Below are 115,343 nucleotides of genomic sequence, written 5' to 3' on the forward strand. Positions count from 1 at the left end.
AGTAGGTGGGGTGGTGCTTAATTTAAACGACGCCAACGAGGTTGAACAAACTGCTTTTGCGATGCTTATCCGTATTAAAAACACTTATCCGGATGCTGTTATTGAAGGGTTTTCATTACAAAAAATGGCGCCGCGAGCAGGCGCAAATGAGCTGCGAATTGCAATTAAAACCGAGCCTAATTTTGGCCCAGTTATATTATTAGGTGAAGCAGGCACCGGCCTTGAATATGCACAAGCCGCCGTTGCTCTGCCTCCACTGAATATGAACTTGGCAAAGTATTTAATTGCCGCAGCGCACGACAAAGGCGTATTAAAGGAGCGCATACTCCCCGAGAAAGTTGATAAGTATCGTTTATGTGCACTGCTAACGCGTATTTCTCAGTTAGTTATTGATCAACCCGATATAAGCTCAATGGAACTAAATCCTATACTTGCCAGCAATGGACAGTTTTTAGTGCTCGATGCCACTATGACACTTAACCGCTATCAAGCTCAGAGCAATCGTAAGCGCTTATCTATTCGTCCCTACCCTATTGAACTTGTTGAAGTGGTAACACTTAAAAATAACACTCAAGCTACGCTCAGACCGATAAAACCGGAAGATGAACAAGCCCATAAAGTATTTGACGAGTCACTTAACAAAGAAGACAGATATAAACGCTTTTTTGGCGAGCTTCCACAGTTTAACCACGATCAACTCGCTAAAATGACGCAAATTGATTACGACCGTGAAATGGCGTTTATTGTGTGCCAACGCTTTGAAGGTAAAACCCGTACACTGGGTGTGTCTCGCGTCATTATGGACCCCGATAACCTACATGCTGAGTTTGCTATTGTAGTACGCTCAGACTGCCAAGGCTTAGGGCTTGGTCGTATACTAATGAGCGCTGCAATTAATCACTGCAAACGCCAAGGTGTAGAGTCGATTGAAGGCATAACCTTACCAGAGAATACAGGGATGATTGAACTTGCCCGTAAGCTAGGTTTTAAAATTAGTCGCGACTTTGAAGAAGGCAGTATTAACATGGTACTTAAACTTAAATAATGAATGAACCGCAAACTTTACGCCAAAAAATGGCTTGCCTGTTTGAAGGTACAGGTCAATATCAACGTTCAGGGCATATTCTTGATATTGCACTCATTAGCTTAATAATGATTAACGTTGTAGCCATTGTTATTGAGTCAATCCCAAGTGTGGCAGAGCAGTATTACTACGAATTCTTAGTTTTAGAAATTGTATCGGTCGCTATTTTTGCTATTGAATACTTAGCCAGGCTTTGGGCCTGTGTAGATAAAACACAATATGAAGCAATGGAAGGCTCAAACAGTAAACGCAGATTAAAGTATTTTTTATCACCACTTGCGTTAATCGACTTAATAGCGATTTTGCCAAGCTTAATGATGTTTTTATTTCCTCTCGATTTACGTTTTTTACGCATACTCAGATTATTAAGAGTATTTAAACTCACTCGCTACTCACGCGCCATGCAACTACTTTTAAAAGCCTTTAACGATGAAGGTAGTTCATTAATGGCTGCTTTTTTTATAATGGCCGTTGTGCTTATTTTAGCTTCATGCGGAATTTATTTAATTGAGCACGATATACAACCCGATAAATTTGGCTCTATTCCTGCGGCTATGTGGTGGGCAATGGCAACACTAACGACCGTTGGTTATGGCGATGTAGTACCTATAACGCCATTGGGTAAGTTTTTCGGTGGCGTTATCACACTACTGAGCATGGGTATGGTCGCTATTCCTACCGGATTACTGGCGTCTAGTTTTTCAGAACAGATACGTAAACGCCGTCAGTTTTTTGAAGACGCTGTGCACGAGTCAATTCAAGATGGCACACTTAATGACACCCAACAAGTACACCTAGAAGAGCTACGCCATAAGCTAGGCTTGAGTAAACTTGAAGCTAATAAGGCCATTAAAACGCAGTTAAATGAGCATAACAGCCATTTGTTTTGCAGACACTGCGGTAAAAGGCCCTAAATCCGTGCGACTATTCTCAATTGAATATATCACTCCAATCGCGATTAATAAGCGCGAGTACTTCGGTATTAGGTACCGGTTTACTAAATAAATACCCTTGGAAATGCTTGCACCCTCTCGCCTTTAAAAAAGCAAGTTGGTGCGAGCTTTCTACGCCCTCAGCGACACACTCTTTGCCTAAACTATCTGCAAGCGCGAGTGTTGATTGGATAATGGCCTCATCATCAGAGTCTATGCCTATGTCTTGTACAAAGCTTCTATCTATTTTAAGTACATCAATAGGGAAACGCTTTAAATAAGTAAGTGATGCGTAACCTGTACCAAAATCATCCATGTACAATCTACAACCCAACTTTTTAAGTTGTTCCATGCTGTGCAGCGCTTCTTTTGAATCACGCATTAATATTGATTCGGTTATTTCAAAAACAATTGCCTCAGATGATACACCTGAATTATTTAACGCTTTTTTAATTTCAGGTACGAGTTCTTTAAACTCAAAATCTAGTGCTGATAAGTTAATAGATAAATACAGGTTAGGTGAGGCTTTTCGCCACTCTTTTAACTCCAATAAAGCGCGCGCAAAGGTCTGCAGCATAATTTTTGTAATTAAGCCTATCCCCTCTGCAGCCAGCGAAAACTCTTGAGTTTGTACTAGTTTATTTTCGGGCCAACGCAGCAGCACTTCAAAGCCTTCTGTTTTTTGGCTCTTAGCATTAATAATAGGCTGATAGTAATTACAAAACTCTTCTTCTCGATACGCTCTAGTAAGCTGAGATTCAAGATGCAGCGCTCTTTGAACATGCTGGTTCATCTCTTGCTTATAAAACTGGTAGCGCCCTTCTAAAGAGTCTTTTGCATGATATAACGCTATGCTCGCAGCTTTTAAAAGTGCGGGGCCTTGCTCTGCGTCATCTGGCGATATCGACACACCAATACTTAAATTAACGTTTACAACTTGACCATTAATCGCAATATTTTGATTCACGCAATCCATCAACTTAGTACATATTATAAGTACTTGCTCTATCTGATGAATATCTTCTACTAACACGACAAACTCATCGCCACCAAATCGCGCAACACTATCCGATGGTCGCAAAGAGCACTTTAAGCGCTCAGCAACTTCTTTAATTAGCTCATCAGCCGCTTCGTGCCCTAATGAGTCATTAAAGTATTTAAAACGTTTAATATTGATATGTAACAAAGCCACTTTGCATCCATGCAGTTTTGCTTGTTCAAGGGCGTGTTCAACGCGGTCATTAAATAATGTACGATTTGGCAGCCCAGTTAAGGCATCGTAGTTGGCCAATAGGTGCAGCTCGTTTTCAGCTGATTTTTGTGCGTTTATATCGGTTAAAATAATGACATAACTATTAAGGCGCTGCTCGTTATCGGCCACTGCACTTATTTTCACAAGTACATGACGCGATTCACCATTAGCTAAAACCACACTGTCTTCGCACGAAAAATGCTCCCCAACAGATAGCTTTTGCATAATGCGTAAATAATCAAAACGATTGCTGCGCGATATACCTAAATTTAAAGTCCGGCTAGATAACGACTCAGCGGAGAAGTTAAAGGCGGTTTGCAGTGATTTATTAGAAGCCCGAATATTTAAGTTTTTATCGAGTATAAACACCCAATCACGTGTTTGCTCAAATGCTGCCGTAAATAGTAAAGCGTGTTCTTCAAACACCATCTCACGGGTCATATTTGTATAAGTACCCGCTACTTTTTGTGGAGTTTTATCATCCCACTCAACTACTTTTCCAAAGTCCTTATACCAGCGCCAATAGCCTTTTGCATGGCGCAGGCGGTAGGTACAATTAAAGTAGCCTTTATCGGTAGATAAAAATTCAAGCCACTCTAAGCGAAATAGCTGTTTGTCCTGCGGATGAATTTTAGATAAATATTCATCAAGGCTTACGGTTTCATTTTCGTAGCTTAACTCACTCGCTAAGCGGGGTTGGTAAATGCTTGGGTTGCTCGACTCCCAATCCCAGACACCCGATTCGCTGCCTTCAAGTGCTAATTTTAAACGCGCTTCGCTTTCTTTACTTTCTTTATTTGCTGCCAATAAAATACGCTGAATTTTATTACGGCGCATAACCCACATAGCAACAAAACCAATAAACAGCATGGCGTAAAGCACCATAAAATAAGGTGCACGCCAAAGCGGATACTTTACTTTTATTTTTAAAATAGCAGGCGAGGTATATTCGCCAGTCAGGGGGTCTTTAGCCCAAACTTTTAATTGGTAATTACCTGGATTCAATTTTGGAAACAATACGCGGTTGTTATTTCGAGTATAACTTTTTTGTCCGTTATCGAGTTGATACTCATAAATAATGCGTTCTTGATTACTAAATGCCATAGCCGAAAATGCCACTTCAAGCCCAATATCATCATGGTTTAACACAACCTCGTTAAGAGGCTGTTTTAAATCAAGCGATAGATCTCGTGACATTAAATCAACTCGCGTAATATTTACGTGATCAATAAGTGACTGGTAATTTTGGTTTTCCATTGGGTGAAAATAAGTAAAACCTTTTAAGCTACCATACGCAATATGGCCATCTTTAAGCTGTGCCATGGCGTTACTATTAAACTCAGCAGAGAGTAACCCTTCTGACGTAGAAAATTGTTGAAAATGAAGTGTTTCTGGGTTTAATCGCCAAATGCCTTTATGGCTACTCATCCAGATCATGCCATCATCATCTAGCACCATATCGTAAAGCAATGTGCCTAATTTATTCCTCTCTAAATCGATTGTATGTACTAATTGATAAGTAGATGCGTCAAGGCCTATCAAGCCAAAATTAGAAAGTGATATCCACAATATATTGTTGTTATCAATTAAATAAGAAAGCACGCTAATGGCTACGTTTTCGTGCTGCTTTGGCACTTTGTAAATCATTTTAAGTGCTAAATCACTTGGGTTTACTTGATATAAAATTCCAGCATTAAAAAATAGTGGCGAGTCTGGCTTATTGCTCAACGCGGGTAAAAAGCCATGAGCTAAAAAGGGTTCAAACTGGTCAAACTGGCCACCCAGACGCGTTATTACTTGAGAATCTATATTGTATATAAATACCCCATGATCTGAGTGCACAAAGTATAGATCGCCATTTGGCATTAGTGTAACGCCATGCACTCTACCAGTAATCAGCTCTTGATCAGCAGGGTTATGCACTTTTGGTTCGCTAACTTGATGCGTTACAGGGTCAAAAATAAATAAACCACGGTTTGTATAAAGCCATAAATTATCTTTATAGGGCGTTATTTCATATACGGTAAACTCAGTGGTGAGTAAGTCGACTTTGTAGTCTTTTAAATAAGCTTTACCAATATTTGTTTTTAAATCAACCTCGGTAATACCGTTATGCGTTGCAAGCCAAAGCTTGTCTTTATATTCGGTAATCCCCCAGATAGAGTGATGTGATAAACCATCCCCCCCGAGCAAAGTGCCATCGACATTATTAAAATGATAGCTGTCGTGAGATAAGTAAAACGCTCCATCAGTCTTAGTCGCAACCCATGTACCACCCGATTTATCTTTAGCCATATCAATAATACTGGTATCGGCAAGTGTGTACTTACTTTTGGCTATTCGAGTATTTTTAATCATCTCTTTTGTGTTTAAATCAAATTTAAACAAGCCTTTGTCGGTAGCTAAATCTATTGTTCCGTGTTCGTTTACTATGCTCCAAACATTTAAGTCACTTAGTAATACCTTACTTTTAAAAGGTAAATCTGGGCGTTCAAACATTTTTGATAAGTTACTAATATCAACTTCGTATAAGCCTTGTACCGCCCCTACTAACAACTGTTTATTTTCACCTAATGCGAAAGACTTCACATTATTTTGGTAAATATGCTCAGCTTCACCTTTTAAATGCTGTAGAGGTCTAACTTGCTCGGTGGCAATATCAAATACGTATGCACCATGGCTTGTACCTATAAATATATAACCATTGTAGGCAAACAGCTTTCTCACAAGGGTATTTTTATATTTAGCCGGAAGCTCAAAAATAGTTGTTATTTTTCCGGTTGCGATATCAAGCTTTGCAAAATCGCGGCCTCGCCCAATCCAAAGTGTTTTTTTATCAACGGCCACCATACTAAAAACAGACTGATTGATAATTTCTTCTTCACTGGTCGGTTTTTCTAGAAATTGCTGATATGAATCTGTTACGGGGTCGTATCTAAACAGGCCTGCAAGTAAAGAGGCTATCCAAATGTGCCCTTGAGGGTCTTGGTAAATACGATCGATGATCGCCTCTTCTAACTCACCATTAGGGCCGTTTATTGGAATAACTTGATAGCCATCATAACGATTAAGCCCGGCCTCTGTCGAAAGCCAAAGGTAACCGTTAGTGTCTATAAGCATTGTATTAACGTAGCTTTGTGATAAGCCTTCGCTAGGAGATAAACGTTTTACTTGTGCCCCTACTTGGCAACTTAGAATAGTTATTAAAACTACAAAGCAACTAATGATCCCATTAACGTATTTACTCATGCTTATTCCATATTATTATTTATTATTATGGGTACTCTAGAGCGACTATATTTCGATGTTTGTAAGTATCAAAAAGTACTTGTAAAGCAAGAGTATATGTTAACACCTGGTTAAAACCAATAGCACAATATAAATCAGCTACGTTTTCATATGCGAAGGTCTTTATCTCTCTATTTTGCGACTTTAAGAGTGTTGAAAGCAATTGTTTTGCAATCCCTTTACCGCGATGTTCCAGCGCAACAAACATGGTAGATAAAAATAAAAACTCTGTTTTATCTTGTAACCTACATGCTGCCACTATTTCATTATTATAGTAAGTAACCCATACCTTATCTTGTTTATTAGCACGCCCTCTTACGCTGTGCTTTTTGTAGAATTTATTCACAAGTGGGGTTTTTAGTTCATTTAACACTTCAACTTTATACATTTTTATATCGATATTTAGCTAAGCATTAGCGCTAAATACTGTTCAAATTTTTGTTTCAAAACCATTTGCTCTGCCACTGGGCGGCTGTGGATTGTGTTGTAAACTTGCTCTCTCGTTTTTTTATTACGCTTAATTTGATACGCCCAAAAAGACGCTTCATAATCTAACTGAATTTGATATTTTTCTTCACGTGGTAATAGGCATAAATTAAAACTCACAATACTTCCTCATTCGCTTTTAAGATTATTTGATTCCCCCTCTAAACTGGGCAAGAGGTAATCTCCTTGTTATTATACGCGTCTTATTTTATTTATTTCTGTAGTAATTGGAACTGATAATGAATAGACATTTTAGTATCTTATTATTATTGGTAAATTTATTTTTTAGCGCCTCTTGTTTTAGTCATCAATACAACCTCACTTTTAATCGTCCGCAAAGTACACCTCAAGCTGATTATGCCTTAGAGCTATTAAAGTTAGCATACGCAGATATCGGTTTTAAAATACATATAATCGATTTTAGTCACCAAAATGCTTTACTCGCTGCAAATAATGGCGTACTTGATGGGCAGTTAGGAAGAGATGCAAGCGTTGAAGAAAATTACGAAAACTTAATTAGAGTCGATTATGAGCTATTTAAGTTTGACTTAGTATTATATAAAAACTGTTTACCTAACAGTTTAGAACAGCTCGATAGCGTCGCAATTGTTGATGGCTACCCTGTGCAAGAACATTATTTAGCAAGCACACAGTTTGCAGGGAATATTATTAAAGTTAAAAGCATGAATACCCAACTTAATTTGCTTGCTCAGAAAAAAGTACAGGGAGCTTTGATGATTAACTTTATAATGCAAAATAATGAGCTCCCGTCACCTCAAGGCTGTTTTGTAAAAGAAGTATTGAGTACTTATCCGCTTTATCATTATTTAAATAAACGTAATGAAAACTTAGTAGAAAAGCTTAAAATGTCATTAATTAACCTAACTAACAATGGCACTGTGTACGCACTAAGAGCCAAATATGGATTAAGCTTTTAAAAGTCGAACCCTTGCTGCTGCGCCTGCGTGATTGGCACTGCATTTTGCTGCTTTTTTTGAAGGTAGCGCTTGTAGCGCTGCTGGCACAAACTAAGCACCTTCTTTTTTTGGTCGTTCGATAAGGTATTCCACGAAAAGCGCTCATCCCGACTACGATAACACCCTTTGCAATACCCTCTGTTGTTAACTAAGCAAATACTTTTGCAAGGACTTGGAATATCAAATATTTCAATTTGTTGCATGCATAAGTACCGCCCAGGTGAAGAGGAGGTATTAGTATAGCGTTATTTTTGAGCAAAAAAAAAGCAGCAATTTAATTGCTGCTTAGTTTTGTTGAGCTGGGATTATTAATACTCACAGCTATTGGTATTTATCTCTGTTTTACGGTGAAATGGCTTAGCGTACATGGCCAGCACTAACGGTTTTAACTCTTCTGGTACACAGGCTAAACGCTGTTCAAACGTCGCTGTATCTGGAGAGTCTATTACCGCCTCTTTACAGCCACCAGCAATGTAATTACCTGGGTGCAAATAAAACGAATCTACAATTTGCCTATCAATTGTTTTAGCAAGCTCTTCAGCACTATCACATTTAGATTCGATTGGCTGTCCAAATGCTAAATGCACATGCCCTTTAGCTGAACTAAAACCTTCAACAATACTGGCAATATCTTCACCCGCTGACTTAATATATTCACCATGATGCTGTTTATGATAAAGCTCTTTAGCCTTAGCAATTGCACACGGTTCATATTGATAAGAAATAGAAACAGGCACTATTTTTAACTCTTTAATATAATCGCCAAATTCTTTCTTTTGTTTACGTCCATTTAATTGCAACATTTTTAAAAGGGCAGGATCTGTTTGATCAAAACCGTCTTTTGCACGCCCTTCTTTTTGTGCAATCCAAATAGAATTTCCACCGATTAAAGAGTCATAGATATATGACGATAACTGGGTTAATGCTTTTAACATTTCTTTTGGTGCTTTAGCAGAGCGCTTAACAATGAAACTTTTATTTAAACGCATAAGCTCAGTAATGTAAGGTATTTGCAATAAATTATCGCCAATAGCAATACGCACTGTTTTCATTTTATGCTGATATAAACCCCAATTAACTAATGCAGGATCAAGCACTATGTCTCTGTGGTTTGAAATAAATAAATAGGCCTGATTAGCGTCTAACTGATCTAGCCCAGAAAAGGTAACTTTTGATGTGGTGCGCTTCACTAGTTTATCTAAGTATTGCGCCACTTCATTTTGCACATCTTCAACGGTGCTTACTTTGCCCCATTTTTTGCGTAACTGACTTCTTACCATTGGACGTGCAATAAAAGGCACTGCCGATAAAAAGCGCGGTAAATTATACTTTGCTATTACATCAATAAACGCATCATCGTTAATCAAACGTGTAAGCGACGCCGCAACTTCGTCGTCGTTGTATGGGCGTATATCTGCGTATTTATCTTCTAATTCACTCATTACTACATCTACAATGTTAAAAAACGGCACGCTAAAGCGCACCGTTTATGTCTATATCCGATTATAACTCAGCCAATCTAAAATGCGAAATAACCAAAAAAACGATTTTTTATTTTAGCAACTTGCTTTAAAGCCGAGTTTAATTACCTTCTATGACCACAGGCTTGCTTATAAGTGCAAAAAAACTGATCAGTCTAGCAAAATACCATGTTCTCAATCTGCTAGTGGGCAGACCACTACTACATAGCCCTCTAATCATTTGGTAGTAATAGCATTAACAAAGCCTTTATTTCGTAGTACCTTAAGCCCATATTTTAGATTTTTGATGGATCGTAAGCCTCTTTTTTACGATTTTAACTCTTTCAGATCCACTTATTTTAGGGCTCATAATGAACATTACTATTCTTGATAACGCAACGTTAGCTAAAACATCTCTTTCGTGTATAGAACAACTTGGTAAATTAACGACTTATGAACTTACCAGCCCAGAGCAAGTTATTGAGCATTGCCAAGGCGCTGATGTATTAATCACTAATAAAGCAGTTTTGAATCGCGATACAATTAGTCAGCTAACACAACTGAAATTAATTTGCGTAAGTGCAACCGGTACTAATAATGTTGATTTAGAAGCCGCTAAAGAATTTGGTATTGCCGTAACTAATGTAGCTGGCTACTCAACCCCTTCAGTTGTTCAACATACATTTTCTTTAATTACTAACTTACTGGGTAACACCCACCGCTATCAGGCGGATTGCCAGCAAGGCGCATGGCAAAAAAGTGAAATGTTTTGCATACTCGATTACAGCTTTAACGACTTGCAAGGTAAAACATTTGCCATTATAGGCGGCGGTACGCTAGGCAAAGGCGTTGCTAAAGTGGCTGAGGCATTTGGCGCTAATGTTATTGTTGCAGAGCGTAAAGGGGTTAAATGTCGCGATGGTCGTACGCCTTTTGAAGACGTCATTAAAACAGCCGATATAATCAGCGTACACTGCCCGCTTACAGATGAAACACGTAATTTAATCGCACTTAATGAGCTTAAAATGATGAAGCCAAGCGCTATAATTATTAATACAGCACGTGGTGGTATTATTAACGAAGCCGACTTAGCAACAGCGCTTAAGCAAAACCTAATTGCTGGAGCGGGTGTTGATGTACTAACTAAAGAACCTGCTGAAGCTTCAAATCCACTTGCTAATTACACAGGCAATAACTTATTACTTACTCCACATATTGCATGGGCAAGTACTGAATCTATTGTGCGTTTAATTAATGAAGTAAGTTTGAATATTGCGGCATTTACTAAAGGTGAATCACGCAACCGCTTGGTTTAATCATTTTATTGTAGTAATCAAATAAGCTAAAAAATGGCTGTTTTTACTAATATATTTAATATTTTATTAGATAAAAACAGCTTAACTGACTTAACAATCTGATTCATAACAACTTATCAATATGGTCTACTCTTTGCTTTAATACAGTTAATAACCAATTAAAAATCTTATTAAGGTAAATAAAAATGAAAAAATCACTTTTAGCAGCCGCTTTAATCGCTCCATTTTTAACAGGCTGTGTTATTGCCGTGTCAGATGGCGAAGCTGAGACTCATTGGGCAGGGAAAAACTCATCAAGCTGGCAAGCACAGCATAAAAATAATCGTGAAGTTATATCGGAGCTAAAAATGGATAGCAGCTACCAGTCTGTTTTAACGCAATTAAAAACGCCTAATTTCACTGAGCTATTAAAAAAAGATGACGATGTATACCAAGTACTTTTTTATGTAACGCATAGCAAGCATTCAGATTCAAAAACAACAAAAGATGAATGTACGCCACTTGTATTTAAAAATGATAAGTTGGTGGGCATTGGTGACACCGCTTTAGGTATGATCACGCAGTAACCAATAAAAAACTTAATATACAAAAACGCCAATATATGAATATTGGCGTTTTTGTATATTAAGTTTTTAGCGTGCGACTATTCTATCTCGCCCTGCATCTTTAGCGGCATATAAGCCTAAATCGGCCTCTTCTAATAATGCTTGCTCAGCATACACTTTACCACTTTGTGTAGTGGCAATACCTATACTTATAGTGATGTGGTCTGCATTTAATGAAGCTTTATGTTCTATATTCAAAGCATTTACAGCATTGCGTAATTTATTAGCAAACTCCATAGCTTCATGCTTATCAATTCCTGGTAGCACAGCAGCAAATTCTTCTCCGCCATAACGAGCAATAAAGTCACTGCCACGTTCACATTGAGCTGCAAGTGCTTGCGCAACATTCTTTAAACACTCATCGCCAGCACGGTGTCCGTAGCAATCGTTGTAACGTTTAAAGTGGTCTATATCCATAAGTAACACCGATAGCGGTGTTCCACTTCGCTTGCTGCGGCGCCATTCTCGAGATAAGTTTTCATCAAGGTAGCGTCTATTTGGTATTTCAGTCAAGCCATCTATCGAAGCTAGCATTTCTAGCAAATCATTTTTTTGCTTTATGAGGAGTTGGTTGCGCACTCTAACGCGAACAATAGAAGGGCTAAATGGCTTGGTTATGTAGTCCATTGCACCGAGCTCTAAGCCCTTTGCTTCATCATCATGGCTACGATTGGCTGATATAAATATAATAGGAATAGACTGAGTTATTGGGTTTTCTTTAAGCTCCACAAGTACTTGATAGCCGTCAATTCCAGGCATAATTACATCAAGGATTATTAAATCAACTTGCGCTGTTTTTACAAAGGTCAGTGCTTTTTCACCACTTTCAACTAAGAACACGTCGTGTTCTGCTTTAAGTGTTTTTTCAAGTACTAATCTGTTGATTGGATCATCATCCACAATAAGTACTTTAGCTCTTTTCGACATCCCTAACCCCTAGCCCTTTTATAAAAACAATTACCTGTTCTAGCTGTATGATAAGCTCTTGTAGTGTAATCTCAATAGGCTTATTAGTTGTTTTAAGCGTTCTTTCACACAATAAAGCACAATGTGATAATCGTCTAAAACCTAAATTACCTGCTACACCCTTGATACTATGCACTAAACGTACCAAATCATCCTTATTGGTTGTTTCTTCTAGTTGCGATAGCTGGGTTTCACACAAGCTAGCAAACTTATCAATCATCGTATTAAGTAGTTTTTCATCCATACTAAACTGCGTTAAAGCAAATGATTTTTCAAAAAAGCTTGGTTTAACTAAGTTTAAATCAGCAATTGCATCAATAAGTACTTTAGCAACAACCGGTTTAGTTAAATGTTTATTCATGCCGCACTTTAAAGAACGTTCTACATCAGCAGGTTCACAATGAGCCGTTAAAGCAAAAATAGGCAGTTGCTTTGCGTCAAACTGTTGACGAATCAAAGCGGTTGCTTGACAGCCATCGATTTTCGGCATTTGCACATCCATCAATATTAAGTCAGGCTTCAAAACTTGCAATAATTCCATACCAATTGATGCGCTTAAAGCCTTAACAACATTTACGTTTGCTTGGCGCAGAACACTGCTAATTATTTCTAAGTTAAGCTGATTATCATCAATTGCTAATACAAGTAGACCCGATATATCAGCTTTACTTTCAGTTGCACTGTGTACTGCGGCACTTGTATTAACTATAGGCTTTTGCTGAGAGTTCAAACTAAATAGCCTTTGCCCTAATGCCGATGCTTTAACGTGATGCGCAGCTAAGTGCTCGCTTGTCGGTAAATTAAGTGTGTGCTGATGATTAATAATAATTACCGATGTTTCTTTAGCTGATAACGAATCATTAATCGCTTCAACATTTAAAAGTGCAGGTAAGTCAGCTGCATCAATTATTATTTTTTGAGTATTAGAGAGCTTAATTGGGTATTTTAGTACCTCATCTAAATTAATATTAGCAAGTTCGTTATATGCATTTGTCACCTGCTTAAGCTCTTTACTTTGATCAGATAAAATAGCCAATGTATTAGTCGGTAACACTGTGTTTTTAGTGGTATCAACTAAAAAGCTAATACTGAAATAAAATTCGCTGCCGTGGCCTTTTTTACTCTTTAAAGCAATCTCCCCACCCATTAACGATACTGCATGTTTAACAATAGCTAAACCTAGCCCAACCCCTTGGTGTATGCGGGTTGAAGATTCATCACCTTGAGTAAAAGCATCGAATAAGCGACTTTGATCAGCTTCATCTATACCCATGCCAGTATCGATTACTTTAAAGCAAATATGCTGTTGCTCTAGGCTATCGCTTTCAATAAGTTCCATTTTTAAAGTAATGGAACCTGTTTTTGTAAACTTAACGGCATTAGTTAATAAGTTACCTAATATTTGCTGCAAACGTATACTGTCGCATATCAAATCAGGTGCTATTCGCGGGTCAATATCAATAAAAAACTCAATACCTTTTCCTTCGCACAATGGAGCCGTTAAGCTTTCACAAATATCTACCAGCTCAACCATGCTAAAAGATGCTTGTTTTAAATCGGTTTGCGAACCTTCAATACGCGCAAAATCAAGCATTCTATTAAGCATTAATAACAAGCTTTGTGCTGCATGCTTAGCTTGATCCGTTTGTTGTAATTGCTTTTGCGTTAAGCCTTGCTCAATTAACATATCAAGCAACCCTAAAACAGCGTTCAAAGGGGTGCGTATTTCATGACTTAAATTGGCTATAAAGCGGCTTTTAGCTAGGGTTGCTCGTTCGGCATCTAGTTTTGATTTAGTTAAGGCACTCACATCCTGAATGTGTATAACATAATAAGCTGGATCGCGGTTTTCATCCCAGACAAGCGATACACTTAGTTGCAACCAGCTTGTTAAGCCCCCTTGAGCAAGCGTTAAATGATATACGCGTTTTTTGTCATCTAGCAATTGCGCTAAAGTGCTTTTTATTTGCTGCCATTGGGAGTCATCAAATAATGCTTTTAACTGCTCCCCAACGAGTACTGGCTGATCAGAAAACTGCTTTCTTGCTGCTTTATTAACTTGTAATATTGTGTGCTCAAGCGAGAGTAAAACCACGCAGTTAGCCGCAAATTCAATTGCACTTCTAAATTTAGATTCAGATGATTTTAAGGCCAATAATGTTTGTTGCTGCTCGGTAATATCGCGACCAATGCCCATGGTTCCTAACAGGTGTTGGTGCTCGTTATAAAAAGGAGCAATAGTAAGTTGATACGATTTTGTATCAGTTTCTATTCGCTGTTCAACACTATTTCTGTTTTGTAATACTTGTTTTTCAAGCGCATTTATTTGCTGATCGTTATCACCTAAATCATCTACATATTTACCAACTAATGCAGTTTGATCTTTACCGATATATGCCTCAAATGCTTTATTGCATCCTAAGAATGATCCATCAATATTTTTAAAGTAAATAAGGTCTGGCACACTGTTTAGCATAGTGTTGAGTAAAGCTAAGTGGCGCTCTTTCGCTTCGTAACTGCGGCTTAGTTTTTCTGATTGCAGCTGAACTTGGTCGTCCAGAGCTTTATTTGCACTTTGTAATGAATCAACTAACTGTTTGTTTTTAGTAAATACACGCTTCACTTTAGAAAACCAAGGTTGCCAGCTCAGTGGTACTTTGTAATTTAGCTGCTCTTCTTGTTGTGTCCCGTTACTCTCAAGGTATGACATTAAGTGAGTCATCGGCTTTATAAAAATGCGCTGACTTAACCAAAAAAACACGCCAAACATAATACTTAAAAATAGCGTTAAAAAAGTAAACTCTAGTAATATCTCATACTTAATTGAGCTTATTAATTGGGGTTTGTGCTCGTAAAATGCTGCGTGAATAGGTAACGCATCCATAGGCTGCATAAAGTAATTACTATCACTAGTTAATACTGTTTTTTGACTCTGATGATCGGCCAAGTCTGGCCAATAATTTTTTAACGCAGTCGCTTGCTCTATTATCTGTTTAGAGCTGGCGATAATTTGATGCGATTGGTTCATAAAAACGTATTCACCACTGTTCGGTGACACCTTTTTTAACCACCCAGAAATTGCTTGAACATCATAAATTAAAATAATGTAATCGGCTGAGCCAGTGCTTCGTTGTCGACCAATAGCAAAATACGAATTGTCATTCACTTTAACAATAGGGCTTGAAGTAAGTTTGTTTTGCGCAAATTTTGGCTTAAATTTTCCATTTAAAATTTCAGTAAGCATTAAACTTTGGCTTTTGTTGTGCCTGCTTACATAAGCAAAACCATTATCATCAACATACGCTACAGCAGATAATGACTGCATTAACGCAAGCGTTGTATTAAACGAAGGCCCTAATGTAATAGCCTGCTGCCACTGCATTAATGCCTTAGCAGATAACGCAAACTCACCTTTACCTACAATTTCCGTACTTTGATCAATAAAATGACGATAATAGTAACCATCATATTGATTTATACCTTCGAGCAAATCTTGGTTTATTTTGGGATAAGTCGCTTGCTCGTATAAGTTAAACATGGTGGTAAGTAGATTACTCACCGAGTCCATCCCGTGGGTAACTTGCGCTGAAACATTTGTAAAGTCAGCTTGGCGTTTTTCAACCGTCCGCTCAAGCTTTATATTATATAAGTGCAAGCACAGTAAAAAAGCGACAATCAATGGCACTAACAGCGCAATAAATAATGAACGATAATAATGCTTCAGAGGTAAAAAATTCAATGTACTGCCTGCCATTTGGCTCGAAAATCAATCGATAGACTATCGAGCCAATTTGTTAAGCGCAAGTTATAAATTTTCTTCTGCAAACGACGCTAAGCGACTACGCACAACACCGTTGAGGTTTATTGTTGCGCTGCCTTCAAAGTTTTTAAAGCGCTCTACTATGTACGTCAAGCCCGATGTTACTGGCGTTAAATAGTTACTATCAATTTGCGCCAAGTTACCTGTACAAATTAATTTAGTACCTTCGCCGCAGCGAGTAATAATCGTTTTAAGCTGAGATGCCGTTAAATTTTGGCTCTCATCTAAAATTACCACTGCATTTTGAATGCTACGCCCGCGCATAAAGTTAACCGATTTAAACTGTACATTAGCCTTCTCCATTATGTAATTTCGACTCGATATTGGATTTTCGTCGCCTTTGTGCAATACCTCCAGCGTATCAGTGATAGCTGCAAGCCATGGCGCCATTTTTTCCTCCTCAGTGCCTGGTAAAAAGCCTATAGACTCTGCTATTTCTGGCGTATTACGGGTAACTATTACTTTATCGTAAATACCTTTTTCGATGACCATTTCAAGGGCGCTGGCAAGTGCTAACAAGGTTTTACCACACCCTGCTGGTCCTGTTAAAATAACAAGCTCAATACTTGTATCCAGTAGTGCATCTAATGCCATCCCTTGATAAATATTTTTGGGCTTAACGCCCCATGCTTGTTGATGCATTAAACGCTCAACACCAATATCTTTGAGCATTATGTGCTCGTCATCGTACGATTTAACACGCGCCGCAAACTGATCCCCTCCATCAAGTAAATATTCATTACAAAATACATCAGGGATTAAGTTTTTAGGCACATGATGAAACGTATCGCGTCCGTGTTGCTGCGTATTACACTCCCCTACATGATCCCAAAAATCACCTTCAATTTTTTTATAACCACTAGTGAGTAAGCTTATATCGTCAATAAGTTGGTCGGTGCGGTAATCCTCAACATATTTAAGTCCGGCGCCTTTGGCTTTTAAACGCATGTTTATGTCTTTTGTAACAAGTATTACTTTTGAATCACTGTGCTGCTTTTGTAAGTACACGGCGCAATTGATAATACGATGGTCGTTTTCGTTACCAGGCAAACCAGAAATAGAGTCGGCAAATAAATGGTCGTTTACAATAATGAGGGTACCTGCAGAGCTCGCTTTTGCCTTTTTGTTACTCGGCAGCGCCACGCCTTGTAGCATTTGTTCGGGCGTTGCATTTTTAAGAACTTCATCTAATCCACGAATAGCGACGCGCGCATCACGGCTTACGTCGTGTTTTCTGTCTTTTATATGGTCAAGTTCTTCAAGCACCGTCATCGGAATTACAACGTCATGCTCTTGAAAAGACAAATAAGCGAGTGGTTCGTGAAGTAGTACGTTGGTATCTAGCACATACATTTTACTTTCAAGGTTCGAAGCTTTTTCCATAGCACTTTCCTTACGTTTTATGATTTTTATGCTATACCAAAATAACTAAGTAAAACGGGCAAAACTTAAACCTGCAATACTTAATTGCTAAGGCATAATGTAAGTTTAGTCTATTTGTCATAAAAGTCCGTTTTATTACAAACTGTAATTAGTTTTGATTTACCTAAAAAAGAGTCATAGACAAGCTGTTTTAATAGTAATAATTAACACTTACAAAATTAATTAAAAGTGAGCCAAATAGCGCCTTGCAGTGGTGTTAGCTTACAGGTAACATAGCCGCCTTTTTCATCATAGACGAGACATACATGAATTTTTCCTTAGGTCAGCGTTGGATCAGTGATACAGAGTCAGATTTAGGATTAGGCACCGTTGTTGCCATTGAAGGCCGTCAGGTCAGCATATTATTTCCTGCCAGTGGTGAAAACCGTGTTTATTCTAGTGCAGAAGCACCTGTTACCCGTGTGGCATTTAATCCTGGCGATGTGATCAAAAGCGTTGAAGAATGGGAATTAGAAGTAGAGTCTATTGAAGTACAAGGCGAGTTACTTTGCTATCACGGCACCCGTGTTGATAATGGCGAAACGGCTAAACTTAAAGAAACCTTTTTAGATCATTTTATTAAATTTAATAAACCACAAGATCGTTTATTTGCAGGCCAAGTAGATCGTTTTGATCGCTACACACTTCGCTACCAAACGTGGTTACATAAATTTGAACGTGAACAATCGCCTATTAAAGGTTTAATTGGTCAGCGTGCTAATCTTATTCCGCACCAGCTTTATATTGCACAAGAAGTGGGTAAACGTTTTGCCCCACGCGTACTTTTATCAGATGAAGTAGGCCTTGGTAAAACAATTGAAGCGGGCATGATACTACATCAACAAATTATTAGTGGCCGTGCAAGCCGCGTACTTATTGTGGTGCCTGAAAATCTACAACACCAATGGTTAGTAGAAATGCTACGCCGCTTTAACTTACGTTTTTCTATTTTTGATGAAGAGCGCTGCGATGAAGCGTTTGCAGATTCTCCAAACGTATTTGATACAGAGCAACTAGTACTTACCAGCCTTGAGTTTTTAACCAAGAAAAAACGTTGGTTTGAACAAGCAACGCTTGCTGATTGGGACCTTTTAGTAATAGATGAAGCCCACCACCTAAGTATCAATAACGGCAAGCCAAGCTCAGAATACCAACGTATGGCAGAGCTTAGCCAAGATATTCCGGGTCTTATTTTGCTTACAGCAACGCCTGATCAACTTGGTCACAGCAGTCACTTTGCGCGTTTACAATTACTCGATCCGGATCGTTTTTACGACTACGACGTGTTTAAAGAAGAAGAAGCAAATTATAAAGACGTAGCGCAAGCTGCAAATCAATTACTGCAAGAGCAAGCTCTGGACGACGCAGCCAAAGCCACGCTAATTGAGCTATTAAAAGAAACCGACATTACTGATATTCTTGAAAAAGCACAGCAAGGTGATTTACCAGCGCGTAAAGAAATACTTAACATGCTACTCGATCGCCACGGCACAGGTCGTATATTATTCAGAAATAGCCGCAGCGGCATTGATGGCTACCCTAGTCGTAAATTACACGCCTACCCAATGGCATTGCCAAAGCAGTATAAAACGGCTATGTCGGTTCTTGGTAACATGGGCGGCATTCAAAACCCTGAACTAAGTGCACACCGTGCTCTGTTTCCTGAAAAAATATTTCAAGAATTTGAAGGCGAAAGCGCAAGCTGGGGTTTATTCGATCCACGTGTAGATTGGTTAATCGACACCCTTAAAACACTTAAGCGCGAAAAAGTACTGCTTATATGTGCTAAAGCTGAAACAGCTATCAGCCTTGAGCAAATACTGCGTGAACGTGAAGCAATTAAAGCGTCGGTATTTCACGAAGGCATGTCGATTATTGAGCGTGACCGCGCTGCTGCATTTTTTGCAGACGAGTACGATAATGCACAAATATTACTGTGTTCAGAAATTGGCTCAGAAGGTCGTAACTTCCAGTTCTCGCATCACTTAGTGTTGTTTGATTTACCACTAAACCCAGATTTGCTCGAGCAACGTATTGGTCGATTAGACCGTATAGGCCAAACACAAGATGTGAACATTCATGTGCCATATTTTGAAAACACCGCTCAAGAAGTACTGCTACGTTGGTATAACGAAGGTCTAGATGCATTCGAATCTACATCAACAACGGGGCAAATGCTTTATAAAGAGTTCCGTGATGACCTACTTGAATATATTTCTGCGCATAACTGCGATGAAGACGAACTCGATCCATTACTTGAGCAAGTAGCACAACAAAATGCGGTACTGCGTAAAAAAATGGAAAGCGGACGAGATCGTTTACTAGAGCTACATTCATCGGGTCAAGGTGCTGCCGACTCGCTTGTGACTGATATAGAAAAACTCGATAACCAGTTTGAATTGCCAAGCTACATGATCAACGTGTTTGACACATTTGGCGTAAGCCAAGAAGATAAAGGCGAAAACACCATTATCTTAAAGCCAACGGAACATATGTTAAATGCATCGTTCCCATCGCTTAAAGAAGACGGTATGACGGTTACCTTTGATCGCGACACTGCACTTTCGCAAGAAGATGTACACTTTATCAGCTGGGATCACCCTATGGTGCAAGGCACCATGGATATGATTTGTGACGACGACTTTGGTAGCGCATCAGTAGCATTACTTAAAAACAAAAAGTTACCGCCTGGTACCTTTTTTGTTGAGCTTATTTTTGTTGCAGAAGCAATGGCACCAAAAGTATTACAAGTTGGTCGCTTTTTACCGCCTACACCAATTCGTATATTGCTCGATAAAGCAGGTAATAACCTAGGTGAAAACGTGGCATTTGAAGGCTTTAATCAGCAGTTATCAGCCGTAGGCCGCCAAACAGCAAGTAAGCTTGCAGGTGCACTACAAAGCGCTGTTCACCCAATGATCACTACCGCTAAAGATATGGCACAAGAAAAACTTGAAGTTATTCGCGCAGCGTCACTTGCTAAAATGCAAACATCACTCAGTGAAGAGCAAGAGCGACTTGTTGCCCTGAAGCAAATTAATCCGAATATTCGCCAAGAAGAAATTACCTTCTACGATAAGCAACGTAACGACCTAACTACGTATATTGAAAAAACGCAGTTACAACTTGATGCAATTCGCTTAATAGTGGTTTCACACTAAATATTTAGTTTTTAGTCTTTTGAGCCGACTCCAGAGTAAATTTAGAGTCGGCTATTAAGCTTAATTGATATAAATAGCTGTACCTTTTTAAACTTCATTTAAAAACCACGTGTTCTTATTTTACTATGAGCCACTTCTACCCTCTCTAGCTATATATTAAGCCCTTTGTTGAACTGTTGATTTTGCCCAACATAACCATATCTAAAAACTCAAGCTGCACTCTATACAACTATTCTGTGAGATAGTTGATAGGTTTATTTTCCCTTGCATAAAGTTGTTTTTTTGTTAACCTACTCGCCTTCCATTTTAGTCTTTTTGAGGTGTTTATGGCGTTTCTATCTCGTTCGATATTGGCGTTTTCCATAGCGCTCTCAAGCACTAGTGTCTTTGCTCAAGCCCAATGCGATGTTGAATTACGTCATGGTTTAATTATTACTGACGATGCAATTCGCATATTAGATAAAGGCCAAACTCGTGTCCAAATTAATAACAATAACCAACTGTTTATTCGCGGTTATTGGGTTGATTTAAGTGATGACGAAAGCAAAGTACTCGAACAGTTTAGTAATGGTATTCGCCACACAGTCCCCGAATTAGTAAACCTTGCTACCGATGGTGTTAACTTAGGTTTAAGCGCTATTGAACACGTAGTTGAAGGTATGTCAGACAAAGAACCTGAAGTACTTAAAACACAATTGCAGTATGTAGAGCGCGCGCTAATGGATAAGTTTAAGCGCGGAGATGACTTCTTTTTTATAGCTCCTCAATCACTTTCGCAAATAGATGATTTTTTCACTAAAGAGATCAGCCAGCAAATTCACTCTGCTGTTCATGGATCGTTAGGTGCTATTTTGGTATCACTTGGAGATGCGTTTAAATCGCGTGAAGGTAATATAGAAGATCGCATTAACGACATGGGGCAACGCATGGATATTATCTCAAGAGAAATTGATAAGTCGCTACAAAAAAAGGCGCATCAATTAGAGCTTAAGGCTTCTGAGTATTGCGAATGTTTAAATGCACTCGATGTAACCGAGTCTCGCTTACAGGCAATAGTACCTGGTATGGCCGATTACGATTTAGTGCAAATAAAATCTTAGAGTACGTATTCGTTTTTAGAATAAAATAACACCGAGTATAAATATACTCGGTGTTTTGCTTTGTAATTGATTAAATGATTGATTTAAACTAAGCGCTTCTACTTTTTATTCTAAATTGGTGAGCCCGGCGGGATTGGCAGCACTTTAAAGTTGTTTGGCCATTTCCCTTTAATTAAAAACTGATTTACTTGCTCAGCTAAATATTGCTTAAACGCACTCTCGCCAGTACTTGTATGGCTCAGCATTGAGTTTTGGTTAAAGTCTTCACTCAACTTAACTAAGTAGTAACGTAGCTGCGCCTGTACTTCAGGGCTTGCACTATCGCTTGCTACTAAATCAGCCATGGCTTTTGCAGTTAAAAATTGCACGCGCTGAGTTATTTTACCTGTCATCGTATTAGGTGATGACGCGTTAAACACTTGGCCATATAGCTCCTCAAGTAACTCATCTAAACTATAAAAGTCATTACTACGTGCTTGCTGCTGCGCTAGGCGGTTTAAACGCTGTGCATTTAATAAAAGCGACAAGCTGTGCTGCACTGCAACCTCGGGTAATGCCATTGCATCGAGCGTTAACCCTGTGCGCCCCACTATGCTCTCGCGCGACTTAGACTCGCCATACGCTTTTGGCGGAATTAGCGATAGTACCGATTCAGGAAGTAATAAGTTACTTGGCTTAAGCGTTGCAAAAATGGCGTTTACCGCTTCTTGCTGTGTTTTTTTATTAACGACTTGTGCGCCTTTTACGGGTGAATCACCACGTGTTTCGTATTCGTAATCAACACCGGCTATAAGTTTCACTGCAGCCTCAACCTGAAAACGGTGAAACAGATAAAGCGGAACTAATTTTTCCTCTAATTGCGATAATGAATCGCCCGTTTTAATATTATTAATACCAAACTGCGAAAGCGCTTTTTTACGTACGTCGAGTACTCGTAAAAGCTCCTGAGAAGGATTAGTGCCGTTATCCCATAGATGGGCTGTTGGATGTGCGCCACCTTTAGCACGAGCGTCGCTATCTGATATAAACTCAAGGCCTTTAGTTTTGTTCTCCTTTAAAATAGCAGCAAGTTCTGCGCTTTCATCTTGGTTAGTAAAATCGCTATAGCCATATTTAATTACCTGGGTATCCCACACGCCCATGCCTGTTGCATAGCCGCGCGTTACATCAAGCTTACCTTGTTCATTAAAACTAAGTAGCGGATGTGGGTAATCCATTACAGAAGCTCTATCACCTACCGATGCCGCAAAGTTATGAGCAATACCTAACGTGTGGCCAATTTCATGCGCGCTTAATTGGCGAATGCGATCAAGCGCCATTGCTTGCAAGTTTTTAGCAACTTCATTGCCTTTTAAATAAGGAGCAGCGAGTGCTTCAGCTATTAAAATATCTTGGCGAACACGCAATGAGCCAAGTGTTACATGCCCTTTAAGTATTTCACCTGTACGCGGGTCAATTACAGAACTACCGTATGACCAACCACGCGTTGCACGGTGTACCCATTGAATGACGTTGTAACGAATATCCATAGGGTCGGCGCTACTTGGCAGCACTTTTACTATAAATGCATTTTTATATCCTGCAGCAGTGAATGCGTCGTTCCACCATTTCCCACCTTCAAGCAAAGCGCTTTTAACGGGCTCTGGAACGCCAGGATCAAGGTAATAAACAATTGGTTTAACAGGTTCACTAATAGGTAAACTTGAGTCCTTTTTAGTTAGACGATGACGCGGTATATCACGCACATACATAGACTCACCAAGCGGCGCTGCGTAATCTTTATGTTCTATACTCCAAAAACCTGATTGCGGATTAAACTTACGAGGCGTGTAGTTATCATCTGGTAATTGAATAAGTGAATGATGCATATGAACAGTAAGCGCATAAGGGTCGGCACTTACTTGGCGAACAAATTCACCTGGTTTTGTGCCCTTAAATGTAAGTACGGCTTCAAGCTCAGTGTTTTTTACAAATGCTTTTGAGCGATTCATATAAACGGCGCTACGTGATTCATCAAGGCTAAAGTTGCCTTGCTTACGTGCAGCAAGTGTGCGGCTTACGCCATGTGCATCACTTAATAAATAAGGCGTATAATCAATAAGTGCTGTGGCTTTATCCTCTGCAACCACTTTAAAACCAGCAAGTATACTTGATGCAAACGCTTCTTTAATACTTTGCTGTTCAGCCTTGTTACTTGTATTAGCACGATAGTAAGTATTTACAGCCCGCAGCATTACTTTGTCGCCAAAACGCTCAAACTGCACAAGGTGAGTATTACCAAGCTGACCTCTATCAAGGCCTATATCGTTAGAGCCAATACCGTAAGGTAAACTTTGTTGCAGTAAAAATTGCTGTTCAAACTTATCTACTTTTAAATAAACTTTGCCGTTTTGGGTATCGTAAAAAAACGAATAGTAGCCCGGAAAATGATTCATTTGCTTAGTAAATTCATCAATTGACTTAATTGCTGCGTGCGCTTGAGTTATGATAGTGCACAGCACAGTAAAGAATATGTAACTTAGTAGTGGTATTTTTTTCATAATCTTATCTTTGTTGTTTGTGTTTTAAGTACGATTAGGTGGTCCCATTATAGGGTGCTATTTAAACAATACAGTTATTTAAGACGAATTTCAGCGCACTAAGCTAATCTCTCTCACATTATGATTGGTTTTAACACGTTACCAGGAAAATAAAATGCGTAGACTCCCTCCAGTATTACTAGAAGACGGTTGCCCAAGAGAACTTTTATCATTAATTCGAACAATTTTAGCGGCATGTAAAGAAATTTCGTTTCGCGTTGGCCAAGGCGCGCTTTCTGGCGTATTAGGCTCAACCCTTGATGAAAACATTCAAGGTGAAACTCAAAAAAAGCTCGATGTATTATCTAATCAGCTGTTAAAAGATATTTTACTGGAATCAGGTACGGTTAAAGCAATCGCCTCTGAAGAAGAAGACTACACAGTAGCAGGTAACCCAGACGCTAAATTTATAGTGGCATTTGATCCACTCGATGGCTCGTCAAATACGGATATTAACTCACTTGTGGGTACTATCTTTTCTATTATGGAAGCGCCTGAAGGCTCTGACGCTGCTGATCAAAGCATATTTATGCAGCCCGGCCATAAGCAAGTTGCTGCAGGTTACGTACTTTACGGGCCATCAACAATGCTTGCGCTGACTACAGGTAAAGGCACGCGCATGTTTACTCTTGATAAAACACAAGGCAGCTTTTTACTTACACAAGATTTTGCCGAAATCCCTGCTGATACAAACGAATTTGCCATTAATACGTCTAACCAACGCCATTGGCAGCCAGCTATGCAAAACTATATCAATGATTTGCTAGCAGGCGATACAGGCCCGCGCGCTAAAAACTTTAATATGCGCTGGATTGCAGCAATGGTGGGCGATGTACATCGCGTGCTTAGCCGTGGCGGTTTATTTACTTACCCTACCGACACCAAAGATCCTAAAAAGCCAAATAAATTACGCCTACTTTATGAAGCAAACCCAATGGCTATGTTAGTAGAGCAAGCTGGCGGTATCGCATCAACCGGTACCGAGCGTATTATGGATATTCAGCCTGATGCAATCCACCAGCGAGTAGCCGTTATTTTAGGTTCTAAAAACGAAGTAGAAACGTGCTTGGGATATCATAAATAATCGCTTAAAACGGTTGTCCTCAATTTAAAAAACCGCATTCAATTGAAGTGCGGTTTTTTTTAGGTGAGGTTTTACACCTCGCTTTTTAAACAAATCAAACTTTTACTAACGCAACTATTTGAGCAAGCTTTTGATGATTAAGCTCTCCCATTTGCTCGCTATTACTGAGCGCATAAATAAAACCTTCATGCTCAGTACAATCAATGTCATCTCGCGATTCAATTACGTTTGCCCAAAGCTCCAAATCATCTAAGTCTATTTCGTTACTTAAACAGCGTTTAAGCACATCAATTAAAACCTCGGTTGAGAGAGTATAGTGAGCTTTATTGCTATCAGCAGGGCTTGAAACGATAACCGATATAGCTTCGTCCCTTTGCTCTCCAAATGTAATAAATTCAGCTAATGCTTTTTGTGTATTCATAATATTTGTTATTCTTGGCTCACTGTTACTAAAAAGAATTATAATGACTCAACTTAACTGCACTCAGTGCCACAGTACTCTAACGTGTAATGTAGACGATATATCAGCGTGTTGGTGCAATGAGCTGCCGGCTATTTTACCGCTTGATATCACAGCAACAAGTTGTTTATGCCGCAAGTGCACGCTTAATAAAATAAATACTTTTTTAGAGGGTGTTTATACACAACCTATTAAAACCCAAATAGACTTTGCAAAGCAATATAGAGGTAACGACAATTTAATTGAAGGGCTCGACTACACCATGCAAAGTGGTTACATGGTATTTAGTAAGTGGTTCTTTTTAAAGCGTGGTTCGTGCTGCAAAAATGGTTGTAAAAACTGCCCTTATGGTTTTAAAAAGTAAAAGCTATTTAATACAACTACGAGCAAACATTGATTTTTATCTTCTCATTTTCTTCTCTTTCACTTCTCCTTGTGAGTAATATTTTTAAATGCAATTATTCACAAAGAGGTTTAGAGGCGCTGCGCTTTTAGAGTAAGTGATTGTATAAAAATAGTATTCAAATACGAGTAAGCACTGGTTTTTACCTTCTCATTTTCTTCTCTTTCACTTCTCCTTGTGAGTAATATTTTTAAATACTGTTATTCACAAAGAGGTTTAGAGGCGCTGCGGCTTTAACGTGAGCAAGCTCTAAACCCACAACACATCTACTTTTCTCCTGTGGCGATGGGTAATGAATCACTTGCACCCCACTCACTCCACGAACCATCATAAACGCTTAAATTACTGTAACCACATTCAGTAGCAAATAACGCTAAAGCACACGCTGTAATACCTGAGCCACAGCTAAACTGTAACTGCCGCGCATCATCAACCACGTCACTAAATATCGCTTTAATTTCGGCAAGTGGTTTGGCTTCACCTTTATTAAGTAAATCCATAAAAGGCAACGAGCGACTATTTGGGATATGCCCGCTACGCATGCCTTTTCGGGGTTCACTTTCTTCGCCTGTAAAACGCTTATAAGCACGTGCATCTAGCAATACAATGCTGGGCTCATCAATTGCGTCAACCACTTGTTGGCTATTGATAAAATACTCAGAATTATAGCTTGCCGTAAAATCACTTTTACCTAACGATTTGCTATAACCTTGCTGTGTGGCGTAACCGCTCTCTAACCACTTTTTAAGGCCACCACTGAGTACTTTTACGTTGTGATGCCCCATAGCTTTAAACATCCACCACGCCCTTGCTGCGCTAAATAAACCGCCATCTTCGTATACAACTATAAACGAATCGTTATTTACTCCTGCATTTTGCATCACGTGGGTAAACTGCTGCTCGCTGCATACCGTACTTGGTAAGGGATTTGATCTATCGGCCAACTCGTTTTTTATGTCAAAACGTTTAGCGTTGGGCAGCATTGCTTGTGGCGAATAAGTACCCAAAACACCTGGGCGCAGCATACCTGCATCAAATATCACTAATGCAGGATTATTAATTTGCTCGTGTAATTGCTGACAGCTAATTAGGTTTTTCACTACGATTCCTTATCACCATGATATTTAGCAAACTCATCATTACCCGTAAAACGCGCTTCAATCGCTTTAATGTGTTTATCTTCAGTGTGTTTCCAAACGCCAGGAATACAATATACATGTTCAATAAAGCTAAAAAACTTATCCTTTAATAATGTATTTGGTTGCCAGCCCTGCATTACTTCGTTCAGATTTGCTGCAAGCTGCTCGGCAGTGCTCGCATGCTTTACCAAGCCCTCAATGTTGTAACAGGCTTGTCCAAGAGTTAAAACTCGTTTATTTAGCAGTAATGCTTCTAAGCCGACCGTTGAATTAATCGTTAATACGGCTTCTGCGCACTTAATCAAATCACTCGTTTGATTTCCATTAGCAAAAATTGCAATCGGATCTTTTTCATAAAGATGAGCGTAATGTTTATGCCACGACGGATGCTCTTTAAAAACCACTTTTAAACTTGGATCATTTAAGCTTTTGACGGCTTTAATCACCTCGTCGTAAAACATGTCCATAGAGTTTATCCACGGAGAAAAGCTAGCTAATTGAGTATCGTGAGGTACTTGAAAAGGCGCAAATATATAGCGTTCTGGCACATCGGCGCACTCAAATTCACAGCGCTTTTTATGATCAGCTCTTGGAATTAAATCCGGCGCAGAAAAGTTTAACTTATTTTGTGGGTCAAAATTTAGGTAAAAAGAAGGGTCACGGCTTAACGACGCATTATAGTTAATACCATTAGGGTCTAAACTGCTTGTACCGGGTAGTAAACCATTTTCATAATAAAACTGCTTTACACCTAATGCTTTTGCAGCCATAGCAACGGTTGTATTTGGAAGTTTATTGCCATTCCAAATAACAATGCAGTCAGGATTAGTCTCGGTTAATAAGGCTAAATACTTAGCGTATCGTAATCGTTCAAATAAAACTAACCCAGCACTGTAAACAGCAGCAATAATAGGACTATTCCAGATAGCATTACGTGCTCTTTTGCGTTTTAGCTGAGAGTTAACTACATCAGTAAAATTAACTTGAAACGCATCTTTTAAATACTTAACAGCAGAAAGCTTAGGCGCTCCCATGATGTGTAATTGGCAATTCATCGACAATTTTTTGATTATTTTTTTATAGTATTTTGCGTGTACATTTTTGCGAGAAATAAATAGATAAGCCATACAAGCTATATTTGCCAATTGTTGTTTTTATGAAATAATTCTATGTGGACAATGACATCAAAGCAAGGTTCCCTTTACTTAATAATTACTTTGAAAGCTTTATAGTTACATTTTTATAATTTCATCACGAAGTGGCGCCATTCTAGAAAGAATATCGTTTTGTAAGCTATGGCTAACATCTTGCTCATTCATTGCATTTATAAGCAAATCAACAACATGATTAAAATCTTTCTCTGTAATATGCATACCAGTATGAATTGCCACCATAGAGTCGCCATCGTATGTACACGGGCCCTCTACTAACATGCACATATGATTAATAAATCCTTGGCGGAAATGCGCTATATTACTGTGTTCAAAGTAATGAATTATCTGCTCGTCATTGCCTATTTGATAGATAAAGCTATCAACAATTCTGCCTATCCCAGCTTTACCATCCAGCTTTTGATAAAGTGAGAGCTTAGTAGAATTTGCACACCCACTAAGCAACCCTAAACAAATCAAAAAAATACCAACGCTTTTCATTACCAATACCCTGTTACCGATAAATACCAACCTGTTTGATCGTCAGCCCCTGCAATGCTTCCTAAATCAAGGTAAGCCGCAGTCACACTCACATGCTTGTTAGGCATCCACGCTACAAATAAGTCTTTCCAATCTTGTTCGCCTAAGTTTAAGTTATTTGATTTTTGACGATACTCAACACCTACGGCTATTTCGCGACTAAAAAATAGTGCTGTGCTGCCTTCAAATAATACTTTTCCGCTAGTATTTTCTCCACCGTAACCAAGTAGACCAAGTTGATTAGCTTCACTGTATCGTGTAGTTACGTTCCAAAACCAGTTATAGCCAGCAATAGCCCCTAAATGTAATTTACTAGCAGCGAGGTAGTAGTCAGTACCGCTAGTCTCTTCTGCGCCTACAAGTGTTGCTATACTGCCATCATCTAGTGATTTATGCTGAATCCCTAAGCTAAGCTGTGGCCAATCACTGTAAACAATATCGCCGTACAAACGTATTTTAGCACCTGTAATTGATTGCTCTATTTCAGCATCAAGTGCTGGTACATCAAAGCGCTGTTGGGCATAACTAAGCTCAACACGATTAAATAAATTAAGTTGTGCACCACATACGTCAAGTGTGTAGTCGGTTACATCTGCGCGACTACAAAAGCCATTTACCGAAAATTCATCATCACTTGCGTACCCAGCAAGTTGTGCCCACGGTACAATCCCCCCGCCGCCACTGCCTTCAATTTGAGAAACTCCCGGCGTAGCTAGCAGTTTTCCATTGCTTGCAATGCTCGGCACACTAACTATTAAAAACAAACTTGCTAATAAGTATTTAATTTTTTGCATAGTATTCCTCCAGCCATTCTTCTAATAGTTCTGCTTTTAAAGGCCTACTTAAGTAATAGCCTTGTGCATGGTCGCACTGCATGCCTCTAAGTAAATTTAATGAGCCAAGCGTTTCAACCCCTTCAGCTACAACCGAGAAACCTAGCTGATGTCCCAACGTAATTGATGATTGCACTATAAATTGATCTTTTTGCGATTCATCAAGTTTTAGGATAAAGCACTTATCTAGCTTAAGCTCATCAATAGGCAGCATTTTTAATCTACCAAGTGATGTTTGCCCTACACCATAATCATCTAATGATATTTTAACGCCAATTGCCTTTAGGTTTTCGAGCGCTTTAATACCTTTTTCTTCGTTTTCGATCATATCGCGCTCAGTAAGCTCAATAGTGATCAGCTTAGAATCTAATTTGTACTTTTTAAGCGTGCGAACTAATGCAGCGTGAAAGCCCGGAAATGCTATGTCTTGCGCAGATACATTTATTGCAGCCTGTAAGTTTATATTTTTAGACTGCCAATCAGCTACTTGTGCTACAACCGTATTAACAACCCACCCAGTAAGTTCAACAATAAGCCCCGACTGCTCAGCTAAGTCAATAAACAGTTCAGGATTGACCCAGCTACCATCTTTTCGCTGCCAGCGAATAAGCGACTCAACTTTATCTATTTTTTGCGATTTCAAATGTAATTTTGGCTGATAAGTCATAAACAATTGACCATCGTCATCACTAATAGCCTGCTTTAATTCATCAAGCATTATTAAGCGTTCTAAGTGCGCTTCGTCTTCGCCATTTTGATAGTAATGTATGCTCTCTTGTGTGTTTGCAGCACTTTCAACTGCAATTAGCACACGGCGCATTAAGTCATCACTTGCAATACCTTGTGTAGGATACTGCACAATGCCTGCACTAAAGCGTAAATTAATTTTTAGTTTTTGAATGGTGTAGCACGCTTGTAATTGTGCCATTAAGCCGACAATACCGCTTTTGTGTTCACGCGCTGCCGCAGTCGGAAACACAGTTAAAAACTCATCGCCGCCAATACGGGCATGAAAGCCCCCTAACTCATCCGAAAACTCACTTATTCTGCAAGCAACCGCCTTTAGGCAGTCATCACCAATGCGCGGACCGAGCTTATCGTTTATATGGCGAAGACCTTTGATGTCTATTGCAACGAGCGTGTACTCGGCTGATGAATCTAACTCATCATCAAGCACCTCAAGCATGGCTGAGCGGTTATAAAAGCCTGTTAGGGAGTCGTGTCTGGCTTGAAAGCTAATTTGTTGCTCGCGCTGATTAATATCATTACCCATGCTATCAAACGCTGCGACTAGCGTGTCTATTTCGGTACTTTGCCTTTGGCCTTTAAATTCAAATGCATAATTACCTTGTGCAAATTGCCTTGCTATTACAGCTAGTTGAGTAAGTGGCGTAGTTAAATTATTTGCAAATATGCTGCTTGTAATAACACCTACAAACATAGTTAAAATAGCTAAAATAATAAGTGTAAAAAGCAGTTTTTCGAAATCACTATAACTTTGTGTTAAATCGGCACTCAGTAAAATAATTATGGGATGGGTCAACAACGATGGTAAGTCTATTTCTCGGTTACGAAACACTAAATACTCACCAAAAAACCGCGATGTGGTTACGGTACTAAAATAGCTAACAGGTTCAAATTGCTCAGGACGATTAGCTAATGAGCTAATAACAATATCGTCAGCACTGCCTATAAAACTTACATCCATGCCTGTTAAGCTTTTTAGTTCATGGGCTACATTGTCGTCAATTTTAAAGCCCACCAAACTATAGGCTACTGTACGTGGCGCTTTTACAGGTAATAAAATAATTTGATACAGCTCGTTATTAAGCACCACAAAACTAGACTCTTCTGGCGCACTTAAAAGCTCTTCCATCAAGGGCTTTAAGTTGTGTGCAAAAACGTCTTCGTCAGTATTGGCGGAAATTAGCTTACCCGATAAATCAAGTAACAACATTAATTCGGCATCAATACGCTGACTGTGATTAAACAACACGCTGCTGATTGTACCTGCATCTCGCGTTGCTACAGCTTGCTTAAAACCAAAATCGGAGGTGAGTACTTTTGCAGCGGTTAACAGTAGGCTTTCTTTTGACTTTAAATATTGCTTATAAACATTTTGCGCTACGGTAATATCTTGATTTACTTTTTCTTCTTGAAATTTACTCGTAGACCACCAAAAACTAAACAAGCTGACCATAGTGGTTAATAACACTAAGCCAACACATAAAATGGTTATGCGATTTCGTAAACTATTAGTCATTACCAGCCTTAAACTTACTACCAAAGGTATTTCTGGGTGCTGGAGTTGATGTGTTTACTGTTATCTGTAACTGTTTTTGAGAATTAATTGTTATCATTTTTTTATTCTCCAATGGTGCTGTTTGTAATGGATGCCACACACTCACTTGTGCAGGCAGTGTATTAATAGGCAAATTTACATAGCCTTTTTTATCTGTTTTATATACGAATTCGCTGTTAGCTACATAAATATAGCCAACCATAGAGTCATGTATATTACACCCCAAAACAACAACCCCTTGTTGCTCAAACGTAATGGGCTCTTTTGGTTGGCCTGAATATAATCTTAGTTGAAAAGGCTTAGCTTGTGAAAAAGAATAAACATGATGGCGAATATTATCGCTGTTAGGAAAGTTAACTTTTTGACCCTGTTGTACAACTAATAATTCGGGTAAAAACTGCTTATGGACTTGATCCATTATAGCAATGGGCAAATTTGATGGTGTGGCTTGTTTACCAGCAATATTAAGCTCAACCACAGCACCTGATAACTTTTGGCCGTGTTGATCTTCTATTACTAATTCAACATTTGCACTTAAAGCAAACTGACTAAAAAACAAACCTATAGCTAAAAAGTAATGACTTTTAGCAAACTTTTGCAATGCCCGTTCAAACATAACAATACCTAAACATTAATATTAGGTTAAGTTAATTAGAGACGAGCACTAATTGCAAGAATTATAGCCCAGTAACTAAAAATAAAGATTTAGTTACTGGCTTTATTAGCACTTAAGTGCTGTTATTTAACAATTAATCCGTAATCGTTATCTAAAATAGTAATAACTTCTTGGCGAGGATCTTCAGGGATCACGATATCTCTGCCAACAATTTTACTCGCTATGCCAACATAGGTATTTGACACTTCAAGCATTACTGATTCTGGTAAAATATAATCTTTAGCTAACTGCTCACGCTCACTCATGCGATCTTTATTTAATAATACGTCGCTCTCTGGCACGTTATTAATCAGTAATTGACGAAAGCCTTCTTTAGAATTTTCAACAATTTTACCGTCTTTGTAAGCGGCTTCATCCCAAATACGTGACGAATCAGGCGTGCCTACTTCATCAATATATATAAGCTGTTGCGCGCCATTTAAACCCTCTACATAACCAAACTCAAATTTTGTATCTACAAAAATTTGGTTAAGCTTCGCTAGTTCATCACTAATTAATTTAAAACCTTCAACTAACAGTTTTTCGTATTTGGTTACATCATCTGCCGATTTAAAGTTAAATACATCTAAGTTATTAGTAATATTAGCGCGAGTAATATTTACATCATCAACAGGCGGAATATCAGCAACGCCTTCAATAATACCTTTTGTTGACGGCGTAATTAACACGTCATCAAGCTTTTGGTTCGCTTTTAAACCCTCTGGTAATTCAATACCACAAAAGTTACGTATGCCTTTAGCGTAATCGCGCCACATGCTACCCGTAATATATTGGCGAGCAATTGCCTCTACCTTTACTGTACTGGCTTTACGTACAATCCACACATACGGATGCGGAATATCTACAATATGATTGCCCGCAAGACCCGCTTTATCAAATAACTTAAACCAATGGGCTGCCACTGAGTTTAGCGCTATACCTTTACCTGGTACGCCATTTAAACCGTTTTCGCCCTGCCAAATGCAATCAAATGCAGAAATTCGGTCTGAAATAACCATAATAGCAAGCTCAGTACCTGTCGGTACTTGGTAGCCTTTATCTTTAATTAATCGTGCGCTGTCTTCATCAGTTAACCAATAAACTGAACGAACTTTACCGCTGTGTACTTCACCTTTGGTACGAATGGGTAAATCATCGTTTACGTCTAAAACTTTATAGCTAGTCATGCTATCTCCGGGGTTAGGGATGCTCTTTGAGCAAAGTATGGTATGGGGTTATATGGGCTGTATAATAATCTAGCCAACCTCAAAGCTCAATCGGATGCTTAAAACAAATAAAGGCATATATTTATAAGCGAGTCGCAATGGGGTAAACTTAATGTGCTAACCAGCCTGAGGAGATAGCTTGAACTACTTAACTGCCACTAAAAATAAAAAATACTTAATGTATATTTCTCAGAATTATTCATACGCTATCTTGAGACCTATTCAGGCTGCAGTACTAGCTAATGGTGGCGAAGTGCGCTGGTTTTTACAAGGCACAGACGTAAACCCAAGCTTTTTACAAAGCCACGAGAAACAACTTAATTCGATTGAAGAGATTCACGAATGGTCTCCCGATGCTACCTTCGCTCCAGCTAATTTAATACCTACATTTTTTCCAGGAATAAAAGTAGCCGTTTTTCATGGCTTTGATGCCCACAAAAGAGATACAGATGGAGAAAAAGGTCACTTTGCGATTAGAGGGTGTTTCGATTTATATTGTACGCAAGGGCCTAATACAACAAAGCGGTTTGCAAAATCGGCGCAAAAACATGGTCATTTCAAGGTAGCTCAAACAGGCTGGCCTACCCTAGATCCATTATTTAGCAAAACAACTGATAACCCTTACAAAAGTGACGATCCCCGACCTACATTATTAATATGTTCTACTTTCTCACATAGACTAACACTTGCGCCTAGACTCTATGAAAAAATTAAAAGCTTTGGTACACAAGGAAAGTGGAGGATATTAGTTCAATTTCATCCAAAGATGCAAACAGAGTGGGTTACTAAATATAAAGCGTTAAGTAATCAAAATTTAACTTTTGTGGAAACTGATAATGTACTCCCATTACTCCAAGTCGCTGATGTAATGCTTTGTGATACCTCATCGGTTATGCAAATGTTTTTAGTACAACACAAACCCGTTGTAACCTTTTGCACAAGACAGCCCTTCCCTCACCTTCTTGATGTTACTCAGGCCGATGAAGTAGAAGCGACCATTGAACATGCGCTTACTAAACCTAGCGATTTAATGCAAAATATTGAAAGCTATTGCCAAGAACTTCATCCGTATACCGATGGTCAATCTAGCCAGCGCGTATTAAATGCAGCTAATGAATTTTTGCAAAGTAACGAAAAACTAAAGCCAAAACCACTTAATGTAATAAGAAACTTTAAAATGCGTAAAAAGCTTAATTATTGGAAATGGTAAAATAAAGTAATGATCAACCTAAAAAACGTAACTTTTAAGTGGCATAAAAGCGATAGCTCACCCACGCTCAACATAAAAGAGTTAGTTATCGAAAAAGGTGAGCATATTTTTTTACACGGTCCTAGTGGCTCAGGTAAATCGACCTTATTAGCGATTCTTGCTGGCATTAATACAGCCACCAGCGGTGAGGTATCAATTTTAGACCAAAACCTAACTACATTAAGCAATACCACCCGTGATGTTTTTAGAGCGGATCACATTGGCTACATTTTTCAAAACTTTAACCTGCTTCCTTATTTAACTCCTATTGAAAATATAACGCTTGGGTGTGAGTTTTCAAAAAGCCGAAAACAAAAAATATTAAAGAAATCATCAAATAAAAACTCTGCCTTACAAAAAGAAGCGATACGGTTATTAAATGCTTTAGGCCTTACTGCCCAGTATCACCATAAAGATGTAGCGACACTGAGTATTGGACAGCAACAGCGCGTTGCTGCCGCTCGCGCATTTATAGGCAGCCCTGAACTAATAATTGCTGATGAGCCCACATCTGCACTCGATACAAATAACCGTGAGAGCTTTATAAAGCTACTGTTTGAACAAGCAAAGTTATCTAATAGTACGCTGGTGTTTGTGAGCCACGATGAAACACTAAAGCCTTTATTTAACCGCTCCATTGATCTTATAAATTTGCAGGAGCAGGTATGATCATCGCTAAACTTGCTTACAAAAGCTTATTAAATCGCCGCGCAAGTGTACTGCTTACATTATTCACTATCGCAATTAGTGTAATGCTACTTTTAAGTATTGAGCGTGTACGAATTGATGCTAAAAGTAGTTTTAGTAATACTATTTCGGGCACTGATTTAATCGTCGGTGCGCGTACCGGCGATATACAGTTGCTGCTTTCGTCCGTATTTAGAATTGGCCATACTAATAACGGCGTAAGTTGGAAAAGTTACGAATACATAACAAGTCAGCGAGGCGTAAAATGGAGTATACCTATAAGCCTAGGCGACAGCCATAAAGGCCAAGCGGTACTAGGCACAACACTTGATTACTTTAGCCATTATCGCTTTGCGAAAAAACAAAATTTAACCTTTAACAAAGGCCACCCTTTTGCTGCAATTAACGAAGTGGTGCTAGGTAGTGAAGTTGCAAATAAATTAGGTTACAAACTTAACGACTCTATTGTTATATCGCACGGTATGGGGAACACCAGTTTTCATCATCATGACGATAACCCATTTAAAGTCGTTGGTATTTTAAACCCTACAGGCACGCCTGTTGATAAAACGCTGCATATTCCTTTGGCTGCAATCGATTTAATTCACGGCGGTAAAGCGAGCCATGAGCATGAGCATGGGCATGGGCATGGGCATGGGCATGGCGAACATAACAACCTAGTTGGGCACCCAAAACAAATCACAGCTTTTTTAATGGGATTCAAATCGCCTTTATACACACTACAAATTAGACGCAATATAAATCAATATAAGCCAGAAGCCTTGCTTGGGATTATGCCAACCGTAACACTTAAAGAGTTATGGGAAATGCTCGCCATAGTAGAAAAAATACTTTTGCTATTCTCAGCTGTTGTCGTGTTAGTAAGCCTACTTGGCATGTTAACGACATTGCTTGCAAATTTAAGTCAGCGACGTCGCGAACTTGCTATATTGCGCTCAGTAGGCGCTCGCCCTTGGCATTTATTTACACTTATAAGTATTGAGTCATTACTGACAACTTTACTTGGTTGCCTAGTGGGTAGTGCGCTTTACTATTTAGTTATTTTTTCAGCCAGCGGTTACTTACAAAGCCATGCCGGTATAAGCGTAAATCTCACAATGCTCTCTTACTATGAACTGGGCTTAATCGGGGTTATTATGGCCGCAGGTTTTGTTATTGGCTTAATACCCGCTACTCGCGCTTATTTTTATTCACTCAGCGATGGCATGAGTATAAAAGCATAATTTTTAGGTATTTTATGACATTTTTTAAAACAGCTTTTCAATACATTGCTGCTATTAGCTTATTATTTATAAGCGTAGCGAGCTATGCTAATCCACCAAAAGAAATTTTTTGGGAAGACTTAATTCCCAAAGGTCATATGCAAATAGACACTCAAGCACAAGCTAATCACGAAGGCAGCGATCAAAACTGGGTGCAACCCGATTTAGATGCTCCAGTGGTAAAAGCGCTTGATGGTCAATCGGTAAGTTTGCCAGGTTTTGTTGTGCCACTTGAGGGCGATAGCGAAGTCATTACTGAGTTTTTACTCGTGCCTTATTTTGGCGCCTGTATACACGTACCACCACCACCGCCAAATCAAATAGTCCATGTAACGATTAAAGGTGGTGTGCCTATAGATAGTCTGTACGACGCAATCGTTGTAACCGGAATAATAAGCACAGAAACATGGTCGGGCGAAATCGCGCAGGTAGGATATAAAATGAAGGCAGTCGGTGTAGCACCGTTCGAGCTTTAAAATAAAGGGCCCGCTTTTAAAGCTGGCCCTTAAATCTCATTAAATTTAGAGTCAGTAAAATTCAAATAACTACTTTTGGCAATTTGAGCAAAAAATAGTACTGCGTTGCCCTAATCTAATTTCTTCTAATTCGTTTTCGCACGTCATACATGGCTTACCTTTGCGCCCATATACTAATAACTCTTGGGCAAAATACCCAGGCTTACCATCACTTTGTGCAAAGTCTTTAAGCGTTGTACCACCTTGTGTAATAGCCGCCGCAAGCGTGTCTTTTATAATAGGGATAAGTGCTTGATAACGTTTGAGCGATACTTTTCCCGCTTCTCGCTTTGGATGTATACCCGCTTTAAATAACGATTCATTCGCGTAAATATTACCAACACCAACCACCACTGCGTTATCCATAATAAATTGCTTTACGGGTACTTTTTTATTGCGCGATTGTTCGTACACGCGTTTAGCAAAAAAATCATCGGTAAGCGGCTCAGGACCAAGCTTAGAGAGTAGCTTATGCACTTCACCGGGCTCTTGCCATAAGCAACAACCAAAACGACGAGGATCGTTTAAGCGCAGCGCTTTACCGTTGCCAAAAATAAACTCTACATGGTCATGCTTTTTAAGCGGCTCACTTTTATCTACTACACGCAAATTACCTGACATACCCAAATGTAAAATAGTGCTCCCAAGCTCACAATGTAAAAGTAAATATTTAGCTCGTCGCTCAATACTTGTAACAATTAGCCCTTCAAGTTGATACACATCATCGGGCACTGGCCAGCGCATACTGGCATTGTAAATATTTACCTTTGTAACAACTTGGTTTTGTACGTGGGGAGTGATACCCATTCGGCTCACTTCTACCTCTGGTAATTCAGGCATTAATTAGACTCACTTTGTGAAAAATCAAAACTAGGGAATAACTGCTGAGCAGTTTTTAAATCGAGTGCGAGTATTCGCTGGCTTCTCTTTTCGAGTAAATAATATTGTCCATCGCCTTTGTAGAGCAAATAAACCCACGGCATACTTTCGCCAGCCAACTCAAATGTAGCAACGTATAAAGGTGCATTAGGATTAAAAACAACAGACTCATTAACCCCCATTAGCGCCGCGCTTTGCCATTGGTTAACTAAATCACTAAGCTGCTGCTCAGAAGCTTTCCACACGAGCGGTATATCTTTTTGTAGTGGTGTTGTACGCCAACTTGTTCCTATTCGCTCAATTTTTTGATCAACAAATTGCAGTGTAAGTACAAAACTTTGCTGGGGGAGTACAGCTTGTAACGCTGGTTTATCCTCCCCTCCTAAAAATTGCTTATGCCAGCCATTTAAAAAGAAGATCATAATCAACATCGAAAATATTATAACGTTGTTCCAACCTTTACGGCCCAGTCGCATATAAATACACCTAATAAATTCAAGATTTTAAAGTGTAACTAAAACTTAATTGCGCTGTCTATATGTTAAAGGCCGCAGACTTTGTTAGAATATCGGCAAATTTAAAGGAGTTCCGTCAATGTCTATGTATGTAGTGGGCCATAAAATCCCAGATTCAGATTCTATTTGTGGTGCAATTGCACTGGCTTATTTAAAAAACCAAATTGATGAGCCAGCAATTCCAACTCGTCTTGGTGAAGTTTCACCTGAAACTCAATTTATCCTTGATAGATTTGGTTTTGAAGCACCAGAGCTTAAGTTAAGCTACGCTGGTGAAGATGTGTATATTGTAGATCACACAGAAAAAACACAAGCACCTGATGATATCGACCAAGCTCGCGTTGTTGGTGTGGTAGATCACCATAAATTAGGTGACTTAACATCATCGACTCCGCTTGAATGTTGGATTCGTCCTGTTGGTTGTTCAAACACCATTATTAAAATGATGTATGACTTCTACAACGTAGAAATCCCTAAAGACATCGCTGGTATCATGATGTGTGCAATTTTAAGCGACACAGTTATATTTAAATCGCCAACATGTACCACAGCCGATATTAAATGTGTTGAAGCGCTAGCTGAAATTGCAGGCATCGAAGACTTTAAAGAACTTGGTATGGATATGTTCCGCGTTAAATCTGCGGTAGAAGACACACCAGCACGTGATTTAGTAATGCGTGACTTTAAAGATTTCAACATGAACGGTAACCTAGTAGGCATTGGCCAGCTAGAAGTAATCGACCTTGCTGTTTTTGACGATATTAAAGCAGACCTTGCAGCCGATATTGCTAAGCTAAAAGTTGAGGGCAACCGCCACTCTGTATTTTTACTGCTTACCGATATAATGAAAGAAGGCTCAGAAATGCTAATTGTATCTGACGATGCAAACTTAGTTGAGCAGGCTTACGGTGTAAAACCAGAGAATGATAAAGTATGGTTAGATGGTGTACTGAGCCGTAAAAAGCAAGTAGTACCACCACTACAAGATGCATTCACAAAAATCTAATGATACCAATTTTATTAAAAACATGATTATTTTATCGCATTAAATAAATCACTAATTTAATGCTATTGGTATAACGTTTTTTGATTTAAAAGCCTTGTTGGTTATGCCAACGAGGTTTTTTATGTCAATTTGCTAATCATAGTTTAAAAACAAAAAACCCAGCCTAAGCTGGGTTTTTAAATTCTAAAAGAAGAACTAAAATTACTTAATTTTAGCTTCTTTAAAAAGAACATGTTTACGAATCTTTGGATCAAACTTTTTGATTTCCATCTTCTCAGGCATGTTACGTTTGTTTTTGTCAGTAGTGTAGAAAAAACCAGTACCGGCAGTTGAAACTAAACGGATTTTATCGCGCATGATTCAGATCCTTAAACTTTAACGCCGCGAGCACGGATTTCTGTAAGAACCGTGTCGATGCCTTTTTTATCGATAATACGCATACCTTTAGTAGTAGTGCGTAATGTTACAAAACGTTTTTCACTTTCAACCCAAAAACGGTGTGTTTGTAGGTTAGGTAGGAAACGACGTCTAGTCGCGTTTCTCGCGTGTGAACGGTGATTACCAACCGCTGGACGCTTACCTGTAACTTGACATACTTTAGACATGTCTATATATCTCCAATAACTTCGCTCGAGCTTAATTTAATCTAAGGCCGTGTATTTCCGCCCTAGAGATAAATCGAAGGGCGCTCTTTATACAGCTTTTACAGGCAAAGATCAAACACTGATCTATCCAATCAGCTCATATATGTAAATTTGATAGCGGCTAATTATAAAGATCGAATGCCCTTAGGGAAAGTAAAAACTGCATTTAAATTAAACTAATTTGCCAAAACACGTTAAACAGCTCATTTTTAACACACTTATGTGTCTAACAAAGCTAAATCAGGCCTCGCTCGGCAAACGAAACACAGGTTTCTCCACCAACAATGATGTGATCGAGCACACTTATGTCGACCAATTGCAGTGCTTGCTGCAATTTATTAGTAATAAGTTTGTCTGCTTGGCTCGGTTCTGCAATACCACTTGGGTGATTATGCGCAAAAATAACAGCGGCTGCATTATTTTTAAGGGCAGCCTTTACCACTTCACGTGGATAAACACTGGCAGAATTAATTGTGCCATAAAAAAGTATTTCGTCTTTTACTAATCTATTTTGGCTATCTAGGTATAACACCATAAATACTTCTTGTTGCAAGCCTCGCATTTGAATTGTTAGATAGTCATAAACTGAGTTTGGCGAATTAAACACTGCATCTCGTTGGCAACGCTCCTGCATATAACGTTGGCTTAGCTCTAATACAGCTTGTAGCTGCACATACTTAGCGGTCCCTAACCCCTTTTGAGAGCAAAACTCCTCAATACTGGCATTAAACAAATTATGTAGGGTTTTATTTTCATTTAATAGATGCTGAGCCAACTCAATTACATTCATTCCTGGTAACCCTGTTCGTAAAAATATGGCAAGGAGCTCAGCATCAGTAAGCGCTTTAGCTCCTTTGGAGATGAGTTTTTCACGAGGTCGAAGTGAGTTTGGAAGTGAAGTAAGTTGCATTGTTCATCCTTGAGAGGCGAAAGTGTCTTATAAATGTAATGCAAATTTAAAATTTAGCCTGTTATTTCGAATTAAAAAACTTCGCTGTACGGGTAAAGATTTGTTATTTTAAGCCCAATATTTAATAAAAACTGATGAACATTCATGACTAACTTAACAAACAAAAAAATTGTACTAGGTATTACCGGCGGTATTGCAGCTTATAAATGCGCAGAACTCGTTAGGCGATTAAAAGACGCTGGTTGTGAAGTAAAAGTAGTTATGACTGAATCAGCTAAACACTTTATTACACCACTGACCATGCAAGCCGTTAGTGGAGAAACAGTCTCTGACTCATTACTAGACCCTTCTGCTGAAGCTTCAATGGGGCATATTGAATTTGCAAAATGGGCTGACTTAATTTTAGTTGCCCCAGCTACCTGCAATATTATTGCAAAAATGGCAGCCGGCATTGCTGACGACCTACTAACAACGTTACTGCTAGCAACACCAGCAAAAGTAGCTGTAGCACCAGCCATGAACCAGCAAATGTATGCACACGCAGCTACACAAGCAAATTTAGCCACATTAAAAGCACGTAACGTACTTATTTGGGGCCCAGGTAAAGGTGAACAAGCCTGTGGCGATATCGGCGCTGGGCGCATGTTAGAGCCACATGAGCTAGTTGCACTATGTACAGCAAAAGAGCAACCGCAATTACTTGCAGGAAAAACAATTACAATAACGGCAGGCCCAACGCGTGAGCCTCTCGATCCGGTACGTTTTATATCAAATCACAGTTCTGGAAAAATGGGTTATGCACTGGCAGAAGCCGCTTTGCAATTCGGTGCTAAAGTTAATTTAATTTCGGGCCCTGTCACTATAAAAGCCCCTACTGGCGTAAACCTTATTAATATAGAAAGCGCTGAGGAGCTATTAACTGAGTCACTTACCTATGCATCACAATCTGATGCTTTTATAGGTTGCGCTGCTGTTGCGGATTATCGAGCTGCAAACATTGCGACTCAAAAAATGAAAAAGCAAGGCGACGAACTCACCCTTACTTTAACTAAAAACCCTGACGTAATTGCTGCTATTGCAAACCTTACACAAAACCGCCCTTATACGGTTGGATTTGCCGCCGAAACTCAAAATGTAGAAAGCTATGCTAAAGGTAAACTACAAAATAAAAATCTAGATATGATTTGCGCTAATGACGTATCAAAAAGTGGCTTAGGGTTTAATTCCGATCATAATGCTTTAACACTGTACTGGCACAATGAACAACTAGAATTACCAACAACAAGTAAAATAGAAATAGCTCGCAAGGTGATCGAACAGCTGGCTAAACATCTATAAAAAGGCTGGAAACAAACTGAATAAAACATTAACATACGCCAATCATTTGAACAAAAAATGACTAGGGTTCTTAACTGCGCCACTAAGAATAACTAATAAAAAGGAATGTTCATGCCTGCGACAAAAAGAAGTAATCGCAAAGAGCAAATACTGCAAGCACTCGCACAAATGTTAGAAACTAATTTAGGACAACGCATCACCACAGCAAAACTAGCTGCTGAGGTGGGTGTGTCTGAAGCCGCGCTATACCGTCATTTTCCGAGCAAGGCGCGTATGTTTGAGGGCTTAATTGAGTTTATTGAAGATACCCTTTTATCTCGTATAAATATTATTATTGAAAACGAAAAAGAAAGCCAAACGCGCATTTATAACATTCTATTATTACTTCTAACCTTTGCTGAAAAAAACCCAGGTATTACTCGTATTTTAACGGGCGATGCTCTGCAAGGTGAGCAAGAACGTTTACGCGAACGTGTACAAACCTTGTTTGAAAAACTAGAAACTCAGTTTAAACAAGTGCTTCGTGAGCGCAAATTACGTGAAGGTAAAAACTTTCAAAGTGATGAGCTTACACTTGCAAACTTTTTACTTGCCTACGTTGAAGGCAAAATGAATCAGTTTGTACGTAGCGACTTTAAAGCAAAACCTAGTGTTCAATTTGAAAAACAATGGCTTGAGCTACAAAAAATTTGGCTGTAATGTTTGCTAAATTAATAAATTGAATACTAAAAAACGACCTGCGGGTCGTTTTGTCGTATGTAGCTGCCATTTATCTGATCCGCTCGAATTATGAACCAAACTCGTTACAATGAAACAATGTCATAATACGAGAATCAATAATGAAAACAAAACTCACCTTATTAAGCACGGCACTCGTTGCCAGCTTAACTAGCACCGGCATACACGCCAAAGAATCGCTACAATTTAAAGACGTATTTAGTTTTAAATCAGCTAAAAGCACACAACTATCTGACAATGGTCAAGTACTCACTTTTAGTGCAACGCCGTATCGTGGAAATGCAACTGGTCAAGTTTACTCACTACAAAGCAATACACTCATCGCAGAAGTAGAACGCGGCACTAAGCCTCATATTAATAAAGCCGCTAACTGGGTCGCCTTTACACAAGTACCTACCTTACTTGAAAAAGAAACAACCAAAAAAAAAGACACACTTAAAAACAATCTGGTACTCGTAAACACACAATCAGGTGCCCAACAAAGCTTTGCTAATGTAAAAGATTACACGTTATCTGATGACGGTATGTGGCTTGCTTATCGTTTAAATAAAAAAGACGATGACGCAAAAGTAGAAGATAAAACCGATAGCACTAAAAACGAAGAAGACAACGCTATCACGCCCGATAAAAAAGATAAGAGCTATGCGCTTGTTATCGTAAATTTATCTGATAAACGCACACATACAATAGAAAACGTATTTAGCTACGCTATTAACTCAGCTAACAGCCAGCTATTAGTGAGTCAAAGTTACAGCGATGGTAATAACAACCAAATAGCGTTAATTGAGCTCAGTGACTTTAATAGCAGCGTATTAATTGATGAACCGGGCGTAATCGCAAATAAAATAGCGTGGCACCCCACTGACAATATTGCAGCGTTTACATTGGGTAACTATGTAAATGATGACACGCGCCGCCGAAGCTACACTTTACAGCTATATAAAAACGAGAAGCTCTCAACTATAGATTCACCTAATAAAGCATGGACGTTAGGGAAAACAGCCACCCTTGAATGGTCAGAAAATGGCGAGCGCTTATATTTTGAAAACCATCCTAAATTAGCAGCTAAAGTAAAAACTAAAGAATATACCGACGAAGCCTCACTGTACGACTTTGATACCATACGTGAGCATAAAGGTCTTAATGTATGGCACAACAACGATGCGCAAATAAAACCACGTGAAGAGCAACAATGGAACGAAGTTAATAAAAATCGCCATTACAGTGCGGTGTATCACGTTAACTCGCAAAAAGTTGCGCAACTTAGTACACCAAACATGCCTGAGGTTGCACTAAACCCTCAGCGAGATATATCTTTACTTGGCTCATCTAACATCCCCTACCTAAAAAAAATTATGTACGGCGGTTTTTTTGCTGATTACTTTGCAGTAAATATACACACCGGTAAACAAACTCCAATTATAAGTAACTACCCGTTTAGACCGAGCCTTGCCCCTAATGGTGAGTTTGCAGCTTATTTTAGCGATAGCCAAATACAGTTAAAAGATTTAAAAAATAATAAAGTAACACCGCTTACAAAAGCGATTCAGGCAACCTTTGCTGATGATAAACACGACTACCCATCTACTCAACCTGGTTATGGTTTTGCTGGTTGGATGACCGATAGCAGCCAAGTGCTTGCTTATAGTAAATACGATATTTGGGCGTTTGATGTAAAAACGCAGCAAGCTAAACGCCTAACTAATGGTAAGCAAAGCAATACGCAGTACCGTGTTATTAAGCTTGATAAAACCCAAGTGGGCTTTAAAAAAGGCGATACATTACTTGTCTCTGCTATTAACTTACAAACTAAACAAAGCGAAGTTGCAAAGCTCGACTTAACCACTAACACACTAACTAAGGTGCTTAGCGGTAATAAACGCTTTGATATGGTTAAAAAAGCCAAAAAGGCTGACAAGTACTTATTTACCTCGCAAACTTATAGCCAATTTCCTGATTACTACCAAACAGATTTTAGCTTTAGTTCACCAAAACAAGTGACCAACCTAAACCCACAAATTAGTAATTTTGCCTGGGGCGAAAAGCCAGAACTAATAAGCTATAAAGGCTTTGACGGTGAAGATTTACAAGGTGTACTAATAAAACCAGCGGGATATAAAAAAGGCGATAAAGTACCTGTGGTTGTGTATTTTTATCGTTACATGAGTCAGCGTATGTTTGATTTTCCAAAAATGGAATTAAACCATCGCCCTAATTTCCCTATGTTTACCTCAAACGGTTATGCGGTATTTTTACCTGACATTCGTTTTGAAATAGGTCACCCGGGTAAATCGTCAACGCAAACCATGATAAACGCCACCCAAAAATTAATAGATTTAGGCATAGCCGACCCAGATAAAATAGGCTTACAAGGTCACTCTTGGGCAGGCTATCAAAGTGCGTTTATGATAACCCAAACAGATATGTTTAAAGCGGTTGTATCTGGCGCGCCAGTATCAAACATGACAAGTGCTTACAGTGGCATACGTTTAAAATCAGGTCTTGCTCGTCAGTTTCAATACGAAACAGGGCAAAGCCGTATAGGTAAAAACTTATTTGAAGCACCAGATCTGTACATAGAAAACTCACCGGTGTTTTTTGCAGATAAAGTAAATACCCCTATTTTAATTATGTTTGGCGATAAAGACGATGCAGTGCCTTGGCACGAAGGCGTGCAGTACTACTTAGCGCTTCGCCGCGCAGGTAAAGATGCAACCTTTTTACAATACGAAGGTGAACCACACCACTTGAAAAAGTTTCCTAATCAGGTCGATTTTTCAGTACGTATGATGCAGTACTTTGATCATTACTTAAAAGGCAAACCTGCTGCTAAGTGGATGACACAAGGCGAAGCATTCGTTGAAGAGTAAATAACCCACACAAAAAAGCCGATATTGCATAAAACAATATCGGCTTTTTTGTTTTTAAAATTTGTATTTCTTATACCAATTCGCTTAATTAAATAAGCTATTTTGAGGCTGGAAAAACGTGTTGATAGCTAGGCAAAAAATTCGCTATTTAGTTGTTCTCGGCAATTGCTCCTGCATTGCTCTACCTTCTGCATCCATGCAGTCGTAAATGAGAATTTTTTAACGCAGGTAACGACACGTTTAGCCCCGCAAAATGATTAAGTATTATTGCGGATTGGTATTAAGCTACAAACACAACTCTCTAAATGGTAATGTGGCTGCGCCAATTGATACCGGAAAATTATCAATATTAGATACCACCAGCTTTGGCATAGGGCGTTTAGCGCCACGTCTAAATTGTGCATAAACCTCAGTTCGTGCAATAACTTTTTCAGCCAACTCTTTTGGAATATGGCCACCAATAATAATCGCTTCAGCATCTAATAATGCAGAGCAACAGGTTGCCACTAAATCAAATGAGTCTTGAACTTTAAACAACCACTCTTCAACGCCAGGCCAATCGGGGTCAAAGTTGTCATGCAGGTCGTAAATAGAAGTAACCGCTACGCCATTTTTTTTCAAAATACGTTTTAGTAATTCAAGATTGGGGTGGGCATATAATTTAGGCGGTAGCATGTCGCCAAGCTCACCTGCGTTTCCGTATGTACCGCGCAGTACGTCGCCATTATTTACAATACCACCACCAAATGCGGCCGACACAAACATATAAACAAAGTTTTTATACTCGCGTCCAATACCAGCAACACCCTCACCTGCGGCTGCGCCTGTAGCATCGTTAACAACCCAAGTAGGGAGTTGAAAATGCTGCGACACAATATCGATAATATCAACCTGCGACCACTCTTCTAGCATATGGTGGGTATTCATTTTCCCATCCATTGAGCTAAAAAAGCCAGAGATACCCACGCCCATTCCCAGTACTTTTTCACTTGGAATGTCACGCTCAGCGCTTATATCTTCTACCAGCTTTTGTGCACATTTAAGCACATTATTAATGCTCATATCCGACATTAGCTGCATATGGGTGTAAACCACCTTTCCCGTAAAATCCATTACAGCAAGCGAAATAGCATCAAGTAAAATAGCTAAGCCAAAGGTAAATCCGTAATCGGGATTAAGGGCAATGCCAAACCCAGGCTTACCTTTTTTATTAGGAATTAGCGTATCAGTTTGTACAATTACACCGTGTTGGGTTAACGACTTGAGTAAACGCGACACAGTTTGCTGTGGAATACGAGTTGCGCTCACAATATGACTTTGGGTTACGCACTTTTCCCAAAACACCACTTTTATAATATCGCGCTCAATATCTTGAAATAGCTTTTCGCCTTTTCCAAGCTCAAAACCAGAGCGTAATAAGTTACTGTTGTTTAACGAAAACATAGGTATTAACCCTAACAAAATTGGAGCACAAGATTACGTGAAACCATTATAAAGAACAAGTGGGCAAACTGCGCCTACTCAATCACTATCACTCTAAAATCATTCACATTTGTGTTAGTTGGCCCAGTAATAATTAAATCATCAATGGCTTTAAAAAACTGATGGCTATTATGACCTTCTAACTGTGCGTGTAAGTTTTCGCCAGCGTCTTGTGCGCGAGCAATTGTACTGCTATTTATATACGCACCCGCTACATCTTTACTACCATCTACACCATCGGTATCACAAGCAAGTGCGTAAATACCCGCTTCGCCATTAAGTGCCTCAGCCAACGCCATTAAGTATTCTTGATTCGGCCCGCCATCGCCATAAATATCAGCAACGGTTACGGTAAGCTCGCCACCAGAGAACAACATAACGCGCTTGCCTTGCGCTTTTTGATCAAGAGCGATAGCCGCATGTTGCTTTGCAACCTCTTTAGCCTCGCCTTGAATATCATACCCTAGTACCTGAGTTTCCCAGCCTTGATGCTGTGCAACACCTATTGCGCTATCAATCGCATGCTGCGCATTTGCAACAATAAAGTACTCCCCCACGGTGTCAGCAACTCGTTCTTGCTCTGGTTTTAATAAATGCGCTTCAACCTCTGCTATTACCGGCCAATTGTACTTTTGTAAAATAGCCAGTGCATCGGCTTTGGTACTGCCATCGCTAATAGTAGGGCCTGATGCTATATCACTTGGTTTGTCCCCTACTACATCTGAAATAATGAGCGTAACGTAATCCGACTTAGCGGCCTGCGCTAACTTACCGCCTTTAACAAGTGACAACTGCTTACGCACTACATTTATTTCATCAACGCTTGCACCACTTCTAAGTAAAAACTGATTAAGCTTTTGCTTTTGTGAAAAAGGCACATCATCAACAGGTAGGCACATCAACGACGAGCCGCCTCCCGAAATAATAAACAAAATAGGAATATCAGCCGGATTATTTTTTACAAGCTCCAATAACTCTTTGCCAGCTGCTAAGCTGTTATCGTCTGGTGTTGGGTGGTTTGCACTAAGCACTTTAATTCGCCCAGTATCGCCGCTACTTTCGTAGCCATAACGCGTTACCACTGCGCCAAAACATTTATCACCATAAAAGCGATTAACTTCGGCAGCCATTTCAGCGGCGGCTTTACCCGCCCCTACTACACACAAACCTTTGCTTGCATCTATATTTTCTAAATACTTACTCATGCAAGCACTTGGTTTACAGGCATTTACCGCAGTGGTAAATAAATCAATTAAAAACGACTTTTTAGAATCCATTAGTCACAGCTCACGAAAAAATTGAAGGAATAGCTAAACAAATTAATATCATCACAACAAACATGCTAAGTAGCATAACGATATCTTTGCCAGTTAAAATTGAGTTTGATACGGTCTCGGCATTTTGTACTTTTGTGACTTCGTTTACCTCTCTTGGAATTAAACGACTCGTAACATAAATAATCACCGCAGCGCTTACAAAACCAATAAAGTTCCACCAAAACCAAAAAACATCTGGCGCAAATACCGACACCAACAAATTAATTAATACACCACTAATTAAGCCAATATTGGCATGCAATGCAGCACTGCGTTTACTTAATACAGCAACTAAAAATACCGCCAGTATTGGGCCATAAAATAACGAGCCGACTTTGTTAATAGCTTCAATAATGGTCGGCGCAATGTCACCGGCAAAAAGTGATAGTACTAAGGTAATTGCGCCCCATGCTAAACCTAAGTATTTAGCTAACTTTAAGTAAGATGGTTGGTCTAGCTCTTTATTAGATATACGGCTGTAATCTTCAATACTTACCGCCGAAAGTGAATTAATTGCAGAGCTAAGTGACGACATCGCTGCCGACAAAATAGCGACAACCAATAAACCAATTAAGCCATGCGGGAGGTAATCTAAAATAAATATAGGCATCATCCAATCAGGGTTATCTGCTGGAATTTTTGCTAAAAATTCAGGGTTACTCATTGCCAGAGTGCCAACAATTAAACCCGACACGCAATATAAAATAGTAATAGGGAAGCGCACTACACCATTTGCTAAAATCATGTAGCGTAGGTTTTTAGGATCTTTTGCACTGAGCGCACGTTGCGCTTGCGTTTGGTCACACCCATAGTAAGAAGCGTAAAGTACCACACCACCAAAAATCATCGGTAAAAAGCCAAAGCCATCACCACTAAAACCAAATGAATCAAACTTAATCGCTTCTAATCGGCTCGAATCAACATTGGCAATAAAGGTATCAACCCCACCTAAGTGATATAGTCCAAATCCAATACAAGCAATAGTACCCAGTACAATGATGATCATTTGAATTGCATCACCGTACACTACAGCTTTCATCCCACCTTGCAGTGAATACAAAACGGTTATAACACCCGTTAATACAATAGCTTGCCATGCTTCTATTCCCATGGTGCCTTGTAAAATAAGCGATACCGCGTAAATCATAATGCCGGTGGCAAACGCACGGCTAAATTGAAACACCACACTAATAAGCACACGGGTTGAGCGGCCAAAGCGCATTTCTAAATAATCGTAAATACTGACAATGCCGCTTTTATAAAGCTTGGGTAAAATAGTCGCTAAAATTAAAATCATCGCCAGCGGAACACCCAACTCATACGAGAGCCATTGCATACCACCGCCTTCACGCAAACCAACAAATGCAGGAGCCGAAATAAAGCTAATAGCCGAAAGCTGAGTGGCCATTACCGACAAAGCCAAAGGTTTCCAACCTAAGCTTTTACCCCCTAAAAAGTAATCACTTTTGTTGGTTTGTTCGCGTAGCATAAATCCCATTACCAATAAGGCACCAAGATAAAGAGCAACTATTGAAAAATCTAATATATTCATAATTTATTCGCGTATTCACAATATGAAAACACTGCGCCTTTTCAAAATTAAAATACCAAACGGCTACCTGCCCTTACCTTTTTGAATAAACGAGCCTAGTCAAAAAGATAAACCTGTAGCTAACTTAGCTGAAAAATGCATCACAATGCAAAAAGCCTATTAACCCCAAAGTGAGTTAATAGGCATAAAGCATTTATTTAAAAGTCGTATTTAACTCTTAAAGTAACGCGTCGTGGGAGAATTGGGCGACCTACAAAGTATGGGTTATCTGCCGTTTGGCTGTTACCTAGACGAGGCGAACCTTCAGTAACACCGTCAGAATCAAACAGGTTAAATACCCCAACGCTTAAGCGTACTGTTTGCTCTGGTGCAACTTGCCAGTTATAGCCTGCATCAAATCTAAATAAGTGGAATGAATCAAGTTCTACCGAGTTTGAGTCATTTGCAAAGTTTTTACCGGTAAAGTTATGGTAAATCGATGCATCCCAGTTATCTGCGGTGTAGCTAATAGATGAGTTAAATAGTATTTTTGGTTTACGACGTAATTCGTTACCAATAATAGAAGGGTCTGAGTCAAATTCAGTAAATTCGTGATCGGTATAGGTCATGTTGGCATCAACAGCCCACTCATCGGTAATATCGTAACGACCGGTAAGCTCAACACCCGTTGCTTTAGTTGATTGCATAACTGGCAGCTCTAATACGCCCCCATTACCATCATTTACAAAGTCTACGCTGCGTCTGTCTTTTAAGTCAGTTCTAAATAACGCAATGCTGCCGCTAAAGTCGTTATCAAAAAACTTAACACCTAGCTCGCCTTGCTCAACAATTTCAGCTTCGTAGCTGGCAGGCTCACCTAAATCATTAAACTGAATACCTCTAATTTCTGGGAAGAAAAACCCGCGAGATGCATTGGCATATACATTTAAATTATCAGTTAAGCGATATAACGCCGCTCCTGATACAGCAAATTCAGACGTGTCGACTTCGCCGTAAGTCATTACACCACTGCCCGTAGTGTTAACTTGTAAGTTAGGTGCAAGCGTTGGATCATCAGAAATCTGAACTACTTGGCTGCCTTCACGACTAATTTTTCCTTCAATTTCTTCGTAGCGAACACCAAAGTCAAAAATCCAATCGTCACTTTCCATTTGATCCGCTACGTACAATGCTCTGCGGGTAGCGCTAATGGTTTGGTTAGTATAAGAAATGCCTGGGCCACTAATACCATTTTGAGTGTACTGAACCTCATCGCCATTAACATCGGTATACGTTAAGTCGATTAAGCGAGGGTTGTTATTAAACTCACCTAAGTAAGTTGTAATAACGTTATCGTCGTCGGCTTCACTGTGCGAGAAAAATGTACCGACTGTAATATCGTGGCTAAAATCACCTACAAAAATACTTTTGATGATATTAAATTCTGCAGAAAAATCTTCAGCTGGGCGGTCGCGGTCTAAAATACGGTTAGCAAATAGTGAGTCATCACTTGCAAGTGCGACACCTGAATTAACATAAGAAAACTCAGCACCGCTTGCATCACCTAGCCCTCTGTTAGCTAAGAAGTCGTCTTGGCTTTCAGGTACATTAATAATACCGTCGCCGTCTAAAAATAAATTAAATTCGTGTTGGTATTTAGCGTATTTACTGCGCATATTAATGGCAAAATCGTTAGCGAGTTCTTTTTCAAACACTACTGAAATAGAGCCACCTTTAGTAACTACACCATCGCTGATTGGCGATTCATAACGACCATTTGCTGTATCGTACGTTAAGTTAGATACTTGCGCCGTTTGCAGTGATTCGACTTCACGACCATCGTTACCAATTAAGCGCTCGCGGCTGTCGCCATCAAGTGGAATAGGTAAGTAAAACTGAGCTTGGTCGTCAATGTACTGTCCGTAAACAGTAAATGAGCCAGAGCCATCATTAAATTCTTTACGAATATTACCACGCAACTGTGTACCTTTAGTCTCAAGGCCTGTATCTAAAGGGCCCTCGTCGTAACGGTAAAAACCAGAAAGCGCATAATATAAGCCGTCTTCGTTAAGTGGACCGCTCGTTGCAAAATCTAAGCGAGTACGCCCTTGGTCAGAAAGCTCCATTTGTACGGTACTTTGCGGATCATCACTGCCCGTTTTAGAAATATAGTTAATAATGCCGGCCACAGAACCTTGGCCAAATAAATTAGATACACCACCACGCACAAACTCTACGCGCTCAATACCCAAATCATTACGGTAATACACATCAAACGCCGATGAGTTTAAACCAAAAACACTCAAACTAGGTGAACCGTCGTACGACAGTGGCGTAAACTGAAACTGACCCGATGAAGGTAAGCCTCTTACTTGTAGGTTAGTAGCGACTTCACCGCCACCGCCTTCTACTTTAATACCCGGAATATAGCGAAGCACATCCGCTTGGCTACTTGAAGACAGCTTCACCAGCTCGTCTTCACTAATAGATGTTACTGATTGTGGAGTGTCTGAAATAACACGCCCTTTACTGGTACCAGAGACGATAATACGCTCAACGTTGTTAGCTTTTTTTGCTGTATCTGGTGCAGCTTCTTCTGCTGCATAAGCGCCCTGTGCGAGGCATAAAGATACAATAGAGGCGATCGTTGTTTTATTCACGGGTATTCTCCAATTGTGCTAGTTGTCTGTGTGTATTTACTTAGAGTGTGGCTAAGCAAAGCCGAAATAATCAAGTAAACATGTTAGTTTTTTGTTACTTCGAACAGGATTTAAGCACAGAAAAAAAACATTTACAACCCATAATGAGTGCTTTAATATTATCCAAATCGGAAATAACACACAAAGAGCACCCAATATGACTACTATAAACAGCGGTAAAATTGACTCAGCAACGGCTTCATCGCTTGCAGACCTTGCTACTAAAACACTTATAGCAAACGACTTAGGTGGCTATACAGTACCAACACATGGCCTATACCCGTTTCAGTGGAACTGGGATTCAGCCATTACAGCGCTAGGCTGGATGAAATCAGACGAAAGCCGCGCATGGCAAGAAATTGATGTGTTATTTTCAGGCCAATGGGATGATGGCATGGTGCCGCACATCTTGTTTCATAAAGATTCTAATACTTATTTTCCTGGTCCTGACGTATGGGGTTCGGATAAAAAAATTAAAAGTACATCTATTTCACAGCCGCCAGTAGTCGCCACCGTAATGAAAGAAATGCTTGCCAGCGCGAAAGATAAAGCACTTGCAGAACAAAAAGTTAAAGCGTTATTTTCACAAGTAGTTGATTATCATTTATGGTGGTACAACGACCGAGATCCTGAAAAAACAGGTTTAGTAGTAACCTACCACCCGTGGGAATCGGGCATGGATAACAGCCCATCGTGGGATGACGCTCTTCATGCTGTGCCATGTGTAGATTGGGAATATACGCGCCGTGATACAAGTCATGTAGATTCTTCTCAGCGTCCACATAAAAGTGAATACGACCGATTTTTATACCTTGTAGACTTTTTCAAACGTAACAACTTTGACAGCAAAGTAATCTACGAAACCTGTCCGTACAAAATGAATGACCTAGGTATTATTGCTATTTTGCACCGTGCAACCAAAGATTTACTCAAAATGGGTGAACAGCTTGGCTTAAACGATGCTCGCACTGATTACTTAGCACAGCGTTTACAAATAACAGAGCAAGCCATAAATACTTTATGGTGTGAACAAAGCCAGTACTTTTACTGCAGAGATGTATTAACTAACAGCTTGGCTAAAGTTAAAACATCAGCCGCGCTATTAACTGTATATGCAGGTTTAACAAGCGATGAGCAAACTAAAATAATTAATACAGCCACCGAAGATTTTATTGAGTCAAGCCAGTTTAGTGTGGCTTCTACTCACCCTAAAGAGGAAAAATACGAGCCACAACGCTACTGGCGTGGCCCGATTTGGTTACACATCAACTGGATGATAGCCATAGGCCTTAAAGAAGCAGGCTTTGCAACAACGGCTGACAAAATTCAAGATGACACTCGCAACCTAGTTGTTAAGTCAGGCTACTACGAATATTTTAACCCAGAAACAGGTGCAGGCTGTGGTGGTAAAGATTTCTCGTGGACAGCTGCAATTGCATTACATTGGCTACTTGACTAATAACTAAGGCAAGATCATGAAACACACAATATGCTTTGGTGAAGTACTGGTTGATTTACTTTCAAATAAATTGAGCCAAAACAGCAACGAACACGAAGCGTTTACAAAGTTTGCAGGCGGTGCGCCTGCAAACGTAAGCGTTGCTATTGCAAAGCTAGGCGGTAATGCCTACTTTGCAGGAATGCTAAGCACTGATAGCTTTGGCGACTTTTTACATAATGCATTAAAAGAGCAAGGTGTAAAAACCGACTTTATGCGTTTTACCAACCAAGCAAAAACAGCTCTCGCGTTTGTATCACTCGATAACGATGGCGATCGCACGTTTGAGTTTTACCGTGATAACACCGCCGATTTGCACTTTAGTAACGATGACTTTAGTCGCGAATGGTTTGAGCAATGCGATATTTTTCATATTTGCTCAAACACATTAACCGACAAAAACATCAGAAACACCACCGCTTACGGTGTTAAATTTGCAAAACAAAATAACTCAATTGTGAGCTTTGATATTAACTTGCGCCTCAATTTATGGCCAAGCGATGCCAACCCTCGCGAGCATATTTTACCGTTATTAAAAGACTGCTCAATTATTAAAGCCTCAAAAGAAGAGCTTGAATACTTAGCGGGTGAGCAATCGAGCGATGAGTTTATTGCCCAAACACTTAATAACGGTTGTGAGCTATTTGTAGTTACCGATGCAGGCAACCCTATGCATTGGTATACAAAAAATGCCAAGCAAACTCTTCACCCTAAAAAGGTTACTATGGTTGATGCCACCGCTGCAGGAGATGCGTTTGTAGGTGGACTGCTGTATCAACTAGGCTTACAAAACCTAACACCCAGCTCTTTTAGCGAGCTTTGCAACACGCCCGAAACACTAACAACTATTTTTGAATTTGCTTCGTTATGTGGTGCCCATGCCGCATCTTACAAAGGGGCATTTAACTCCCTACCTAACCAAAAGTCTCTACACGATTTTAGGAGCGAACTATGAAAAGCACACCTGATAACTTTAAAAGCCGTGAATTTTTAACGCAGCACATTAGCGACACGTTAGCGTTTTATGAGCCAAATATTGACGATGAACACGGTGGTTTTTACCAAAACTTTTCTGATAACGGTGAGGTATTTGATAAACACACGCGCCATTTAGTAAGCTCTACTCGTTTTGTATTTAACTATGCGCGTGCGTACCAAACCTTTAATGACGAAAAGTACCTAAACCGTGTTAAATCGGGAATTGAGTTTATTCGTAAGCATCACCTTGTTGAGCAAACAGGCGGCTATAACTGGTTATTAAAAGTTGAAAACGCTCAAGCTACCGTGCTTGATAACACCAATCATTGTTATGGCTTTGCATTTGTTATTTTAGCGTACAGCTGGGCATATCGCGCAGGTGTTACAGAGGCGCGCGAATACCTCAACGATACATTTCAAACAATGGAAACACATTTTTGGGATGCAAAAGCCGGTTTATATAAAGATCAGCATAACAGCGACTTCACAAAATGTGATTCATACCGCGGCCAAAATGCCAATATGCATACTTGTGAAGCACTTATTGCCGCTTATGAAGCCACAAGAGACGAAATATTCTTAAACCGTGCGCTCACACTTGCCGACAACATGGTTAACCGCCAAGCTAGTTTAATGGGTGGGCTTATTTGGGAGCATTACGATATAAATTGGCAGGTCGATTTAGAGTACAACAAAGACGATCCTAAAAATTTATTTCGTCCGTGGGGCTTTCAACCTGGCCATCAAACAGAGTGGTCAAAACTGCTTATGTTTTTAAATAAGCATAAGCCACAAAAATGGCTTATTGAACGCGCTCAAGCCTTATTTGATAACTCAATAAATGTAGCATGGGATAAAAAGCACGGCGGTATTTGCTACGGCTTTGCCCCTGATAAAACTATTTGCGATGACGATAAATACTTTTGGGTTCAAGCCGAAACTCTGTGTTGTGCAGCGTATCTTTATCAAGCAACAGGGGATGAAAAATATCAGCAATGGTATGACAAAATTTGGCAGTATTCGTGGCAGCATTTAGTTGATCATAAATACGGAGCCTGGTTTAGAATTTTAACCGCTGACAATAAAAAAATAGACACGATGAAAAGCCCAATAGGTAAAACTGATTACCATACAATGGGTGCCTGTTTTGATGTGCTCGAACTATTAAAGTAACTATGTAGTTATAACTTTTACAGTGTTGTGTAGACCTTTTAACCGCCAGCTTGGCGGTTTTTTTTGCGCTGGATTTAATTCACCTCAAAAAGGGTTATCAACTTAACAAAATAATATTTTTTTACAGCCATTTTTTTAAACCTAATCTTTTGAATACCACACCAATAATAGAAAATTTTGCACGCCAGCAGCGTATAGTAATATTAAAGATATAAAAATAAGAGAACAGGTAATGCCCAACGAGAAAGATCCCCACGCCATATGCACAAGCGAACAAGTTGCTTGGCCACGTATTGCCGCAATTGCTGCAATGCTAAGCTTTTCATTACCCACATTTATAACCGGCTTAGAAATTCATCAAAGTTCAAGTGTGAGTAATACACTTTGGGCATTAGTTATTGGATCTATCATTTTAACCGTAATTGGCGGTGCCATGGGCACAATAGGTGTAAAAAGTCGCTTAAGCTCTTATCTGTTAGTAAAAATAGCCTTTGGTAATGCAGGTGCTGGCATTGTAAATATAGCTTTTGCTTTGTCATTAATTGGCTGGTTTGGAGTAAATATTGACTTGTTTTCGAATGCAGTAGTACGCCTACTGAGCGCTGAATTTAATATTATTATGCCTGAGTGGCCAATTGATATAGCTGCTGGCTGCGCCATGCTCATAACCACATTATACGGATTTAAAGCTATTAATGTACTGGCCTCTATTATGATCCCCATTTTAGCTGTTGTGACCGCAATGATGCTATTTGGCGCATTAGATAACATGCCATTTATTGATTTTATTAATTTAGAAAAGTCAGCAGACTTATCACTTGAAGATGGTGTAGCCGCCATTGTTGGTGGCGTTATTATTGGCGCAATTATCTTGCCCGATATAACCCGTTTTTCTAAACAAAAACGTGGCGGCATATACACCTCTTTTATTGCTTATATGATTATTGAACTGCTCGTTATTTTTGTAGCTGTATTTGCAGCAGCCGCCATGCAAGAAACCGAAATACTCAGTTTAATGCTTGCGCTCAACCTAGGATTTTCGGCTTTTTTTATTGTGATTGCAGGAAGTTGGATTTTAAATTCACTAAACTTATACAGTACCGCACTCAGTGTAGAGGCAACTTTTCCGCATTGGCATAAAAAGTGGGTTATTGTTTTATTAGGGCTCGTAGGAATTGGCGCGGCATTTATAAATATTTTAGATATGTTTATTAGCTTTTTAGCATTTTTGTCAGATATTTTTGTGCCCGTTGCAGGCGTTATTATTGTTGATGCATTATTTATAAAGCCTGATGCGTACAACGCCAGTACGCTTACCAATAACGCGCGCTTTTCTGTACCTGCATTTACGGCTTGGTTTGTAGGTGCGGCATTTGCAGTGTGTAATGGGGCGATATTTAACGTGTCATTGAGTGGCATTACTGTTATTGATGCCATTATTTTAACCGCAATTATTTATACTTTTTTTGTAAAATTGATTAAGCCAAAACCGGTTAACAAGCACTAAGCACTTATAACTAACCAAGGCGCTTAATCAGCGCCTTGTTCGTCTTCTTCTATTTTCATTTCGTCTCGCCATCTTAGTTTTTCAAGCGGGTAGCCTAAAAAGAACTTGGCTCGCTCAAGCACGATACGTGTGGTTAATTTTTTAATCGTATAATTACTACTGCCCGTTAACTTATCGCACATTGCGTTAAGCGCCTGAATATCTGCAAAACAACAAAAAGAAATATAATCAATATCACCACTTAACTGCATGCAATCCATTATTTCAGGGATATCGTGTATTTCAGCTAAAAACTTACGCCTAGCAGCTAAATTATTGTCCTCAAGAGTAAATTCCATATAAGCAAACACATGTTCACATATTTGTTCAAGATTAATATCGGCATGAAATGTACGAAAATACCCAGCTTCTTTTAATGCTTTAACGCGTTGAAAACAAGCGCTGGGAGAAAGGTTTACTCGCTCTGCCAGCTCTACATTAGTGAGATCGGCAGTAAGATGCACTATTGCTAATATTTTTTGGTTATATCTGTCTATTTTTATCGTTTTTTTCATAACTGGTTTCACATTGAAAAATAATTAATTTTGTAAACCTATTGTCAAAATGTACATAAAACTTAGCGCCTGCTAGATATTTTCACAATATGTTTGTGCTCATTTGAGGTTTTACAAAATATTATTTTGTCTGAAAAAGCGACAATGTTTGTACGTTAAAAACATTACCTTAATCGTGACATTAGGACATATAACATGAGCAGATACAATAGAACAAAATTCCATAAAACGCTTTTAGCATCGGCGGTGAGTTTATCGTGCTTGTCACACGTTAATGCACAAGAACAAAATAATACAGCCAACACTATCGAAAAAATTTCTGTTATCTCTCGAGGACGTGTTGAGTCAATTCAAAACGTGCCAGACTCTGTTACCGCCTTTAGCGCCGATACGATTGAAAAATCTCGTATTACCAGCTTTCGTGATGTTGCTAATTTAACGCCTAATTTGTCGCAACTTGATAACTTTAGACCCGGCCTTGCGCGCATAACTATTCGTGGGTTAATTACACCGCAAGTGGGCGATCCGCCGCTTGCATTTGTTGTTGATGGTGTAACTGCCCCCGATTTAGAGTTTATTAACCAAGACTTGGTAGATATTGAACGCATTGAAGTTATGCGTGGCGCGCAAGGCGCACTGTACGGCCGTGGTGCCATTGGTGGTGCGGTTATTGTTACCACAAAAAAACCAATTGAAGACTTCGAAGGTAAAGTTAAAGGATCAATTGGCAACGGCAATACCTATAACCTAAGTGCGGTTGTATCAGGTTCACTAAACGATGAAAACACCGCTTATTTTAGAGCCGGTGGTTACATTAAAGATACCGATGGCCTCATTAAAAACACCTACACAGGCGATAAAGCCGATCCATTAAAAGAACAATCTGTATTTTCTCAATTAGAATTTGAATTAACTGAAGACACATCAATAAACCTTAAAGGTAAATACACGTCGAGCGAAGCGGGTTTTGCTTACTATCAAGGCGTAAACGATGACACTATTGAAGACTTCTCAATTAATACCTCGCAAAATATTATTAACGAAGACGAGCGTGATGTGTATGAGCTAAGCGCTAAACTTACCCAACATTACGATTTAGGTAAGTTTGAGTTTGTTACCGCTTACAGCAATTCTGAAAATGAACATTTTTACGATGGGGACTACTCAGCTGATGCAACTTTTATAGATGGAGATGGCTTGTTTAGAGCCCCATTTGGAACTGAAGGGTTATACGACATTGAATCGTTAACTGTTGAATCTCGCTTTATATCTCAGTCAGATCAGGAGTTTAGATGGTCTGTGTCGGCATTTTATCAACAGCGCGACCGCGACACTGCGGTACTTTTTTATGATGACTTTACGGATGCACAAATACTCACCCGTAAAGACTTTGCAAACGATGAACCTTACTTATCTATTATCGATAATAACAGCAGTGATGCGTGGGCTCTTGCGGGGCAATTTAACTACGATATTACCTCGCAGTTAGAGCTAACCGGCGCACTACGTTACGATCACGATACCCGTGAATCGTTCGACCCAACTAATAAAACAGATACTTACGCTAAAAAGTCGTTTAGCCAACTACAGCCAAAAGTAACTTTAGGATACCAAGTTACGGATGACTTTTTACTTTATACGGGTTATTCGCACGGATTTAGAAGTGGCGGCTTTAATGAGCCTGCAGAAGGAATTAGCCGTACCTTTGATCAAGAAGTGTCTGATAGCTACGAAATGGGTTTTAAAACATCTTTGTTTGATAGCAAAGTAACCCTTAATGGAGCTGCGTTTATTATTGACCAAGACGATGCTCAGTTTACGCAGTTTAATGTAGATACCTTCACCCTCGAAAATCTATCAATTGATGAAGTACAAACCAAAGGCTTAGAGCTAGAAGCCGCCTATGCAGCCACCAGCAATTTAAGCATAAACCTAAGCGCCGGTATTATTGATTCAGAAATAAAAAGCTTTGCACTGCGCCCTGAGCTTACTGGCAGACCACAGTTTTGGGTTCCTGAATACAACTACAGCATATCGGCCAATCATAATACGCAATTAAACGGCCAGTGGTCACTGTTTTCCCGCGCGGAGGTGTTAATAGAAGGACCTAAAACCTTCAGCATTGATATTCCAGATGTAGAGTCATCACGCTACACCTACCTAAATGCGGGGGTTGGTGTTAAATCTGAGCAATGGACAGTGCAAGTTTACGTAGACAACCTCACTGATGAGCGTGCCATTGAAGATATATTTTTATATGGCGATGGGATTACTGAACTTGCGCGCCAACCTAATAAACCACGTAGTTACGGCGTAGAGCTAAGCTACGACTTTTAATTTCAACTCTCAAATAGCTGCTTTAAACAATCTTAAGGCAGCCTCTTTTTTTAGATAACCAATAGCGATACACACATGCAAATTCTTAATCGTGAACAACTAATTGATATTTTATACGGCTGCGCCATTTTAGGTACCGGTGGTGGCGGTGAGCTAAGTGAAGGCATAAATTACATTGACGAAGCCCTTGCACTAGGTAAAACGTTTAAACTTATTAGCGCAGATGAAGTACCCGCGGGTGAGCTTGTATGCACACCTTATATTTTAGGGGCAATCTCGCCACTAACAGATACGGAAGAGCGCGCTTACGCTAATCTCCCACGTACAGGTAAGCATTCTATTTTAGCGGCCTACGATCGCGCCCTTGAGTACATGAATAAAGAATCTATTTATGGAACTATTTGCTGCGAGCTAGGTGGTGCTAACACTGCGGTATCGTTTTATTTAGCCGCTATGTTTGACGGCTATATTATTGATGCAGACCCTGCTGGGCGAGCTGTTCCTGAAATTACCCATTCAACCTACTACTTAAATAACTTACCCGCGGCGCCAATTATTACCGCTAACGAATTTGGCGAGTGCTTTATTTGTGAAAACGTTATGGATGACTTACGTGCTGAAACCGTAGTGCGTGCGCTTGCCAAAATTAGCCGTAACGACATAGCAGCCATTGATCATATTCTCCCTATTGAACAAATGAAAGATGCGGTTATTCACGGCACGATAAGTAAAGCATTAAAGCTTGGAAGAGCAATGCGTGAAGCCAACAACTCAAATGAAAACACTATTAATGTAGTTGCCGAGCAAGGTAAAGGGTTTGTCGCGTTTGAAGGCGTTGTTAGTGAGTTTGAATTTAAAACACTTGAAGGATTTACTATAGGCGAAGTTATGCTTGCTGGTACTGGCGAGTTTGCAGGTAACAGTTATAAAATTACCGTTAAAAACGAAAATATGGCAGCGTTTTTAAATGGAGAAGTCCACGTTACCATTCCTGATTTAATTTGTTGCTTAAACACACAAGCGGGTACACCAATCACTAACCCAAATTATGAAATAGGTATGCCTGTATCTGTTATTATTTTGCCAGCACCTGTTGAATTTACAACACCAAAAGGGCTTTCTATATTTGGCCCTAATTACGCAGGCGTTAAGAGTGATTATCGTCCTGCTATAAAGAGTTAACTATTCAGCTTTAACCTGAATTATTATAAAGCTTAGCGTGGTTAGCACTTAACCCGTTAAGCTTTCATATAAATAACTCACTTCCAATCTGTAGTACACTTTTAATCAAAGTAAAAAACTATAATAAAAGCCTAATATAAGTAATAATCACTAAATTCAGAGATTAAAGAGTCGCTCATTATGCTAAGTTTTTGGTACAAAGAGTTTCCACAGTACCCTAAAGATCACAAGGACTTTTGGCGCACTCGCTTAATAGCCCACTCCTTGCTAATAACTACATGTTACTTTTTAGTTTTAACCCTGCTCAATCTTTTTTATTTTGAAAGCTACGACATAGCACTTATTGATGCTTTTGGCCTTTTTATATCGCTCGGTATTTGTATTTGGTTTAATAAAACAGCTAATGTAAATGTAGCCTCCTGGGCCGTTACATTGATGATTGTTAGTTTAATTTTAATGTTTGTGATTTCAGTTGGTGGCCATGCCCACTCTTTATTTTGGGCCACGCTTATTCCGCCATTCACATTTTTTTTAGTTGGCAGAAATTGGGGGAGTATATTTAGTGCAGTCGCTTTTGCTATTTGTGCGTATCTTGTGTACTTACAACAACAGCAAACCGTAACAATTGGCTTAGGCTCTTTATTTAATCTTATTGAAGTAGGTCTTGCTCATATTTTGATTTTTAGATTTTACGAAAAAACACGGTTTTCGGCATACACCCGACTATCTATCCGTAACCTAGAAATTCAACACTTAGCAGAAACCGATAAGTTAACTGGGCTTTATAACAGGCAAAAATTTGATTTTGAATTGTCACAGTTAATTGCTAAAAACGACGTCTTTGAAACCTCACATTGCTTACTTATTTGCGATATAGACCACTTTAAAAATATAAACGATACCTACGGGCATTTAGTTGGCGATAAGGTACTCACTGAATTTGCAAAAATATTAAAAAAACGAATGCGAAATGACGCACTTATTGCGCGATGGGGTGGAGAAGAGTTCACTATTATTTTGTCGAACACCTCTTTAAATGATGGTGCGAAACAAGCTGATGACCTGAGAAAATATATTGCCGAAAATACAATTACAAATATAGCATTTACTATAAGCATTGGCTTAGCAACGATACAAAAAGACGATACAGTGCTAAAACTATTAGAGCGGGCTGATACAGCGCTATATAGGGCTAAAAATAATGGACGAAATAACGTATGTGTTAGCGATAAGGATTCAACCGTTATCGCTCAATCAACTTACTTAAATGGCTCTATAGCCTAAACTTATGTTTTATTCGATTATAAATGAAGACAAAAATCCTCTGTAACCCGCATTTTTAGCAAGCGTTTTTCACCATATTTCCTAATGTAAATAGGGACATTTGATTGGTTAAATATACTCTGATATTAGCCCCGCCAATGGTTAAGAAAATTGCAGATATTTAAGGGGATGATTAGTTAGAGAATAGTAACTAAAACTTGTAAAGTCACTTTTAAGTTTCAGAGTTTAATTAAATATATCAGGCAGCAATAAAAGCTCAAAGCTGCCTGTGGAGTTTCATCTCAGAATGCTAAAATTTCATCCTGACTATTTATTGTGAAATCTATTAATAAATTTACCGAATGAAGACTTATACTGTGGTAGGTTTGAAAATTCTAACATCGCTTTATAAGCAGGATCATTATCAGGCGAAGGAAACAAAGAATTAAAATCACAGTCTGTACTATAGGTATTTGGTGTAAGGCGAAAAATGCATACTACAGTTTCAGCCAAGCGATTTTGATGATCGCTATGCCCCCCTCTAAAAAATCTTGCATGTTGAGCTTGAGGTCTTTGAGCTTTAAATCCAAACTCTTCAAGTTCTTCACAATCATGAAGAGATGATTGGATTGAATTTGTAACGGCTTGACAGGCTATAATGACAGGCCAATCTTCAGGGTCTTTAGGCCAGTCATCATAAGTCATTTTTTGATAGGAAGAAATTCCTGTATCTTTCTCTGAAGAATATATATTAGTTGCAAACCATAAGGCCACATCATCATTTGTTGTAATATCAAGCCCGTGGCTTGGCAAGCCATAGTGTTGGGCCAATGCCAAAATCGCAGAATCAAGTATACAAATAGGTGACTTAGATTTTTCTCTCCATTCATCAATTAAGTTTTGATCTCCTTCTCTCATTATTTGTTGCTCAATGAAATGTTTGAGAATGAAATGAACATCATCATAATCGTATTTTAAATCCCTTGCAGCAGAAGTAATGAGGGACGGCTCAATACAACAAGAATCACCAAATAGTACTTTTTGTATCGATGGTTCTCTTTTTATTAAGTGCATACGCCTCTGACCACGAAAGAAAATTCCTTCATCATGTCTTTTGGGTATCATTTTAATGTAATTACGAACTTCTTCCATACTGGAAACTTCAATAACCGGAGCGCAATAATGTTTGCACCGAACAAGTGAAGAAGGCTTAAGTCCATCATAAAAATCTTTATAATGATCGCGCATTACGTTTTTGTTGCCATAAAAGGCATAGGATTCAGGTTTGCGTGCAAAGAAAGGGGTACGATAGTACTTATCAACAACAAACCCAGGTAAAAATAAATCATTATCTAAATTTTTGGTCTCAAAGAATAATTTATTCGGCTGATTTGCCATGTTTGTTTCATCAATAGGAAGAGAACCAAGAATTGTTGAACAGTCTTGCGCCTCTAGTAATGGAGCAATTAGAGAACTAGGTAATGCAATCAAACCGCTTGAATTTAGATCCTTTGCTTCTTGAGGAGAAAAACCAATCCGAGAGGCATATTTAATATTTAAAGATGAGTGATGAATTTGTCTAATAGCTGCATAATAAGCAAAATATTGTACATTCATTGAACCACCTAACCATGCCCCAAGCGATGCAAAAGCATAATGTAAATGGGTTGGTAATTGTCTTGGGTATTCTGAAAGAGTATCAATATTTTGAGATGAAAACCCTTTATCATTAAGTACTTTTGTTGTCTGACTTATTTTATCTTCAATAAGAGTACTGTGTAACTTAAGTACATTTATCAATTGAGTTAAAATAGTTGAATAGGCAATCGGCCATAGACTTTCCTCTTCCCATATCAACTTATCTCCGACTTCATATACCGCAAACTTCCCTCCTCTAGGAGAGGACTTTACTAACAAGTTTGAATGACCTTTCCTTTCGATTGAAGGGATTTTTGAAAATCCGTCCAGCATTTGAGTAGGAACATCAATTTTTCGCAATATTCCTCGAATACTCGCAATCAAATAATCGCGCTTGTTATTTGAAGCAATAATAGGAAAACCAAAATGACTGAGCGGTGCTTCTTCATCCAATTGACGAAGAGCTTCACTTAGCAATCCAAAATCCGCTGAAAGTAATGGAAATCTAATATCTTTAAACACTTCAAAAAATATGTCGAGCAATTCCTTGTTGTTCATTTACACTCCAATAAATTTAGTACATTAACGAGAATGCAGAACAACTCGTTTTATATTATTATCTAACTAATACAATAACTTTAACGGTTTTTAGTACTTGTAACAATTAAAATAACGTATAAACAATTCATCAAGCAATGCCTTGTTTTAGCGAGCAGTTGCTAATGTATTTAATGTGCATGAAGTTAGTATTAATTATTTAATGATGAACGACCATTTTGTAGCTTTTACAACTATCAGACTTGATAAACACCTGTTTACCAAAAGAGTTAATGCAGTTAGAGCTATGTACTTTTAAATTTCCCTGCTTTTGATAAGAATGCTTTTGTTTTTGGTAATTTCTTTAATTGACGATGTAAGTATTGGTGGTCATTTATCAATCGACCAATTGCAGATAAAGACAACTCATCTAAATGTTCAACTGCTTCAAGAGCACTTAATAGCCTTTGATCTTCTTTTTCCCAATCTTTTTTAAATTGTGTTGGCTTTTGGGCGGTGTTTGTCAAACTAGTTGTCGCGATCACTATGTTATGCACTCTCCGCTTTGACGATTTCTTGTTCAGGGTTTAAGTACACTTCTTTTGGTAAATCCCAATTACGAACATTACCACTCCAGCGCTCAGGGTGAGCATCCTTAGCACCTTGATATACCTCTTTTCTATTAGCCAATATTTCACCCGCCAATCCAGAATGTCTCTGATGTGGGCTAACGTATTTGATGCCACTATGCTTGTGGTTAAAATTATACCAATGACTAAATTTAAGCACCCAGTCACGTGCTTCTTCTATTGTTAAAAATCCTTTATAAGGATAACCAGGTCGATACTTACACGTTTTAAAAATTGATTCTGCGTAAGCGTTATCATTACTCACTCGTGGAAGATAGATTAAAAACAACATATGTCGCTATGAGTCGTCCTACCCATTTACTTTGTGTCGCAATGAAAAGAGAGCGAGTAAGTTGTGTTACATGTACCGGGGAAAAGAAAGATAATTGTAAGTGGGAAGTAATACCACAAACTGATAGGACACTTTAAAATGACAAAGCTTAACAAAATTTGATAGGCAACAACAGTTCATTACTGACGTTGCCGTTTATTTAATTAAGGAAATAAAGTCAAATACTTAAGATGAAATAGCCATAGTCTGTTGTTAGTTTTCGTATTTAGATACCCGCTTAATAATTTCTGGAATTTCTTCATACGATTCATACCAAATTATAGTGACTCCCAGTTCCTTCATTAGTTCTTCGTTGAGAGTGTGGTGTCTATCTAAAAATTTTTCTGCTGATTCAACATTTTCTATTTTAGATACGGTTTTCCCTTTTTCTTTTTCATAACAAAACTCTTTTGAGGAAAGACGTTTCATAAATGCAAAATGTTTACTTCTTTCAATATTTTTAGATGAAATCTCAAGCAATCTTCGAAGGTTAGGGTCTGTCATCGACAAACCAACCATCAGGCAAGTATTTTCTCTGAAAGAGTTTAATTGAACTAAATTAGACCAGTGATAAGAGTCGGAATAAATTTGATGGTAGCCTTCTTCAGAAAAAACTAAAGTGGATTCATCCAGCCCATCGAATGATTTCCTCTCTTCTGGCAAAAAGCCATGAACATGATAAATTGGCAACTCGTCAGGATCATAGCTTTCGTTATCTGTATAAATACACCGATGATGAATTGCATTATTTGATAGCTGCCTCTCAATCAAATCATCAAAATTATAGGTAACAACTGATTTTACTTTAGCTCCTGTTCTGCGGGGTAGACACATAGCAGCTATTGACTTGATTAACTCTGAGTCTATTTGAAAGTTGGTGTTTCGTAATTTATAAAGATTTTTAGTTACTGCCTCTATAAACAGCTTTGCTTCACCATCTCTCTTTGAAAGCCCTTTGCGTAAGTATCTTGCAGCCATTAATGCTGAAGGCTCATCTATGCTATTAAGCCTTTGAACAAGTTCACCAATATCTTTCTCTCCGATAGCCGTATCATCATCAAACTCTTGAGTTAAATAGGTAACAAAAAGAGAATTGAGTAACGTATTCCAATCAGGCATTCCTGCGCTACTTGAAACTCCAGCACCTAGCAATAGTGAAAACTGTCCTTTTTTATAACACTGTTTAAGGTTTTCTATTATTTCTTCGCGCTCTTCTTTCCAATCTCTTATGGGTTTAGATATTGCTGAAGAAAGCCTTAGAGCAAATAAATTATTTGCAATTTTGTTTACTACTTTCCTATGTTTAGCTGCTACTTTATTTAACTCTTGCGGCCCCCAAAAAGTAACTCTAAACGGAAGATTATTACGTGATAATTCTTCATGAAACCTATAAATAACTTTTTCTGGAATTGGTTTAGCTGAAATAACTAGAAGATTAGAAAATTTTTGTTCAACATATTCATTTAAAAATTGATGAGATAGCTTATCTAAAAACCTTCTTATTGAGCCTGTAGCAAGGTTAAATTTTATTTCAATAACCGTTGGGCCATCAAAAGAATCAAAGCCCTCTGGCGCAATTGCATCCCCAAACCTTGATGATTCAGTAGAGATCAGAAACCTTTTATCTTGGTTCTCTATGTGATGTTTAAATAGATGCTGAATAAAGGTTTCAAATGAATAGTAACTCTTAGGTCCACCTTCATCTATCCCTGAAATTATGTCATCAATAATCATTGTTCGATTGATACCCTTAAAAAACTTACAGCTTATTATGGAGACTTTCCAGTAATGTCCGTCTCATAATTTCCATTCAATTAATCTTAATATCCCATATTTTCATGGAATTAGGAATCACAAGGTTTAAATTATTACTCCAATTTGGATATTGCGGAGACATCTTTCTAATATGACTAAATTAATAACTAGGTTGTTTATTAATCAAAATGAATGACCTTTATGGCTTTTGAGACAGTCAGGCTTGGTAAAAAATCTATTTACCAAAAGTGTCTATTCAGGTTTGACCTAATGCATATCAAGTTTAGTGGCTCAATATTGTTTTCATTTAATTCGAATTGTCTTCATTTGTATTCGAATAAAACACTTAGGCGTACTGCCCACAAGCGAATCCACAGCTCCACGCATACTGGAAGTTGTAGCCACCAAGCCAGCCCGTTACATCGGTTACTTCACCTATAAAATATAAGCCTTTAGCTTTTTTAGCTTCAAAGGTTTTTGAGCTCAACTCGTCGGTATCTACACCGCCCAATGTTACTTCTGCTGTTCTATAACCTTCTGTGCCATTGGGTTTAATTTGCCACGCATGAATATAATTTACTAACTCATTTATTTGAGCATGGGTAAGCTGATTAATATTACAATCTGGTATCGCTTTGCTTTCGTGCAGTATTTCTATAAAGCGTTTAGGTAAAATAGTTGCAAGGCTATTTTTTAAGGACTTTTGGGCTTGCGTTTCTCGCCAATCAGCAAGTTGCTGCCTTAAATCAATTTCAGGTAATAAGTTTATAGTTACAGCCTGCCCTGCTCTCCAAAATGAGCTTATTTGCAATATTGCTGGGCCCGATAACCCTCGGTGAGTAAAGAGGATGTTTTCTTTAAATACGGTGCCGTCTTCGCTTGAAACTTCACAAGGGATACTAATTCCCGAGAGCCCTTCAAAACGCTCTTTATCATGCTGATGCAAAGTAAACGGCACAAGTGCAGCCATAGTTGGTAACACGCTTAAGCCAAACTGCTCTGCAATTTTATAACCTATTGGTGTAGCCCCTAGTTTTGGCATAGTTAAGCCACCTGATGCTATAACTAACGACTCACAGCTTAAGGTTTCTTGCTCTGTGGTAACGCTATAGCCGGTTTCGGTTTTTGATACGCTGATCACTTCACTGCGTAGTTTTATATTTACCCCGGCCCACTCACATTCGGTCAGTAAAATATCAACAATGTCTTGTGCATTGTTATCGCAAAAAAGCTGACCTAGTGTTTTATGGTGATACGCCAAGCCATGTCTGTCTACCAGCTCAATAAAGTCATGCTGTGTATAGCGACTTAAACATGATTTAACAAAATGAGCATTTGCGCATAAGTAGTTATCAGGGGTTGCGTTTTCATTTGTAAAATTACAACGCCCACCACCACTTATTAAAATTTTACGACCTGGTTTTTTCCCCATATCAAGTACTGTAACGCTTCGGCCACGGTATCCAGCTTGCGCTGCACACATTAATCCTGCAGCTCCCGCACCTATTACAATTACATCTACTTGACTCATTATTTTACCCTACTAAAAAATTTTTCCGATTATAGCAAAGTTTGATAGCTAACAACGTAGCATTTAAATTATTAGCAATAACACAACAAAAACGCATCAGTAATAAGTCGGGAATAATTACCCGCACAATAAACCAACCCTTTATACTTATTTTTAATTTATATGACAAATACTAAACAACGAGTAAACCGCTAAAAACCTGAGTTATAACTAAATGAAAGAGGTACATAATAAATTGATATTTTAACCTAGTTAACAGATCGTTTACTTTTGTTCCCGCATCGTGATCCTACATCACGAAATAATAAATAAAAATCTAGGGATAATTATGACAACAAGTAAAACTTTTAAAAGATGCGCAATTGCAATTACAGTTAGTACGCTTTTTGCTGCAACATCTGGCATGGCTCAATCAGTTTCAAGTTCAATGGCTGAAACATCGGCTAAACTACAAAGCCAAGGCGGTTTCGAAACTCAGTTCATTATTAAATATAAAAATAATAACGAAATGGCGAGCCTCTCAACTGCAGACGCAAGCCCAGCTAGCATGAAAAAGCGCGCACAAAGCTTTGTTAAAAACTTCGCTTCTAAAAAAGGCAAAGTAAAAGCAAAATACGTTCGTGCAATGGCACTTAATAATCATCACGTAATGCGTGCTGATAAAAAATTAAGTGCGGCTGAGGCCCAAGAGTTTATGCAAGAAATGGTTGATTCTGGCAATGTTGAATACATTGAAGTGGATCAAATGCTAAAGCCGTTTTCAACTCCTAACGATCCACGTTTTGATGACCAATGGCACTACTACGAGCAAGCCGGTGGTTTAAACTTACCGACCGCATGGGATACCGCAACGGGTAGCGGTGTAGTTGTAGCTGTACTAGATACGGGCTACCGCCCTCATGCTGATTTAAACGCTAATATTTTACCGGGTTACGATATGATCTCTAACCTTTCGGTAGCTAATGACGGTGGTGGTCGCGATAGCGATGCACGTGATCCTGGTGATGCAGTTGCTGCGAATGAATGTGGTACTAACGGTGCACAAAACTCTAGCTGGCATGGCACGCACGTAGCCGGCACAGTTGCTGCGGTAACCAATAACGGTGAAGGTGTTGCAGGCGTAGCTTATAACGCAAAAGTAGTGCCTGTTCGTGTACTAGGTAAGTGTGGTGGTTTAACCTCTGATATTGCAGACGGTATTATTTGGGCATCTGGTGGAAGTGTTTCAGGTATTCCTGCTAACTCAAACCCTGCTGATGTAATTAATATGAGTTTAGGTGGGAGCGGTTCATGTAGCTCTACAACTCAAAATGCAATTAACACAGCACGTAGTAACGGCACTGTGGTAGTTATTGCTGCAGGTAACGATAACGATAACTCAGCAAACTACAACCCAGGTAACTGTAACGGTGTAGTAAACGTAGCCTCAGTGGGCCGTAATGGCGGCAGAGCTTATTACTCAAACTACGGTAGCAATATTGATGTTGCAGCACCAGGTGGCGCACAAAGCTTTGCAAACGACTCTGAAGGCGTTCTATCAACTTACAATTCAGGTTCGTCTACACCTTCAAGCGACAGCTATGGCTTTTCACAAGGTACATCAATGGCTGCGCCCCACGTAGCAGGTGTTGCGGCACTTATTAAGCAAGCAAAGCCAGATGCAACGCCTGACGAAATAGAAAGTATTTTAAAATCAACTACCCGTTCGTTCCCTGCAACATGTACTAGCTGTGGTACGGGTATTGTTGATGCTGCCGCAGCTGTTGCAGCAGCAAGTGGCGGCACTACTCCACCTACCGGTGGCGATAGCGAGCTTATTAATGGTGAAGCTAAAACAGGTTTAAGTGGGGCTGCAAATGCACAAGCATTTTACACGATGACAGTACCAAGCGGTGCAACTAACGTAACATTCACTATGAGTGGTGGTACTGGCGATGCTGATTTATACGTACGTGCAGGCAGTAAACCTACAACTACTACCTATGATTGTCGTCCATATAAAGGCGGTAATAGCGAAGAGTGTTCTATTGATAACCCTACTGCGGGAACTTACCACGTAATGCTTAACGGCTACTCTGCGTATTCAGCTGTTAGCTTAGTAGGTAATATTACTGGTGGTTCATCATCGGGTGGCGGTTCAGGTACTCCACAAGCAGGTGGCGGCACTATAAGCGATGTGTCAGCCAATACTGGGCAGTGGAAACATTACACGTTAGATGTACCAGCTGGAATGAGTACGTTTACAGTAACAACATCGGGTGGCAGTGGCGATGCTGATTTATTTGTAAAATACGGTAGCCAACCAACAGCAAGCTCATACGATTGCCGCCCTTATAAAAATGGCAATGCAGAAACATGTACATTTACTAATCCACAAGCAGGTACTTGGCACTTAAGCGTTAACGCTTATAGCACTTTCTCTGGTTTAACGCTTAGCGGGCAATACCAACCGTAATTTAAAGTTTGAGCCTTTAATAAAAAAACCGATGTTGCTGCCAACATCGGTTTTTCAATAATAACTAGCAGATTAGTTAAAACTAAAATCTACACTTTATTACTGTTATAGCTTCTCTAGTACTGATTCTGCGCGGCTTACAACAAACTCTTTGTCTTGTTCTACAAATAAACCTGTTACTAGCGCATTTTCAATAATCATAGCGTAACGCGTTGAACGTATACCACCAAAACTAGCAGTATCTTTATCAAGCCCTAACGATTTAGTGAAACTTCCATCGCCATCCCCAAGCATTGTAATTTCTTGCGCGTTTTGTGAGTCACCCCATGCTTTCATAACAAATGCATCATTAACTGATACACAGTAAATAGCATCAACACCTTTTGCTTTAATTTTATCAGCAAGGGTAATAAATTCAGGTAAATGGGCATTTGAACACGTTGGTGTAAACGCACCAGGAACTGCAAATAACACGACTTTTTTACCTTCAAACAATTCTTTATTTGTAAGAGATTGCATACCGTCGTCAGTTAATTGCGTTAACGTCACTGCTGGTAATTCTTGGCCTTGCTCAATCATGGTAATTCCTTGAAAAGATTAATACAGAATAAGTAACAATCGTACTACGTAGCCTACTACTATGTATAAAAAGTACGGCTAACTTAGTAGCTCAAAACAGCCTACCATAGAACGAAGAATACGCGCTGTATTAAGGTAAATTCAAATCATTTATAAAACTTGAAAAATCATTACCTAGCTTTTCATCTCGCAGACTGTACTCAACAATTGCTTTTAAGTAACCTAACTTATCTCCACAATCGTGAGAGCGACCACTCATATGAAATGCTTCAACGGTTTCTTGTGCCATTAATGCGTCAATAGAATCTGTAAGTTGTATTTCACCGCCAGCACCTACAGACGTTTTTGCAAGTAGAGGCCAAATATTCTTACTCAGTACATATCGCCCTACAACAGCTAGATTAGAAGGCGCTAAATCTGCATCAGGTTTTTCAACCATTGCTTTAATTGCAGCACTTTTACCTGGCATTAACTCAACACCGTTTATATCAGCAATACCATATTTACTAACGTCTTCTTTAGCTACCGGCTCAAGCATTATTTGGCTTGCTTGAGTTTCTTTAAAGCGTTTAATCATGGCCGCTAAGTTTTCAGTTTCTTGATCCGCAGTATAGGCATCAAGTATCACATCAGGCAGGAGCACAACAAAGTTGTTATCACCAACTATTGGTTTAGCGCATAAAATAGCATGTCCAAGCCCTTTAGCTTCACCTTGGCGTACACTCATAATAGTTACATCAGGCGGACAAATAGAGCGAATTTCATCTAATAAAGCTCGTTTAACACGCTTCTCAAGAGTCGCTTCTAGTTCATAACTTGTATCAAAGTGGTTTTCGATTGCATTTTTAGAGCTATGCGTAACTAACACAATATCTTTAATACCAGCGGACACACATTCGCTGACAATATATTGAATTAGAGGCTTATCGACTATTGGGAGCATTTCTTTTGGGATAGCTTTTGTCATAGGGAGCATTCTCGTCCCTAAGCCAGCTACTGGAATTACAGCTTTCATATCTGTCCTTAGTGATTAAGTTTGTAAATAATATCAATTCGCTTAATTAAGTGATCTATTTTTAGGATGGAAAAACGTGTTGATAGCTAGGCAAAAAATTCGCTACTTAGTTGTTCTAAATAAGAATTTTTAACACCGGTAGCGACACGTTTAGCCCCGCAAAATAATTAAGTATTATTGCGTATTGGTACAAACTAGCAGATACAAAATAGATACCAGCTGAATAAAGTTACCTCTTTTGAAGAAGTAAATTTGAAGCTGTTTATTAAACAGAGACTCTACATTTTTGGTTATTTAAAATGAGCAGGTAAGTTATGAAGTTTATTAATGATTTTGTTGTGGGGTGAGATTACATTAGCTAAACGAAAAAAGCCTGGGTTTGCTATAAATAACAAACCCAGACCAATAAATTTCTAACTAAAGGTCGCGTTACAAAACCTTTTTATAATTAAAGACCTGCACGCTCTTTAATTACTGCAATAAGCGGTGAGCTGGCAAAATTCCCTTCAGCCCAAGCAATATCAGCACCATCTGTTAACGCACTTTTTGATAAGTTTTTAACTATATACTCACCAGTATCTACTGCATTACTAGCAACAGCATGACGTAATAAGTTATTACCATTACATTGTACTGCATCATAAATATTACGAATTTTTACACGAGAGCTTTTAAGCTTGCTGCGTAATCGGTTTTTATCGTCTGCCGCAATATATTCACAAATAGATACTGCTAATTGATCTTCAGCATTTACAGGTGCTGTATACGAAAACGAACTAACAGCTACAACGGCAGTAAGTGCAACTAGCTTTGGTAATTTAAACATGACAAACCCTTTATAATACTTTGTTCTTATATAGACTATCGAATATTATATCAATCTATCAAAATTTACGCAATAATGTTAACGTTCTTTATATAAAGTTACGAATTTATAACTAGATAAATTCTTGTCATCCGGATGGTTTTCTTGCTCTTCTTTCACGTACCAATTAGCAACTTTATTGTAATCAGGAAACTGTGTATCGCCTTTAACATCTAAATCAATAAAAGTTAGATACAGGCGCTCTGCTTTTGGTAAAAATTGCTCATAGATATTACCACCACCAATAATCATTACTTCTTCAGCAGTAGCAACGAGTTCTAATGCGGCATCTGGCGTAGTTACTACTTCAATACCCTGTGCAGTATATTCGCTGTTTCGAGTAATAATAATATTACGGCGCCCAGGTAATGGACGACCTATAGACTCAAAAGTTTTACGACCCATGATCACAGGCTTACCCGTAGTGACCTTTTTAAAATGCTGAAGATCTGCAGGTAAATGCCATGGCATTTTATTATCTAGACCAATTACACGGTTATTTGCCATTGCTGCTATCATTGAAATTATCATAATAAACACCTAGTACTTTATTCTTAAACAAAGAAAAAGGAGCATAAGCTCCTTTTTAGTAAATTCTATTTAATTAACGCTCGTAGACAACTTCTACGTCGTAATCATCTTCATCCCAGTCATCCCAATCATCATCATTGCCCTTACCTTTAGTGGCTTTTTCATGATAGGTATCCCACTTAAATTCAACTTCTTCATCTTCCACTTGTACAAACTTCTCTTTAGGCATGCTATCAAGTAGTGTCATTATGTTGTGGATTAATGGTTGAGTGTTAAGTTTATTAATTGCTGAAATGTGATAGATATTTTCAGTTTCGCCCAGCTCTTCTGCAATCGATTCGCATAACGCTTTTGCTTCATCCTCTGGTAATAAATCTATTTTATTAAATACTAACCAGCGTGGCTTCTCAGCTAATTTAGGGCTGTATTGGTGCAGTTCGTTAATAATCGAAAACGCATTATCAACAGGGTTTGAACCATCTACCGGCATTACATCAATGATGTGTAATAACACACGACAACGCTCTAAATGTTTCAAAAAGCGAATACCTAGGCCTGCGCCATCAGATGCACCTTCAATTAGACCCGGAATATCGGCTATAACAAATGATTTATTTGCTTCAGGACGTACTACACCTAAATTAGGAATAAGCGTCGTGAATGGGTAATCAGCTACTTTTGGTCTTGCTGCAGATACACTGCGGATAAACGTAGATTTACCGGCATTTGGTAATCCAAGTAAACCAACATCAGCTAATAATAGTAACTCTAATTTTAAGTTACGTACTTCACCTGGTGTGCCTAATGTTTTTTGACGAGGTGCTCGGTTAGTACTTGATTTAAAACGCGCATTCCCCAAGCCGTGGAAACCACCTTTTGCAACCAAAATTCGTTGACCATGTTGCGTTAAATCGCCAAGTCCCTCTTGGGTATCAACATCCATGATGCGCGTGCCTACAGGCACCATAACAAACAAGTCATCAGCTTTTCGGCCTGTACAGTTACGGCTACGACCGTTAGTACCACGTTCAGCTCTATGGAAGCGCTCAAACTGATAATCAATTAAGGTATTTAAGTTTTCATCAGCTTGTAGATAAACACTACCACCGTCTCCACCGTCACCGCCGTCTGGTCCACCATCTGGAACATATTTTTCACGACGGAAAGACACGATGCCGCTGCCACCGTCTCCAGCTTCTGCGCGAATTTCTACTTCATCTACAAACTTCATGATTACTCACTTTAGGGATTGGCTTGTTTAATAACTCTATTATATACCCAAGCCAGCACAAATGCAGGCTCGGGTATATATTGGCTGACTACAAAACAAAAAACCCCGCAAAGGCGGGGTTTTTAACTACCTTACTGATTACTCAGTTACGATAGTTACGTATTTACGGTTTAAAGGACCTTTTTGTTCAAACTGAACTTTACCATCTGCTTTTGCGAAGATAGTGTGGTCTTTACCGATACCTACGTTAGTACCAGGGTGGAAACGAGTTCCACGCTGACGAACAATGATGCTACCCGCTAGAACTGATTCGCCACCAAAACGCTTAACACCTAGGCGTTTGCTTTCTGAATCGCGACCGTTACGAGTACTACCAGCTGCTTTTTTATGTGCCATTTCTAAGTACCTCTAATTAAGCGCTAATGCTAGTGATTTTAACTTCAGTGAACCATTGACGATGGCCCATTTGCTTACGAGAATGCTTACGGCGTCTAAATTTAACAACCTTAATCTTCTCACCGCGACCATGTGAAACAACCTCAGCTGTTATCTTGCCACCGTTTACGAACGGTACACCGATCTCGATTTTCTCACCATCAGCAACTAAAAGTACTGAATCAAATTCTACTGCCGCACCAGTTTCAACGTCTAATTTTTCAAGACGAATCGTTTGACCTTCAGTCACACGATGCTGTTTACCACCACTTTGGAAAACCGCGTACATAATTAACTCCGTCTGTGCACCCTCAAATCGGCGCAACTAAAATATTCTTCGATAGGGCGCGAAGTTTACGCTAACGCGAAATAACTAGCAAGCCTATTTTGTAATTAAAATGAATAAAAAGTAGCTGCTTTGAGAGCAATTCAATATTTACCCCATTTTATATTAATTGGCCCTTTTGCCAAGCGCTTTTTAACTCTTAGCCGAAATAAATTAATGTACTTAAATATGACCCTCACAGCTCAATATCTAAGCACACCATAAACTCTATATTGATTATCAATTAATCAGTTATCTTGGCTAATTCAGTCTAAATTAAGTACTTTAATAGTGTTTTTTCAATCAATCGTCACAAAATATCGAGCTAGTGCATTTTTTGTTGTACAATCTGCGCCGTTCACACATAAAAATTGGCTCGGAGATCAATGGATATAAAAGCTATCCAGGCGTTAATCGAAAGCGATATGAATGACGTCAATCAACTTATACATGCGCAAATGCGCTCAGATGTGGCGTTAGTTAATCAGCTTGGTTTATATATAGTTAGCAGTGGCGGCAAACGCGTTCGTCCAATGCTGGCTATTTTAGCAGCCAAAGCGCTCGGTTATCAGGGTAAAGATCACATAACACTTGCAACAATTGTTGAGTTTATCCATACAGCAACGCTATTGCATGATGATGTTGTAGATGAATCAAACTTACGACGTGGCACGCCTACAGCAAATGCTGAATTTGGTAATGCTGCTAGCGTATTGGTTGGTGACTTTATTTACACTCGCTCATTTCAGCTTATGGTTGGCCTTGGAAAAATGCAGATTATGCAAGTACTTGCCGATGCAACAAACATTATTGCTGAAGGTGAAGTATTGCAGCTGATGAACTGCAATGACCCAGATACGACTGAAGCCAGCTATATGCAGGTTATTTACTCTAAAACGGCTAAATTATTTGAAGCAGCTACAGGCCTTGCTGCCATTATCACAGAGCAAGACCAAGCGACACTTGATGCACTAAACCTATACGGTATGCATTTAGGTACTGCGTTTCAACTAGTAGATGACGTACTCGATTACAATGCAGATGCTGAGCAGCTAGGTAAAAACATTGGCGATGATTTAGCTGAAGGCAAACCAACCCTTCCGCTTATTTATGCTATGCAACATGGTAGCGAGCAGCAAACACAGCTCATTCGTGATGCAATAGAGCACAGTAATGGTATGGAGCATTTAGAAGAAATTTTAACTGCACTAAAACAAACTAATGCGCTTGAGTTTACAATGCAAAAAGCAGAGCTTGAGGCCGAAAAAGCCATTGCCTGTTTAGACTTTTTAGCTGAGTCTGACTATAAGCAAGCACTTATAAGCCTTGCCCGTATTGCGGTTGACCGCGACCACTAGTTTTAACTAGTTAAGTTACACAGTGTGACATTAATTCTGAGCAATAAAAAAGCCTGCAAATGCAGGCTTTTTTGTTGCTTAAAGCGGCTATTACGCCATGAAATCAACACCTTCTTTGATGTCTTTTTTCAGAGTTTCAAGCATGTCATTTTTTGCTTTTGTTTCAAATGCGCTTAGTTCGCCGTAAGAAAGAATTTCTTCTACGCCGTTTTTACCTAAACGTACTGGATGTGCAAAGTACTCTGCATCGCCATTTTCAACAGCAACGTAAGCGTAATCTACAACTTCTTCACCTTGTAGGCCTTTAACTAAAGACATACAAAAACGAGCTGCAGCAGCACCCATAGATAGCGTAGCTGAACCACCGCCTGCTTTAGCATTTACAACTTCAGTACCCGCATTTTGGATACGTGGAGTAAGTGCAGCAACTTCTTCATCAGTGAAAGAAACACCTTCAACTTGAGAAAGTAGAGGCAGAATAGTTGTGCCTGAGTGACCACCAATTACTGGTACTTTTACAGTTGCTACGTCTACGCCTTTAAGTTCAGCAACAAATGCTTCTGAACGAATAACGTCAAGCGTAGTAATACCGAATACGCGTTTAGCGTCGTAAGTACCTGCTTTTTTGAATACTTCAGCAACAATTGGAACTGTGCCATTTACTGGGTTAGTAATAATACCTACTAACGCTTTAGGACAGCTGGCAACAATGCCTTCTGCTAACGTTTTGATGATGCCAGCATTTACATTGAATAAATCAGCACGATCCATACCTGGTTTACGCGGCATACCCGCTGGGATAAGAACGATGTCAGAGCCTTCAAGCGCTTTATTTAAATCGTCTGCGCCAAAGCCTGCAACTTTAACATCTGTTGGGATGTGAGAAAGGTCAACCGCAACACCTGGTACTACTGGTGCAACATCATAAAGTGATAATTCAGAGCCAGCTGGTAAGCCTGTTTTTAATAATAAAGACAACGCTTGGCCGATACCGCCTGCAGCACCTAATACAGCAACTTTCATTGGAATTCTCCGTAATTTGAGGTAGGAAACATTTGTGGCTCTTAAGATAATGAAATTAGCGACTAAAAACAAATTTATCCTGTCTATTTCAAGTATATTTTCGACCATAGTCGTAAACTTATGTGATTTAACGCATCAAACTGGCAAGTTAACTAAACAACTGCTGCATAATTATTCATTTTTGTGTAGAATTTGCGGCATAAATAACAAAAACGAATAAAGACTATGCAACCACAAGATAAACAAGAAGCACTAGTAAAAGCATTTAAATCACTATTAAAAGAAGAAAATTTTGGCTCTCAAGGCGAAATAGTTGATGCGTTAAAAGATCAAGGTTTTGACAATATAAGTCAGAGTAAAGTTTCACGCATGTTAAGTAAATTTGGCGCTGTACGCACACGCAATGCCAAACAAGAAATGGTTTACTGCTTACCTGCTGAAATGGGTGTACCTACGGCTAAAAGCCCATTACGCCAATTAGTAATCGACATTATGCACAACGAAATGATGATCATCATTCGTACCAGCCCTGGTGCTGCTCAGCTTATTGCACGTTTATTAGATTCATTAGGTAAAGCAGATGGCGTACTAGGAACTATTGCCGGCGATGACACTATTTTTATCGCTCCTGCTAAAATATCTGAAATAGATGTAACACTTGAACGCGTTCGCATTTTATTTGATACGGTTTAATAGCAAATTAAATTTGTTTTAAAAACCCTATTGAAGGTGCAAAGAAAGCAGAGCCCATATCGGCTTGAGTAAAATCAAGCCAGTGGTCGTAGCAATCCCCTTCCCCTAAACGACTATTAAGTACTTTTTCAAATGCGGTGCCCGTACAAGCGCATGTAATTGATAACATTCCCTGCTCATACACGTCGCCATAAGGCATGCTTTGATTTAATAGTAGTGGTTGTCCGTCTTCGTCTTTTAGCTCACTTCGCGAAGCATGGCTGGTTTCGATCGCTGGGGTAATTAGCGTGTTATCAAGACGCGTACGTCCCATTATTTGCTCTTGCTCACTCAATGATAAATGCTGCCACATAGTTAAATCATGTTTATAACGCTGAACATGAATATAACTCCCCTGATCTTCAAAGCTACCAGGGTTGCTGATTAAAGCCGTAGCGCGCTTTTTTCTTCCATGTGCGGTGTCGCCACCATAAATAAAACCGTTAAAATCACGTCCATCTAAAAAGCGAAAATTCCGAATTTGCTCCACCAGCTCTACATCGGGGGCAAATAATTTTAAAATTTGCAGCGCAAATAAATGGTTAACGTCTTCACGGTCAGAGCGAATTTGTACAAATAAATCGCACGGTTGTACGCTCATTTGGTGATCGCTATGGGTTATATTAGGAAAGCTCTGTAATTCGCTTGGAATATATTCAGGGAGGATATGCGGCCAGTATTGCGCACCAATAGCAACCATACAAGAGAGCATTGATTCTGAAAATTGATCGCTAAACTCCTCTTCTATAGCGCTTACTTGTTTTAACTTTGCGCGAAGTGATTCGTCTTGACCATCAAACACATTAAAAAATAAGTGCAAACCGTGTAAGTTTGCTTCAGCACAAATCCCTGATTGCGCTTGCGCCATTGTTATTCCTTAGTTTTACAGATAAAAACACAGCGAATAACAAATTAATTACGATTCGAAAAAATTCACCGTGTGAGGTTTTATTTTTATTATAACCTGATCATTATTTTCAAATGACTGGCCATATTGTGCTGCAACTTCAATTTCTTGTTCATCAATAACAAGCGAATAAACATACGCCGAACCAATAAAGCGACGACTTATGATGGTAGCTCGCTTGCTGAATTTGTCACTTTGGTTATCTGCCACTAACTCTATTTGATGAGGGCGCACATATATAAGCCCTGCACTTACATTATGCTTACTCTCAACATAAGATTCGACTAAACCAAATGGTGTTTTATATTCAGTTGCGGTTAACATTTCTGCGCTTAAGTATATGCCCTGACCCAGAAACTCTGCAACCTCCTTTGAACATGGAGCTGCAAAAAGCTGCTCTGGCGTGCCTTGTTGTGCAATTTTACCGCAATGCATAATGGCAAGTGTATCTGAAAACGCAAACGCCTCTTCTTTTGAGTGTGTAACAAACACAGCAGATACTTGAGTTGCTTTAATAATTCGACGTATATCGGCAATTAATTCAAAGCGTACTTGTGTGTCGATGTTTGAAAAAGGCTCATCAAGGAGTAATAAACTAGGTTTATAAGCTAATGCACGAGCGATAGCGACGCGTTGCTGTTGGCCACCCGATAACTGGTGTGGAAACCTGTCAGCACAGCCAATTAAATGTACAAGCTTAAGCATTTCATCAACGCGTTGCTGCTTTTGAGCTTTGCTCATATTACTAAGCCCGAATGCAATATTATTTGCCACCGTTAAATGCGGAAACAACGCATAATCTTGAAACATCATGCCGATGTTACGATGCTCAGGTGAGACAAAAGATTGCTCATCACTCACTAATTTACCGTCTATAAAAATAGACCCTTGCTTGGCTTCAATTAAACCTGCAATCGCCTTTAATGTGGTTGTTTTGCCGCATCCACTCGCCCCGAGTAGACAAACAATTTCATCTTTACCCACTGTTAAATCTAAATCGTGAATAACCTTTGTGCCGTTATAGTGATAGCTCACGCCTTGTAAAATTAAACTACTCATTTAACTACGCTGCTCCATAGAACGATTAATAAAATACAAAGGAATAAACCCAACGATAACAATAAATAATGCAGATATTGAAGCAAGCTCTAATTGCTCGTCGCTCACATACTGAAATACATGAGTAGCTAAGCTTTCAAAATTAAACGGTCTGAGCAATAGCGCAGCTGGCAACTCTTTCATACACTCAATAAATACCAATAAGGCAGCAGTGAGCAATCCTCTTCGCAGTAAAGGTAGATGCACTAAACGCAGCGTTTGCCCTTGGCTTTTACCCATTGATTGGCTTGCCATATCAAGTGATGGACTAATACGTAAAAAACTCGACTCAATTGCTCCGTGTGCAATGGCGTAAAACCTAACAATATAAGCAATAATAATAGTAAGAATGCTACCTGTAAGCAGTAAGCCAATATCTAAATTATACGGCTCGAGCGCTGTGTTAATGGTGTTCTCTAACAATGTAAGAGGTAACAAAACCGCAATAGCGAGTACTGTGCCAGGCAGCGCATAGCCTGTGCTTGCTAAACGCCCAGGAATAAGCGGATACGTTTGCTTTGCCACACGCTGATAAAAAACAACAAAAATACTCAATGTAATGGTTATAACACTTACAACTCCAGCCACTTTTAAACTTTGCCAAGCGTAACTAAAAAACTCAACATTCCATGCTTTATCAAAGTAGGTAATGGCGTAATTTATAAGTACTGCAATAGGAATTACAAAAGCGATAAGTAAAATAAAGCTACAAAATGCCGTTGCGAGCCAAGCAGACTTTCCTTTTAATACATAGAGAGATTCGCTATTTACACTTGATTGTCGCTCAAATACCGCTTGGTTTCGGCGACTAAAGCGCTCTGCCATTAATGCTAAAAATAACAGTAATAACATCACACCCGATATTTTAGCGGCCGCTGTAAGTGAGTAATAACCAAACCACGTATCGTATACGGCGGTTGTTAATGTACTTACGGCAAAATAACTCACTGTTGCAAAGTCAGCCATGGTTTCCATACTTATAAGCGCAAGAGCCGCCACAATAGCCCCACGAGAGAGCACTAAACTTACTTTAAAAAAGCTTTGCCAAGGAGATAACCCCATTAACTGGCTAGCTTGCACTAATTTGAATGACTGCTCGCGAAGGGCCGTTTTAAAAATTAAAAATAAATACGGGTAAAGCACCAAGGCAATCATAACTATGGCGCCGGGTAGTGTACGTATATCAAAAAACCAATAGTCATTAGGCGATTGCCAGCCAAACCAGTCTCTCAGTGCTATTTGTACAGGGCCCGCATAATCTAATAAATCAGTGTATACATAGGCAATAATATAGGTGGGCATAGCAAGGGGCAGCATAAGAGCCCATTCAAACTGTTTTTTACCCGGGAAACTACAGTAAGCCGTTAGCCACCCAAGTGGCAAAGCTATGGCGCAGCTAAGGACGCAAACACCTAAAACAAGCAATACGGTATTGTTTATGTAATCCCAAAGCACGGTATCCCACAGGTGAGAAAACACCTCAGAGCTACCTTGTAGAGATTCAAAAAGAAGAAAAAACAACGGAGCCGATAGAATTAAGCCTGTCGACCACGCAAAGAGCTGCCATTTAGACAGCTTAAATTTATTAGTCATTAAAGATCGAACTTCACCTCATCAATTAGCTTAAGCGCTAACGGACGATATTTACTAATCTCATCAAGTGGCAAGCTGTCTTCTTTAAAACTACCCCAAGAGGCAACCAAAGTTGATAATTCAACACCCGACTTAACTGGATACTCCATATTTAATGAGGCATACATGTTTTGTGCTTTGCTGTCGGTCATATACTCTATGAGCTTTAATGCATTTTCAGGGTTTTTAGCGTATTTGGTAATAACCGCACCCGATACATTTATATGTGAGCCACGATTAACTTGATTCGGAAAGTTAATATTTACGGCCTCTGCCCAACCTTTTTGTTCTTTATCTTCTAGCATTTTGCCAAGGTAGTAACTATTACCTAATGCCAAGTTACATAAACCTTCTTTAACAGCTTTAACTTGAGCACGATCGTTACCTTGAGGCTTGCGCGCTAAATTAGCCTTCACACCTTCAAGCCACTCTTTAGTTTGCGCTTCACCATGGTGTGCAATCATAGAAGCTACTAAACCTAAATTATATGGATGTTTGCCAGAGCGCGTACAAATTTGTCCTTTGTATTTAGAGTCTGCTAAATCTTCATAAGTGAGCTTAGGTAACTCACCAACTCGCTCTTTTGATGAATACACATTACGCACTCTCTTAGTAAGCGCAACCCATTGGCCATCACCGTCACGAAAGGCGGCTGGAACATTGTTATTTACACTGTCACTTTTTATAGTTTGTGTTAATTTTAAATCTTCTAATTGAATAAGCGCGCTAAAGTTAGAGGTTAATACTAAATCAGCTTTACTGTGCTTGCCTTCGCGTTTAACACGCTCAATTAGCCCTTTTTTAGCAAAAACAACATTGGTTTTTATGCCTGTTTGCTTTGTAAAGTCTTCTAAAATTGGCTGAATTAAAAACGGTTGACGAAATGAGTAGATGTTAACAACATCGTTTGCAAAGACTGGTGCCGATGCAACTACCCCTAAAACAAGTGCAAATACTGTCTTCATTATTTCACCTAAATAACTGTTATTATCAACGAATTCTACCGTGCTCATTCTAAAAGTGCACACTTTAAATAAATGTAAATATGTAAATAACGCCCAAAAAGGAAATACGGTGTAAGAGATGTCTTACGGATGTGACAGCTAATGAGTAAAAAACAAGATAAAAAACGACCTAAAAACAGTTAAACACATGATTCATATGTGATTTATTTTTATTACTATTGCAAAAACACTAATTGAATGTAGTTTTATCTCTATTTTAGTTGCTCTATTGCACTATAATTTACGCATCAACCAAGCAATGACGCTTATTGAGTAAAAGGAAACGGACTGCTTACTCAACCAACCAATGATTAGGTTATCAGGACAACACGGACTTTAGGACAGGCTCAGGATGAGTATCACAACGCAATGTTGTAAAAAGGACAGCGTCAAGAAGATGCGAAAAGGATAACAACAAGGCTAAGTTGTTCAACAGGATGTTGAAGGAATAAATGGACAGGCCTTTAAGGCAACACAAGGGATTGGTTAAAACAAGGATACACTAGGAAGTGTAATTAAGGATTTGGTAATAGTATTTACCCTACAGGATGTTTAGGAATTTAAGGATACAGGCCCGGATGGCCTACATTACATAGAACTAAAAAGTAATATAGTAATAAACATGGATTAGTGAAAATTGGAGTTGATTAAGTTCAATTGCAGGATGCAGAAAATTAGAAGATTCCGCAAGCGCGCCTAGAGATAGAGCGCGCTTTTCTTTGCCTAAAATTTGGGTGAGTAAAGCACTGAGCAACTATCACTAATCTTTACTGAGTAATATCGCGTCACAGCAAATCAATGCTAAGACCTTAAAATACTTTATTAATATTTTAAATTTCGCTAAGTTTTTTATTAATTGCGCCGATAACTAAATAACGCAAGGATCATAAATACTCAATGGATATGAATTTTAAAACATCTCAAAGTAATACCTTTTTATGTAAAGTATCAGACGAAAGTACAGCAAAACCAATTGGTGTTTTTAGTGCGCAAATCCCCAGCGAAAATCCCTATAAAGCTTTATTTAACCCCAAAGGTTATAACTTTTTAAATATGCCAATGAATGAGTTTAAAAATATACTTAACGAAATTATTCAGTTAGAACGCGACATTCGTATTAGCAAGTGGGGTGAAGGTGCTCGACCTGATGAGTTTAGCTATCAACTTAATAGAATAGCAGACGCAATTGCAACGACTCAATTTAATGGCAAAATAGACATTAACTGCTACTTTTTAAAACGAGTTGAAGAAGCAAAAGAAATGATTGGTGAAGACTGTATCTCGTTTATTCAAGTGCATAATAGTATAAGTCAATTGTATAATACTGTTTTACAATTAACATCTGAAGAAGGCTTCAGAGCAATTCAAAATAAAGCACTTGCTCACTTAAAAAATCAGCAAGCATTTGCTTAACTTCGTAAAATTAACCTTCTAGCGGTCGGCCTTTATTGCGCTTACCCAATAAATACGCATCACGAAACTTAATAAAATGCTGCTCTAATTTTGTCGATGCATCCATTTCGCCCGCAAGTGCTAATACCATAATAGCCACTTCAGCAGTGCCTAGTTGATGCGCATGAGGGGCTACACGTAATCGGTAATCAGATAGTTTATCAGCAGTAACAGAAAGTACAGGCAAGTTATCTAAATAAGGGCTTTTGCGAATCATTTTTTTAGCTTCGCGCCACGTACCATCTAAGAATATAAATAGCGGCTTTTTACCTGATTCAATACTCACTTCTGTAATGGCTCTGCCCTCTTCTACATCTTCAGCAGGAAAGACGACCATAGGCTGATACTGCGAATCATTTATTAAAGCTAAAAGAGCGGGGTTAGGATCTGTTCTATCCCATCTAAATGCGTGGTTATCTGGCACTATTTCAGCAATTAAACGCCCTGTATTAGAAGGTTTAAAGCTTTCATTATGATACATCAGTAAGCACACAGCGGCCTTACAATCTGCATGCTCAACACCTTTGCAAATACAGTAGTGCTTAGCAATCAGGCATTGTTCACAGCGATCTAATTTACCGCCTCGAGCATTAAACTCTCGACGAGATTCACTTATTTGTTGAGCGCGTAATGCTAAAACTGAGTTTTTCACTGTATTTACCTTCAATTAATTAAGCGCGCATTGTAACGACTTCTTGTTATTTAATCTTATATTTATCTAAGTTAAAAATAGACATAAAAAAACCCAACCGAAGTTGGGTTTTTTAAGCAAATACTAAGAAGTTAAATTACTTCTTTTTAGCTGCTTTTTTGTTTGGTAAATCAGTGATTGAACCTTCAAAAATTTCAGCTGCAAGGCCGATTGATTCATTCAATGTTGGGTGAGCATGAATTGTAAGCGCTAAGTCTTCACCATCAGCACCCATTTCAATACCTAAACCGATTTCGCCAAGCATTTCGCCCGCGTTAATACCGATCATAGCACCACCGATTATACGGCCACTTTCTTTATCAAAGATAAGTTTAGTAGAACCTTCAGTACGAGCAGATGCAATTGCACGACCAGATGCTGCCCACGGGAATACCGCAGTTTCAACTTTTAAGCCTTGCTCTTTTGCTTCTTTCTCAGTAACACCTACCCAAGCGATTTCTGGGTCTGTGTACGCTATTGAAGGAATACATTTAGGGTCGAAGAAATGCTTCTGACCAGAAATAACTTCTGCAGCAACATGACCTTCATGAACCGCTTTATGCGCAAGCATAGGCTGTCCAACTAAGTCACCAATTGCAAAAATATGGCTTACGTTAGTACGTAATTGCTTATCAACATTAATAAAGCCACGCTCATCAACGTTTACGCCCGCTTTTTCAGCATCAAGTAAGTTACCGTTTGGAGTACGGCCAACTGCAACAAGTACTTTGTCGTAACGTACTGGTTCTGCTGGTGCGTTTTTACCTTCAAACGTTACGTATAAACCGTCTTCTTTAGCTTCAACACCAACAACTTTAGTTGAAAGCATTACGTTGAATTTTTTGCTTACGTATTTTTGGTAAATTTTGATAATGTCTTTATCAGCTGCTGGTACTAATTGATCAGCAAATTCTACAACATCAATTGCAGAACCTAGCGCACGGTAAACCGTACCCATTTCAAGACCGATAATGCCACCACCAAGTACAAGTAGTTTTTCTGGTACGTCTTTAAGTTCTAATGCACCAGTTGAATCAATTACACGGTCATCTTCTGGGATGAAAGGTAAGTTAACTGGTTTAGAACCTGCTGCAATAATCGCGTTATCAAACGTGATAGTTGTAGCGCCGTCTGCGCCTTCAACTACTAAAGTATTGCTGCCAGTGAATTTGCCGTATCCAGATACAACTTTCACTTTACGCATTTTGGCCATGCCTTCTAGTCCACCAGTTAACTGGCCAACTACAGAATCTTTCCAAGTACGAACTTGGTCAAGATCGATTTTTGGTGCGCCAAAAGTAACACCGTGAGATGACATTTCTGCTGCGTCATCAATCACTTTAGCTACGTGTAAAAGTGCTTTAGAAGGAATACAACCAACATTAAGACATACGCCACCTAATGTTTCGCGAGATTCTACTAATGTAACTTCTAAGCCCAAGTCAGCAGCACGGAAAGCCGCAGAATAACCACCAGGACCACCGCCTAGTACAACAACTTGAGTTTTTAATTCGTTGCTCATGCTTTTACCTTAATTGTTTGAACGGGACACTGCCCTAAAATTTAACTGCCATGTTTCTGCAAGGCAGAAAGAGTGAGCAGCGCACAAAGTGATGCAATTCGTACAAAGATTGTATCATTGCAAATGGTAAAAATCCCAGCTAAAAACAACTGGCTGGGATTTGATTCTATTTATTTTATTGCGTATACCAATTTTACTAAACTGGTTACATCACCAACTGGCGAATATCGCTCATGTAACTTGCAAGAGTCACAGTAAAGCGTGCAGCTAATGCTCCGTCAATAACCCTATGGTCGTATGACATAGACAGCGGAACCATTAGTTTTGGTTCAAACTCTTTGCCATTCCATTTAGGTTTCATTTCAGATTTAGATACACCTAAAATAGCAACTTCTGGCGCATTAACAATCGGCGTAAATGCCGTACCGCCGATACCGCCAAGGCTAGAGATAGTAAAACAGCCGCCTTGCATATCAGACGATGTAAGCTTACCGTCACGGGCTTTAACAGATACTTCCATTAGTTCACGTGATAATTCAATAATGCCTTTTTTATCAACATCTTTAAACACTGGCACTACTAAACCATTTGGCGTATCAACAGCAACACCAATGTTAATGTACTTCTTAAGAATTAAACTTTCGCCGTCGTTAGACAGTGAAGAATTAAATGTTGGGAAGTCTGCAAGTGCTTTAGCTGCTGCTTTCATCACAAACACAAGTGGTGTGATTTTAACGCCAAGCTTTTTCTTCTCGCTAAGTGCATTTTGCTCTTTACGGAATACTTCAAGGCTTGTGATATCAGCTTCATCAAACTGTGTAACATGTGGGATTTGTACCCAGTTACGGTGTAAGTTTTTACCTGATAGCTTTTGAATGCGAGACAGTTTTTTCTCTTCAATTTCACCAAATTTAGCAAAATCTACTTTAGGCCATGGAATAAGACCAAGCTCACTACCACCTGCGCTACTACCTGCAGATAATTGACCAGATTCAACTTGCTTAACTAGGTTTTTAACGTAGTTTTGCACGTCTTCTTTAACTATACGGGCTTTGCGACCAGTGCCCTTAACGTTAGCTAGGTTAATACCAAACTCACGCGCTAAACGGCGAACAACGGGTGATGCATGAGCATACGCGCTATTTTCTGTGAAGCTTTCATTACTTGCTTTTGCAGGTGCCGCTTGAGCCGGTGCTGACTCTGTTTTAGCCGCTGCTGCAGGTGCTGATTTTTCAGCTGGTGCAGATGCCGCTGGCGCACTGCCTGCAACTTCAAATACAAAAATTAATGAACCAGTCGATACTTTATCGCCAGCGGCTACTTTAATTTCTTTAACTGTACCTGCAAATGGAGCTGGTACTTCCATTGCAGCTTTGTCGCCTTCAACGTTTAAGATTGATTGATCTTCTGAAACTTCGTCGCCAACGGCAACCATAATTTCAGTTACTTCAACTTCATCGCCACCAATATCAGGCACATTAACTTCTTTAGTGCTTGGTGCTGAACTTGCTGTTGAACTATCAGCTGGCGCTTCTACAGGAGCCGACTCTTTAGCCGGTGCTGCAGATTCACTTCCTGCTACTTCAAAAACAAACACTAACGAGCCAGTTTTAACTGTGTCGCCAGCGGCTACTTTAATTTCTTTAACTGTACCGGCAAATGGAGCTGGAACTTCCATTGCTGCCTTATCGCCTTCCACGTTTAAGATAGATTGCTCTTCTTCAACGGTGTCACCAACAGCAACCATGATTTCAGTTACTTCAACTTCATCATCGCCAATATCTGGTACAGTTACTTCTTTAATTGAAGAACCTGTAGAAGCAGCTGGTGCTGCCTCTTCAGATTTAGCTGGAGCAGCGGCTGATGCTTTTTCTTCACCAGTGCTTTCACTCTCGCCTTCAAACAAAAATACTAAAGAGCCTGTTGTAACGGTGTCGCCAACGTTAACTTTAATCTCTTTTACAGTCCCCGCTTGAGAAGCAGGTATTTCCATTGATGCTTTGTCGCCTTCAACATTTAGTAATGATTGGTCAACATCTACTTTATCGCCAACGCTTACTAATATTTCGGTTACTTCTACTTCATCGTCACCAATATCAGGTACTTTAATTTCAATACTCATTGCAAACCTCTTATGCGTACAGTGGGTTAAGTTTGTTAGTGTCGATGTTGAACTTTTTAAGTGCTTCAACAACTACTGACTTCTCAACTTCACCGCGTTTAGCAAGTTCAGATAACGTAGCAACAACAACGTAGCTTGCGTTAACTTCAAAGTGACGACGTAGGTTTTCACGGCTATCAGAACGACCGTAACCATCTGTACCTAACACTTTGTAGTTGCTGCTTGGAATGAATGAACGCGCTTGTTCTGCGTAGTTTTTCATGTAATCCGTTGCTGCAACAGTCACAGAGTCGTTTAATACGCTTGTGATAAATGCTGTTTTTTGCTCGCTTTCAGGATTAAGCATGTTAAAACGCTCAACATCTTGACCATCACGCGTTAGCTCATTGAAAGATGTTACTGAGTAAACATCTGATGCAATACCATATTCTTCGCTTAGGATTGAAGCAGCTTTGCGCACTTCAGTCATAATAGTACCTGAGCTTAATAGCTGTACGTTGGCTTTTTTACCTTCGTAACTTTCAAGCTTGTAAATACCTTTACGAATACCTTCTTCAGCGCCTTCTGGCATAGCTGGCTGATGGTAGTTTTCGTTCATAAGCGTTAGGTAGTAGTAAATATTTTCTTGGTCGTCACCGTACATACGACGAATACCGTCTTGTACAATAACTGCAACTTCAAACGCGTAAGTTGGGTCATAAGAAACACAGTTAGGGACCGTGTTTGCAAGAATGTGGCTGTGACCATCTTCGTGTTGTAAGCCTTCACCATTTAGCGTTGTACGACCCGCTGTAGCACCTAATAAGAAACCACGTGCTTGTTGATCGCCCGCCATCCATGCCATGTCGCCAACACGTTGGAAACCAAACATAGAGTAGTAAATGTAGAATGGGATCATTGGTAAATCGTTAGTGCTGTATGAAGTTGCAGCAGCAACCCATGACGACATAGCACCTAACTCATTGATACCTTCTTGCAATACTTGACCTGAAGTTGCTTCTTTATAGTAAGAAACAATATCACGATCCTGTGGCGTGTAGTTTTGGCCATGCGGGTTGTAAATACCGATTTGACGGAATAAACCTTCCATACCAAATGTACGCGCTTCATCTGCAATAATTGGTACGATATTTTTACCAATGCCTTTATCTTTTAATAAGATATTAAGTGCACGAACAAAGCCCATAGTAGTAGATATATCACGCTTTTGCTCTTCAAGTAGTGGCTTAAATGCATCTACTTCTGGCAACGTAAGTTTTTCACTAAAACGTGGAATACGCTTAGGTGTGTAACCTTTAAGCTCATCACGACGCGCATGTAGGTACTTGTACTCAGGTGAACCTTCTTCAAGCTCTAGGTATGGTAATTCTTTTAATTGCTCTTCAGATACTAAGTCATCAAGACCAAGGCGTGAACGTAAATGTGCAACATGCGACATGTCCATTTTTTTCACTTGGTGCGCAATGTTTTTACCTTCAGCTGCTTCACCCATGCCGTAACCTTTTACAGTTTTAGCAAGAATTACAGTTGGACGACCTTTTGTTTCTTCTGCTTTTTTAAATGCAGCAAATAGTTTTGATGGCTCATGACCACCACGCTTAAGCGCAAAAATTTCGTCATCTGTCATATCTGCAACAAGGGCAGCTGTTTCAGGGTAGCGACCAAAGAAATGCTCACGCACGTATGCGCCATCTTTAGCTTTGTAAGTTTGGTAATCACCATCAATTGTTTCGTTCATCAATTGAAGTAATTTACCTGTAGTGTCTTTAGCAAGCAGAATATCCCAACCGCTGCCCCATACAAGTTTAATTACGTTCCAGCCAGCGCCTTTAAACAAGCCTTCTAACTCTTGAATAATTTTACCGTTACCCATAACTGGGCCGTCTAAACGCTGTAAGTTACAGTTAATTAAATAGCAAAGATTATCTAGTTTTTCACGTGCAGCGAAAGAAATAGCACCACGTGATTCCGGCTCATCCATTTCACCGTCACCTAAAAACGCATATACACGTTGGTTTTTAGTGTCTTTTAAGCCACGACCATCTAAGTATTTTAAGAATCGTGCTTGATAAATTGATGAAATAGGACCTAAGCCCATTGATACCGTAGGGAACTGCCAAAACTCAGGCATTAACTTAGGGTGTGGGTACGATGGTAAGCCTTCGCCATCAACTTCTTGGCGGAAGTTATCTAGTTGCGCAGCCGATAAACGACCTTCAACAAATGCTCGTGCATAAATACCTGGAGAAATATGACCTTGGTAATAAACTAAGTCACCACCGTCTACATCATTTGGTGCTTTAAAGAAGTGGTTAAAACACACTTCATAAAAAGCAGCAGATGATTGGTAAGACGCCATATGGCCGCCTAAGTCGAGATCTTTTTTAGATGCACGTAGAACGATCATAATCGCGTTCCAACGTATAATTGAACGAATACGACGTTCAAGATTTACATCACCTGGGTAAGCAGGCTCTTGATCTACAGGAATAGTATTAACGTAGTTCGTGGTAATACCCGTTGGCATATCAACGCCGTCTAAACGGGCTTGCTCTAATACTTGCTCAAGTAAAAACTGAGCTCGTTCAACACCTTCTTCGCGCACAACTGATTCAAGAGCTTGTAACCACTCTTGTGTTTCTAGCGCGTCTACGTCAATTTTATTGACTTCAGACATATGGAGGTTTCCTTATGTTTAAAATACGAATATTGTTAATTTAATATCACAGCTACTTAATTTGTGTGTTCAAAGTAGTTATGTACTAACTTAATTTTGTTTAGTGCGTCTTAAACTACGTTCAATTCGCGAATGTTCTTTGCCTGCTTCAAGTAGTGCTTCTTCGATAAATGCTAAGTGCGCATTACTTGCTAAACGGGCTTGTTCTGGATTACCGTCAATAACGGCATCCATTAATAAACGCCTGTGTTGGGCTAACTGACTGCTAATATCTGACTTTTTTAATAGAACAGTTAAATTTTGCAATACATTTTGCTCAAGCAGCGCTTTCATACCTCTAACTAAATGCAGTAACACCACATTGTGCGAGGCTTCTGCCACGCTAAAGTGAAATGCATTAATTGCTTTTGCTTTTTGCTGTAAATCATCATTAACTAAGGCAATTTCATCAAAGCTTTGTTTTACTTTGCTAAAATCGTTGCTGGTCCCGCGCAGTGCTGCGTAGTAAGCAGCAATCCCTTCTAATGCATGACGAAATTCAAGTAAATCAAACTGCGACTCAGGGTGTTTACTAATCAAATCAAAAAGTGGATCAGTAAGCCCTTCTTCGAGCTGATTTTTTACAAACGTGCCGCCACCTTGGCGACGCGTAACTAAACCTTTAGCTTCTAATTTTTGAATTGCCTCACGCAGTGACGGGCGAGACACTTCAAACTGCTTTGCTAGTTCACGCTCTGGTGGCAACTTTTCACCTGGTGCTAACGAGCCTTCAAGAATCATATTCTCAAGTTGCTGTAAAATAACATCAGATAATTTTGCCGCTTTAATCTTTAAAGACATGAATCAACGTCCGCGTTGTATAAATACCAAGAGCCCATAAAACGGGGCTTTAAGTAGTATGATTTACCCAAAAGGTAAATTGGTCATACCAAAAATTTTCAATACGGTATCAAAAACACTATTAGCTGTCAATTTACAGGTAGTTTGAGCAATTAAAGTAGCGTAACGCATTTTGAACGAAGATCAAACAATGCGCAATTTACAAAAATTGTTATAACGTATTTGGGATGAAAACAATTGGTCTGACCAGAATAAATTAGAATATTAGCTCTATTTCATTGTACTTAAAAACTGCAGGAAGAGATTAAAGCACCTTACATTGCATAAGGTACTTTATTAAAAAAGTATTAACTTAAGACAGCCCACCAAATAATGTAAGCAACGCTATAAGTACTAAGTAAAATAATACATTACGCTTAACAAGCTTAATCATACACGTGGCTTCGTAGGTACAGCCGTAATAACGCTTTTCAACTTGCTCTGCAGCAAGTGCAGTACATGTTACTACTTCGCGATTTGGAGACTTAAAGTTAAGCACGTAACGTAGCCAACAACTTGTGCCTTTATTAAAGTTACCTATTACTAAATAGCCAAAGCTGGTGATGCGTGCAGGCAACCAGTCGAGCCAAAACAATAGTTTATGTATAAGTTTAAAACGCTTAGCAAATATTACTTTATGATCTTCTCGTACTAAATCAGCTAAAGTACGTACCAGTGCATATAAAACCGCACCTGGCGCGCCTAAAACAACGAACCAAAAAATAACCGCACAGTAAAATCTAAAGTTTACCCACGCCAATGTTTGCCCAAAAGTCTCGCCACTTTCTTCGTCTTCTGTACGCTTTTGACCTATTTGCAACGCATATAAAGATGCAGCAGTACCGTCATCTCGCGTTAACGCATTTAAATACGACTTATATAAAGCACGCTGCTTAGCACAACCAAAGCAAACCAAAAGCACCGCGATATTAATAGCTAACTGCCATAGTACAAAATCAGATAAACAATAAATAAACGCTATTGCTATTACTGGAAGTAACAGCCAAATTAAAAAGCCCGGTGCAGAACTAAATAATCCTTTGTCACCTAGTAGCTTATTAGAGCGATTTAAATAACCATTTGCGTAATAACTTATCTGCCAGTAATTAGATCGAGCGCCTAAGCGCTCTAGTATTAATGCAATTATTATAGAAACTAAAATCATGGGAATAACTCTCTTAACTTAGTTGTTCAAGCATATTAAAAAACAATGGCCAATTAAAGCTACTGCCAGGATCTGTTTTACGCCCAGGGGCAATATCGCAATGCCCAACAATACGCGAAGGGGTAATTTTTGGATAGCGTTGCATTATAGATTTACTAATAATAGTTAATGTTTTGTACTGTGCTAAAGAATATGGAGCGGTGTCGGTACCTTCAAGCTCAATGCCAATGCTAAAGTTATTACAAGCAGGTACCCCCTCAAACTCAGATTGCCCTGCATGCCAAGCGCGCTTTTCAAAAGGCACGTATTGTATAACCTCACCGGTGCGCTTTATAAAACAATGGGCCGATACACGTAAATTTTTTAAGTCACTAAAACTCGAGTGAGCATTGCAGTCAATGCTACCCATAAATAACTCATCAACAAAAGGTGTACCAAACTGCCCTGCTGGCAAAGATATATTGTGAATAACCAGTAAAGAAATATCAGCCTCATCAGGGCGCTCATCAAAATGCGAACAAGGCCGCTGCGCTACAGTACTTAAAACACCGTTTAAATCTATTTTCATGATACGTTTATTATATAAATATCAAGATATACATAGTACTGATGCTAAAGGATTTATTAAAACAATGATAGTAACAAACAGGTATAAAACCCTACCTGCAAATAATTCAAACCCACACGTAGGTACTAATTTACGTCTGCTCATGTAACGTAAATTTTGAAATTAAAAGCGAGGTATAAAACCTCACCTACAGATAATACAAACCCACACGTAGATACTAATTTACTATACGCGCTTATCTTTATATTGGTGAAAAGGCAATCGCTTCTCTTTCTTTTATAAACATAGTAAAATTTGCCTAATTTATTAACGCTTATGAGCATTCCATGTCTATTTCGCACACTCTTATTACTCAGCTTGTTACTCTTGCACTTGACGAAGATTTAAATTATCAAACAGCACAAGAAGGCGATATTACCGCGCAATTGATCCCTCAAAATGAGCAAGCAAACGCCAAAGTAATCACCCGCGAAGACTGTATTTTTTGCGGAAAAGACATCATCCTTGAAGTATTTAAACAAGTAGACCCAAGCGTTAAGGTTAATGTACTTATTAATGATGGCGACGCAGTTAAAGCAAACAGCACATTATTTACAGCCACTGGTTCAGCGCGTTCAATATTAACTGCCGAGCGTACTGCACTTAACTTTGTACAAACGTTATCGGGTACAGCCACTACTACAGCACATTATGTAAAAGAGCTAAGCGGCACAACAACGCAACTACTCGATACACGCAAAACCATACCAGGCCTTAGAGCACTTCAAAAATACGCAGTAAAATGTGGCGGCGGTGCAAATCATCGTATTGGTTTATTTGACGCATTTTTAATTAAAGAAAATCATATAGCGGCTTGTGGCACAATAAACAAAGCCGTTGCTCAAGCTAAACAAAATCACCCAAACAAACCTGTCGAAGTAGAAGTAGAGTCCCTCCCAGAACTTAAGCAAGCAATTGAAGCTGGCGCCGACATAATTATGCTAGACAACTTTAGCGTAGAGCAAATTAAGCAAGCTGTAATTTTAACCAATAAGCGCGCAAAACTAGAGGTTTCAGGCAATATGACTTTAGAAACGCTCAAAACTTATTCACAAGCAGGTGTCGATTTTATATCAAGCGGGGCATTAACAAAAAACTTACAATCAATAGATTTGTCGATGCGTTTTGAACAATTTTAAAGCAATAATGGGTAATTAATACCGCTAATTAATTGACAAGTTAAGTAAAAAAGCATTAAATAACCCAAAAGGCTTACTTTGTAACAAATTGTTAAATAAAATCGCTTTTTTATAAGAAGATACGTGCTAAATACTAAAATAAAATGGTAGACTAATTCTGTTGTACTATTTTATTTAAAAAGATAGTCATAAATAACTAGTGCCTTTAGTTTTTAAAGACATAATTAAAAACTAAAGCAACTAAACTACTTACTTTATGCCTATACTATTTGTTGCTACAACATGTAGTGCACTTAGTAAACTTTTATAATTAGTACTAAACATAATGAATTCACATTCGGCTTTTGTGTTTCATACTCTAAAGCTAAAGTGTAATAAAATTAATTTTAAGTAAAACTGTAAAGTAAATCAGTTAAATTGAGTGAGGCATTTTGCCGCTTAAGTGATTTAAGTTACAAAAATCTATCCTTTAGGAGAGGAAACATGAAAACAATGACTCAAAAACAACAGGGTTTCACCCTAATTGAATTAATGATTGTTGTAGCAATCATCGGTATTCTTGCTGCAGTAGCACTGCCTGCTTATCAAGATTATACAAAACGCGCACATGTTAGTGAAGGTCTTAACTTGGCTGCCGGTGCGAAAGGTGCTGTGACGGAATATTATGTATCTGAAGGAACATGGCCGACATCTAATACTGACGCAGGGCTGCCTCTTGCTGCAAATATCACTGGTAATGCTGTAGATACTGTAACAGTTAGTGCAAATGGCGTAATAACAGTAGCTTATAATAGCAAGGTTGAAGCTGGTACAACACTCGCTTTAACTCCTAGCATATCTTCAAAAGGTGGATCGATTACTTGGTCGTGTGCTGCAGGAGCAACTAAGCCTGTACAAGCAAATTACTTACCTGCTAACTGTAGGTAATATATTTACCAAGCGCAGATTATAGAATCTGCGCTTTTAAGTAATCATCATGTCAATCAACTTACTTATATCTTCCCTCTTGTTCATATTTACCTTTTTTAATTGGTATACTAGTTTAGATTCACAAAGTCTAGGTATTAAATCGGCCGGGAGAAAGCTTTCGAACGCTTTGTCCAACGGTCCTTTTTTATATGAAGTGTCTGTATTTTTTATTGGGGGATTATTATCTATAATACTTATAGGCTTAGTCGCTTATGTTGTATCTAATAACTTGGAAAAAGTAGCTAAAAATAAAATCTCTCCTCTATTCTGTTTAATTTTGACATGGCTACTTTTATCAATAACAATTTTCAGTCTATCTAGCTACTTTTATCATGACTTATTTTTTAGTCACCCTAGCCTAGCAAATAAAACTTTAATAATAATAATGCTACTATTTTTTTCGATATTGTTATTGTCATCTTTTTTCATATCCAAAAACATCAAGATTACTTCATTCATAATTTTAATACTACTGGTTCCTGAAATAGCCTCCATTAATGTAAACAATGAGATACAAACGACTAGCAAACCGAATGTATTTATCATTGGTATTGATTCTTTAAATCAAGATGAAATAAATGAAAAACAAACTCCTTTTTTACAAAGTTTTATTGATGAATCAATATATCTACCAAATACCTACACACACGTAGCAAGGACATTCCCTTCATGGGTAAGTATTTTAACAGGTGACTACCCTTTAACTAATAAAGCTCGTTTAAATCTTACTAATTTTAACCAAATAGATTTAACTAAAGCATTGCCTTACTATTTAAAAAATGCCGGCTATACAAATTATTACATACAAGATGAAAGACGTTTTAATAATATAGATGAAAGATTTTTTTTCGATAAAGTAATTGGTCCACCAGCTACAGCTGCAGAATTTATCTTGTCTAAATTTGTTGACCTCCCTTTACTCGCTCTTACATCTAAATTGAAATTTTTTAACTATTTTATGCCACATTTACAGAATAACAGGGCTGTATGGGTTACTTATGATCCTACAAGGTTTAATAAAATAATAAACGTAAGCTTACATCCTTTTGAAAAACCTGTATTTGTGGCTAGTCACTTCACATTGCCACATTGGCCTTACAAGACAAACAATAAAACTAATCACTTAAAAAATAACTACCACAAATATTTAGAATCAATAAAAATGGTAGATGATCAAGTTGCAAGCTATATGTTCAATTTAAAAAGTAAAGGGTTATTAAAAAACGCTCTGATTTTTATCATTTCAGATCATGGTGAGAGCTTTTCTAGAGATATAGATACTCCAAAGCATAATGAAAATTCACAAATAATAAATTTAGCAGGTCATGGAACATCAATCGTTTCAAATTCCCAATATAAAACCTTACTTAGCTTTAAGTACTTTACAAACAATAAACTATCAGAATTTGGGGACGTAAGAACTAAACTAAACTATGCAATGTCAGACATTACACCAACAATTATTGATATTTTAAAGTTAGACGTAAAAAAAGAATTTAATGGTCAAAGTATTTTAAAAGTTAAGAAGCAAAGAGATATTCCTTTAGAAAGTTCATTACAACCAATGTTTAATAGTAAAGGCACAGTCGATATAAATGGGACTATTGAACAAAATGCTAACTTATTTGAAATAGACCCTTTAGGTAAAGTTATTATTAAAAAAAGCCTATATCAAAAAGCTGTAAACTCGAAACAAAGGGGAATTATTTTTGATAAATGGCAATTATCTATTTATCCAGAACATGCTAATCAGATTTACATCACCGACTTAGAAAGTAATATTTTATATAAAGACATTGATTTTCCAAACGCAAGGTTAAAGGTAGAACTATTAGATAAACTGTGTAGCCTTTATCTTGAAGAAGTAACAGTTGCGCAAGTAGAACCATGTAGTAATTTAAGCTATGTGTACAATCAATCCATAAAGGAACTATAATGGCTAAGCAATTAAATAAAAAAAGTTTAGATACTTTCCAGTGGATCGGGGTTAGTGCTAGAGGGAAGCGTCTTGAAGGGGAGCTGGCTGGGAATAGCATTGCATTAGTAAAAGCACAGCTTCGAAAGCAAGGCATTACGCCCTCAAAAGTAAAGCGTAAAGCAAAACCGTTATTTGGCATTCAAAGTGTTCAAAAAATAACACCAAAAGATATAGCACTTGTTACCCGCCAAATAGCAACTATGTTATTAGCTGGCGTACCGCTAATACAATCAATAGAGATGATTGGCACAGGTTCAACTAATAAAAGTATCGCCAAGTTAATGGATACTATTGCGGATGAAGTAAAAGCAGGCCAGCCACTATCAACAGCACTTAAAAAACACCCCCGCTATTTTGATGATTTATACTGCGATTTAGTGGCGTCAGGCGAACAATCAGGTTCACTTGATAAGATATTTGACCGCGTTGCACTTTATAAAGAAAAGTCAGAAGCACTAAAATCTAAAATTAAAAAAGCGATGTTTTACCCCATAGCTGTTTTAGTTGTAGCTTTAATAGTTACCTCAATACTTCTTATATTTGTAGTACCGCAGTTTCAAGATATTTTTGCTGGCTTTGGTGCAGAACTTCCCGCGTTTACATTGTTTGTAATTGGTATATCAGAGTTTATGCAAGAGTATTGGTGGGTTGCACTAATTACTGTAATTGCAGCTGGATGGATATTTAAAGAGGCTAAATTAAGAAGTTTAAAACTCAGAGATGCTACAGACAGAGCCATACTAAAACTCCCTGTAATTGGCATGATATTAAATAAAGCGGCTGTTGCTCGCTATGCACGAACTCTTTCGACTACGTTTGCTGCTGGTGTGCCGCTGGTTGATGCGCTTGATTCTGCTGCCGGTGCCTCAGGTAATGCAGTATACCGATATGCTATTTTAGACATCAAAGCAGAGGTAAGCTCTGGCAACCAGATGAACTGGGCAATGCGTAACTCAAAAATATTTCCTGACATGGTAATACAAATGGTCGCGATTGGTGAGGAATCTGGCTCACTAGATGGTATGCTTGCTAAAGTAGCGACTATTTACGAGCAAGAAGTTGATGATGCAGTAGATGGCCTATCGAGCTTGCTTGAGCCACTTATTATGGCTGTACTCGGTGTACTTGTTGGTGGCTTGATTGTTGCAATGTACTTACCTATTTTCCAACTTGGCTCTGTTATTTAATTACTAAAATTAACAATTTACAGAAACAAAAGAGAGGCTTACTTTTTTGATAAGGTGTGGCTATTAATGTCTTCTCATTTACTCTCTTTTATTTCTCTTTGTGATAATAATTTCACTTAATTTTTAGACACTTAATCTTTTAGAACAGTTTTCAGGTAACATAATGCAAAGTATTATTGAAGTAATGCAAAGCCAGTTGTGGTTTTATTTAACCACTATTGGCTTAATTAGTTTATGTATTGGTAGTTTTTTAAATGTGGTTATTTATCGCTTACCGTTGATGATGCAACGTGAGTGGCAAAGCGAATGCCGCATATTGCTAGATGATGAGCTTTCAGCTAATAAATCTAAACAAGCCAATATCAATAAGCCTTTTAACTTAGTAAAACCCAACTCTACCTGCCCTAAATGCAAAACAGCCATTAAGCCTTGGCAGAATATTCCTATTATTAGTTGGTTAATACTTAAAGGTAAATGCGCAAGCTGCAGTAATCCTATTTCGGTCCGATACCCTGCTGTAGAGCTAATTACTGCCCTATTAAGTTTAATTGTTGCCTATAGCTTTGGTGCGACCGAGCAAGCCCTTTTATATATTTTTGTAACGTGGATATTGGTAGCTCTGACCTTTATTGATATTGACCACATGTTACTGCCAGATCAACTTACACTTCCGCTAGTATGGCTTGCACTCATTGCCTCGGTAATGGGTTACACAATTACACCAACCGATGCCATTATTGGTGCGGCTTGCGGTTATTTAAGCTTATGGAGCGTGTTTTGGTTATTTAAGTTACTAACCGGTAAAGAAGGCATGGGTTATGGCGACTTTAAACTACTCGCTGTATTTGGGGCGTTACTTGGCTGGCAGTCATTACTCTCTATTATTCTGCTTTCGAGCGTAGTAGGTGCCATTATAGGTATTGCGCTGTTGAGCATACAAGGTAAAGACAAAGCGACCCCTATCCCTTTTGGCCCTTATTTAGCTATAGCAGGCTGGATCACCATGCTTTGGGGCAACCAAATTCAAGGCGCTTATTTTAATTTAATTGGTTATTAAAATGAGTGAGCAAATAACTAAAGTAAACAGCTGGGTATTAGGCTTAACAGGCGGTATTGGCTGTGGTAAAACGGCCATCAGTAACATGTTTGAAGAGCTTGGGATTACAATAGTTGATGCCGATATAATTGCGCGTGAAGTCGTACTCCCAAATAGCAAAGGGCTAAAAGCGATTACAGCACACTTTGGCAAAGATATTTTATTGCCTGATGGCACATTAAATAGAGCAGAATTGCGCGCAAAAATATTCACTAACAACAGTGACAAAGAATGGCTTAATGCGTTGCTACACCCTCTTATTCGGTTAAAAATACTAAACGATTTAAATAGTGCAACTAGCCCTTATGTTGTTTTAGTAGCGCCTTTATTATTTGAAAACAACCTTGATAAATATTGCGACCATACCTTACTTATTGACGTACCAAGCTGTGTACAAATAGCGCGTACAGCAAAACGTGACAACACTAGTCGTGAGCAAGTTAAAAGTATTATTGCCTCGCAAATGTCACGTGCCGATAAACAGCAAAAAGCGGATGATATTTTAAATAACGACCGTAGTTTAAACCTAGTGCATATAGAACTTGTTGATCTGCATAAAAAGTACCTACAATATGCATTACACAACAAAACTAACTCACATTAACACTGTCCTAACTCACACAAACTCGTATTTTAGTTAGTAAAATCACAACAAAGAATGAAAGGTGATGTAATCACCTTCTTTTTTCTGATAAATTGCTTACTATTGAAGGAATAAAACAGGTGCGCAATGAATATTAACTCACCGTTATTGAGAAAATTTATAACCCTTGGCCGCATTGATGCCGACACGGTTAAAAACAAACAAAATGAATTTGCCTCAACAGCTGAGCTTATTTCTAAATGTGGAAAAATCGATAGTAAAGATTTAGCTGAACAATGTATTGATTTGTTTCGCGTACCTTATTTTGATTTAAAAGATTTTGATCCTACAAGAATCCCGGCCGATCTCGTAAAAGAAAAACTCATACGTAAACATCACATTTTACCGCTTGTTCAAAAAGATCGAAAAGTTTATATAGCAGCATCAGACCCAACAGATTACGGCGCATTCGAAAACTTTGAGTTTAGTACCGGTCTTTCATGCGAAATTGTTGTTGTTGATTATATTCAACTCGATAACAAAATTGAGCAATTGCTAGATGCCACTGGCAGCTTAAATCTAACTGATGACGAGTTTCAAGAATTTGCTGACTTAGACTCAGAAAGCCAAAGAGATACAGCACCACAAGATGACGACAAAGATGATGCGCCTATCATCGTATATATCAACAAAATTTTAATGGATGCCATTAAAAAAGGCGCCTCTGATTTACATTTTGAGCCATACGAGCACAAGTACCGTATTCGCTTTCGTATTGATGGTATTTTGCATGAAGTTGCAAGCCCACCCAATACATTAGCCACCAAGCTTTCTGCGCGTATTAAGGTTATGTCGAGACTCGATATTGCCGAAAAACGTAAACCACAAGATGGCCGAATAAAACTAAAAATTACTGAACGCAAAAGTATCGACTTTCGTGTAAGTACCATGCCTACCTTGTGGGGCGAAAAAATAGTAATGCGTATCCTTGATTCATCAAGCGCTATGTTAGGCATTGATGTATTAGGCTATGAGCCTGAGCAGAAAAAGCTCTATATGGATGCGCTTGCCCAGCCTCAAGGGATGATACTTGTAACAGGGCCAACGGGTTCTGGTAAAACCGTATCGCTATACACAGGTTTAAATATACTAAACCAACCTGAGCGCAATATTAGTACTGCGGAAGATCCGGTTGAGATTAACCTTGAAGGTGTAAACCAAGTACAAATAAATATTAAAGCCGACATGACTTTTGCCAACGCACTGCGCGCATTTTTACGTCAAGATCCTGATGTAGTTATGGTAGGTGAAATACGTGACTTAGAGACCGCAGAAATATCAATAAAAGCGGCGCAAACAGGTCACTTGGTTTTATCAACATTGCATACAAACTCAGCGCCGGAAACAATCACTCGATTATTAAATATGGGTGTACCCGCTTATAACGTAGCAAGTTCGATTAGCTTAATAATAGCCCAGCGTTTAGCACGTCGTTTATGCCCTAAATGTAAAACGCCAGAACAACTTCCGAGTGAAGAACTTGCTCGCCAAGGATTTAGTGCCGAGCAAATTGAAGAAATGACGTTATATATGCCTAAAGGGTGTGATAGCTGTACTGATGGTTACAAAGGGCGTGTGGGTATTTACGAAGTAATGCAAATTACTCCTGAAATTGCCCAAATTATTATGCGCGGTGGTAATTCGCTTGAAATAGCAGACGTATCACTTAAAGCCGGTTTTAATAATTTACGTTTATCGGGTTTACGCAAAGCAGCCGATGGCCTTACATCCCTTGGTGAAATTAACCGCGTAACCAATTTTTAAAAGTCCCACAGTCAAAGATATAAGGCTCTAAGCTTTAAGCTCAGAGCCTTATATCTAGAGACTCATATCTAAGTAATGTAATATGCACCAAAAATTTGTAGAGAGTAATTTATGCCTACTGTTGTAAACTGCCCAACCTGTAAAACTAAAGTTGAATGGTCAGAGCAAAGCCCATTTCGCCCTTTTTGCTCAAAGCGCTGCCAACTAATTGATTTAGGTGAATGGTCGTTCGAAAATAATAAAATTTCTGCACCAATTACCTCGGCTGAAGAGTTTAGCCAAGACATGATAGAAGATATTGAGGCAATGATGGCTAAAAATGAAGATGACTTTTTTAAATAATTTATCTTCATAATGCCCTAAATACAAAAACCAGCATTACGCTGGTTTTTTAGTATTTACAAAAAAGTAAAATTAACTTTTTTGTTTACGGTGCTTTTTATTCATACGCTTTTGCATTTTAGCAAACTTCTCTTTTTGCTCAGCGTTAAGCACTTGCATTACTTGGTGTTGTGTTTTTAGTTTAATTAAACCAAATTGCTCACCTTTTTCGCGGCGTTCATTTAATAGCTCTTTTGCTGCATTTTCGTCAAATGTTGCAGCCGAAAGTAATGCATCCATTTTTGCTTTGTGCGCTTCACGCATCGCTTTACGGGCTTCTTTATCGTCGCCACGCAGTGCTTTCATTTGTGTTTTTTGCGCTTCAAAAATAGCCTTTAGCTTAGTTTGCTGCTCATCTGTTAGGTTTAATTTTTCAACGCCGCGCTCAGAAAGTAAAAAACGAGCTTGAGAATGGCCTTGCTTATGTCCGTCGCCTTTAGCTAACACGCTACCAGCACCAAGCGTTGCTGTTGCTAAGCCACAGATAAGTACTAATTTTGAAAGTGTGTTTAATTTAGTCATAATCATTACCTTAATATTGGGTGGTTGTGGCTGCTAAGCCAGTGAGTTAACTATACCTAACTCAACGCAAAGTAACGCAAAGCAGTGTAAAGGTTGTGTAAAGATTCACCTTTGCACTATTTAGCGGGTAAAATAACGCTATAAACAACTCTAAGGGTTTGTAAATGAAACTATTAATGATTGATGACGACACTGGCCTTTGTGAGCTATTAAGTGAATATTTAACTGCCCAAGGCTTTGAAATACAAAGCGTACACGACGGTGAACAAGGCCTTAAACTAGCACAAGCAAATGACTACGCCCTGATATTGCTAGATGTAATGTTACCAACGCTTGATGGTTTTGAAGTACTTAAACAACTTAGGCAAACAAAACTCACACCGGTAATAATGCTTACAGCAAAAGGTGAAGACTTTGACCGTATTTTTGGTCTAGAGCTAGGCGCTGACGATTACATTCCAAAGCCTTTTAATCATCGTGAATTACTTGCCCGCGTAAAAGCGATAACTCGCCGTATAGAGCACATTAATAGCTTAAATGTAGCTACAACGAGTAAGTTACTCGTTAATGGCATTACTGTTAACCTTGCAGCTCGAGAGGCCTCAATAGACGGCTCTACACTAACGCTTACTGGTACAGAGTACGAAATACTCACGCTATTGTGTAAAAATGCAGGTGAAGTGGTTAGTAAAGAGCAAATTAGTGAAGAAGTACTAGGTAGGCGCTTAGCTTCTTTTGATCGCTCTATCGATATGCATGTAAGTAATATCCGCAAAAAAATAGCAGAGCATATTCCAGGTGAGCGAATTAAAACAATGAGAGGTACGGGTTATGTCTTTATCCAAGGCGAATAAAAGCACTTACTTTGCTTGGTTAAAACACCCTGGGCACTACCTGTTTTTTAAAATATTTATTTGGTTTTGGTTAACTATAATCGGCACCGTTGCAGCGCTTATATTTTTAAGTAACATTACCGCTATTAACGCGGTAACTAACGAGCCGCTTTATGGCCCTATGAAAAAAAACTTAATATATACCGCTAAAAGTATTGAGCGCACTGCTATTAAACATAAGCGCAGCCTAAGCGATGTATTAGTACACCCTCGCCTATCAAAGCGTAAACTTTTATACTTAAGCGCAGCTCAAAGCGAAGACTCCCTTAGTAGTAAAGAGGTGCCAGAGAGCATCGACTTAAGTTTATTAAACTTTACTCAAAATATGTCACCACAAATTATTTTTACTGAAAAATATCAAGCCTTCGGCCCTGTTAATATAAACGTGCCTGAAGGGAGTTTTTATCTTTATGAAATAGATATTAACCATCAACCGCCGCTATTAATGCGCTTTAAGCTTATGCCTAATTGGATGAAAATAGTCATCGCAATTGTTGCCTCTCTTATTTTAAGCTTTGTATTTAGCCGTAACTTAATAGCCCCTATAAATAGTCTTAAAAAAGCAGCTATTAAACTATCAGCGGGCAACCTAAGCGCAAGAGCCGACATTTCTGTAAACCGAAAAGATGAGCTGGGAATACTTGGGCGAGACTTTAACAGCATGGCCAATCAGCTAGAGCTTTTAATTAGTTCACAAAAACGCTTATTAGCCGACATATCACATGAGTTACGCTCGCCCCTTACGCGTTTAAAAATGGCTACCGGTCTTGCGCAAATGCAAGCTAACGACGCTAGCCAATCGTATTTATTACGCATAGAAAAAGAAGCAAACCAACTTGATAAGATGATTGCAGACGTGCTGCAAGTTTCTCGCTTAGAAGCAAAAAGCCAAGCGCTTTCACTGCAAAAACAATCATTACAAATAATTGTAGATCACGTTATTAACGATGCGCAGTTTGAAGCAAAACAAAATAATAAGCAGCTAAATATAGTGGGCGCTGTAGAGGTAAATATTAATTGCGACGAAACACTTATTGCCAGTGCGCTTGAAAACCTACTTCGTAACGCTATTAAATACGCAAACAATACAATTAGCATTACTCTAAAGCACACAGATGCCATTTATATAGAAATATGTGATGATGGCTCTGGTGTGCCCGATGATCAACTGAGCAAGCTTTGTGAGCCCTTTTTTAGGCAATCAGATGCGCGGGATCGCGTAAGTGGTGGTACGGGTTTAGGGCTGGCGATTGCTAAAAATGCTATTACTGCGCATGGTGGCAGTTTAGTATTATCAAATAAAGAACTAGGTGGCTTGTGTGCTAATATAACCTTGCCATTAATAAAAGAGTAAAGCATGTTTTATAGTTCAGAAGCCCAGCTTGAGAGCAATCAAGAGGCCATTAATGTTTTTTATACTTCAAATTTAATTAAAAGCTATTTAGATACGCCATCAGGAAAGCTATTTTACGCATACGCAATCCCTAAAAACGCGACAACCGCAATAGTAGTAAGTACAGGGCGTATTGAAGGCCTAGAAAAATATAAAGAACTGCTATGGGAGCTGTATAGTAATAATTTTGCTGTGTTTATTATGGATCATCAAGGTCAGGGCCGCTCTTACAGGCACCTTAAAAATAAACATAAAGGCTTTGTAAAACATTATAATAACTACAGCAGTGACCTAAATAACTTTGATCAGCAAATAGTTTCAAAGCATTGGCAAGGTAAAAAAGTCATGCTAGCTCATTCAATGGGTGGCGCCATTGCTATTGATTATTTAGCAAAATTTGAAAATAGCTATAAAGGCGTGTTTTTGTCTGCTCCTATGTTTGATATTTTTACAAAAGACGTACCAAAAATACCAACGAAGTTTATTGTTAAATTAGCCACTTTACTTGGTTTACATTCTTGCTATGCATTTGGACAAGGCAACTACAACCCGATCCCATTTACCGAAAACGTACTTACTAGCAGCGAGAAGCGTTACACCTACTTTAGGCAAACCTATAAATTAGAACCTAACATACAATTAGGTGGCGTTACGTTTGGCTGGCTAGCAGCTACGATATCGTTTTTAAAGTCTGTTGATAACCTAAACGTACCAATCCCTTTGTTTATAGCAAGTGCAGCTAGCGATACAGTGGTAAACAACGAAGCACAGTACAGTCTTGCAAAAAGGCATGCTCATGCAACGATTGAGAGTTTTGAAGGCGCTAAACACGAGCTACTTTTTGAACGTGACGAAATTCGAAAGCCGCTATTAACTAACTTTTATCAATTTTGTGATTCGGTGACGGCTTAACAAGTACTGACAAAGGGTCGAGGTGGATCAGTATATCTACCTCCGACTCAAAACGTTCTTTGAGCATTGCCTCTACTTCATCAGCCACATTGTGCGCGCGAATCAAACTTAAATGATCATCAAGCTCTAAGTGCATTTGAATAAACTTAACTTTACCGCCTTGGCGAGTACGAATGTCATGCACGCCATGCACATCAGCATGGGCTCTGGCTATGTCAAATATGCTTTGTTTTTCGTCATCCGGGAGCTCTTTATCCATTAAGTGATCGGCACTATCGCGAGCTATATCCCAGCTGTTATAAAGTAAGTAACCCGCTACACCTATTGCAAAAATAGGATCTGCATACAACACGCCATAATAAGCTAATAAAATAGCTAACAGCACAGCAGCGTTTAATATTAAATCGCCTTTGTAATGTACTGAGTCGGCTTTTATAGCAATTGAATCGGTATACTTAACCACTTTGTTTTGTACAAATACAATGACGAGCGTACACGCAATAGCAAAAATACTTACCCACACACCTAATAAAGAATGGCTTAACTGTATAGGGTTAAATAATCGCTCAATACCATGAAAAGCAAGTAGGCAACCTGAGCCTGCAATAAATGCGGCTTGGCCAAGTCCTGCAAGTGCTTCAGCTTTTCCGTGTCCAAATCTATGGTCATCATCTGCTGGGCGCAGTGCGTAACCCAACACTAAAAAGCTCATAGCGGTGGCAGTAATGTCCATTAACGAATCAGTTAACGAGCCAAGCATTGAAGCCGAGCCAGAAGCCAGCCAGGCCCATGTTTTTGCGCCGATCATTAAGCTAACCATGACCATGGTAACAATGCTGGAAGTTTTAACCCAAAATTCGTAGCTACGGTTATGCACGCGTGTATCCATTAATCACTGTATTGAATGTGTTGAGTATATCATTTTTTTAAAAGGTTTCGTGTATACTGCCCTTCGTCAAACTACAGATTATTTTATAAGGCTCATTATGCTGGATATTGTTTTATACCAACCTGAAATACCGCCTAACACAGGTAATATTATTCGCCTATGTGCCAATACTGGCTATGCATTACATTTAATTGAGCCATTAGGTTTTGAATGGGACGATAAACGCGTGAAACGTGCGGGCCTTGATTACCATGAATTTAGCCATGTTCAACGCCATGCCTCATTTGAGGACTACCTTGAGAAATGCAAACCTAAAAAAGTGTATGCCTGTACAACTAAAGGCAGTCAATTTCATCATGAAGCAAGTTACGAAGCTGGCGACTGTTTAGTGTTTGGTCCTGAAACACGCGGCCTGCCTGATGAAATGATTCAAGCATTACCAAACGATCAGCGTGTACGTATTCCTATGCAAGCAAATAGTCGTAGTATGAACCTGTCAAATGCAGTCGCCGTGTTTGTTTACGAGTCGTGGCGTCAGTTGGGCTTCCCTAACGCCCAGTAAATATAATCCGTTAGGCAATAAAAAACCGACATAATGTCGGTTTTTTAGTTAAGGCCTAGCTCAAGCGCTTATTCAGCGCGTTGTTCTCGTCCTAAAAGAGCCATAGCGGCTTCTTTCATGTCTTTATTTTCATAAAGTACTTTATAAATTTGCTCTGTGATTGGCATTTCTACGCCAGCACGCTGCGCTAGTAAATACACTTCTTTAGTGTTTCTAAAGCCTTCAACTACTTGGCCAATAGACTCAATAGCAGCATCAACACTCTCGCCTTTACCTAACGCCAAACCAAATCGACGATTACGTGATTGGTTATCTGTACAGGTTAGTATTAAATCACCAAGGCCTGCCATTCCCATAAAGGTTTCTGGCTTAGCACCCAAAGCACAGCCTAAACGAGTGAGCTCTGCAAGGCCTCGGGTAATGAGCGCGGTACGCGCATTAGCACCAAAACCTACACCGTCCGAAATACCGGCACCAATTGCAATTACATTTTTAACCGCACCACCGAGCTGTATACCAATAAAGTCATCATTGTTATACACACGGAATGAGCGACCACAATGAAGTAAATCAGCCAGTTGCTGCGCAAATTCAGGTGACGTAGAAGACACTGAAATAGCTGTAGGTGACCCCATCGCCATTTCTTTTGCAAACGTAGGCCCCGAAAGTACCGCAAGTGGTATGTCATCACCCAATTCTTGCAAAGCAACTTCTTGTAACAAACGTCCAGTATTAGGCTCAAGCCCTTTAGTTGCCCACGCTACTTTAGCACCCTCTTGCAATGCAGGTTTTATCTGCGCAAGCGTGTCGCCAAAAGCATGGCTTGGCACAACAACAAGTACAATAGCACTGCTAGCAACGGCATGTTGTAGGTTAGCTTCAAGAGTAAGAGTATCTGGGAAAGGAGCATCAGGTAAGTAACGTTGATTTTTCCGCTCAGCTGCAAGCGTGGCAACGTCGTCGCTATTTCTTCCCCAAAGTGTCACCTGGTGACCATTTCGGGCTAAACAAATAGCAAGGGCGGTGCCGTAAGACCCCGCCCCTAATACAGTAACAGCTGTAGTTGCTGTACTCATAAGTTATGCGTCTGCTGAAGCCTGGTCAGCTTGCGCAGTACGTTGTTGCATGTATTGTGCAAATAACGCATCAAAATTAACTGGCGCAAGGTTAAGCTGTGGGAAAGTACCACGGTTAACAAGATTTGAAACAGCTTCACGTGCATATGGGAATAACACGTTAGGACAAAATGCACCTAGCATGTGCGCAAGTTGCACTTCTTCAACTTCAGCAATAGTAAAAATACCTGCTTGTTGAATTTCACATAAGAACGCAGTTTCTTCACCAATAGATGCAGTTACAGTTAGCGCTAAAACAACTTCAAATACACCTTCGTCCAACTTGTTTGAGCGTGTATCTAGGTCTAGCTTAACTTCTGGTGTCCATTCTTTTTGAAAGATGGCCGGAGAGTTTGGCGTTTCAAACGATACATCTTTAGTGTAAATGCGTTGAATAGTAAATTGTGCGCCAGCTTCAGCAGCTGCTACGTTTTGATTTTCTTCGTTCATTGTTATTCCTAACTTGTTCGTTATTATAATTAAATTAAGCGTTTAGCTTAGCGTCAAGTTTACCTTGCGCTTCAATAGCCATCATGTCGTCGCAGCCACCGATATGTTCATCATTAATAAAAATTTGCGGTACTGTGCTTGCACCACCTGCTTTGGCAATCATTTCATCGCGTAGCTCAGGCTGCACACCAATATCATAATTTGTGTATTCAACGCCTTTGCTGTTTAAAAGCGAAAGAGCACGCTGACAAAATGGACAATACGCCTTGGTGTATAAAACAACATTACTCATAATAAATCCTCTATCGGCCTAGCTAAACTGATTAGCGACCTGTTGTAGTTGGTAAGCTGGCAGATTGCCACGCACCCATGCCACCTGCTAATAAGTAAACTCGTTCAAAACCAGCTTTACTCATAGCGGCTGCAGTACCTTGGGCAGTCATACCTGTAGTACATACAACTATAATGGGTTTAGTCTTGTACTTTTCAAGGCTTGAAAAGTCAGATTTTTTCGCATTCTCTGGGCTTAAGTGCTCAGCACCAGAAATACGCCCTGCATTAAACTCTTTTTGCGCACGTATATCGATTACTTGACCGTCATCACGGTTAATAAGTAACGTAAGCTGCTGGGGATTTATTTGACGAACAGCTGAAAGCTTACTCTTTATCCAGCCACTAACAATAAGGAAAACAATACCAACCCAAGCAAGGCTTAAAATGGGATGATTTGTAATAAATTCAATATATTGATCCATTCTACTTCCACTATGAAATTATGTTTTAAAACGTGATGTTTTAATTATTTTGTACTTTAGCCACGCAAGTATACCCAAACCAACCTAAAATGCGAGTTTAGGAGCACTTAGAGACGTTTAAAAAACGATAAAGCCCCCCATATATAGTTAACAGAACTCTGGATAATAAATCTATCTCAAGCAGAGTTCATGTTAGTCAATAAGGTATAAGTAAAAATATTTAATATCTTGTTTTCAATGCTGATCCTAGCTTAAAAACACGGTATGCTAAAACCACGCTAATAAACCTTTTTAGGTGCACAGTATCCATCAACAGATACTAATTTTCAGGAGCTATTATGACAGAGCATAAAAAACCACTGGTATTAATGATTTTAGACGGTTGGGGACACCGCGAAGATACGCAAAGTAATGCTATTCTTGCAGCTAACACACCTGTATTAGACAACTTATGGGCCACCCGCCCACACACATTAATATCTGCTTCGGGTTTAGATGTTGGTCTTCCTGATGGTCAAATGGGCAACTCAGAAGTTGGCCATGTAAACTTAGGTGCTGGGCGCATTGTGTATCAAGATTTTACCCGTATCACCAAAGCAATTAACGATGGCGAGTTTGATTCAACCCCAGCCTTAGTTGAAAACATAGACAAAGCAGTAAGTGCTGGTAAAGCGGTTCACATAATGGGTCTTTTAAGCCCAGGTGGTGTGCATAGCCATGAAGATCATATAGTTGCAAGTATCGAACTAGCGGCAAAACGTGGTGCTAAAGAAGTCTATTTCCATGCATTTTTAGATGGCCGTGACACACCTCCACGTAGCGCAAAAGCATCAATCGAACGAATTGAAGCGTTATTTAGTAAACTTAAGTGCGGACGTTTAGCATCACTTATTGGCCGTTACTACGCAATGGACAGAGACAACCGTTGGAACCGTGTAGAAAAAGCTTACAACGTAATGACGCTCGCCGAAGGCGACTTTAATTTTGATAATGGTGTTGAAGCACTTAATGCAGCGTACGAGCGCGACGAAAACGACGAGTTTGTAGCAGCTACGACTATTACGCCAACAGGTGCCACTCCGGCTTCAATAAACGATGGTGACACCGTTATTTTTGCTAACTTTAGAGCAGATAGAGCCCGCGAAATTACCCGCGCTTTTGTTGAGCCTGAATTTGATGGTTTTACTAAAAAAAGAACGCCAGAGCTTAGCGCATTTGTAATGATGACAGAGTATGCAGCCGATATAGACGCACCTGTTGCATTTGGACCTACACCACTAATAAACGTACTCGGTGAATGGTTTGAAAAAAATAATAAAACACAGCTTCGTATTTCAGAAACCGAAAAATACGCACACGTTACATTTTTCTTTAGTGGCGGACGTGAAAGCGAATTTAAAGGTGAAACACGCGAGCTAATTCCTTCGCCGCAAGTAGCAACCTACGACCTACAACCTGAAATGAACTCAGAAATGCTAACCGACAAACTGGTAGAAGCAATTAAAAGCGGTAAATACGATGCTATTATTTGTAACTACCCTAATGGCGATATGGTTGGTCACTCAGGTGTATTT

General features: G+C 39.0%; 98 protein-coding genes (2 of these 98 only partly in view). 41 read left to right on the plus strand and 57 right to left on the minus strand.

Translation table 11 applies throughout. From position 1 onward, the window contains the following. Together H5161_RS01220 and H5161_RS01225 are read left to right on the plus strand one after the other, a co-directional pair. A protein-coding gene (locus H5161_RS01220; protein WP_039488310.1) for a bifunctional acetate--CoA ligase family protein/GNAT family N-acetyltransferase crosses the window boundary here: on the plus strand, positions 1-1,045 show its 3' end. 1,625 nt of this gene lie to the left of the window's left edge; only the last 1,045 of its 2,670 coding nucleotides appear in the window; its start codon lies off the left edge, out of view; its stop codon occupies positions 1,043-1,045. Further along, the gene (locus H5161_RS01225; protein WP_182692458.1) at positions 1,045-1,998 is read left to right on the plus strand and encodes an ion transporter; all 954 of its coding nucleotides are present in this window, start codon (positions 1,045-1,047) and stop codon (positions 1,996-1,998) included. The genes H5161_RS01220 and H5161_RS01225 overlap by 1 nt, the downstream gene beginning before the upstream one ends. Before the next feature lie 16 nt (positions 1,999-2,014). Here H5161_RS01225 and H5161_RS01230 read toward each other — a convergent pair whose 3' ends face one another. Genes H5161_RS01230 through H5161_RS01240 form a run of 3 tightly spaced genes read right to left on the minus strand, consistent with a single transcriptional unit; the run spans position 2,015 to position 7,162 of the window. Then, positions 2,015-6,517: an EAL domain-containing protein gene (locus H5161_RS01230; protein ID WP_182768531.1), complete on the minus strand. Its 4,503-nt coding sequence runs from the start codon at positions 6,515-6,517 to the stop codon at positions 2,015-2,017. 25 nt (positions 6,518-6,542) lie between these two features. Then, a complete protein-coding gene (locus tag H5161_RS01235; protein WP_024596205.1) occupies positions 6,543-6,944 on the minus strand; it encodes a GNAT family N-acetyltransferase in 402 nt (133 codons plus the stop codon). 14 nt (positions 6,945-6,958) lie between these two features. Continuing rightward, on the minus strand, positions 6,959-7,162 hold the full coding sequence (locus H5161_RS01240; protein WP_024596204.1) for a DUF3283 family protein: 204 nt from the start codon (positions 7,160-7,162) through the stop codon (positions 6,959-6,961). 119 nt (positions 7,163-7,281) lie between these two features. Here H5161_RS01240 and H5161_RS01245 point away from each other — a divergent pair, with 119 nt between their 5' ends. Further along, on the plus strand, positions 7,282-7,980 hold the full coding sequence (locus H5161_RS01245) for an ABC transporter substrate-binding protein (protein ID WP_182196852.1): 699 nt from the start codon (positions 7,282-7,284) through the stop codon (positions 7,978-7,980). Here H5161_RS01245 and H5161_RS01250 read toward each other — a convergent pair. Both H5161_RS01250 and H5161_RS01255 read right to left on the minus strand, forming a co-directional pair. Then, complete coding sequence (locus H5161_RS01250) at positions 7,977-8,222, minus strand: DUF1289 domain-containing protein (RefSeq protein ID WP_182196853.1); 246 nt, start codon at positions 8,220-8,222, stop codon at positions 7,977-7,979. The genes H5161_RS01245 and H5161_RS01250 overlap by 4 nt on opposite strands. A gap of 105 nt (positions 8,223-8,327) precedes the next feature. After that, positions 8,328-9,461, minus strand: coding sequence for a 1-acyl-sn-glycerol-3-phosphate acyltransferase (locus tag H5161_RS01255; RefSeq protein ID WP_154903727.1), 1,134 nt, complete (start codon positions 9,459-9,461; stop codon positions 8,328-8,330). Positions 9,462-9,850: 389 nt separating this feature from the next. Here H5161_RS01255 and H5161_RS01260 point away from each other — a divergent pair, with 389 nt between their 5' ends. Together H5161_RS01260 and H5161_RS01265 are read left to right on the plus strand one after the other, a co-directional pair. Beyond that, complete coding sequence (locus H5161_RS01260; protein WP_182768532.1) at positions 9,851-10,795, plus strand: D-2-hydroxyacid dehydrogenase; 945 nt, start codon at positions 9,851-9,853, stop codon at positions 10,793-10,795. Positions 10,796-10,980: 185 nt separating this feature from the next. Next, a complete protein-coding gene (locus tag H5161_RS01265; protein WP_024596200.1) occupies positions 10,981-11,361 on the plus strand; it encodes a DUF3192 domain-containing protein in 381 nt (126 codons plus the stop codon). A 66-nt stretch (positions 11,362-11,427) separates the two neighbouring features. Here the strand turns inward: H5161_RS01265 and H5161_RS01270 are convergent, their stop codons facing one another. From H5161_RS01270 to H5161_RS01280, 3 genes are read right to left on the minus strand one after another with little or no spacing between them, the layout of a single operon-like run. Further along, positions 11,428-12,327: a diguanylate cyclase gene (locus tag H5161_RS01270; protein WP_024605076.1), complete on the minus strand. Its 900-nt coding sequence runs from the start codon at positions 12,325-12,327 to the stop codon at positions 11,428-11,430. Next, a complete protein-coding gene (locus H5161_RS01275) occupies positions 12,311-16,120 on the minus strand; it encodes a PAS domain-containing hybrid sensor histidine kinase/response regulator (RefSeq protein WP_182768533.1) in 3,810 nt (1,269 codons plus the stop codon). The genes H5161_RS01270 and H5161_RS01275 overlap by 17 nt, the downstream gene beginning before the upstream one ends. A gap of 51 nt (positions 16,121-16,171) precedes the next feature. Next, positions 16,172-17,569 (minus strand): PhoH family protein, encoded by a 1,398-nt coding sequence (locus tag H5161_RS01280; RefSeq protein ID WP_182716620.1) that lies wholly within the window; start codon positions 17,567-17,569, stop codon positions 16,172-16,174. A 305-nt stretch (positions 17,570-17,874) separates the two neighbouring features. Between H5161_RS01280 and rapA the strand changes: the two genes are divergently transcribed. Together rapA and H5161_RS01290 are read left to right on the plus strand one after the other, a co-directional pair. Continuing rightward, positions 17,875-20,769 (plus strand): RNA polymerase-associated protein RapA, encoded by a 2,895-nt coding sequence (gene rapA / locus H5161_RS01285; RefSeq protein WP_024595181.1) that lies wholly within the window; start codon positions 17,875-17,877, stop codon positions 20,767-20,769. 326 nt (positions 20,770-21,095) lie between these two features. Further along, on the plus strand, positions 21,096-21,869 hold the full coding sequence (locus H5161_RS01290) for a YggN family protein (RefSeq protein ID WP_024605080.1): 774 nt from the start codon (positions 21,096-21,098) through the stop codon (positions 21,867-21,869). 110 nt (positions 21,870-21,979) lie between these two features. Here the strand turns inward: H5161_RS01290 and H5161_RS01295 are convergent, their stop codons facing one another. Then, positions 21,980-24,409, minus strand: coding sequence for a zinc-dependent metalloprotease (locus tag H5161_RS01295; protein WP_182768534.1), 2,430 nt, complete (start codon positions 24,407-24,409; stop codon positions 21,980-21,982). Positions 24,410-24,563: 154 nt separating this feature from the next. Between H5161_RS01295 and H5161_RS01300 the strand changes: the two genes are divergently transcribed. Continuing rightward, positions 24,564-25,532, plus strand: a complete 969-nt coding sequence (locus H5161_RS01300) for a class 1 fructose-bisphosphatase (protein ID WP_004335485.1) — start codon at positions 24,564-24,566, stop codon at positions 25,530-25,532. Positions 25,533-25,626: 94 nt separating this feature from the next. Here the strand turns inward: H5161_RS01300 and H5161_RS01305 are convergent, their stop codons facing one another. Next, positions 25,627-25,953: a hypothetical protein gene (locus tag H5161_RS01305; protein WP_024596017.1), complete on the minus strand. Its 327-nt coding sequence runs from the start codon at positions 25,951-25,953 to the stop codon at positions 25,627-25,629. Between the two features lie 43 nt (positions 25,954-25,996). On the opposite strand from H5161_RS01305, the gene H5161_RS01310 reads away from it, so the two are divergent. Beyond that, the gene (locus H5161_RS01310) at positions 25,997-26,356 is read left to right on the plus strand and encodes a DUF5522 domain-containing protein (protein ID WP_024596018.1); all 360 of its coding nucleotides are present in this window, start codon (positions 25,997-25,999) and stop codon (positions 26,354-26,356) included. A gap of 305 nt (positions 26,357-26,661) precedes the next feature. On the opposite strand, the gene H5161_RS01315 is transcribed toward H5161_RS01310, so the two are convergent. The 7 genes from H5161_RS01315 to H5161_RS01345 all read right to left on the minus strand — a co-directional run bounded on the left by H5161_RS01315 (position 26,662) and on the right by H5161_RS01345 (position 34,202). Then, entirely contained in the window at positions 26,662-27,495 is an 834-nt protein-coding gene (locus tag H5161_RS01315) for a sulfurtransferase (protein WP_182724346.1), read from the minus strand. Beyond that, positions 27,495-28,589 (minus strand): capsular biosynthesis protein, encoded by a 1,095-nt coding sequence (locus tag H5161_RS01320; RefSeq protein WP_259398663.1) that lies wholly within the window; start codon positions 28,587-28,589, stop codon positions 27,495-27,497. The genes H5161_RS01315 and H5161_RS01320 overlap by 1 nt, the downstream gene beginning before the upstream one ends. 177 nt (positions 28,590-28,766) lie before the next feature. After that, positions 28,767-29,186 (minus strand): group 1 truncated hemoglobin, encoded by a 420-nt coding sequence (locus H5161_RS01325; protein WP_024597015.1) that lies wholly within the window; start codon positions 29,184-29,186, stop codon positions 28,767-28,769. Continuing rightward, a complete protein-coding gene (locus tag H5161_RS01330) occupies positions 29,186-30,019 on the minus strand; it encodes a DUF3034 family protein (protein ID WP_004335508.1) in 834 nt (277 codons plus the stop codon). The genes H5161_RS01325 and H5161_RS01330 overlap by 1 nt, the downstream gene beginning before the upstream one ends. After that, on the minus strand, positions 30,006-32,321 hold the full coding sequence (locus tag H5161_RS01335; RefSeq protein WP_182712864.1) for an EAL domain-containing protein: 2,316 nt from the start codon (positions 32,319-32,321) through the stop codon (positions 30,006-30,008). Before H5161_RS01335 ends, H5161_RS01330 begins: the two co-directional genes overlap by 14 nt. Next, complete coding sequence (locus tag H5161_RS01340) at positions 32,314-32,976, minus strand: methylamine utilization protein (protein WP_182194018.1); 663 nt, start codon at positions 32,974-32,976, stop codon at positions 32,314-32,316. The genes H5161_RS01335 and H5161_RS01340 overlap by 8 nt, the downstream gene beginning before the upstream one ends. 122 nt (positions 32,977-33,098) lie before the next feature. Further along, complete coding sequence (locus tag H5161_RS01345; RefSeq protein ID WP_182768536.1) at positions 33,099-34,202, minus strand: phosphoribosylaminoimidazolesuccinocarboxamide synthase; 1,104 nt, start codon at positions 34,200-34,202, stop codon at positions 33,099-33,101. 178 nt (positions 34,203-34,380) lie between these two features. Between H5161_RS01345 and H5161_RS01350 the strand changes: the two genes are divergently transcribed. Genes H5161_RS01350 through H5161_RS01365 form a run of 4 tightly spaced genes read left to right on the plus strand, consistent with a single transcriptional unit; the run spans position 34,381 to position 37,936 of the window. Then, positions 34,381-35,451: a CDP-glycerol glycerophosphotransferase family protein gene (locus H5161_RS01350; RefSeq protein WP_182768537.1), complete on the plus strand. Its 1,071-nt coding sequence runs from the start codon at positions 34,381-34,383 to the stop codon at positions 35,449-35,451. 9 nt (positions 35,452-35,460) lie between these two features. Continuing rightward, entirely contained in the window at positions 35,461-36,159 is a 699-nt protein-coding gene (locus H5161_RS01355; protein WP_024597019.1) for an ABC transporter ATP-binding protein, read from the plus strand. Next, positions 36,156-37,421, plus strand: a complete 1,266-nt coding sequence (locus H5161_RS01360) for an ABC transporter permease (RefSeq protein WP_182768538.1) — start codon at positions 36,156-36,158, stop codon at positions 37,419-37,421. The genes H5161_RS01355 and H5161_RS01360 overlap by 4 nt, the downstream gene beginning before the upstream one ends. A gap of 14 nt (positions 37,422-37,435) precedes the next feature. Next, complete coding sequence (locus H5161_RS01365; RefSeq protein WP_004335523.1) at positions 37,436-37,936, plus strand: DUF3299 domain-containing protein; 501 nt, start codon at positions 37,436-37,438, stop codon at positions 37,934-37,936. 69 nt (positions 37,937-38,005) lie between these two features. Here H5161_RS01365 and mutM read toward each other — a convergent pair whose 3' ends face one another. After that, the gene (mutM, locus tag H5161_RS01370) at positions 38,006-38,815 is read right to left on the minus strand and encodes a bifunctional DNA-formamidopyrimidine glycosylase/DNA-(apurinic or apyrimidinic site) lyase (RefSeq protein WP_004335526.1); all 810 of its coding nucleotides are present in this window, start codon (positions 38,813-38,815) and stop codon (positions 38,006-38,008) included. Then, positions 38,815-39,330: a hypothetical protein gene (locus tag H5161_RS01375; protein ID WP_004335529.1), complete on the minus strand. Its 516-nt coding sequence runs from the start codon at positions 39,328-39,330 to the stop codon at positions 38,815-38,817. The genes mutM and H5161_RS01375 overlap by 1 nt, the downstream gene beginning before the upstream one ends. 118 nt (positions 39,331-39,448) lie before the next feature. Between H5161_RS01375 and H5161_RS01380 the strand changes: the two genes are divergently transcribed. Continuing rightward, complete coding sequence (locus H5161_RS01380; RefSeq protein ID WP_004335532.1) at positions 39,449-40,375, plus strand: manganese-dependent inorganic pyrophosphatase; 927 nt, start codon at positions 39,449-39,451, stop codon at positions 40,373-40,375. 201 nt (positions 40,376-40,576) lie between these two features. Here H5161_RS01380 and rpmG read toward each other — a convergent pair whose 3' ends face one another. The 3 genes from rpmG to radC form a co-directional block, all read right to left on the minus strand. Further along, on the minus strand, positions 40,577-40,732 hold the full coding sequence (gene rpmG / locus H5161_RS01385) for a 50S ribosomal protein L33 (protein WP_004335545.1): 156 nt from the start codon (positions 40,730-40,732) through the stop codon (positions 40,577-40,579). A gap of 11 nt (positions 40,733-40,743) precedes the next feature. After that, a complete protein-coding gene (gene rpmB, locus H5161_RS01390; protein WP_004335549.1) occupies positions 40,744-40,980 on the minus strand; it encodes a 50S ribosomal protein L28 in 237 nt (78 codons plus the stop codon). Positions 40,981-41,254: 274 nt separating this feature from the next. Then, a complete protein-coding gene (gene radC / locus H5161_RS01395; RefSeq protein ID WP_024590645.1) occupies positions 41,255-41,929 on the minus strand; it encodes a DNA repair protein RadC in 675 nt (224 codons plus the stop codon). 144 nt (positions 41,930-42,073) lie between these two features. On the opposite strand from radC, the gene coaBC reads away from it, so the two are divergent. The 3 genes from coaBC to H5161_RS01410 all read left to right on the plus strand — a co-directional run bounded on the left by coaBC (position 42,074) and on the right by H5161_RS01410 (position 46,875). Next, positions 42,074-43,267, plus strand: coding sequence for a bifunctional phosphopantothenoylcysteine decarboxylase/phosphopantothenate--cysteine ligase CoaBC (gene coaBC / locus H5161_RS01400; protein ID WP_182768539.1), 1,194 nt, complete (start codon positions 42,074-42,076; stop codon positions 43,265-43,267). Positions 43,268-43,378: 111 nt separating this feature from the next. Continuing rightward, positions 43,379-43,966, plus strand: coding sequence for a nucleoid occlusion factor SlmA (slmA, locus tag H5161_RS01405; protein WP_004335558.1), 588 nt, complete (start codon positions 43,379-43,381; stop codon positions 43,964-43,966). 140 nt (positions 43,967-44,106) lie between these two features. After that, complete coding sequence (locus H5161_RS01410; protein WP_182768540.1) at positions 44,107-46,875, plus strand: prolyl oligopeptidase family serine peptidase; 2,769 nt, start codon at positions 44,107-44,109, stop codon at positions 46,873-46,875. 285 nt (positions 46,876-47,160) lie between these two features. Here H5161_RS01410 and H5161_RS01415 read toward each other — a convergent pair whose 3' ends face one another. The 4 genes from H5161_RS01415 to H5161_RS20230 all read right to left on the minus strand — a co-directional run bounded on the left by H5161_RS01415 (position 47,161) and on the right by H5161_RS20230 (position 53,864). Beyond that, positions 47,161-48,318, minus strand: a complete 1,158-nt coding sequence (locus H5161_RS01415) for an ROK family transcriptional regulator (RefSeq protein ID WP_002957728.1) — start codon at positions 48,316-48,318, stop codon at positions 47,161-47,163. Between the two features lie 74 nt (positions 48,319-48,392). Beyond that, entirely contained in the window at positions 48,393-49,634 is a 1,242-nt protein-coding gene (locus H5161_RS01420) for a glycerate kinase (RefSeq protein ID WP_039488287.1), read from the minus strand. A 10-nt stretch (positions 49,635-49,644) separates the two neighbouring features. Continuing rightward, positions 49,645-51,225: a sodium:solute symporter gene (locus tag H5161_RS01425; protein WP_182692782.1), complete on the minus strand. Its 1,581-nt coding sequence runs from the start codon at positions 51,223-51,225 to the stop codon at positions 49,645-49,647. 197 nt (positions 51,226-51,422) lie between these two features. Next, entirely contained in the window at positions 51,423-53,864 is a 2,442-nt protein-coding gene (locus tag H5161_RS20230; RefSeq protein ID WP_182768541.1) for a TonB-dependent receptor domain-containing protein, read from the minus strand. Between the two features lie 196 nt (positions 53,865-54,060). Here H5161_RS20230 and H5161_RS01435 point away from each other — a divergent pair, with 196 nt between their 5' ends. The 4 genes from H5161_RS01435 to H5161_RS01450 all read left to right on the plus strand — a co-directional run bounded on the left by H5161_RS01435 (position 54,061) and on the right by H5161_RS01450 (position 59,059). Further along, positions 54,061-55,362 carry an MGH1-like glycoside hydrolase domain-containing protein gene (locus H5161_RS01435; RefSeq protein WP_182692784.1) on the plus strand — a complete coding sequence of 434 codons (1,302 nt, stop codon included), beginning with the start codon at positions 54,061-54,063 and terminating at the stop codon, positions 55,360-55,362. 16 nt (positions 55,363-55,378) lie between these two features. Continuing rightward, entirely contained in the window at positions 55,379-56,356 is a 978-nt protein-coding gene (locus tag H5161_RS01440; protein WP_024604532.1) for a carbohydrate kinase, read from the plus strand. Further along, a complete protein-coding gene (locus tag H5161_RS01445; protein WP_182712076.1) occupies positions 56,353-57,552 on the plus strand; it encodes an AGE family epimerase/isomerase in 1,200 nt (399 codons plus the stop codon). The genes H5161_RS01440 and H5161_RS01445 overlap by 4 nt, the downstream gene beginning before the upstream one ends. Before the next feature lie 232 nt (positions 57,553-57,784). Next, a complete protein-coding gene (locus H5161_RS01450; RefSeq protein ID WP_182747993.1) occupies positions 57,785-59,059 on the plus strand; it encodes a cytosine permease in 1,275 nt (424 codons plus the stop codon). Between the two features lie 23 nt (positions 59,060-59,082). Here H5161_RS01450 and H5161_RS01455 read toward each other — a convergent pair whose 3' ends face one another. Continuing rightward, positions 59,083-59,613, minus strand: coding sequence for an Lrp/AsnC family transcriptional regulator (locus H5161_RS01455; protein ID WP_002957736.1), 531 nt, complete (start codon positions 59,611-59,613; stop codon positions 59,083-59,085). A 195-nt stretch (positions 59,614-59,808) separates the two neighbouring features. Between H5161_RS01455 and H5161_RS01460 the strand changes: the two genes are divergently transcribed. The 3 genes from H5161_RS01460 to H5161_RS01470 all read left to right on the plus strand — a co-directional run bounded on the left by H5161_RS01460 (position 59,809) and on the right by H5161_RS01470 (position 64,416). Next, positions 59,809-61,950 (plus strand): TonB-dependent receptor, encoded by a 2,142-nt coding sequence (locus tag H5161_RS01460; protein WP_182768542.1) that lies wholly within the window; start codon positions 59,809-59,811, stop codon positions 61,948-61,950. A 75-nt stretch (positions 61,951-62,025) separates the two neighbouring features. Then, complete coding sequence (locus H5161_RS01465) at positions 62,026-63,132, plus strand: DUF917 domain-containing protein (RefSeq protein ID WP_182768543.1); 1,107 nt, start codon at positions 62,026-62,028, stop codon at positions 63,130-63,132. 180 nt (positions 63,133-63,312) lie between these two features. Then, positions 63,313-64,416, plus strand: a complete 1,104-nt coding sequence (locus H5161_RS01470) for a GGDEF domain-containing protein (protein ID WP_182768544.1) — start codon at positions 63,313-63,315, stop codon at positions 64,414-64,416. A gap of 306 nt (positions 64,417-64,722) precedes the next feature. Here H5161_RS01470 and H5161_RS01475 read toward each other — a convergent pair whose 3' ends face one another. The 5 genes from H5161_RS01475 to H5161_RS01495 form a co-directional block, all read right to left on the minus strand. Beyond that, positions 64,723-66,591: an FRG domain-containing protein gene (locus H5161_RS01475; RefSeq protein WP_182768545.1), complete on the minus strand. Its 1,869-nt coding sequence runs from the start codon at positions 66,589-66,591 to the stop codon at positions 64,723-64,725. Positions 66,592-66,875: 284 nt separating this feature from the next. Continuing rightward, positions 66,876-67,115: a hypothetical protein gene (locus H5161_RS01480; RefSeq protein ID WP_182768546.1), complete on the minus strand. Its 240-nt coding sequence runs from the start codon at positions 67,113-67,115 to the stop codon at positions 66,876-66,878. A 4-nt stretch (positions 67,116-67,119) separates the two neighbouring features. After that, the gene (locus tag H5161_RS01485; protein WP_182768547.1) at positions 67,120-67,491 is read right to left on the minus strand and encodes an integrase core domain-containing protein; all 372 of its coding nucleotides are present in this window, start codon (positions 67,489-67,491) and stop codon (positions 67,120-67,122) included. Between the two features lie 252 nt (positions 67,492-67,743). Then, positions 67,744-69,264: an SIR2 family protein gene (locus tag H5161_RS01490; RefSeq protein ID WP_182768548.1), complete on the minus strand. Its 1,521-nt coding sequence runs from the start codon at positions 69,262-69,264 to the stop codon at positions 67,744-67,746. 367 nt (positions 69,265-69,631) lie between these two features. Further along, entirely contained in the window at positions 69,632-70,816 is a 1,185-nt protein-coding gene (locus H5161_RS01495) for an NAD(P)/FAD-dependent oxidoreductase (RefSeq protein WP_182768549.1), read from the minus strand. A 328-nt stretch (positions 70,817-71,144) separates the two neighbouring features. Here H5161_RS01495 and H5161_RS01500 point away from each other — a divergent pair, with 328 nt between their 5' ends. Further along, a complete protein-coding gene (locus H5161_RS01500; RefSeq protein WP_002957741.1) occupies positions 71,145-73,271 on the plus strand; it encodes a S8 family peptidase in 2,127 nt (708 codons plus the stop codon). Positions 73,272-73,376: 105 nt separating this feature from the next. Here H5161_RS01500 and H5161_RS01505 read toward each other — a convergent pair whose 3' ends face one another. The 7 genes from H5161_RS01505 to rplU form a co-directional block, all read right to left on the minus strand. Then, positions 73,377-73,850 carry a peroxiredoxin gene (locus H5161_RS01505; protein WP_024594812.1) on the minus strand — a complete coding sequence of 158 codons (474 nt, stop codon included), beginning with the start codon at positions 73,848-73,850 and terminating at the stop codon, positions 73,377-73,379. Positions 73,851-73,980: 130 nt separating this feature from the next. After that, on the minus strand, positions 73,981-74,865 hold the full coding sequence (galU, locus tag H5161_RS01510; protein ID WP_024599885.1) for a UTP--glucose-1-phosphate uridylyltransferase GalU: 885 nt from the start codon (positions 74,863-74,865) through the stop codon (positions 73,981-73,983). A 448-nt stretch (positions 74,866-75,313) separates the two neighbouring features. Further along, positions 75,314-75,691 (minus strand): DUF3718 domain-containing protein, encoded by a 378-nt coding sequence (locus tag H5161_RS01515; protein ID WP_024594810.1) that lies wholly within the window; start codon positions 75,689-75,691, stop codon positions 75,314-75,316. Positions 75,692-75,769: 78 nt separating this feature from the next. Beyond that, positions 75,770-76,261, minus strand: coding sequence for a type 3 dihydrofolate reductase (folA, locus tag H5161_RS01520; RefSeq protein ID WP_138489689.1), 492 nt, complete (start codon positions 76,259-76,261; stop codon positions 75,770-75,772). A 73-nt stretch (positions 76,262-76,334) separates the two neighbouring features. After that, on the minus strand, positions 76,335-77,492 hold the full coding sequence (gene cgtA / locus H5161_RS01525) for an Obg family GTPase CgtA (protein WP_002957746.1): 1,158 nt from the start codon (positions 77,490-77,492) through the stop codon (positions 76,335-76,337). 138 nt (positions 77,493-77,630) lie between these two features. Beyond that, positions 77,631-77,888 (minus strand): 50S ribosomal protein L27, encoded by a 258-nt coding sequence (rpmA, locus tag H5161_RS01530; protein WP_002957747.1) that lies wholly within the window; start codon positions 77,886-77,888, stop codon positions 77,631-77,633. 16 nt (positions 77,889-77,904) lie between these two features. Beyond that, positions 77,905-78,216 carry a 50S ribosomal protein L21 gene (gene rplU, locus H5161_RS01535; protein WP_002957748.1) on the minus strand — a complete coding sequence of 104 codons (312 nt, stop codon included), beginning with the start codon at positions 78,214-78,216 and terminating at the stop codon, positions 77,905-77,907. A 422-nt stretch (positions 78,217-78,638) separates the two neighbouring features. On the opposite strand from rplU, the gene ispB reads away from it, so the two are divergent. After that, positions 78,639-79,610, plus strand: coding sequence for an octaprenyl diphosphate synthase (gene ispB, locus H5161_RS01540; protein WP_024596483.1), 972 nt, complete (start codon positions 78,639-78,641; stop codon positions 79,608-79,610). A 90-nt stretch (positions 79,611-79,700) separates the two neighbouring features. Here the strand turns inward: ispB and mdh are convergent, their stop codons facing one another. After that, a complete protein-coding gene (mdh, locus tag H5161_RS01545; RefSeq protein WP_002957751.1) occupies positions 79,701-80,633 on the minus strand; it encodes a malate dehydrogenase in 933 nt (310 codons plus the stop codon). A gap of 225 nt (positions 80,634-80,858) precedes the next feature. Between mdh and argR the strand changes: the two genes are divergently transcribed. Continuing rightward, positions 80,859-81,326, plus strand: a complete 468-nt coding sequence (gene argR, locus H5161_RS01550) for a transcriptional regulator ArgR (protein ID WP_002957753.1) — start codon at positions 80,859-80,861, stop codon at positions 81,324-81,326. A 7-nt stretch (positions 81,327-81,333) separates the two neighbouring features. Here argR and H5161_RS01555 read toward each other — a convergent pair whose 3' ends face one another. From H5161_RS01555 to H5161_RS01570, 4 genes are read right to left on the minus strand one after another with little or no spacing between them, the layout of a single operon-like run. After that, on the minus strand, positions 81,334-82,233 hold the full coding sequence (locus H5161_RS01555; protein WP_182671418.1) for a Dyp-type peroxidase: 900 nt from the start codon (positions 82,231-82,233) through the stop codon (positions 81,334-81,336). A 48-nt stretch (positions 82,234-82,281) separates the two neighbouring features. Beyond that, positions 82,282-83,331 (minus strand): ABC transporter ATP-binding protein, encoded by a 1,050-nt coding sequence (locus tag H5161_RS01560; protein ID WP_182768550.1) that lies wholly within the window; start codon positions 83,329-83,331, stop codon positions 82,282-82,284. Further along, complete coding sequence (locus tag H5161_RS01565; protein WP_182768551.1) at positions 83,332-84,963, minus strand: iron ABC transporter permease; 1,632 nt, start codon at positions 84,961-84,963, stop codon at positions 83,332-83,334. Next, positions 84,963-85,967 carry a Fe(3+) ABC transporter substrate-binding protein gene (locus tag H5161_RS01570; RefSeq protein ID WP_182768552.1) on the minus strand — a complete coding sequence of 335 codons (1,005 nt, stop codon included), beginning with the start codon at positions 85,965-85,967 and terminating at the stop codon, positions 84,963-84,965. Before H5161_RS01570 ends, H5161_RS01565 begins: the two co-directional genes overlap by 1 nt. A 936-nt stretch (positions 85,968-86,903) precedes the next feature. Here H5161_RS01570 and H5161_RS01575 point away from each other — a divergent pair. Next, positions 86,904-87,419 carry a hypothetical protein gene (locus H5161_RS01575; protein WP_024594644.1) on the plus strand — a complete coding sequence of 172 codons (516 nt, stop codon included), beginning with the start codon at positions 86,904-86,906 and terminating at the stop codon, positions 87,417-87,419. A gap of 10 nt (positions 87,420-87,429) precedes the next feature. On the opposite strand, the gene H5161_RS01580 is transcribed toward H5161_RS01575, so the two are convergent. From H5161_RS01580 to ampD, 7 genes are all read right to left on the minus strand, one after another. Further along, positions 87,430-88,110 carry a tRNA-uridine aminocarboxypropyltransferase gene (locus H5161_RS01580; RefSeq protein ID WP_024594643.1) on the minus strand — a complete coding sequence of 227 codons (681 nt, stop codon included), beginning with the start codon at positions 88,108-88,110 and terminating at the stop codon, positions 87,430-87,432. A gap of 136 nt (positions 88,111-88,246) precedes the next feature. After that, positions 88,247-89,671, minus strand: coding sequence for a dihydrolipoyl dehydrogenase (lpdA, locus tag H5161_RS01585; RefSeq protein WP_002957761.1), 1,425 nt, complete (start codon positions 89,669-89,671; stop codon positions 88,247-88,249). 205 nt (positions 89,672-89,876) lie between these two features. Continuing rightward, positions 89,877-91,793, minus strand: coding sequence for a pyruvate dehydrogenase complex dihydrolipoyllysine-residue acetyltransferase (aceF, locus tag H5161_RS01590; RefSeq protein ID WP_182768553.1), 1,917 nt, complete (start codon positions 91,791-91,793; stop codon positions 89,877-89,879). A 10-nt stretch (positions 91,794-91,803) separates the two neighbouring features. Continuing rightward, positions 91,804-94,470, minus strand: coding sequence for a pyruvate dehydrogenase (acetyl-transferring), homodimeric type (gene aceE, locus H5161_RS01595; RefSeq protein ID WP_002957763.1), 2,667 nt, complete (start codon positions 94,468-94,470; stop codon positions 91,804-91,806). 90 nt (positions 94,471-94,560) lie between these two features. Then, complete coding sequence (gene pdhR, locus H5161_RS01600) at positions 94,561-95,310, minus strand: pyruvate dehydrogenase complex transcriptional repressor PdhR (protein ID WP_002957764.1); 750 nt, start codon at positions 95,308-95,310, stop codon at positions 94,561-94,563. 352 nt (positions 95,311-95,662) lie between these two features. After that, positions 95,663-96,514, minus strand: coding sequence for a beta-lactamase regulator AmpE (ampE, locus tag H5161_RS01605; protein ID WP_182768554.1), 852 nt, complete (start codon positions 96,512-96,514; stop codon positions 95,663-95,665). 13 nt (positions 96,515-96,527) lie between these two features. Further along, on the minus strand, positions 96,528-97,082 hold the full coding sequence (ampD, locus tag H5161_RS01610) for a 1,6-anhydro-N-acetylmuramyl-L-alanine amidase AmpD (protein ID WP_182768555.1): 555 nt from the start codon (positions 97,080-97,082) through the stop codon (positions 96,528-96,530). A 326-nt stretch (positions 97,083-97,408) separates the two neighbouring features. On the opposite strand from ampD, the gene nadC reads away from it, so the two are divergent. The 8 genes from nadC to yacG all read left to right on the plus strand — a co-directional run bounded on the left by nadC (position 97,409) and on the right by yacG (position 106,239). Next, a complete protein-coding gene (gene nadC, locus H5161_RS01615) occupies positions 97,409-98,260 on the plus strand; it encodes a carboxylating nicotinate-nucleotide diphosphorylase (protein WP_182193949.1) in 852 nt (283 codons plus the stop codon). Between the two features lie 483 nt (positions 98,261-98,743). Next, complete coding sequence (locus H5161_RS01620) at positions 98,744-99,187, plus strand: pilin (RefSeq protein WP_310737002.1); 444 nt, start codon at positions 98,744-98,746, stop codon at positions 99,185-99,187. 49 nt (positions 99,188-99,236) lie between these two features. Next, on the plus strand, positions 99,237-101,165 hold the full coding sequence (locus H5161_RS01625) for a sulfatase-like hydrolase/transferase (protein WP_182768556.1): 1,929 nt from the start codon (positions 99,237-99,239) through the stop codon (positions 101,163-101,165). Next, positions 101,165-102,394, plus strand: coding sequence for a type II secretion system F family protein (locus H5161_RS01630; RefSeq protein ID WP_182768558.1), 1,230 nt, complete (start codon positions 101,165-101,167; stop codon positions 102,392-102,394). Before H5161_RS01625 ends, H5161_RS01630 begins: the two co-directional genes overlap by 1 nt. 163 nt (positions 102,395-102,557) lie before the next feature. Beyond that, the gene (locus H5161_RS01635; RefSeq protein WP_182768559.1) at positions 102,558-103,451 is read left to right on the plus strand and encodes an A24 family peptidase; all 894 of its coding nucleotides are present in this window, start codon (positions 102,558-102,560) and stop codon (positions 103,449-103,451) included. Between the two features lies 1 nt (position 103,452). After that, positions 103,453-104,094, plus strand: a complete 642-nt coding sequence (gene coaE, locus H5161_RS01640) for a dephospho-CoA kinase (protein WP_182695578.1) — start codon at positions 103,453-103,455, stop codon at positions 104,092-104,094. A gap of 126 nt (positions 104,095-104,220) precedes the next feature. Next, entirely contained in the window at positions 104,221-105,897 is a 1,677-nt protein-coding gene (gene pilB, locus H5161_RS01645) for a type IV-A pilus assembly ATPase PilB (protein WP_149603263.1), read from the plus strand. 111 nt (positions 105,898-106,008) lie between these two features. Further along, entirely contained in the window at positions 106,009-106,239 is a 231-nt protein-coding gene (yacG, locus tag H5161_RS01650; protein WP_002957774.1) for a DNA gyrase inhibitor YacG, read from the plus strand. A gap of 72 nt (positions 106,240-106,311) precedes the next feature. Here yacG and H5161_RS01655 read toward each other — a convergent pair whose 3' ends face one another. Then, on the minus strand, positions 106,312-106,800 hold the full coding sequence (locus H5161_RS01655; RefSeq protein ID WP_182695579.1) for a periplasmic heavy metal sensor: 489 nt from the start codon (positions 106,798-106,800) through the stop codon (positions 106,312-106,314). 164 nt (positions 106,801-106,964) lie between these two features. Between H5161_RS01655 and H5161_RS01660 the strand changes: the two genes are divergently transcribed. From H5161_RS01660 to H5161_RS01670, 3 genes are read left to right on the plus strand one after another with little or no spacing between them, the layout of a single operon-like run. Continuing rightward, positions 106,965-107,654 carry a response regulator gene (locus tag H5161_RS01660; RefSeq protein ID WP_002957776.1) on the plus strand — a complete coding sequence of 230 codons (690 nt, stop codon included), beginning with the start codon at positions 106,965-106,967 and terminating at the stop codon, positions 107,652-107,654. Then, on the plus strand, positions 107,632-109,047 hold the full coding sequence (locus tag H5161_RS01665) for an ATP-binding protein (RefSeq protein ID WP_154903595.1): 1,416 nt from the start codon (positions 107,632-107,634) through the stop codon (positions 109,045-109,047). The genes H5161_RS01660 and H5161_RS01665 overlap by 23 nt, the downstream gene beginning before the upstream one ends. A 3-nt stretch (positions 109,048-109,050) precedes the next feature. Further along, the gene (locus H5161_RS01670; protein ID WP_182768560.1) at positions 109,051-109,998 is read left to right on the plus strand and encodes an alpha/beta fold hydrolase; all 948 of its coding nucleotides are present in this window, start codon (positions 109,051-109,053) and stop codon (positions 109,996-109,998) included. Here the strand turns inward: H5161_RS01670 and H5161_RS01675 are convergent. Continuing rightward, positions 109,961-110,824, minus strand: a complete 864-nt coding sequence (locus H5161_RS01675) for a cation diffusion facilitator family transporter (RefSeq protein WP_182194048.1) — start codon at positions 110,822-110,824, stop codon at positions 109,961-109,963. The genes H5161_RS01670 and H5161_RS01675 overlap by 38 nt on opposite strands. 160 nt (positions 110,825-110,984) lie before the next feature. On the opposite strand from H5161_RS01675, the gene trmL reads away from it, so the two are divergent. After that, the gene (trmL, locus tag H5161_RS01680) at positions 110,985-111,449 is read left to right on the plus strand and encodes a tRNA (uridine(34)/cytosine(34)/5-carboxymethylaminomethyluridine(34)-2'-O)-methyltransferase TrmL (RefSeq protein WP_002957780.1); all 465 of its coding nucleotides are present in this window, start codon (positions 110,985-110,987) and stop codon (positions 111,447-111,449) included. A gap of 68 nt (positions 111,450-111,517) precedes the next feature. Here the strand turns inward: trmL and gpsA are convergent, their stop codons facing one another. The 4 genes from gpsA to H5161_RS01700 are packed head-to-tail and all read right to left on the minus strand — an operon-like array spanning position 111,518 to position 113,769. Continuing rightward, complete coding sequence (gpsA, locus tag H5161_RS01685) at positions 111,518-112,525, minus strand: NAD(P)H-dependent glycerol-3-phosphate dehydrogenase (RefSeq protein ID WP_024597561.1); 1,008 nt, start codon at positions 112,523-112,525, stop codon at positions 111,518-111,520. Positions 112,526-112,528: 3 nt separating this feature from the next. Continuing rightward, the gene (secB, locus tag H5161_RS01690) at positions 112,529-113,014 is read right to left on the minus strand and encodes a protein-export chaperone SecB (RefSeq protein WP_002957782.1); all 486 of its coding nucleotides are present in this window, start codon (positions 113,012-113,014) and stop codon (positions 112,529-112,531) included. A gap of 34 nt (positions 113,015-113,048) precedes the next feature. Then, complete coding sequence (grxC, locus tag H5161_RS01695) at positions 113,049-113,306, minus strand: glutaredoxin 3 (protein ID WP_002957783.1); 258 nt, start codon at positions 113,304-113,306, stop codon at positions 113,049-113,051. Positions 113,307-113,337: 31 nt separating this feature from the next. Continuing rightward, positions 113,338-113,769, minus strand: coding sequence for a rhodanese-like domain-containing protein (locus tag H5161_RS01700; protein ID WP_002957784.1), 432 nt, complete (start codon positions 113,767-113,769; stop codon positions 113,338-113,340). A 338-nt stretch (positions 113,770-114,107) separates the two neighbouring features. Between H5161_RS01700 and gpmM the strand changes: the two genes are divergently transcribed. Continuing rightward, positions 114,108-115,343 carry the 5' portion of a 2,3-bisphosphoglycerate-independent phosphoglycerate mutase gene (gene gpmM / locus H5161_RS01705; protein ID WP_002957786.1) on the plus strand. Its footprint extends 309 nt past the window's final position, so the window shows 1,236 of its 1,545 coding nt (coding positions 1-1,236); it begins with the start codon at positions 114,108-114,110; the stop codon falls past the right edge of the window.

The organism is Pseudoalteromonas sp. SG43-5, assembly GCF_014164345.1.
Classification (GTDB): Bacteria; Pseudomonadota; Gammaproteobacteria; order Enterobacterales; family Alteromonadaceae; genus Pseudoalteromonas; species Pseudoalteromonas distincta.

What these genes read in the sequence shown, in the direction of transcription:
- H5161_RS01225 (WP_182692458.1), top strand. Translation starts at nt 1,045, where the DNA reads ATGAATGAACCGCAAACTTTACGCCAAAAAATGGCTTGCCTGTTTGAA.
- H5161_RS01230 (WP_182768531.1), bottom strand. Translation starts at nt 6,517, where the DNA reads ATGAGTAAATACGTTAATGGGATCATTAGTTGCTTTGTAGTTTTAATA.
- H5161_RS01235 (WP_024596205.1), bottom strand. Translation starts at nt 6,944, where the DNA reads ATGTATAAAGTTGAAGTGTTAAATGAACTAAAAACCCCACTTGTGAAT.
- H5161_RS01245 (WP_182196852.1), top strand. Translation starts at nt 7,282, where the DNA reads ATGAATAGACATTTTAGTATCTTATTATTATTGGTAAATTTATTTTTT.
- H5161_RS01250 (WP_182196853.1), bottom strand. Translation starts at nt 8,222, where the DNA reads ATGCAACAAATTGAAATATTTGATATTCCAAGTCCTTGCAAAAGTATT.
- H5161_RS01255 (WP_154903727.1), bottom strand. Translation starts at nt 9,461, where the DNA reads ATGAGTGAATTAGAAGATAAATACGCAGATATACGCCCATACAACGAC.
- H5161_RS01260 (WP_182768532.1), top strand. Translation starts at nt 9,851, where the DNA reads ATGAACATTACTATTCTTGATAACGCAACGTTAGCTAAAACATCTCTT.
- H5161_RS01265 (WP_024596200.1), top strand. Translation starts at nt 10,981, where the DNA reads ATGAAAAAATCACTTTTAGCAGCCGCTTTAATCGCTCCATTTTTAACA.
- H5161_RS01270 (WP_024605076.1), bottom strand. Translation starts at nt 12,327, where the DNA reads ATGTCGAAAAGAGCTAAAGTACTTATTGTGGATGATGATCCAATCAAC.
- H5161_RS01275 (WP_182768533.1), bottom strand. Translation starts at nt 16,120, where the DNA reads ATGGCAGGCAGTACATTGAATTTTTTACCTCTGAAGCATTATTATCGT.
- H5161_RS01280 (WP_182716620.1), bottom strand. Translation starts at nt 17,569, where the DNA reads ATGGAAAAAGCTTCGAACCTTGAAAGTAAAATGTATGTGCTAGATACC.
- rapA (WP_024595181.1), top strand. Translation starts at nt 17,875, where the DNA reads ATGAATTTTTCCTTAGGTCAGCGTTGGATCAGTGATACAGAGTCAGAT.
- H5161_RS01290 (WP_024605080.1), top strand. Translation starts at nt 21,096, where the DNA reads ATGGCGTTTCTATCTCGTTCGATATTGGCGTTTTCCATAGCGCTCTCA.
- H5161_RS01295 (WP_182768534.1), bottom strand. Translation starts at nt 24,409, where the DNA reads ATGAAAAAAATACCACTACTAAGTTACATATTCTTTACTGTGCTGTGC.
- H5161_RS01300 (WP_004335485.1), top strand. Translation starts at nt 24,564, where the DNA reads ATGCGTAGACTCCCTCCAGTATTACTAGAAGACGGTTGCCCAAGAGAA.
- H5161_RS01305 (WP_024596017.1), bottom strand. Translation starts at nt 25,953, where the DNA reads ATGAATACACAAAAAGCATTAGCTGAATTTATTACATTTGGAGAGCAA.
- H5161_RS01310 (WP_024596018.1), top strand. Translation starts at nt 25,997, where the DNA reads ATGACTCAACTTAACTGCACTCAGTGCCACAGTACTCTAACGTGTAAT.
- H5161_RS01320 (WP_259398663.1), bottom strand. Translation starts at nt 28,589, where the DNA reads ATGAATTGCCAATTACACATCATGGGAGCGCCTAAGCTTTCTGCTGTT.
- H5161_RS01325 (WP_024597015.1), bottom strand. Translation starts at nt 29,186, where the DNA reads ATGAAAAGCGTTGGTATTTTTTTGATTTGTTTAGGGTTGCTTAGTGGG.
- H5161_RS01330 (WP_004335508.1), bottom strand. Translation starts at nt 30,019, where the DNA reads ATGCAAAAAATTAAATACTTATTAGCAAGTTTGTTTTTAATAGTTAGT.
- H5161_RS01335 (WP_182712864.1), bottom strand. Translation starts at nt 32,321, where the DNA reads ATGACTAATAGTTTACGAAATCGCATAACCATTTTATGTGTTGGCTTA.
- H5161_RS01340 (WP_182194018.1), bottom strand. Translation starts at nt 32,976, where the DNA reads ATGTTTGAACGGGCATTGCAAAAGTTTGCTAAAAGTCATTACTTTTTA.
- H5161_RS01345 (WP_182768536.1), bottom strand. Translation starts at nt 34,202, where the DNA reads ATGACTAGCTATAAAGTTTTAGACGTAAACGATGATTTACCCATTCGT.
- H5161_RS01355 (WP_024597019.1), top strand. Translation starts at nt 35,461, where the DNA reads ATGATCAACCTAAAAAACGTAACTTTTAAGTGGCATAAAAGCGATAGC.
- H5161_RS01360 (WP_182768538.1), top strand. Translation starts at nt 36,156, where the DNA reads ATGATCATCGCTAAACTTGCTTACAAAAGCTTATTAAATCGCCGCGCA.
- H5161_RS01365 (WP_004335523.1), top strand. Translation starts at nt 37,436, where the DNA reads ATGACATTTTTTAAAACAGCTTTTCAATACATTGCTGCTATTAGCTTA.
- mutM (WP_004335526.1), bottom strand. Translation starts at nt 38,815, where the DNA reads ATGCCTGAATTACCAGAGGTAGAAGTGAGCCGAATGGGTATCACTCCC.
- H5161_RS01375 (WP_004335529.1), bottom strand. Translation starts at nt 39,330, where the DNA reads ATGCGACTGGGCCGTAAAGGTTGGAACAACGTTATAATATTTTCGATG.
- H5161_RS01380 (WP_004335532.1), top strand. Translation starts at nt 39,449, where the DNA reads ATGTCTATGTATGTAGTGGGCCATAAAATCCCAGATTCAGATTCTATT.
- rpmG (WP_004335545.1), bottom strand. Translation starts at nt 40,732, where the DNA reads ATGCGCGATAAAATCCGTTTAGTTTCAACTGCCGGTACTGGTTTTTTC.
- rpmB (WP_004335549.1), bottom strand. Translation starts at nt 40,980, where the DNA reads ATGTCTAAAGTATGTCAAGTTACAGGTAAGCGTCCAGCGGTTGGTAAT.
- radC (WP_024590645.1), bottom strand. Translation starts at nt 41,929, where the DNA reads ATGCAACTTACTTCACTTCCAAACTCACTTCGACCTCGTGAAAAACTC.
- coaBC (WP_182768539.1), top strand. Translation starts at nt 42,074, where the DNA reads ATGACTAACTTAACAAACAAAAAAATTGTACTAGGTATTACCGGCGGT.
- slmA (WP_004335558.1), top strand. Translation starts at nt 43,379, where the DNA reads ATGCCTGCGACAAAAAGAAGTAATCGCAAAGAGCAAATACTGCAAGCA.
- H5161_RS01410 (WP_182768540.1), top strand. Translation starts at nt 44,107, where the DNA reads ATGAAAACAAAACTCACCTTATTAAGCACGGCACTCGTTGCCAGCTTA.
- H5161_RS01415 (WP_002957728.1), bottom strand. Translation starts at nt 48,318, where the DNA reads ATGTTTTCGTTAAACAACAGTAACTTATTACGCTCTGGTTTTGAGCTT.
- H5161_RS01420 (WP_039488287.1), bottom strand. Translation starts at nt 49,634, where the DNA reads ATGGATTCTAAAAAGTCGTTTTTAATTGATTTATTTACCACTGCGGTA.
- H5161_RS01425 (WP_182692782.1), bottom strand. Translation starts at nt 51,225, where the DNA reads ATGAATATATTAGATTTTTCAATAGTTGCTCTTTATCTTGGTGCCTTA.
- H5161_RS01435 (WP_182692784.1), top strand. Translation starts at nt 54,061, where the DNA reads ATGACTACTATAAACAGCGGTAAAATTGACTCAGCAACGGCTTCATCG.
- H5161_RS01440 (WP_024604532.1), top strand. Translation starts at nt 55,379, where the DNA reads ATGAAACACACAATATGCTTTGGTGAAGTACTGGTTGATTTACTTTCA.
- H5161_RS01445 (WP_182712076.1), top strand. Translation starts at nt 56,353, where the DNA reads ATGAAAAGCACACCTGATAACTTTAAAAGCCGTGAATTTTTAACGCAG.
- H5161_RS01450 (WP_182747993.1), top strand. Translation starts at nt 57,785, where the DNA reads ATGCCCAACGAGAAAGATCCCCACGCCATATGCACAAGCGAACAAGTT.
- H5161_RS01455 (WP_002957736.1), bottom strand. Translation starts at nt 59,613, where the DNA reads ATGAAAAAAACGATAAAAATAGACAGATATAACCAAAAAATATTAGCA.
- H5161_RS01460 (WP_182768542.1), top strand. Translation starts at nt 59,809, where the DNA reads ATGAGCAGATACAATAGAACAAAATTCCATAAAACGCTTTTAGCATCG.
- H5161_RS01465 (WP_182768543.1), top strand. Translation starts at nt 62,026, where the DNA reads ATGCAAATTCTTAATCGTGAACAACTAATTGATATTTTATACGGCTGC.
- H5161_RS01470 (WP_182768544.1), top strand. Translation starts at nt 63,313, where the DNA reads ATGCTAAGTTTTTGGTACAAAGAGTTTCCACAGTACCCTAAAGATCAC.
- H5161_RS01475 (WP_182768545.1), bottom strand. Translation starts at nt 66,591, where the DNA reads ATGAACAACAAGGAATTGCTCGACATATTTTTTGAAGTGTTTAAAGAT.
- H5161_RS01485 (WP_182768547.1), bottom strand. Translation starts at nt 67,491, where the DNA reads ATGTTGTTTTTAATCTATCTTCCACGAGTGAGTAATGATAACGCTTAC.
- H5161_RS01490 (WP_182768548.1), bottom strand. Translation starts at nt 69,264, where the DNA reads ATGATTATTGATGACATAATTTCAGGGATAGATGAAGGTGGACCTAAG.
- H5161_RS01495 (WP_182768549.1), bottom strand. Translation starts at nt 70,816, where the DNA reads ATGAGTCAAGTAGATGTAATTGTAATAGGTGCGGGAGCTGCAGGATTA.
- H5161_RS01500 (WP_002957741.1), top strand. Translation starts at nt 71,145, where the DNA reads ATGACAACAAGTAAAACTTTTAAAAGATGCGCAATTGCAATTACAGTT.
- H5161_RS01505 (WP_024594812.1), bottom strand. Translation starts at nt 73,850, where the DNA reads ATGATTGAGCAAGGCCAAGAATTACCAGCAGTGACGTTAACGCAATTA.
- galU (WP_024599885.1), bottom strand. Translation starts at nt 74,865, where the DNA reads ATGAAAGCTGTAATTCCAGTAGCTGGCTTAGGGACGAGAATGCTCCCT.
- H5161_RS01515 (WP_024594810.1), bottom strand. Translation starts at nt 75,691, where the DNA reads ATGTTTAAATTACCAAAGCTAGTTGCACTTACTGCCGTTGTAGCTGTT.
- folA (WP_138489689.1), bottom strand. Translation starts at nt 76,261, where the DNA reads ATGATAATTTCAATGATAGCAGCAATGGCAAATAACCGTGTAATTGGT.
- cgtA (WP_002957746.1), bottom strand. Translation starts at nt 77,492, where the DNA reads ATGAAGTTTGTAGATGAAGTAGAAATTCGCGCAGAAGCTGGAGACGGT.
- rpmA (WP_002957747.1), bottom strand. Translation starts at nt 77,888, where the DNA reads ATGGCACATAAAAAAGCAGCTGGTAGTACTCGTAACGGTCGCGATTCA.
- rplU (WP_002957748.1), bottom strand. Translation starts at nt 78,216, where the DNA reads ATGTACGCGGTTTTCCAAAGTGGTGGTAAACAGCATCGTGTGACTGAA.
- ispB (WP_024596483.1), top strand. Translation starts at nt 78,639, where the DNA reads ATGGATATAAAAGCTATCCAGGCGTTAATCGAAAGCGATATGAATGAC.
- mdh (WP_002957751.1), bottom strand. Translation starts at nt 80,633, where the DNA reads ATGAAAGTTGCTGTATTAGGTGCTGCAGGCGGTATCGGCCAAGCGTTG.
- argR (WP_002957753.1), top strand. Translation starts at nt 80,859, where the DNA reads ATGCAACCACAAGATAAACAAGAAGCACTAGTAAAAGCATTTAAATCA.
- H5161_RS01555 (WP_182671418.1), bottom strand. Translation starts at nt 82,233, where the DNA reads ATGGCGCAAGCGCAATCAGGGATTTGTGCTGAAGCAAACTTACACGGT.
- H5161_RS01560 (WP_182768550.1), bottom strand. Translation starts at nt 83,331, where the DNA reads ATGAGTAGTTTAATTTTACAAGGCGTGAGCTATCACTATAACGGCACA.
- H5161_RS01565 (WP_182768551.1), bottom strand. Translation starts at nt 84,963, where the DNA reads ATGACTAATAAATTTAAGCTGTCTAAATGGCAGCTCTTTGCGTGGTCG.
- H5161_RS01570 (WP_182768552.1), bottom strand. Translation starts at nt 85,967, where the DNA reads ATGAAGACAGTATTTGCACTTGTTTTAGGGGTAGTTGCATCGGCACCA.
- H5161_RS01575 (WP_024594644.1), top strand. Translation starts at nt 86,904, where the DNA reads ATGGATATGAATTTTAAAACATCTCAAAGTAATACCTTTTTATGTAAA.
- lpdA (WP_002957761.1), bottom strand. Translation starts at nt 89,671, where the DNA reads ATGAGCAACGAATTAAAAACTCAAGTTGTTGTACTAGGCGGTGGTCCT.
- aceF (WP_182768553.1), bottom strand. Translation starts at nt 91,793, where the DNA reads ATGAGTATTGAAATTAAAGTACCTGATATTGGTGACGATGAAGTAGAA.
- aceE (WP_002957763.1), bottom strand. Translation starts at nt 94,470, where the DNA reads ATGTCTGAAGTCAATAAAATTGACGTAGACGCGCTAGAAACACAAGAG.
- pdhR (WP_002957764.1), bottom strand. Translation starts at nt 95,310, where the DNA reads ATGTCTTTAAAGATTAAAGCGGCAAAATTATCTGATGTTATTTTACAG.
- ampE (WP_182768554.1), bottom strand. Translation starts at nt 96,514, where the DNA reads ATGATTTTAGTTTCTATAATAATTGCATTAATACTAGAGCGCTTAGGC.
- ampD (WP_182768555.1), bottom strand. Translation starts at nt 97,082, where the DNA reads ATGAAAATAGATTTAAACGGTGTTTTAAGTACTGTAGCGCAGCGGCCT.
- nadC (WP_182193949.1), top strand. Translation starts at nt 97,409, where the DNA reads ATGTCTATTTCGCACACTCTTATTACTCAGCTTGTTACTCTTGCACTT.
- H5161_RS01620 (WP_310737002.1), top strand. Translation starts at nt 98,744, where the DNA reads ATGAAAACAATGACTCAAAAACAACAGGGTTTCACCCTAATTGAATTA.
- H5161_RS01625 (WP_182768556.1), top strand. Translation starts at nt 99,237, where the DNA reads ATGTCAATCAACTTACTTATATCTTCCCTCTTGTTCATATTTACCTTT.
- H5161_RS01630 (WP_182768558.1), top strand. Translation starts at nt 101,165, where the DNA reads ATGGCTAAGCAATTAAATAAAAAAAGTTTAGATACTTTCCAGTGGATC.
- H5161_RS01635 (WP_182768559.1), top strand. Translation starts at nt 102,558, where the DNA reads ATGCAAAGTATTATTGAAGTAATGCAAAGCCAGTTGTGGTTTTATTTA.
- coaE (WP_182695578.1), top strand. Translation starts at nt 103,453, where the DNA reads ATGAGTGAGCAAATAACTAAAGTAAACAGCTGGGTATTAGGCTTAACA.
- pilB (WP_149603263.1), top strand. Translation starts at nt 104,221, where the DNA reads ATGAATATTAACTCACCGTTATTGAGAAAATTTATAACCCTTGGCCGC.
- yacG (WP_002957774.1), top strand. Translation starts at nt 106,009, where the DNA reads ATGCCTACTGTTGTAAACTGCCCAACCTGTAAAACTAAAGTTGAATGG.
- H5161_RS01655 (WP_182695579.1), bottom strand. Translation starts at nt 106,800, where the DNA reads ATGACTAAATTAAACACACTTTCAAAATTAGTACTTATCTGTGGCTTA.
- H5161_RS01660 (WP_002957776.1), top strand. Translation starts at nt 106,965, where the DNA reads ATGAAACTATTAATGATTGATGACGACACTGGCCTTTGTGAGCTATTA.
- H5161_RS01665 (WP_154903595.1), top strand. Translation starts at nt 107,632, where the DNA reads ATGTCTTTATCCAAGGCGAATAAAAGCACTTACTTTGCTTGGTTAAAA.
- H5161_RS01670 (WP_182768560.1), top strand. Translation starts at nt 109,051, where the DNA reads ATGTTTTATAGTTCAGAAGCCCAGCTTGAGAGCAATCAAGAGGCCATT.
- H5161_RS01675 (WP_182194048.1), bottom strand. Translation starts at nt 110,824, where the DNA reads ATGGTCATGGTTAGCTTAATGATCGGCGCAAAAACATGGGCCTGGCTG.
- trmL (WP_002957780.1), top strand. Translation starts at nt 110,985, where the DNA reads ATGCTGGATATTGTTTTATACCAACCTGAAATACCGCCTAACACAGGT.
- gpsA (WP_024597561.1), bottom strand. Translation starts at nt 112,525, where the DNA reads ATGAGTACAGCAACTACAGCTGTTACTGTATTAGGGGCGGGGTCTTAC.
- secB (WP_002957782.1), bottom strand. Translation starts at nt 113,014, where the DNA reads ATGAACGAAGAAAATCAAAACGTAGCAGCTGCTGAAGCTGGCGCACAA.
- grxC (WP_002957783.1), bottom strand. Translation starts at nt 113,306, where the DNA reads ATGAGTAATGTTGTTTTATACACCAAGGCGTATTGTCCATTTTGTCAG.
- H5161_RS01700 (WP_002957784.1), bottom strand. Translation starts at nt 113,769, where the DNA reads ATGGATCAATATATTGAATTTATTACAAATCATCCCATTTTAAGCCTT.